The following is a 112,735-nucleotide window of genomic DNA, read 5'->3' on the forward strand; positions in this document are numbered from 1 at the left end:
CAGACGCCAAAGCCGCTTCCACCAAGGTTGACGCCAACGCCAAGGTCGACTCGCTGAAAGTGGAAACCGGCGCCGACAAGGCCAAGGCCAAGCTCGACACCAATGCTGTCAAGGCCGAAGCCAAGACCGACGTGAAAGCCGCCGCAAGCAAGTAAGCAAGCGCGCAAAAAAAGGGGCAGCTGTTTCAGCTGCCCCTTTTTGTTTTTCCGCCTGGCCTGTCGCGGCTCAGCCCTTCTCCAGCTCCTGCTTCGCATGGCCCGCGCCCGGCCCCGTGGGCGCGAGCTCCAGGTAGGCGCGAAAGGCTTTCCTGGCCTTCTCGCCGTCGCCGGCCTTCGCATGGGCGTCGCCCAGGTTCAGGTAGGCAATCGCGCGTGATGGGTCCATCTTCACCGTGTTCTCAAACCAGCGCGCCGCTTCCTTGAACTTGTCCTGCTTGAAGTAGACAAAGCCCAGGTTGTTCGCGGCCAGCGCGAAGTCCGGCCGCAGCTTCAGCGCCTCGGTGAACTGCGCTTCCGCTTCGGCGTAATTTTTTTCCTTGTAGAGCTGCAGGCCGCGGTCGTTGGCGCGCTGCGCCAGCTGGCGCGCCGAACTCGGCACGGCCAGCGGCGTGACGATCTTCTGCTCGCCGCCCTGCAAATCCTTCACCACCACCGTGGCCGATACCGGCAGCGCGGCGGGGCTGTCGGCGGCAGCGGGCGCGGCGGCAGTGGCCGGCACCGGCGGCCGCGTCGCATCGAGCTTGCTGTTCAGCGCGATCGCGTCCCCCGACAACTGGCTGGTCTGCGCGCTCAAAAACTCCGCCTCCACCGGCAGCGCGAACACAAAGTCGCCGCCTTCCGATCCCGGCAGGCTGCCGAAGGCCGGCGTCTGGCGCGACACAGCCGACACCGCCGGCGCCACATACGCGGCCAGCTCGGTCGCGGTGATCAGGCCGTCGCCGTTGAGGTCGGCCTTGCCGGCCATGGCCTGCAGCAGCGTCCAGGTAAACACCGAATGCCCGTTGGGCCCGCCGTCGGCCACCAGCTGGTCGGCGCCGCCGGCCGTCAGCATCTGCCGGCCCAGGCGCTTGGCGTTGTCCCGCAAGAAGTTGCCGCTGCCCGCGCCGCGCGTCAGCCCCAGGCCGCTGTAGCAGGCATCCATCACAAACAGCACATGTTTGGCCGTCACGCTTTCGGCGATGTTCTGCAGCTCTGTCATGGGCACCGCGTCGGTCGCGAGTTTGTTCGGGTCCGAATCGGCCGGGATGATGTAGCCCAGGTCGCGGCCCGAGCTCAGCTGGCGCGTCGCGCCGTGGCCCGCGAAGAACACAAACAGCCTGTCGTTCTTTTTCATGCCGCTGCGCGCCAGCTTGTCGTTAAAGGCCGCGAGTATGCCGGCGCGCGTCGCCTCGCGGTTTTCCAGCGACAGTACATGCTCGGCGCTGAAGCCGAAGCGCTGCACCAGCGTCTCGCGGATGGCCCGGGCGTCGCGCACCGCGTACTGCAGCTTGGGCCAGTGGGCATAGTCGTCGATGCCTATCACCACGGCCCATGAGTCGCTGTAGCCCGGGTTGGCCGCCACAGGGGCCGGCGCCGCCGCTGCGCCCTTGGCGATGCTGAAACCGCTGCCGTCCCAGTTCGCGAACTGGTAGCCCTCGGCCACCAGCCGGTCCAGGATGGCCGGCAGGGCTTTGACCGTGCGCTCATGGATGTCGTGGAACAGGATGATGCCGCGCCCTTCCTTCTCCACCGTGCGCAGCACGCGCTCCACAATCGAGCTGGGCACCGGGTCGGCCCAGTCCAGCGAATCGATGTTCCACATCACCGAGCGCAGCTGCGCGCCCGACAGCAGGTCCAGGCCCTCGTCATTGCGCGCGCCATACGGAAAGCGAAACAGCGGCGAACGCCGCGCATCCACCGCCTTGAGCAGCTCGTCGGTGCCCAGCACCTCCGACTTGAGCCCGTCGCCCTTGAGTTTGGAAAGCTGCGCATGCGTCATGCTGTGGTTGGCCAGCGTGTGGCCCGCCTCCAGCAGCTTGCGGCTCACCTCGGCGCGCGGGCCGAGTTTGGTCTTGCCGTCGGCCCCCACCGTGCCCAGGTTGCTGCCCACCTGGAAGAAGATGGCCGGCGCGCCATACTGCTTGAGAATCGCCGCGATCTCCGCCGTGTACACGCCGTGCGGGCCGTCGTCAAAGGTCAGCACCACGGTCTTGGGCGGCAGGCTGTAGCCGAACACTTCGCCCTCTTCCTCGCCCTTGGCCTTGCGCGTGGGCGCCTTGGGTGCGGGGTAGGGCATCACCACACCGAAGTCCTTCAAAATCTGCGCGCGCGTGTACAGCTTCTTGAGGCTGGCCAGATAGTCCTCCCAGCGCTCGCGCTTCAGGTCAATCGCGCGCGGCTCAAAGCGGCCGAAGACCAGGCGTATTTCTTTTTCGTAATTGCGCTCTATCTCCTGCAGCGCGTCCAGGTCCTCGCCTATGCGCTTGTGCAGCTTGATCGCCGGCAGCGAAGAGTCCGCCGCCACCGCGGCCTGCAGGCTGCGCAGCAGTTCGCGAAAGGCCAGGCGGTCCGCGTCGAACAGGGACTTGTCGCTCTCGATGTAGTCCAGCAGCCCGGCCATCGCGTCAAAGCGCTGCGCGTTACCCGAAGCCGCCAGCGCCGCCATCTGCGCCTCCAGAGCGGCCACACGCTCGCGGTTTTCATGGAACAGGCCCTGGCCCACCTGGTTGGCCATGGCGCGCTCGTTCGTGCCCAGGCTTTTTTCATCGGCAAACAGCACAATGATTTTGCGGTAGCCGGCCAGCACCTCCTGCATGCCCGCGAGGATTTTGCTGGTGTCCGGCGGCGCGGTGACTGCAGTCGCCACGGCCGCCGCCGTCGCCTTGTCCTGCTTGCCGCGCCAGGCCCGGCTGTCCACGCTGATCAGCACGGCCGTTGCCACCGCCAGCAGCAGCACGGCCCCCGCGGCCCCCAGGGCCAGTTTGGTGTTTCTTTTCATCATGGTGTTTTTGTGTTGTGGCCGACCCGGCCGCCCCGGGTCCTGCTTCACTTGCCCTCCGGCGCACCGCAGGCCTGGCCTGTGGCGGTGCGCCCCCTCTGCGCTGGATCATAGCTTTGCGCCGCGGGCCGCCAGCCCTTTCCCAACAAGGCAAGGCGCAAGGCTACAAGGACTTCGCCAGCGACTCCATCAATGCCCTGAGCCACACCTGGGCCGGGTTGGTTTCGCTGCGCCGGTGCCAGATGAGGTCGAACGGCACTTGCGGCAGCGCGACGGGCGGCGGAAACAGCACCAGCATGCGCCGGGCCGGTGAATGCAGGGCCACCCGCTTCATGACCGTGGCGGTCATCCGGGTCTGGGCGACCACCGCCGGTATCGCGAACATCTGCGGCAGGCTCAGCGCCAGCTTGCGGCGCTTGCCGAGCTGCGCGAGCGCTTCGTCCACCAGGCCATGGCGATCGCCTTCGGGCGAGGCCAGCACATGCTGCAGCGACAAAAAGGTTTTCAGGTTCATGCCGCGCCGCGCGTCGGGATGGTCGCGGCGCACGATGGTGACGAAGTCGTCGCGCAGGATGGGGCGGGTCAGTATCCGGCTTTCCGCCTGCGTGGGCGGCACGCCGACCGCCGCATCGATCAAGCCGGCGTCGAGCAGGTCGACCGCGCTGTCCCGGCTGCTGAAGCTGCGCACGCTCAGCGAGATGCCGGGCGCTTTTTTCTCCAGCGCATTCAACAGCGCGGGCAGCAGCACAAAGGCGGGGTAGTCCGACAGGCCCAGGGTGAAATCCATGGTCACCCGGGCCGGGTCGAACTCGGGCTTTTTCACCAGGGCCGCCTCCAGCCGCCGCAGCGCATCCGCCACGGGCCCGGCGAGGTCCCTGGCGCGCGGCGTGGGCAGCAGGCCTTCGGCGCTGCGCAGAAACAAGGGGTCTTCAAACAGCGTGCGCAGGCGCGACAGCGCGGCGCTCATCGCCGGCTGGCTCACGCCCATGCGCACCGCGGCGCGGGTCACGTTGCGCTCCTCCACCAACGCGTCAAAAGCCGCGAGCAGGTTCAGGTCTATCCCATGAAAATCCATAAATCAAATACTCATTTATACAGATCATTTGTTGGACAGATGGTAACGCGGTGCCCAGAATTCCGCCGTTGCTTCACCACTTCACCACCCCAACAAGGATCACTTCATGAGCCATTCCAACCCCGGCAACCCCAGCGCGCAGGACCAGGCGCGGCGCCAGTCCATAGACCTGCTGTACCGCGCGTTCAGCGACCAGAACCCCGATCTCCTGGATGACGCCGTCACCGCCGACTGGGACGACATCCCCCTGGCGCCCGGCCAGGGCCCCGGGCCCGAAGGCCTCAAGCCCATCATCCGCGGCTTCATCGAAGCGCTGCCCGACGTGCGCATCACGGCCCATGAGGTGCTGATGGACCAGGGCCGCGCCGCGGTGCGCGCCGAGATCACCGGCACCCACCTGGGGCCCCTCTTCGGCATCGCGGCCACCGGCAGGAAGGTCAGCTTTCGCATCCATGAGTTCCACGAATTCGAGGGCGAGCGCATCAAGCGGACCTGGCATATGGAGGACTGGTTCGGCCTGTTCCAGCAGCTGGGCGCCTTTCCGGCACTCGGTAAGCAGGCTGGCGAGGGCACGGCATGAAAGCGCTGCGTATCCACGAATTCGGCAACCCCAGCCTGGCCGTGCTCGAAGACCTCGCGCCGGCCGAACCCGGCCCCGGCCAGGTGTCCCTGCGCATAGAAGCCGCCAGTGTGAACCCGCTGGACCTCAAGATGCTGGCCGGCCATATGCAGCAGGTGTTCCCGGTGAACCTGCCCTACACGCTGGGCACCGACCTGGCCGGTGTGGTCTTGCAGGCCGGCCCCGGCGTGGCCCGGTTCAAACCCGGCGACCGCGTGGTGGGCCGCCTGGAGCCCACAGTCGGCGGCGCTTTCGCGCAGGCGGCCGTCGTCCCCGAGCAGGCCCTGAGCCCCATGCCGGCCGACATGAGTTTCGAGCAGGCCGCCGCATTGCCGACCGCCGCGGGCACGGCCTGGCTCGCTTTGTTCGGTGCCGGCAAGCTGCAAGCCGGGCAACGCGTGCTCGTCCATGCGGCAGCGGGCGGTGTCGGCAGCTTTGCCGTGCAATTCGCCAGGCAGGCCGGGGCGCATGTCATCGTCACCGCCTCGGCGCGCAACATGGGCCTGGCCGGGGAGCTGGGCGCCCACGAGGTGATCGACTACCAGCGCCAGGACTTCGCCGGCCTGCTGCGCGGGGTGGACCTGGTCCTAGACACGGTGGGCGGCGACACGCTCGAGCGTTCATGGCAGGTGCTCGCGCCCCGGGGCGCGGTGGTGAGCACCGTCGACTTCGCCGTCAAGCCGCGCGGCAACCAGGCGGGCACCTTTGTGTTCTTCCAGCACGATGCCGCGGCCCTGTCTGGGATTCTGGAGAGCTTCAAGGCCAAGCAGTTGCAGATCGTGCTGGACACGATCCACCCACTCGACGACGCGCGCGCCGCCCTCGAGCAGGTGGCGGGCGGCCATGCCCGCGGCAAGGTCATCGTGCGGGCATCGCACTGAGCGGCTTGTTCACCCACAACACGGAGTCAACACATGAAAAAAGCCCTCACGGCCCTCGCCCTGGCAAGCGGCCTCGCCGGCGCGGTCCAGGCCGCCGACCGGGATGTGGTGCAGGCGCTCTACAGCGACGTGCTGAGCGCCACCACCAGCCCCGACCTGCCGGCACGCATGGCCAGGGTGCTCTCGCCTGGCTGGCAAAGCATAGGCGACTACGCAAGCCCGGTGAAGACACGCGACCAGTTCCTCGCGCAGCTGCAGCGGGTGGGCGGCGCCCTCCCCAACCTGAGCTGGAAGGTCGAGGAAATCCTGCAGGCCGGCAATCGTTTTGTGGTTCGCGGCCGTGCCACCGCCACGCCTGTCGCGCCCTTCATGGGGGCGCCCTTCACGGGCCGCGGCTTCGAGATCATGGCCATCGACATCCACACGGTCGAGGACAACAAAATCGTGCTGAGCTACCACGTGGAAGACTGGCACGGGGCGCTTGAGCAGCTCCAGCGGCGCTGAAGCCGCGGCCGCGCAAGGCATGGCGCACCGGCCTGGCCGGTGGCATCATCCCCTTCATGCCCGCCCCGCCCCCGCACCAATGCCGCGTCCTGGCTACGCCCTGGGACGGCGTGTATGGCACGCACATCGACAGCGCGCGCCACTACCGCCGCCATTCGCATGCCGTCTTTGGCGTGGGCTGGCTGCAGCAGGGCGCGCAAACCTCGGCCAGCGGCCGCGGCCAGGTTCAGGCCTATGCCGGCGACATCCTGATGTGCAACCCCGGCGAGGTGCATGACGGCCAGCCGCTGGGCGGGCCTTCGCGGCGCTGGCGCATGCTCTACCTCGAGCCCGCCGCCATGGCCGCCGCGCTGGGCGTGCACTATGCGGCCTCGATAGAGCTGACCCGGCCCGTCGCCCAGGATGCGCGGCTCAGGCTGGCGCTGGAGCAGCTGCTGCTGCGCCTCCAGCAATGGAGCGGCGGCAGTGCGGGCATCGATGCACTCGCCTGCGAAGAGTCGCTGGCGCGCGTCTGTGAACTGCTCACGCAGCGCCACACCCTGGCCGCTGAGCGCCCCGCCAAACCCGTCACGGCCATCGCGGCCATCAACCCGCACATCCACCAGGTGCGCGAGCGCATCGCCGCCGATCTGCTCGCGCCACCCACCCTGGCCGAGATGGCGCGCATGGCGGGCCTGAGCCGCTTCCAGCTGCTGCGGCATTTTGAAAAAGCCTTTGGCCTCACGCCCCACGCCTGGCTGCTGCAGCAGCGCGCCGAGCGCGCGCGCAGCCTGATACGCGGCGGCACCGGCCTGGCCCAGGCGGCCGCCGCCTGCGGCTTTGCCGACCAGAGCCATATGACGCGCCTCTTCACGCGCCAGTTCGGCTTCACGCCCGGCGCCTGGCAGCAAGCCACGGCACGCGCGGCCGGCGGCACGCTGCAATAACGTTCAAGACGCCGGCCCGGCGCGGGGGCAGACTGCGCGGTGTTTCTCCTCACAGACCACCGGAGCGCCTACATGTTGTTTCGCCATTCAGACGCCCTCTGGGCCGACTACCCCAACCTGGTGCCCGGCGTGCTGCACGCCGGTGGCATCAGCGCGAATGTGGACGTCGCCCCGCAGGTCGCCCGCTTTAACGCCATCGCGCAAGCCCGGCTGGCCGCCGGCCCCGAAAGCGAGTTTCCCGAAGTGCAGGCCTGGCGGCGGGTGTTTTCCAGCATGGGCCTCAAGCCCACGCAATACCGCTGCGCCTCCGAGTCGCTGCTGCGGCGCTTTCGCAAGGAGAACGCCTTGCCCCCGCTGCATCCGCTGGTCGATTTGTGCAATGCCGTCTCGCTGGCCTTTGCGATTCCGATTGCCGTGTTTGACATCGCCAGGGTGTCGCAACAGCTTGAAGTGCGCTACGCCACAGGCGCTGAAAACTACCAGACCTTTGGCGGCGAGATCGAACACCCCGAGCCCGGCGAGGTGATATTCGCCGACGCCACTGAAGCAGCAGAAGCGGCCCCCAACGCCCATGCGCGCCGCTGGACGAACCGGCAAAGCGGCCTGTCCGCCGTCAGCGTAGGCACACGCGACGTGCTCATCGTGGCCGAAGCCCTGCATGCTTCGGCGGCCGAGGACGTGGCACGCTTGCTCAATACCCTGGCGCAGGAGCTGATAGCCGCCTGGCCCACCGAGCCCAGGGCGCAGCTGCTAAGCCGGGCCTCTCCGCGCTTTGAGTTTTAACTCCCTCCCCCGCTGGGGGGGGTTGGGGTGGGGGCCAGCGGCCTTCAAGCACATGCCGGCGAAGTTTCAAACGCCGCAAGCCCCCATCCCTGCCTTCCCCCAGCGGGGGAAGGAGCAAGACCCCTCAAGGCTGCTGCTTGTTCACAAACCCAATCACCAGCCCCCTGGCCGTCACCGTGATGCTGCCCGGCTGCACGCCCATGCTGTCGGGCAGCGCCAGGTCTTGCGGTTTGAGTGTGTGCAGCACCGCGCCCTGCAGCGCCTGCTCCGCCAGCTGCGGCCCGTAGCTGGCCAGCAGCAGGGAGATCTCGGGCGGCACACCCTCGAACTGCAGCGTGTTCACGCGCAGCTGGTGCGCGCGTATGGTCATGTCGCTGGCCTCATAACGCAGCGCGAAGTCCAGGTCAAAGGTGCCGGGGTAGGCGCGCCGCAGTGCGGGGCCGCCGGCTTCGACGGCCATCACCGCGCCCAGCCGGTTCAGCTCGGGCATCATGCGCAGCTGCGGCGCCTGCACCGTGATGTCCAGGATGCCCTCGGCGCGTTTGCGCAGCGGAAAGCGCTTGGCAACCGCGTCCTGCAGCTGGGCCGTCGTCACCGTGTAGCTGGGCTGGGCCTGCGCGCCAGACAGCGCCAGCCAGGCCGCGCCGCCTATGGCCAGGTGTGTGGTGGCGGCCAATAAGCGGCGCCGTTGCGGGGAGTGTTGTGGGTCGGGTGCTTTCATCATCCCTTCGATGCTGCACCCCATGCAGAGTTTCCGGCGTCAGCCAATGCCGCAATCGCGTGAACCTCGCGTAAAGCAGGGGCCCTTCAGCGCCCCACCACAGACCAGCCGGCCTTCTGGTTGGTCTTGTCGTTCTCGTATTCCCAGGCCGTGCCGCAACGGTCGCATTTGTAGCGCGTGATGGTGATCAGGCCGTGGCGCCGCGTTTCATGGCGCGGGTCGCCCTGCACCAGCTCCGGGTGGCCGGGCGCCTTGCGCCAGTGGCGCTGTATGCCCGCGCAGGACTCGCAAAGTTCCATCTTCTTGAGTTCCTGTGCGCGCTGGGGGTCTTGGGTCATGGGCTGCTTTGTGGGGTCGGGGAGTCGTCGGAAAAATCGGGGCTGAGTTCCGATTGTCGCCTGTGTATTTCCCCACCGCCAGTGCGGCGACCCTGCTGCCGCAGGGGCGATCATTTGACCGGCACCCACGGCAGGCCTATTCTGGAATCGCCCAGTCACTTCATTCGGGAGACACATCATGTACAAACGAATTTTGCTGGCTTACGACGGTTCCACACCCGGCCAGAAAGCCTTGCTGGACTGCCGCGAGATCGCGCAGTGGAGCGGGGCCTCCTTGACACTGATCGCCGTGATGTCCCTGCAGCGGCGGGTCGTCGCCGCCGAAGGTGTGATCTACGAACAAAGCATCATCGAGGAAGACAAGGCCAGGTACCAGGGCATCCTCAACGACGGCCTGCGCCGGCTCATAGAAGCCGGCCATGAGGCCAAGGGCGAAGTGCTCTACGGCGAAACCGTCGATGAAATCGCGAACTACGCCAAACAGATGGACGCCGACCTGATCGTCGTCGGCCACAAACACCTCGAAGGCTGGGCCGCCCGCTGGTGGCGCGGCTCGGTCTCCAAATCACTGATCGCACATGCGCCCTGCAGTGTGCTGGTGGTGATTACGCGCTAAGCGCTGGCGAGCGAGACAGATCAAAGTTTTTTTGATCCTGTTGCTCAGGATGTCTTTATCTGCGTTCATCTGCGTCATCTGCGGATGAATTCGGGTCCGCAGAATTCAAATCCGCAGATGACGCAGATTTACACAGATTAAAAACAAGGGGTCCGCGTCCAAGACAGGACGGATGTCTTGGCATGGAGGCGGTACAACAACGCCGGCAAGATTTTCAGAGCTTTTTGATCCTGTGGTCGGATGTCTTCATCTGTGTAAATCTGCGTAATCTGCGGATAAATTCAAATGAAGGGCCTGCATTCAAGGCACAGGCCTCGGCACAACGACCCAACAATGCCAATAGGGTTTTTTCGGCGGACTCGCTTGACTTAGAGCGCGCTCGAAGTCTTAAAGTCAAGCCATGACTGATGCACCCACTGTTTCCCTGACCATCGCCGAAGCCGCCCAGGCCTCGGGCCTGAGCGCCTACACCCTGCGCTATTACGAACAGATAGGCCTGATCGCCCCCATAGACAGGCGCAGCGGCGCGCGCCGCTACAACGATGCCGACATGCGCTGGCTGGACTTTCTGGTGCGGCTGCGCGCCACCGGCATGTCCATGCGCGACATGCAGCGTTATGCCCAGCTGCTGCGCATAGGCAATTCTTCCGCGGCCAGCATGGCTGAACGCCAGGCCCTGCTCGAGGCCCATGCCGAACGCCTCGAGGCCGAGATACGCACCCAGCGCGAGACCCTGGCCTATATACGCAAAAAAATCCGCCTCTATGAAGAGATGCGCGACCAGCCCCAACCCGCCAAGCTCGCCAAACGCGCTTGACCCCCTGACTCCATACCCCCATCCACCCAACCCACTGTTAAAGGACACACACCATGATCAAAACCCGTACCCTGGGCCGAAACGGCCCGCAAGTCTCCGCCATCGGCCTGGGCTGCATGGGCATGAGCGAGTTTTATGCGAACCGCGACGACACCGAATCCATCGCCACCCTTCACCATGCGCTGGACAAAGGCCTCAACTTCCTCGACACCTCCGACATCTACGGCCCGCACACCAACGAGCTACTGATAGGCAAGGCCATCGCCGGCCGGCGCAAGGACGTGTTCATCGCCACAAAATTCGGCATCACCCGCGACCCGGCCAATGATGCCGTGCGCGGTGTCAACGGCCGGCCCGAATATGTCAAAGCCGCCTGCGAGGCCAGCCTCAAGCGCCTCGGCATTGAGCAGATAGACCTGTATTACCAGCACCGCGTCGACAAAACCGTGCCGATTGAAGACACGGTAGGCGCCATGGCCGAGCTGGTGAAGGCCGGCAAGGTGCGTTACCTGGGCTTGTCGGAAGCCTCGGCCGCCACCCTCACGCGCGCCTGCAAGGTCCACCCGATTGCCGCGCTGCAAAGCGAGTACTCGCTGTGGACACGCGACCCCGAAGCCACAGGCACCCTGGCCGCCTGCCGTGAAAACGGCGTGGCCTTTGTCGCCTACTCGCCGCTGGGCCGCGGCTTTTTGACGGGCGCCTTCAGCAAACCTGAAGACCTGCCCGCCGACGACTACCGCCGCAAGTTCTCGCCGCGCTTTGCCGAAGAAAACTTCAAGCGCAACCTCGCGCTGGTCGACGCCGTCAAAAGCCTGGCCGCCGCCAAGGGCGTGACCGCTTCGCAAATCGCGCTGGCCTGGGTGCTGGCCCAGGGCGAAGACATCATCCCGATTCCCGGCACCAAGCGCCGCACTTATCTGGACCAGAACATTGCCGCGCTCGATGTGAAGCTGAGTGGCGCCGAACTGGCCGAGCTGGACAAGGCTTTCCCGCCTGATGCCGCCGCCGGTTTGCGCTACCCGGCGTCGTTTCTGGGCTTGGTGAATGTCTGAAGTTAGAAACTAGAAGCGGCTAGAAGCGGATCTCCACCACCGAGCCTTTGGCCACCGCCGACGAAATCGCGAGCGACCATTTGAAGCGCTCGCAGATCCGCTTCGTCAAAAACAGCCCCAACCCCCGGCCGCCGCCGGGCTTCATGGACGTCTGCAAGGCCACGCTGTAGCTGCGCGCGGCCTCCACCGCGTCAAAGCCCTCCCCGGAGTCGCTCACCCGCAGCCTTTGCGGCGTGAGGCTGACCGTGACGTCCCCCTTCTGGGTGTTCTCGGCCGCGTTCCGCAGAAGGTTGGCAATGACGATCCTGACCATCGCTTCCGGCGCGTTGACCGAAAGGCTCGCGCACTCCACCAGCACAAAGCGCGCGGGCTTGAAGGCCAGCAGGTGTTCATGGTCCTGCATCAGCTCCTGCAAAATCAGGTCGACCCGGGTGGTTTCCATCCTCGCGTTGCCGTCCGGCTCGCGCGACAGGTACAGCAGGGCGCCCATGGTTTCGGTCAGGTTGTCGACCGTGCCGCGAATCCGCTCCAGCGGGCCTTTCGCCTGCGCGGGCAGCGTTTGCCTGGCCAGCACGTCCACCGCGCCGCTGATCACCGCGACCGGGGTGCGGAACTCATGGCTGGCCTGGTCCAGCAGGCTGCGTTCCCGCTCGATAAAGCGCTCCACCCTTTCCAGGTGGCGATTGACTTGCACCGCGATGTCGTGCAGCTCCGCCTGCGGGTAGTCGACCGACAGCCGCTGCGAGGGCTGCTCCGGGTCCAGGGCCTCCATGCGCTGCGCCAGCGCCCTGGCCGGCTTGCGCAGGCTGCCGTGAAGCCACAGCAGCGTCGCGCCCACCAGCGCCAGGTTGACCAGCACAAAGACCAGGCCGCCTATGCCGACCTTGTTCTGCAGCTGCTCGATGTCGGTCATGTCGATGACGGTGACCACGCGGCCGTCCGCGACCGGCGTCACCAGGGCCGCGTAGTCGTGCTCGTCAAACCGGTCCAGGTCCTCTTCGCTGTAGAACCCGGCGGGCAGCGTGGCCAGGTAGGCCGGCATGTCGGCAGGCAATGCCGTGCCGTTCCTGACGTGCCATCCCCTGTAGGCGCCCTGTGTCGGCAAAGACACGGGCTGCGTGCCCTTGCTGCCGGCAATGTAATGCTCAGTGGTCGAGCGCAGTATCTGCTCCCACACCGGGTGCGTGATCATCACCTGGCCGAAGCCCACCGAGACGGTGACGCCCACAGCCAGCAACACCCCGAACGCGACAAACAGCGCGCTGATGCGCCAGTGCAAGTCGAACATGCGTGTTTTATTCGCCATCCTGCACCCGTATGCTGTAGCCCTGCCCGAACACCGTGTGCAGGATTTTGCGGTCCCCCTCGCCATCGACTTCCTTTCGCAGCAAGTGCATGTGCGACCTCAGGATGTCCTTGTCCAGGGTCCGCTCGCCCCAGATCTGCGCTTCCAGGTGTTCGCGGCTCACGATGTGCGGCGAGCGGCGCATCAAGACCTCCAGTATCTGCCGCCGTATCGGTGACAGCGACAGCTCGCGGTCTCCCCGGGTGATCACCAGCGACTGCAGGTTAAAGCGCAGGTCACCGGCTTGCAGCACCTGCCCCGGGGCCTGCGCCGCATGGCTGCGCGTCACCAGCACCCGCAGCCGCATTTCCAGTTCAGGCAGCGCGACCGGCTTGACAAGGTAGTCGTCGGCCCCGGCCGCAAAGCCCTGCAGCTTGCTGTCCAGCTGGTCTTTCGCCGTCAGCATGATCACCGGCGTCCTCGACTTGAGTTGGTCCCGCAGCTGCGTGAGCATGGCCAGGCCGTCCATGCGCGGCATCATCCAGTCCAGCACGATCGCGTCGTAGTGGTTCGCCTGCACCATGCCCAGGCCCGACTTGCCGTCGGGCGCGGCGTCGGGCTTGTGGCCGCAGGCCTCCAGGTAGTCGTAGATGTTCGCCGCCATGGGCGCGTTGTCCTCGACGATCAGGATGCTGAGCGGGCCTTCAATCATCTCCATCTCGGTCCTTCATCTCGGTTCCCTATCGGTCCGACATCCGCCGGCTTCAGAATTTTCGGGAAACGCCGACAAACACGGAGGTTACGCCCTTGGCGTCCCTGTCCACCAAGGGGCTGTTGCGGATCTTGCCCGGCAGCGCGCTGTAAGACAGGCCGCCCGCCAGAATCCACTTGTCCGCGAAGGGCCGCGTCACGTCCACCCCGACACGCGGAATCACCGCGCTGCCCGGCTTGTAGTTCACCACACCCCGCGCCACTTCCGCGTCCAGCGTGCCGTAGTAGTAGTTGGCCAGCTTGCTGGAGTAATGGCTGACCGCGACGTGGGGCGTGACCGTGGCCGGTCCCCACTGCAGCGGATAGCCATACTTGGCCGAGGCCTCGTAACCCTTGCTCGCGCCCGACACATCGGCCTTCAGCGCCAGCTCCACCACGCCCATCGTGCCTTTGAAAGACCCGGCAATCCCCAGGTCCAGGCCGTTGTCGCGGTCTTCCAGCAGGCTGCGGTTGATGCCCCGGGCCGCGAGCTCGGCCACGCCGAAATCCTCTTTCTTGATGCCGCCCAGCCGGGCGCCCAGGGTGGCATCGAATGTGAAACCGTCGCGGCTGAGCAGGTGGTAACCCCCGCTGATCCCGCGCCAGAAGAACTTCTCGCCCTGGTAGCTGACCAGCGGCACCGCCCGAAGTTTGGCACTTTCCCCGGCATAAATGTCGGTCCTGGCCGCCACCCCCAGCCCCAGGCCCCAGGGTGAGTCCCCGGGCTCGGGCCTGGGCTGCGCATAAACGCCCGTAGTGCCCGTCAATGCCGACAGCAACACCACAGCGGCGGGAACAACGACAGCAGATCTGCGCTTCATAGGGAACTCCTCCTGGACGGTTTCTGGAAAAAGGCCGCCGGCGGACCGCCGGGCTGCACGCACTGTGCCGCCCCGCTGTCGCGGAGATGTCGCGGCCGCGAAACACGCATCGCGACATCCCGGCGACAGCCAGCGCCCACCATCAGCGCCTTTGCTTTCCCTTTCCTTTTTTTGAAACCGGACACACCAGCATGACAAAACGCCAAGCCCGCCCTGACGCCGCCTCTTCCGCAGCTTCCCCGGCCGCGAAACCCGCATCCCTTGCCGGTGCAGAAAGCCCGCGCCCGCTCAAGCGCGAGCCCTGCGCCCCGCCCGCCTTGCCGCTTTTTTCGATGTACTTTCTGGGCGCATGGGCCGGCAATCCCGGCGCGGTGCGCGGGCGCAAGCGATGAATGGGGCCACGCGCAAAAAAAAGCCAGGCAAGCAGCCTGGCCGATCGCTTGTTTACTTGTCCGTGCCGGGAAAGTAAGGCGCGCCCTGTATCGCCGTCAGTGGCAGATAAAACGTTTTCACCGGCACCAACGGCGGCGGTTTCACGGATGTCGCGCGCCCGGCCGCTATCTCTGCGGCTTCTTCATCGCTGGGGCGTTTGGCCTCGGCCAGCGCTGGCTGTATGCAGGCGGTGCGAATCCTTTGCAGCGCTTTTTCCGGCAGTTCCTTGCGCACGCCAAAGCGGCGGCCGTCCACATGCAGCACCTCGTCGTCTTTCAGTGTGGCGCGCAAGTCCAGCGGCGGGCTGCCAAACGCCCGGTTGTAGCCCACGCGCAGCATGTTCACATCGCCACGCCGGTACTGCACCACGCGCAGCCGCTTGGGTTGGCGCATGTCATCACCTTCCACGTCGCCCATATAAAAGTAGCGCACCTGCGCCGCCGGCATGGGCGGCAGCTTGTAGCTTGAAGACCAGCCGTTGTGGTCGGCGTTGAACAGCGGGCGCATCGTGGTGGGCAGCGCTTCGTCGCCCGAGGTGGCAAACACCGGTGACGTCGCGTCAGAAAGCGAGCTGCCATGAAAGTCAAACGCCACGCTCGCCTTCTGCTCAGCCGCCGCGCGGCCAAAGGCGGGGAAGACGGAGCCGATTTGCCGCACTTCCTCCAGGCGTACACCATGGCCCTCGGCCTTCCAGCGCCCGCCGGCCAGCATGTCCAGCGAGCCGCCCATAAAAGCAAAACAAAAGGTGTTGTCGTCCAGCAGCATCAGCTGCGTCCGCGAATCCACCGAGCCCTGGGTGTAGCCGCCCACATAGGGCTTCTCGGCCTCGGTCAGCGCCTGCGCGGCGGCCAGCGGCAGCAGGCAGAGGGTGAAAGTGGCAAGCGTGGTGTTCAGAAGCTGAAGGCGTGGGTGCATGGGCAGTCTGGTGAAGTTGGGTCAGTCAATGTATGGCAGTTGTGTTTGCCTAGAGAAGGCCAAAGCAGGCGCGGTAGGTGTCCGTGGATATCTGGGCTTGAACAAACATCAAGGCCACCGCGCTGCCGAGAAAAAGCGCAGCCCATAGCCAGCCTGTAAGAACCATGGAGTCGAGCTCTGCATCCTGGAGCTTCTTATGCTCACCACGCCACAAGTACTGCTGCATGGCAGCGCTCTGCATGTCACCCTCCACAAACCAGAGCTTGCGCTGGGCCAGGTCCGCCCACACCTCGGGATGCTTTTGCCGCAAATGGGATGCCAGCTTTCCCTCGCGCAGCGCCCCACCGATGAAGGCACCCACCAACCCGATGATGGCCAAGGCATGCAGCAGGGTCAGGGGGCTGCACATCAGGACGTACCTGCGGGAGGTAACCGCAGCCCACTTAAACGCCGGTGCGCCGCGTCTTCCAGATCCAAAGGCTGCTGCTGCTTGGCTTTTAAATAGTGATTCGTGAACACGTCCAGGTAAGCCTCCAGCGTCTCGGCCACCCGCGCCTCACCGGCCAGCGCAAAACACAAAGCCGCCACTTCCGAGGTGCAGAAATGTTCATCCTTCTGCGAGCGCCTGAGCTTGTAGCGCGAAAGCTGCTCGCTCTGCAAACTGAGCACCGGCAAATGGTTGAGGTAAGGGCTTTTGCGAAACATTTTTCGCGCCTCGGGCCAGGTCGCGTCCAGCAGCACAAACAGCGGGCGCTTGGCTTGGTGACTATTGTTGTTATCGGCTGGCGCGATGATGGCCGGCAACTCCGTCACCACCCGCTCCGCCGCCACAAACTCGCCGGGGAAGACCAGATACGGTTGCCACTGCGGGTCCGCCAGCAAAGCCAGCAAGCCAGGCTCCACCTCGGTGCGTGCCCAGCCAAAGGCAAACGTATCGGCCACCACATCGGCAATCAGCCAGCCCGTGTTGCTGGGCTTGAGCGCCTCGATATCCGCCATCACCAGGCACACACCGGCATTGACATGCGGCGTCACCGGCCGCAAGGCACACATGCAGTGGCTGGGCACCAGCCGGCAACCGGCACAACGGACGTTACGCGGCCCGCCACGGGCTAAAAAAGGCTTGGAGGCACGCGCCAGGCGGGCTGTGCGCAGGCGGGAGACGGCGTGGGGCATGGAAAGATTGAAGGTGAGTTGACTGGCCGCATGACCCGTGCGATGAGTACGTCCTGCGCAACTCTATTGACGAATTCAAGGAGCGTTGCGTTGATTGTCGTTTCGTGAAGTCGACGACATCAAGCACGACATCTCGGACTGTCGAAGATTGGCCGTGGTGAATTTATCCACAGATTCTGGTGTGCAGAACGCTAACTCCCGAGGTTTCATAGGAAAACCCTGAAGCAAGCCGAAATTTTAGGAGGGTTTTGCACCCTATTTCCCCCGGTTATCCACAGCCTTATCCCGCGCGAAATTTGAAACCTGGCGTAAGCTTTCCGCAAAAGAATCCATCGCTTTACGGAAGAGATCATGAATATCAAGTTCGACCACTTACCCAGTCCATCTAAGCTGATTACGACCATGGACAAGCATCCCGTGGGCGCCAGTCTCTTCGTCGCTGTCTTATCGATACTTTCGCTGGTGGCGGTGGTTTTTGCGGGGTTATGGATTCTGCTGCGATGACAGCCCTGATTAGACTGTGGGACTTTTTGCTTTCGAGGTCCTCTTCACGGTTGACTTCTTTGGATCTGTTGAAGAGTGAAGCACGAGCACATTCGTGACGAAGCGAATTCCCGAGTTTCTACCGGCAAGAGCGCACAGCAGGTACTGAATAAAAAACAGTATAAAAGCTGGAATCGCCGCTTGCGAGAAAACAAAGTACAGCCCAATTGGGACCATGACTAAGAGCGAAAAAGAAAGCGCGGCTAGCTCACGAAAGAGTAATGACAGCTTGTGACTTTCTACTACTGACACCTCGCTACCCACTTTTTTGTAGAGCGCATACCAAAAAGTGTTCTGTTCTTTAGGTTTATTCGGTAGTGGGCCGACAATTTTTTCTAAGGCAACCATGTCAATTCTGCTGTCTTTCGGCCCATACACCGTGAATGCTCTATGACCCGGAAGAACTTCAGTGACTCGCCAATAAGTCAAAGTGTCCTTTAATTCAACGGGAATGATGGCGATCAAGAGTAGTGCAACTATCGGCAAGAAAGTTGTAAGCGCGAATCGCGCAGCCATGGCCTTCGTTGGCCATTCGCCAAGATACTCCAGACAGACCGTGGCTACTAACAGTGCAATATCAAGGGCAAGAGCTGCGCAGATCCACGGCAAGTTTTGTGCCTTTAGCGACTTTCCAGTATTAGCCACTAATTACCTCTGTGCGGACCGTGAAATTTTGAGCCACATCGAAGTGAATCCACCCGTCGTCTCGTGTTGTTAGTACGTAGCGAGTGGTACCGTCTGTCAGCTTTACTCCGCCGCAGTGATTTTTGTATGTCTGGCTCATTCCCTTCTGCGTCTCGTGATCAATCTGCTTATCCGAAAAGACCACGCAATGCGGCTTAAAGTGGTCAAATATTTCTTTGCAGTACCCACTCTCTCGCCCATGGTGTGACGCTACGAGCACATTGGTACCCGCCAATTTCGCGACGAACTTGGGGTCCTTGAGGAGGGAAAGCCATCCCGCTCGCTCTAGATCGCCCGGAAAAAGTATCTTGAAATTACCGTACTCAAAAAACACGGCAAGACTCAGATCGTTGGTGTTTTGGAATGCGGGATAGCTATTGCTGAACGAAGTGAACGTGATGCCTCCCATATTCGAATCAAAAGGGGCAGCTATTGGATGGGTGTACGTCTCGTGAATACTCAAGAATCGCTCGATGTCGTCAGAAAGTTTGGCATTGCCAGCTGACTTTTGTTTGATCGCTCGAAGATCTGCAGCACTAATTTTTCCATTACGAATTAGGGCTTTGACATTGACATTTGCTTTCCACAGTCCATCTAGGTCACTCATGTGATCGTGGTCAGCGTTCGTTATGAAAAGGTAGTCAAGCTCAGTGCGCTTGAGGACATCTTTGATGTGTTTGCTGGGATACCAATCCTCATCATTGTTGTGACCGGAATCGATCATTGCAAGCTTCGAAGAGTTACTGTGTAAAAGCATGGCACATGCGCCATGCTGTACATCCCAGATCCTGATCTTCATGGTTCCGTTCATATGGCCCCCTCCTGGTTTGATGTCGTATGGGAATCGGAGTTACGACTGTCTCTAAAAAAGGACATGGTCGTCGAAGGTTGGAGGCTGAATCTCATAGCAGTTTCTCTTGGATGCGACATGAGAGACAGGCCCAATACGCCCCTAACACTTTGTGACAAGCATCATGAACCCGAAGCTGTGTCGTGGCCATGGTGCTTTTGCGATCCAGATAGTTATTTCGCGCGTGAATATTCACCAAACCGCTCGCGTGGTGCGACTTCTCCGCTTTCCCCCTCCTCCCTTGTCCTACGCCACGCCCCGCGCCCTCGGCTTACCTTGCTCCTTTTAAGGGGACAAGCCATGAGCCAGCACCAGGACTTCCAGTCCTTTATGAAGGCGCGCCAGCATGCCGCGAGCGCGTATGTCAGCGGCAATGCCGCGCCGCTTGCGCGTGTGGTCGCGCATGCATCGCCGGCCACCTTTATGGGGCCGGGCGGCGGTACCGTGCAGGGCGCGGACGCGGTGTGGTCGCGTTATGAGCACGATGCCCAGCTGTTTGAGCCGGGCAGCACCACGGAGTTTGAAATCCTGGACATGGCGGCGGGTGACACCGTCGCCTACTGGACGGGGTATCAAAAAGCGCAGGCCCATATGAAGGGCAAGCCTGAGGCGATTCCGATGACGCTGCGGGTGACTGAAGTGTTTCGGCTGGAGGGCGATGCCTGGAAGCTGGTGCACAGGCATGCGGACCCGTTGGCTGAGCCTGGGGCCAAGAAGCCTTAGTTGGAGAACTCCTTCGCTCGCTGGGGGAAGGTGGGGAGGGGGGCTGGTGGCGGCTGGTGTTTCGCTGCGTCTGCTTAAAGGCCGCTGGCCCCCACCCCAACCCTCCCCCAGTGGGGGAGGGAGTCAGTCAGGGGAGAGGGGACAGGGCGAGCGCCCCGGCCCGTTCTTTCCGCTCAAGCCACCTTGACGTTAATCCGCCGCGGCTGCGCGTGCGCGGCCTTGGGGATGCGCAGCTTGAGCACGCCCTGGGCGAGTTCGGCCGTCACGTTCTCGGTGTCCAGCTCCTTGCTGAGGCTGAAGACGCGGTGAAAACGTCCCAGGCCCACCTCGGTGTGGCTGGACTGCAGGCCTTCGGGCGCGGCCAGGGCGGAGTCGGCCTCAATGGTCAGGGTGTCGGCCTCGACCTGCAGCTTGAGGTTCTCCTTGGGCACGCCGGGTAGGTCGGCATACAGGGTGATGCCTGTGCTGTCCTCGACCACGTCGACGGGTGGCGTGAGCGTGGCATTGGCATAACGCGCCGGCTGCCGGCCACGCTGCTGCGACTGCCGCGCGAGTTCGTTGGACGTGTCGCCGTTCTGCAGGGCTGCGTTGCCGTAGCCGTTGCTGGCGGGGTTGGTGGTGTTACCGGTGCTTTGGGTGGATTTGTTGCCGAACATGTTTGGCCTCCTTTCTTTGCCAATCAATGTGCCCGTTAGTGGATGGTGATGCGGCGCGGCTGTGCGGCCGCGCGGCGCTGGATGCTGATATGGACCAGGCCGTCCTTGAAGCTGGCCTCGACGGCGTCGGGGTCGGCATCCTCGGGCAGGCTGATCACGCGGCGGAAGCTGCCGGCAAAACGCTCGTTGATGTGCAGCGTGGACTGCGCGCCGGCCTGGGCCTGGGGCAGCTCGGACTTGCGCTCGCCGGCGATGGTGAGCATGCCGCGCTCCAGGTCAATCTCCAGGGTTTTGGGGTCTACGCCGGGGGCGAAGGCATAGACCTCCACCGTCTGCGGCGTGCCGCCTATGTTGAGGGCGGGAAAGCCGCCGCGGCCGAAGCCGCGTATGTTGGGAGACAGCTCAAGCGCCTGCTGAATCTCGCGTTGCAGGCGGTCCATCTCCCCGAACATGTCGTAGGGAAACAGGGATCGAAACATGGCGATTACCTCCATTCAGGTTGAACATGGTCATGAATGGCGCCGGACCGGCGGCTCGGCGCCCGGATGGAGGAATTAGGAATTCGGCGGCGAATTTCAAGAGGGGCAAAAGCGCGTTTGCGTTTGCTGGTTGTTGCGGCGGTTTGTTGCGGGGGGCGCGCCGGAATTTTTAAGACTTTTTTCGCAAATCGCCGCGCCCGTTTGGCGGCCGCCTGCCCCCACCCTGGCCCTTTCCCGGAGGAAGAGGGCGCCAGACCGGGGAGGCGCAGGGACAGGCCCCGCACGCCCGGACTGCGCGTGCGGGCTGTCGTGCGGGCTACTTCCTGGCCACCACCATTCGGTAAACCAGCAGCAGCACGATGGCGCCCAGCACGCCGGCGATAAAGCCTGCCGTCTCGCCGTTCTGGTACCAGCCCATGGCCGCGCCTACATAGGTGGCGATGAAGGAGCCGGCAATACCGATGAGCACGGTGATGATGAAGCCGCCGGGGTCGCGGCCTGGCATCAGGAACTTGGCGACAAGGCCGATCAGAAAGCCGATAAGAATGGTCCAGAGTATGGTCATGTTGTTCTCTCCTGGTGATGGATGTTGCGGGGGCGCTTGCCTGCCGGGCGGCCCTTGCGGCCGGCCCCGTGCCTGCCCCTGATAGCGTGGCGGGCACCGGTGCTGCGGCCTATCGGCGGGAAATCCGCGCAGGTGTAGGAGAAGGCGGACGGCGGTGTTTTTCCGTCTTCCCCTGGGAGAGAGGGGGAAAGACGCTTGATTAAGGCCGGCGCTCAAACGCCAGCTTGAGTCCCAGCCCGACCAGGATGGCGCCGCTGCTGCGGTACACCCACTTGAGCACCGCGGGCCGGCTGCGCAGCCAGCCCGAGAGCCTGCCGGCGCCGTAGCCGACCGGGCCTTTGACGACAAAGGTCAGGATGGCAAAACTCAGGCCCAGCGCAAAGACGGCGAGTGTGGGGTGGCTGGCGCCGGGCATGACGAACTGCGGCAAAAAGGCGAAATAAAAGACTGCGACCTTGGGGTTGGAGACATTGGACAGCGCGCCGTCCAGGAACAGCCGGCCCATGGAGCGCGGGGCCGCGCCTTCGACCTGCAGCGTGCTGTCCTTGCTGCGCAGCAGGCCTATGCCGATGTAGATCAGGTAAGCGGCGCCCACGAGTTTGAGCGCGACAAACAGCCATTCGGACGTGCGCAAGATCGCGCCCAGGCCCAGGGTGGCCAGCACGGTGTGGCCTATAAGGCCGACGCTGACACCGGCGGCGGTGGCCACGCCGGCCGCGGAGCCCTGCGCAACGGAGCGTGACATGACGAGGACCATGTCCTGCCCGGGCGTGATGATCACGACCAGCGAGGTGAGGATAAACAGCAGCCAGGAGACTTCGGTCAACAACAGCATGGCGGATTCCTTTGGGGTGGCTGTCACTATATCGCTGCTGCTTCGCTCCTTCCCCCGCTGGGGGAAGGCTGGGATGGGGGCCTGGGGCGCTTGATGTTTCGCCGCGCCTGTTTGAAGGCCACCCTACCCTCCCCCAGCGGGGGAGGGAGTGAAACGGGGACTGTGCTTAAACGCCTACTTCCGACTGATGACCACCGCGCCACCCACGCCCTTGGCGTCGGAGTTATTGCCCCGCAGCAGGTTGTTGCTGCCTATGGTCAGGGTGTAGTTGTCGGCGTTGTAGACGCCCGTGCCCTGCAGGTAAACCGGGTTGCTGCCGTTGACGATCACGGTGTTGCCTTGCACGGTAATAGACGCATCCTGCTGCACGCGTTTGGCGATGCCTTCGGTGTTGACAAAAGCCAGCACCAGTACGCCGCGGTAGCTGTTGTTGCCCGTGCTCTGGGTCACGCGCAGGCTGCCGTTGGCGGTGTAGCCGGTGGGCGAGACGTAGTCCACCAGCCATTCGCCCAGCATGGCGAAGCCGCCGGCGGCCGGTTTGCTGCTGTTGTTGTTATTGCTGTTGCTGCTGACTTGGGGAGTGGGCGCTGCTTCGACCGAGGTCTTGGTGGCATCGCAGCCCCAGGAGCGCACCTTGCAGCTGGAGCCGCCTCTTTCGCGGCATTCAGACATGGCGCGAGCCTGGGCGTTGGAACTGTTGGCGGCCGTGCCCCAGCCATAGGCGTTGGAGCCCTTGGCCTGGTCGGCGGCATAGGCGCCGCATTGGCCGCCGCCAAAGCGCAGCACGACGGCGCAGTCGCTGCCGCATTCGCGCATGGCGCGCGCGTCGGCCTGGTCGGTGCTGGGGTGGTTAAACGAGAAGCCGTATTTTTCGCCCTGCAGCGAATCGATGGCCAGCGAGCCCGCGGCCATGGCCTGGCCGCCCGCGAACAGCACAAACATGCCCAGCGCCAGCCTGGCGACGAGCGCCTTCAATCCCAAACTCATCATGGTTCTTTCCCTCCAAGGAAATGGTGTTGTCATTGCCGCGCGGGTGGGGCCCATGCCGGCGTTTGTAGTCCTTTAGTAGACAGGGAAATTATGCGGGAATTGGGGCTTGGGAGGGCGGGGTTTTTACGCCTTCCCCCGCTGGGGGAAGGTTGGGATGGGGGCCGGCGGCGGGTGATGTTGCGCCGCGCCTGTTTGAAGGCCGTACTGGCCCCCACCCTACCCTCCCCCAGCGGGGGAGGGAAAGAAGAGGAACACTAGCCGCCAAACAGCTCCGTCATGAACTGCGTGGACTTGAGTCCCGTGCCGGTCAGCAGCACCACCGTGCTTTCACTCGCCTTGATCGCACCCGAGGCCTGCAACACTTCCAGCGCCGCGGCGGCCGAGGAACTGGTGGGCTCGGCATACAGGCCCATGCCGGCCAGGCGGCGCACGGCCGCGGCGATCTGCGCTTCTGTCAGGGCCACGGTGCCGCCGCCCGATTCGCGTATCGCCTGGAGCAGTTCCGGCAGGCGTATGGGCCGCTTGATGGCCGTGCCTTCGGCGATCGTGGGTTTGACGGCGCGCTCCACGGGGCCGTCGTTGCCGGCCTTGAAGCTCGCGTCTATGGGCGAACAGTTGAGCGGCTGGGCCGCGAAGAGTTTGGGCAGCTTCTTGATCTGGCCCGAAGCCAGCAGCTCGCTGAAGCCAATGTGGCAGCCCAGCACATTGCTGCCGGCACCCGCCGGGATGATGATGTTGTCGGGCGCCTTGAAGCCCAGGTCTTCCCAGAGTTCATAGGCGATGGACTTGGTGCCCTGCAAAAAGAAGGGATGCCAGTTGTGGCTGGCGTAGAAGATGTTGTCCGACTGGCGTATCGCCTCGTATTCGGATTCCTCGCGCGGGCCTTCGACCAGCTGCACCTCGGCGCCAAAAGCGCGTATCTGCGCGACCTTCGGTAGCGGCGTGTAGCTGGGCGCGAGTATCTTGACTTGGATGCCGGCCGCCGCGCCCGCGGCCGCAATCGCCGCACCGCCGTTGCCCGAGCTGTCTTCGAGGATGTGGGCTATGCCCAGCTGCTTGAGGAAGGACACCATCACGCTGGCACCGCGGTCTTTAAAACTGCTGGTGGGGTTGAACCATTCGAGCTTGAACAGCGGCGAGAGCCCGCCCCAGGATTTTTCGACCAGGGGCGTGCAGCCTTCGCCCATGCTGGCGCGGCTGTCGATTGGCAGCGGCAGGGCCGCGCGGTAGCGCCAGAGCGAGCGCTCGCGTGTGTCGATCTCGTCGCGGCTGATGCCGGGCAGCGCGCTCAGCATCAGGGGGTTGCCGGCGTCGGAGCGCCAGCGGCGGTCGCTCAGCGGATAGTGTTTGCCGGTGCGGGGGTCTAGGTAGTGGGCTTGCATGGGGGCTTTCAGGTGCTTGAAACAAAGTCCAGTTTCTGGATAATATATCTAGTACTAGACAAATAGTCAAACATCTGCTCTCACTCCCTCCCCCGCTGGGGGAGGGCTGGGGTGGGGGCCAGCGGCCTCCAAATCCACACACTCGGATACGATGGGCCACCAGACAATTTGTCTGAATTCTGAAAACCACCGCCATGCCCAAAGCACCCGCCAAGCCCCCCCAGCCCGCCAGCAAGCCCAGCAACAAGCACCTGCTCGCCGAGCTGAAAAACATCGCCGAAGGCCTGGGCAAGACTTTTGCGCCCTTTTGCGAGGTGGTGGTGCACGACCTCACGCATCCCAAAAACGCCATCCTCGCGATTGAAAACAATTTAAGCGGCCGGCGCGTGGGCCAGCCCGCGACCGAGCTGGGCCTTGCGCGCATCCAGGACCCGGACTACCCCGCGGTGATCGCCAACTACGCCAACCAGTTCGCCGACGGCCGCAAGGTCAAAAGCACCTCGGTGGGCATACGCAATGAGGAAGGCGACTATGTGGCCGCCATCTGCCTCAATGTGGACCTGACCCTGTTCAACGGCTTCCAGGCCGCGATGGGCCAGTTCACCGCGATTGAAAGCAGCGCCGTGACCGAGACCCTGGACGCGGCGAACGCCGACCGCATCCAGCAGTGCATAGACGACTTCGCCGCCGCGCGCGCGACGACCGCGCGCTCGCTGCGGCCGGCGGACCGCAAGCAGCTGGTGCAGGACTTGAAGAAGGCCGGCTACCTGGAGATACGCCGCGGCGCGGAGATCGCGGCCGCGCACATGGGGGTGTCGCGGGCTACGGTGTACAGCGACGCGAAGTAGGGATTCGGCGGCCGCTGGCCCTCACCCCTGCCCTCTCCCAGAGGGAGAGGGAGTAAGTCCCCGCTCCCTCTGGGAGAGGGTTAGGGTGAGGGCCGACGGCCGCACAAAAGCCCAGAGGCAAAACCCTTACAAATGAATCCGCCAAAAGCGCGCAGCCAGGCGCGCTTGACCCGATGATGATGGTCGCGGCAGCAGCCGGACAACACCACGGAGGACGAGATGCAAAACACCATCACCACAGGCCTGGGCCTGCTCACGGCGGCCGCCTTGCTGGCCGGCTGCGGCAGCGGCGCGGGCGAACCCAAGAACACCAAGCCGGCCTTTCTGGGCCCCATCAGCGTCGGTGTGTACGACGGCGGTAACGACGACCTGCTGACCGCGGGCCTGGGCAAGACCGGGCTGGGCGGCGCGGCGCCGCAGCCGGCGGACCCGCTGAAGCCGACGCCGGCCGAGCTGCGCCGCATCGCGATTTACAACAACTACCGCGCGATTCTCGACATCTCGCCGGCCGGCGGTTACGGCACGCTCTACGGCCCGAATGTGGATGCGCGCGGCGTCGTCACCACCGGCGAGGGCAAGATCCCCGGCACCGAATACATCGCCTACTCGGACGACGGCAGCGGCCGCCACAACGTGACCATGATGGTGCAGGTACCGGCCAGCTTTAACCCGGCCAGCGCCTGCATCGTGACCGGCACCTCCAGCGGCTCGCGCGGCGTTTACGGCGCGATAGGCTCATCCGGCGAATGGGGTTTGAAGAACGGCTGCGCCGTGGCCTATACCGACAAGGGCACTGGCAGCGGCATGCACGACCTGCAAAACAACACCGTGCATTTGCAGAACGGCCTGCGCGCCGATGCGGTGGCGGCCGGCATCACGTCCAACTTCACGGCCGCCATCAGCCCGGCCGAGCGCACGGCCTTTAACGCGGCCACGCCCAACCGTTTTGCCGTCAAGCATGCGCATTCGCAGCAGAACTCCGAAAAAGACTGGGGCCGCTTCACCTTGCAGGCGGTGGAGTTTGCCTACTATGTGCTCAACGAACGTTATGGCGCGCCGGCGCGCGACGGCGTGTCGCGCCTGCGCACGCTGACACCGGCCAACACCATCGTGATCGCCTCCAGCGTGTCCAACGGCGCGGGCGCGGCGCTGGCCGCGGCCGAGCTCGACACGCGCGGGCTGATCAGCGGCGTGGCGGTCGGCGAGCCGCAGGTGCAGCTGGTGCCCGACAGCCGGCTCAGCGTGCGGCGCGGCAACACCACGCTGGCCGGCACCGGCCGGCCGCTGTACGACTACACCACGCTGGCCAATCTGCTGCAGCCCTGCGCCGCGCTGCTCTCGCCCGCGACCAATGTGTTTAACACCATCAACCCGGCGATTGCCGCGAACCGCTGCGCGGCGCTCAAGGCCCAGGGCCTTGTCAACGGCAACACTCCGGCCGAGCAGGCGGCAGGCGCCATGGCGGTGCTGCAGGCCGCGGGCTGGCAACCCGAAAGCAACGACCTGCAGGCCTCGCACTATTCATTTGCCACCTTGCCGGTGGCGCTGACCTATGCCAATGCCTATGGCCGTTTCGGCGTGCAGGACAACCTGTGCGGCTACAGCTTTGCCGCCACGGCCCCGGCCACCGCACCCACACCGAATGTGCCGGTGCCGGTTTCCCCCGCCGCACTGGCGACCTCCTTCGGCACCGGCAACGGCGTGCCGCCCACGGCCGGCGTCAGCATCGTCAACAACCTCAGCGTGGGCGGCCCGCTGCTGGACGCGGCCTCGGTGTCGGCCGGCAATGTGCAGGACTACAACAGCCAGGGCGCACTGTGCCTGCGCGCCCTGGTGGCCGGCAACAGCCCCGCAGGCCTGCGCGTGCGCGAAGGCATACAACAAGTGCTGCGCACCGCCAACCTGCAAGGCAAGCCGGCCCTCATCGTGCACGGCCGCTCCGACACCCTGGTGCCGGTGGCACTGACTTCACGGCCCTACTTCGGCCTCAACAAAATGGTCGAAGGCCAGGCCAGCAAGCTCTCCTACATCGAAGTCACCAACGCCCAGCACTTCGACGCCTTTTTGGGATTTCCGGGGTACGGCGCGCGCCTGGTGCCGCTGCACCGGTATTTCATTCAGGCGATGGACATGATGTACGCCCACCTCAAGACCGGCGCGCCGCTGCCGGGTAGTCAGGTTGTGCGGACTGTGCCGCGCGGGCAGACAGGCACTGTTGCGAATCCGATTACGCTGGCCAACGTACCGGCTATTCAGTTGGTGCCGGATGCTGGCGACCGGATCAGCTTTGTTAATAACGTTGTGACGGTTGCTGATTGAGGATTGGCTGCGCCGGCGGGGTTCTTGTTTGTTCCGACGGCGTGTCCATCTCTGAGAGTTGCTGGCCGGGGTTGCCCGGCGGCAACTCACTTTTCTTTGCTTCGCCAAAGAAAAGTAAGCAAAAGAAAGGCGACCCGCAGTCTGGGTCCCTCCGCTGCGCTACGGGCAACCTGCGCTGCTCGACTGCGGAGGGGGTCTGGCTAAACTCGCTACGCTGCGCTTCGCTCAAACAACGCCAGCCCTTATCCCTCCTCCGTCTGCGCTGCTCGGCCCAGCCAGGACGGGGCAAGCGGGAGCGGGGACAGAAGACAAATACCAAAGAAAAAATCAATACAAACAAGGACACGCCATGGCGTGTCCTTGTGGTTTTTGGTATTGGTATTTTTGTCCCCACCCCTTGTGTATGCGCCGAGGAGCGCAGGTTCAGGCGGATCAGGGATCGCGTTGTTTGAGCGAAGCGAGTTTAGCGAGACCCCGCCTGAACCGAGCACCGCAGGTTGCCCGTAGCGAAGCGGAGGGACGCAGACACCAGGGTCGCCTTTCTTTTGCTTACTTTTCTTTGGCGAAGCAAAGAAAAGTGAGTTGCCGCCGGGCAACCCCGGCCAGCAGGAGTCAGAGGGGAGCGCCCCGCTGGAGCAAGACCCGGCTGTTACTGCGTCGGGGGCAGAACCCCGTCAAGGCTGTCGGCATGGCGTTGGCAAAACCTCACCAGCTTCTCTACATCATGCGACTTGTCAAAAATCTCATCCGCCCCCAGCTCGCGGCAACGAATCATGAGGTTCTCCTGGTTGTGGCTGGTCAGCACCACGACCTTCTGGCTGGGTTTGCGGTGCTGGCAGTCCTTGAGCACGCCGAAGCCCGAACCCTCGGCGAGGAACAGGTCGACGATGGCCAGGTCCCAATCCTGGTGAGAGCCTAACCACTGTCGTGCGCCGGTTTCGGAATCGGCGTGGCCGACAAAGCGCAGCGGCGCGATTTCTTCCATGGCTTCCACCAAGGTATTGCGTATGTCCGGCTTGTCCTCGACAAGAAACGCGTTGATGACCATGGAGCCCCCGAAGTTAATCCATGAAGTTAGCCGCCATCCCGCGCCCTACCTGTCGTCGGGCTCCTTCGGGATGTGTAGGCTGAGTCCCACTTTAGGACAACGGCCGTCTTTTAGCCGTAACTACGGGTAACGCGGGCAATATTACCGGCCGCCATCCGCCGGCCGGTTGGCTGGCGGCGACCAGTGGCGATTTGTAAATATCAGTGGTGGTGGCCGTGCTCGCCGTGGACGTGGCGGTGGGCGATTTCCTCTTCAGAGGCGGCGCGCACGTCGGTCACCTTGAGGGTAAAGCGCAGGGCCTTGCCGGCCAGCGGGTGGTTGCCGTCCAGCATGACGGTGTCGCCCTTGATCTTGGTGACGTTGAAGACATGCCGGCGGCCGTCTTCGCCGCGGCCCTCGAGCTGGCCGCCGACCTTGACTCCGGGCGGGAACTGCGTGCGCGGAATGGTCTGCACCAGGCTTTCGTCGCGCAGGCCAAAAGCGTCCTGCGGCTCCAGCGCCAGCACGGTCTGGAAGCCCGGCTCCTTGCCGTCCAGCGCTTCCTCGATCTTGGGCAGGGTGTTGCCGTAGCCGCCGTGCAGGTAAACCATGGGCGCGTTGCTTTGTTCAACCAGCTTGCCCTGGGCGTCCGCCACCTTGTAGCTAAGTGTGACGGCGGTGTCTTTTGCGATTTTCATGGTGTTTTTCCGGGTATCCGGGATGCATGTCCCGTGCATAAAAGCGCTGATTTTCGCCCAGCCGGCGCCGGCGGGCCGGACGGCACCGGATTCGGAGGCATTGGCCCCTGGCCGCGTGGGGCTTTGGGGTGGCCCGGCCGGCGGGCGGCGGCCGCATCCCTAGAATCATGCAACATGATAAGTTACATGAAATCCAAAGGCCGGCTTTCGGCCGTGCTGCATGCCCTGCTGCACATGGCCCACCGCGGCGGGCCCATGACGTCGGAGGAACTCGCGGCCTGCCTGCGCACGCACGCGGTGGTGGTGCGGCGCACCATGGCCGGCCTGCGCGAGGCGGGTTTTGTGGTGTCCGAGCGCGGCCACGGCGGCGGCTGGGTGCTGGCGCGCGACCTGGCATCGGTCACCTTGCTGGATGTGCAGATGGCCGTTGGTGATGCCGGCGGCGCGGCGGATGGCGACGGCCCGCATGCCGACGGCTGCGTCATCGAGCAGTCGGTGCAGCGTGCGCTGGCCGGCAGCCTGCGCGAGGCCGAGGCCTTGCTGATGAAGCGCCTGGGCGAGGTCACGCTGGCCGACCTGTCGGCCGATTTCAACCGTGCCATGGCCGCCCATGCGGCGCGCCATCCCTCGCCGGAGGCCCCCCATGCTGCATGACGCCATCATTGTGGGCGGCAGCTTTGCCGGGCTGTCCGCCGCGCTGCAGCTGGCGCGCGCCAGGCGGCAGGTGCTGGTGATAGACGCGGGCCTGCCGCGCAACCGCTTTGCCGCCGAATCGCACGGCGTGCTGGGCCATGACGGCAAGCCGGGCGCGCAGGTCCTGGCCGAGGCCAGGCAGCAGCTGCAGGCCTACCCGACGGTGAAACTCTTCAGCGGCCGCGTGAGCCGCGTGGACAGCGGTGAGGCCGGTTTTGTGGTGGAAGCCGATGAGGGCATGCGCTGGTTCACCGGTCGCCGCCTGCTGCTGGCCACCGGCGTGGCCGACGTGCTGCCCGAGATACCCGGGCTGCAGGAACGCTGGGGCAAGACCGTGGTGCACTGCCCTTATTGCCATGGTTACGAGATTGGCGGTGGCGCGGTGGGCGTGCTGGGCGCCGGGCCCATGTCGGTGCACCAGGCGCTGCTGTTTGCCGACTGGGGCGAGGTGACGCTGTTCACGCAAGATGTGGTGCAGCTGTCGCCCGAAGACAGGGCCTCGCTGGCCGTGCGCAAGGTGAAGGTCGAGGCTTCGCCCATCACCGAATTGCAGGGTGCCGCGCCCGCGCTGGACGGTGTGCTGCTGCGGGACGGCCGCCGGGTGCCGCTCAAGGCGCTGCTGGTGGGCGCCCAGGTGCGCATGGCCTGCCCGCTGGCCGCGGCGCTGGGCTGCGCCCTTGACGACACGCCCATGGGGCCCGTCGTGCGCGTCGATGCCTGGGGCCAGACCAGCGTGGCCGGTGTCTATGCGGGCGGCGACATGGCCCGCGTGCCGCACAGCATCACTTTTGCCTGCGCGAGCGGCGTGGCGGCCGGCATAGGCCTGCATGCCTCGCTGGTGATGCAGGACGCGCACAGCGGCGAAACGGCCCCGGCATAGCGGGCTCGGCTAAAGTGGTTGAAAGCCGCCGCGAAGGCCCCAATTGCCTTTTTTCAGCCCCTTCTACTGCCCTGCCCCGCCATGAATCCCCTGGACACCGTCACCATTGAACTGCTGCCTGCCGGCGCCACACCGCGCCAGCTGTTTGTGCTGCTGCACGACGCGGGCGGCTCGGCCGCCGACATGCTGGAGCTGGGCAACCTGCTGGGCGGCGCCTTTCCCGAGGCCGCCGTGCTGATCCCCGAGGGCCTGACGGGCCCGCATGCCGATGCGGCCGGCGCCGCCGCGGCCGGGCTGGACGATGCGGCGGCACTGGCCGCGCGCGTGGAGGCATTGGCTGCCTATCTGCGCGCGCAGCAGCAGCGCTTTGAGGTGCTGCAGTCGGACACCGCGCTGGCCGGCTTTGGCGCGGGCGCCAGCCTGGCGCTGGCGCTCAGCGATGCGCACGACGGCCTGGCGGGCCGCCTGCTGTCCTTTGGCGGCGGCTACCAGGTCTGGCCGGCCCGCGCACCCGCGCTGACCACCCTGCATTTGCTGCACGGCCAGAACGACGAGGTCGTGCCGCTGGCGCGCACACGCAGCGATTTTGACCACCTGATGGAGCTGGGCGCCGACGCAACCCTGGACGTGGCCCGCTCGCTGGGCCATGAGCTGCACCCGGCGCTGATGGACCAGGCGGTCACACGGCTGCAGACTTGTGTGCCGTTAAGGGCCTGGAAGGCAGTTTGAGATTTACTGGCAGGCCTGGAGTGGCTTGCCGGCCAGCTGCGGCTTGAGTGCTTCCAGCTTGGCCTTGAGCGCCGCGTCGGCGGCCGGCAGCTTGAGCAGCTGGCCGCGCGATTCGGGCCGCTCCAGCACCACCTTGGCGGTGCGCACGCCGCGCGTGGCCACCTTGGCCAGTTCGCGTTCGGCTTCCGCCTGGGATGTGTAGTGGCCCAGTGACAGGCCGGGTCCCAGCGCGGGATTGACCAGGGCTTCAAAGGACACGCCCAGGCCGCGCAGCTCGCTGCGTTTTTTGTTGAGGGCGTCCTCGTTGCTGTACTTGCCCATGTAGACGATCCAGCGGCCCGGCTCCACGCCGCTTTCCAGCGTCCAGCTGCCTATGGGGAAGCTGCTTTCAAGGCCGGCGCGCAGCGCGCTGCTTTGTTCGGGGCTGAAGAGGCCGGCCTGCAGGCATTCGGGGGCGGGCTGCGCCGCGGGCGCGGGGCTGGGTTCGCTTTCGATCTGGCGTGCCTCGGCGGTGGTGAGCAGCCGCATGGCCTCGGGCCGTATTTGCTGGGCCAGGCGCTGCGGCTCGGCCTGGACGGCCGGGGCAAAACCGTAGTCGGCCAGCAGGCCGTGCGTCCAGGCGAAATAGCCGGCATTGGCCAGCAGCAGGGCCAGCACCAGCAGCCTCAGCATGGGCGCGCGCCTTGCGGGTTGTGGGCTGACACGGGCCGCACGCTGACTTCGGAACTGGTGATTTCTTTCATGCCAGCCGCAGTATGCACCAGCAGCGCGCCGTTTTCGGCGGCGCCGTGGGCCGTGCCGGTGGTGCCGTCGGACAGCTGCACGGCGCGGCCCGCGAGCACGTCGCGCGCCGCGAAACGCGCCTGGAAGGGCGCGAAACCGAAGCGCTCAAAGGCCTGCACCGCCTGCACCAGCGGCGGGATGATGCGCAGCAGGGTGGCCGGCGCGTCGAGTTCGGGCAGCAGCTCCTGCAGGCCGCCGGGCGGGATGGCGGGCAGGGCTGCCGCCGATGCCGCAGGTGTGGCCGGATCCAGCGCCATGGCGCGGATGTTGATGCCTATGCCTATGACCACATAACGAATGCCTTCCCAGCTCGCGGTCTCGACCAGGATGCCGGCCAGCTTGCGCTCGCCCTGGGGCGTGGACAGCCAGAGGTCGTTGGGCCATTTAAGGCCTATGCGCGGTTTGCCGCCCGGCGCCAGGGGCTCCAGGCTGTCGGCCACGCTGACGCCGGCCACCAGCGACAGGCCCGACCAGTCGGTGGGCGCCAGCGGCAGGCCCAGGGAGAAGGTCAGGCTGTCGCCGCGCCGGCTTTGCCACTGGCGGCCCAGGCGGCCGCGGCCGGCGGTTTGCTGCTCGGCCACCAACAGCAGCGGTTCGGGCCTGGGCTCCACGCCGGGGCTGCCGCGGAAGCGGCGCATGAGTTCGGTGTTGCTGGAGTCGATCTCGGGCAGCACCTCGACCGTGAAGCCCGGCAGCGAGGGCGCCAGGGCCTCCCAGAGGGCCTCGGCGGGCCAGCGTATGGGGTTGGGTGAGGGGGTGCTCATGAAAAGCTCAGGGGCCCGGGGATCCGGCCGGGGCCGGCCTGGGAACCGGTGAGTACCGGCTCAGTCCTTCTTTTTCTTCTTGGGCTTTTTGTCGGCTTTCTTGTCAGCCTTCTTTTCCGACTTCTTCTTGTCGGCTTTGGCTTCGGCCTTTTTGCCGGATTTCTTCTTGCCTTTGGCTTTTTTCTTTTCGTCGTCCTTGGGCGCCAGCAGGGTGCCGCGGCAGTTCTTGGCGCCGCACCAGCAGGGGTATTCGGCCAGCAGTTTCTTGGTATAGGGCGCGTCGATGATCAGGCCGTAGTCATAGAACAGCTCTTCGCCGGCCTTGATGTTGCGCAGCGCCTTGATGAAGACCCGGCCTTCTTCCTCGTCGGCTTCGCAGTTGGGCTTGCAGCTGTGGTTGATCCAGCGCGAGGAATTGCCGCCGTGCTTGGCGTCAATCACATGGTCTTCGTCGATGTGGAAGTAGAAGGTGTGGTTCGGGTCCTTGGGGTCGTGCGGGTGGCGGCGCAGCGCTTCCTTCCAGTTGATGACCTCGCCCACGTACTCGATCAGGGTCTCGCCCTCGGCCAGGTCCTGCACGGCGAACACGCCCTTGCCGTGCACGCCGGAGCGCCGTGTCTGGATACGCCGGCCGTCGGCGGCGGGCGCCGGCGCGGGGGGCATGGAAGAAAGGGGCGCGATGGGCGCATTGGCCTGGTTTTTTGACACGGGATATTTTTTTGGTATGGTTAATTCATGCATGTGCGCGTGCGCGCGTATGCGTGCGCACCCGCGCGCGTACATGCGCGAGAAGCCGCTATTGTAGTGATGCATCGTGACGCACCCCAGGAGCCCCTCATGTTCAAGCGCCGAAACCTGTTGCAGACGACCGCCGCCCTTGTGGCCGGGCTGGGCCTGCCGGCGTGGGCCAAGAGCGGGGAAAGCCCCCTGCCCAAGGTCGGCAGCAGCCTGGCTTTGCCGGCCGTGGCGCTGCTGGACGGCAGCGCCTGGAAGCCCGCCGATGTGGGTGGAAAGACGCTTGTGGTGTACTGGTGGGCCAGCTGGTGCCCTTTTTGCGCGGTGCAATCGCCCCATATAGAAGCGCTGTGGCGGGCCCAGAAGGCCAAGGGGCTGGAGGTGCTGGCGCTGTCCATCGACAAGCAGCCGGCCGCCGCCGCGGCCTATATGAAGGCCAAGGGCTACAGTTTCCCCGCCGGGATGCTGACGCCGGAAGTCGCCAGGCGCCTGCCCAAGCCGGCCGGACTGCCCGTGGTGGTGGTGCTCAAGGTGTCGGCGGACGGCCGTGAAGGCAAAGTCGTATTCGCGGAAAGCGGGGAAATGTTCCCCGAAGATGTAGAAGGTTTGAAGAAGTACATATGAAAACCCTGGTGATTGCAGAAAAGCCCTCGGTGGCGCAGGACATCGTCCGCGCCATCACGCCGACGGCGGGCAAGTTCGAAAAACACGATGAATATTTCGAGAGCGACGAGTGGCTGGTGACCTCGGCCGTGGGCCACCTGGTCGAGATCCAGGCGCCCGAGGAGTTCGACGTCAAGCGCGGCAAATGGAGTTTTGCCAACCTGCCGGTGATCCCGCCCTACTTTGACTTGAAGCCCATCGACAAGACCAAGACGCGGCTCAACGCCATCGTCAAGCTGGCCAAGCGCAAGGATGTGGGCGCGCTGGTCAACGCCTGCGACGCGGGCCGCGAGGGCGAGCTGATCTTCCGGCTGATCCAGCAGTACGCCAGCAGCAAGCTGCCGGTCAAGCGCCTGTGGCTGCAGTCCATGACGCCGGCCGCGATCCGCGAGGGCTTTGACAGCCTGCGCAGCGAAAAGCAGATGCAGGGCCTGGCCGACGCCGCGCGGTCCCGCTCGGAGGCCGACTGGATGGTCGGCATCAACGGCACACGCGCCATGACGGCTTTCAACTCGCGCGACGGCGGTTTCTTCTTGACCACCGTGGGCCGCGTGCAGACGCCGACGCTGTCGGTGGTGGTCGAGCGCGAGGAAAAAATCCGCAAGTTCGTGAGCCGCGACTACTGGGAAATCCACGCGACCTTCCTGGCCGAGGCCGGCGAATACCCGGCCAAGTGGTTTGACCCCAAGTGGAAAAAGGCCGCGGCCAATGCCGCCAACGGCGAGGGTGCGGAGCCCGACCCCGAACTAAAGGCCGACCGTGTCTGGTCCGAGCGCGAGGCGATGGCCATTGCCGAGGCCGTGCGCGGCAAGGCCGCCACGGTGACGGAAGAAAGCAAGCCCACCACGCAGGCGGCCGGCCTGCTGTTTGATTTGACCTCTTTGCAGCGCGAGGCCAATGGCAAGTTCGGCTTCTCGGCCAAGACCACGCTGGCGATTGCGCAAAGCCTGTATGAGCGCCACAAGGCGCTGACCTACCCGCGTACCGATTCGCGCGCGCTGCCCGAGGACTACCTGCCGGTGGTCAAGCAGACCTTTGAAATGCTGGCCGACAGCGGCATGAAACACCTGGCGCCGCATGCGGCGACGGCGCTCAAGGGCGGCTACATCAAGCCCAGCAAGCGCATCTTCGACAACGCCAAGGTCAGCGACCACTTCGCCATCATCCCGACGCTGCAGGCGCCCAGCGGCCTGAGCGAAGCCGAGCAGAAACTGTACGACCTGGTGGTGCGCCGCTTCATGGCGGTGTTCTTCCCGAGCGCCGAATACCTGGTGACCACGCGTATCTCGCAGGCCGTGGGCCACAGCTTCAAGACCGAGGGCAAGGTGCTGGTCAAGCCGGGCTGGCTCGCGATTTACGGCAAGGAAGCCGCCGACGAGGTGGCCGACGCCAAGGACGGCGACAAGGGCCAGAGCCTGGTGCCGGTCAAGCCCGGCGAGATGGTGCGCGCCGAGGTGGTCGAGGCCAAGGGCCTGAAGACCCGGCCGCCCGCGCGTTATTCGGAAGCCACCCTGCTGGGCGCCATGGAAGGCGCCGGCAAGACGATTGACGACGACGAGCTGCGCGAAGCCATGCAGGAAAAAGGCCTGGGCACGCCGGCCACGCGCGCCGCCACGATTGAAGGCCTGATCGCCGAGAAATACATGCTGCGCGAAGGCCGCGAGCTGATCCCCACGGCCAAGGCCTTCCAGCTCATGACCTTGTTGCGCGGCCTGGGCGTGGAGGAACTCTCCAAGGCCGAGCTGACCGGCGAGTGGGAACACAAGCTCGCGCAGATGGAGCACGGCAAGCTGAGCCGCGAAACATTCATGGCCGAGATCGCCGCCATGACGGAAAACCTGGTCAACAAGGCCAAGGGCTACGACAAGGACACGATTCCCGGCGACTATGCCACGCTGTCCGCGCCCTGCCCCAACTGCGGCGGCGTCATGAAGGAAAACTACCGGCGCTACACCTGCACCGGCAAGAACGGCGACGACGGCTGCGGCTTCAGTTTCGGCAAGACGCCGGCCGGCCGCACCTTCGAGGTGGCCGAGGTCGAGCAGTTCCTGCGCGACAAAAAAATCGGCCCGCTGGACGGCTTCCGCTCCAAGGCCGGCTGGCCTTTCACCGCCGAGATGGTGATCAAGTTCGACGAAGAGACGAAGAACTACAAACTCGAGTTTGATTTCGGCGACGACAAGAATGCCGAGACCGGCGAGATCGTCGACTTCGCCGGCCAGCAGTCGCTGGGCCCCTGCCCGCGCTGCGCCTCGCGCGTGTTCGAGCTCGGCAAGAACTATGTCTGCGAAAAATCCGTGCCCACGCTGGCCCAGCCGACACCCAGCTGCACCTTCAAGACCGGCCAGGTCATCCTGCAGCAGCCGATAGAGCGCGAGCAGATGCACAAGCTGCTGGAAACCGGCAAGACCGACCTGCTCGACAAGTTTGTCTCCATGCGCACGCGCCGGCCCTTCAAGGCCATGCTGGCCTGGGACAAGGAGGCCGACAAGGTGAACTTTGAATTCGCGCCCTCCAAGTTCCCGCCGCGCAAGCCGGCGGCCGCCAAGACCGGCACGGTGAAAACGCCTTTCGGCAAGACCGTTGCGGCCAAGGCGGCGAAAGCACCGGCCGCGAAAAAAGCCGCGGCCAAAAAAGCGCCCGCGGCCAAAACCGCCAAGCCCAAAGCGCCGCGTGTCGCCAAGCCGGGCGCCGGCCTCAAGCCCAGCGATGCGCTGGCCGCGGTGATAGGCACCGAACCAGTGGCGCGCACCCAGGTCATCAAAAAGCTCTGGGACTACATCAAGGCTGAAGGCCTGCAGGACGCGGCCAACAAGCGCGCCATCAATGCCGACGCCAAGCTGCTGCCGGTGTTCGGCAAGCCGCAGGTCACGATGTTTGAATTGGCCGGCATTGTCGGCAAACACCTGACGGCGGAATAAGAAACTCCCGGTCCTTACTCCCTCCCCCGCTGGGGGAGGGCCGGGGTGGGGGGTAGGGGCGGGTGGGGAAGCGTTTTTGCCACAGCCGCAAGGCCCCCATCCCCGCCTTCCCCCAGCGGGGGAAGGAGCAAGATAAACCGCTCCTAGCGTACTCAGGCCACAGGCTCGGGCAGCTGCCGCAGCGCGTGCAGCTGCGACGCAAAAATCACCGCCGCCTGCAGCACAAAGCCGGCCAGCGCCAGCCACAGGCAGGCGGCTTCGCCCATGGACGCACCCACCACGCCGCCCAGCGCCGCGCCCAGGGGGCGCGAACCGGCATTGACGGCCAGGAACACGGCCGAGACCCGGCCCAGCATGGCGTGCGGCGTGACGCTCTGGCGCAAGGTGGTCGAGGTGATGGTCCAGACGATGGGCCCGACGCCGAACAGGAAAAACGCCGTGCCCGCCAGCACGCCGCTGGGAACAAACAGTGTGGCCGCCATGGCCGCGGCGGCCAGCACCGAGACGGCCGGGCCCAGCTGGATGGCGCGGCCAAAAGGCATGGCCGCCACCACGCGCGGCGACAGCAGCGCACCTACGACCATTCCCGCCCCATAAGCGCCCAGCGTGATGCCAACACCCTGCGCCGTCAGGCCCAGCACGCGCACCGCATAAGGCACATAGGCGGCCTGCAACACAAACCAGGCGATGTTCCAGACCGTGCCGGCGATCACCATGGGCCGCAAATAGGTCTGGCGCCAGACAAACTGCGCGCCGTCGCGGATCTCGAGCAGCGCATGGCGCCTCGCGGTGGGCGCGCGCGCCGGCTCGGCCAGTTGCAGCAGCAGGGCCACGGCCGCGCCGGACAGCAGGGTCGCCAGCACAAAGGCCGAGGGCGCGCCGGTCCAGGCGACCAGCGCCCCGGCCAGCGCCGGCCCGGCCGCGAAAGCCATGCTGCGCGCCAGTTCCAGCCGGCCGTTGGCGCGCGCCAGCAGCGTGCGCGGCACGATGGCCGGCACCAGGGCCGGCGCCGCCACGTTGAAGCAGACGGTGCCCACCGCGCCTATGAATCCCAGCAGCGCCAGCCCCGCGATCGAGAGCTGGCCCGACAGCACCATGGCCAGCAGCGCTACCAGGGACAGCGCGCGCAGGCTTTCGGCCGCCACCATCAGGCGGCAGCGCGAGACGCGGTCGGCCAGCAAACCCAGCGGAATCGCCAGCAGCAGAAAAGGCAAGGTCTGCAGCGCCGCGAGCAGGCCGATTTCGCCAGGCCCCGCGCCCAGCATCAGCACCGCGACCAGCGGCACGGCCGCCAGGCTCAGCTGTTCGGCCGATTGGGCCGCGAGGTTGGACCAGGCCAGGCGCTGGAAGGAAAGTGGAAGTGGAGTGTGCATAGGGGCCAAGCCGGATGAGGCTGCCATTCTGCCCGCGATGGCCCGGCCCTGCTGGCCGTTAACGGACGCGCGATGGGCCCGGCACCGCGCTCAATGCAATTGCAATGCCGGCCAGCCCCGCTCGCCGCCAATCGCGGCCAGCGTCGCGTCGGCATTCACCATGACCGGGTGCTTGACGGCTTCCAGCAGCGGCAGGTCGTTGATGGAGTCGCTGTAGGCCGTGCTCTTGCAATCCTTGAAGCGCAGGCCGCGTGCCGTGAGCCAGGCGTGCAGGCGCTCGACCTTGCCTTCGCGCATATTGAGCACGCCGGTGGTGCTGCCGGTGAACAGGTCGCCGCGCATCTCGGGTTCGGTGGCGATCAGGTGCTCGATGTCGAAGTAGATCGCCGTGAGTTCGGTGATGAAACGGTTGGTGGCCGTGGTCATGACCACCAGGTCGCCCGCCTCCAGGTGTTTGTCGACCAGCGCGACGGCGGCCGGCGTGATGCGCGGCACTATCCAGTCGGCCAGGAACTCCTGGCGCAGCGGCTCCCACTGCTGCACGGTGCGGCCGGCCAGCGTGCCCACGTAAAAATCGGCGAACTCCTTGAGACCGACGGTGCCGGCCTTGTAGCGCGCCGCCATGTCGGCATTGCGCGCGGTGAATTCGGTTTTGCCCAGCAAGCCCTTCTCGATCAGGAAATCGCACCACAGCACATCGCTGTCACCGTTGAGCACGGTGTGGTCCAGGTCGAACAGGGTCAGCCTCATGGTCAAGGTTGGCGTAAATGCCAGGCCTTGGGGCGCGTGAAGGTCTGTATGCCGTAGGTCGACAGCGTCAGGCCCACGCCCGAATCGCCGTAACCACTCCAGGGCAGGCGCGGGCTTACGCGGTCGCAGCAGTTCCAGTAGACGCTGCCGGCGTTGACTTGGGCCAGCAAGGCCTTGGCGCGCGCCTCATCGGGCGTGAACATGCCAGCCGTCAGGCCGTAGCGCGTGTCGTTCATGAGCTTGACGGCTTCGGCATCGCCCGAGACCTTCTGGATGCCGATCAGGGGGCCGAAGCTTTCCTCGCGCATCAGTTCCATGCTGTGGTTGACGTTGCCGAACACCGTGGGCTCATACCAGTTGCCGGGGCCGGCCCCGCGCTTGCCGCCGGCCAGCAGGGTGGCGCCCTTGGCCTTGGCGTCGGCCACCTGGGCGTCCAGCACATCGAGCTGCGGCGCGCGCGTGATCGCGCCTATATAGGTGTCTTCGCTCATGGGGTCGCCGGTCTTGAAGGTTTTCACCGTTTCCAGGAAGGCGGTGACAAAGGCGTCGTAAATTTTCTCGTGCACATAAATGCGCTCGACCGAGCAGCAGCTCTGGCCGGTGTTGTACATCGCGCCGTCGGCCAGCGATTCGGCCGCGTTCCTGACGTTGGCGTCTTCGCTGACATAGGTCGGGTCCTTGCCGCCCAGCTCGAGCTGCAGCTTGACCAGGCGCGGGCCCAGCGCCTGCGCGATTTTGGCGCCGGTGGCGTGCGAGCCGGTGAAAAACAGCCCGTCGATTTTTTGCTCCATCAGCGCCGCGCCCACCGCGCCGCCGCCTATCAGCGGGATGAACACGTCCTGCGGCACACCGGCCGCATGCAGCAGGCGCGCCATGGCCAGGCCCGACATCGCGGCGTATTCCGAGGGTTTGTAGAGCACCGCGTTGCCCGTGAGCAGCGCCGGGATAAAAACATTGCCGCCCACAAACCAGGGGTAGTTCCAGGCCGAGATGTTGGCGACCACGCCCAGCGGCGTGTGCTCGATCTGCTCGGTCATGCCGCCCTCGTTGAACACGGTCTGCGTGCCGGTGGCACCGCCGACTTCCGCAAGGAAGAAATCGATGCGCCCCAGCAGGCCGTTGAGTTCGTTGCGCGACATCTTGAGCGGCTTGCCGGTTTCGCGCGTCATGACGGCGGCCAGCGCGTCGAGCTCGGCGACGATTCCGGCGCGAAAGCGCGTGATGCAGGCCTTGCGTTCGGCCATGGGCACGGCCGCCCAGGCGGGCTGCGCCGCGCGTGCGCGGCGTGCCTTGGCGGCGACGGAGGCCGCGTCGTCGGCGGGCAATTCGGCGATCTGCGCGCCGGTGGCGGGATTGTGGACGGCGAGTGTGTTCATGCTTGTTTTGCCTTGTGTTTGGCGGCGGCCACGGCCGTGAGGAAGTCGTCGAGCACGGCGGCGTCGTCAATCGTGTCGGAGCCGGGTTTGTGGAATTCGGGGTGCCACTGGGTGGCGGCGATATAACTCTTGTTCTTGTCCTTGCGGCGTATGGCTTCGACGATGCCGTCGTCCACGCTGAAGGCTTCGGCCTCGAACTCGGGCGACAGGTCCTTGATGCCCTGGTGGTGGATGCTGTTAACGCGCACGCGCTCCACGCCGGGGTACAGCGCCGACAGCCTGGAGCCCTGGACGATGTTGACGCTGTGGAAGTTCAGGTCGTAGGTCGCGGCGTCGCGGTGCACAAAAGACTCGGGCACCTGGGTGTTGATGTCCTGGTAGAGCGTGCCGCCGAAGGCGACGTTGAGCAGCTGCAGGCCGCGGCAGACGCCGAAGACCGGCTTGCCGGCTTTTTCGAACGCGGCCACCAGGGCTTTGTCGTATTCGTCGCGGATGCGGTCGCCCGACCATTTTTCGTCCAGCGGCTCCTCGCCGTAGCTGCCCGGCCAGACGTCGGCGCCGCCGTGCAGCACCAGGCCGTCCAGCCACTGCGCGTAGTGTTCATAGGTCACGTCGCCGCGCTGCGTGCTGCCCGTGGGGCAGGGCACCATGACCACCATGGCGCCCGAGGACATGACCCAGTGCGCGATGGATTGCTCGACGTATTGCAGCGTCTTGCCGGTGAAGAAGGAGCGCGTCGGGTCGGCATGCGAGAAGCAGGCCGACAAACCGATCTTCAAGCGGCTGGCGGCGATCACAGGGCTGCCTCGAATAAACGCTGGAAGTCCTCGGCCTTGCAAGGCCGCGGGTTGGTCTGGTGGCAGATATCGGCCGTGGCGATCTCGACCAGGCGCGGCAGCTGTTCGCGCTTGACGCCATGGGCCGACAGCGGGCCGGTGATGCCCACGCTTTCTTTCAGCTGCTTGAGCCAGGGCACCAGGGCCTTGCCGCCGCCGGCCACGCCGCAGACATGGGCCAGCTCGTCGAACTTGGCGGGCGCCGACTCGTAGTTCCAGGCCAGCACGGTGTCGATCATCAGCGCATTGGCCAGGCCGTGGTGCAGGTCGCAGACGGCGCCCAGCGCGTGCGCGCAGGAGTGCACCGCGCCCAGGTCTTTCTGGAAGGCGATGGCGCCCATCATGGAGGCCATCATCATGTCGCTGCGCGCCTGCAGGTTGGACGGCTCCTTGACGGCCTTGAGCAGGGCATGGGCCGCAATGCGCGTGCCCTCGAGCGCGATGCCGTCGCACAGCGGGTGGTAGGCCGGCGAGAGGTAGCTCTCGATGTTGTGGGTCAGCGCGTCCATGCCGGTGGCAGCCGTCACATGGGGCGGCAGGCCCAGCGTGAGTTCCGGGTCGGCGAACACCACCTTGGCCAGGATCTTGGGGCTGAAGACCACGCGTTTGAGGTGCGTGTCGTTTTCGCTCACCACCGAGGAGCGGCCGACCTCGGAGCCCGTGCCCGAGGTGGTGGGCAGGGCCACGAAGTAGGGCAGCTCGTTGACGATGGGCCGCACCTGGGGGTGGTCCCAGACGTATTCGAGGATGTCGCCCTCGTGGGTGGCGGCAATGCCCACCACCTTGGCCACGTCCAGCGCCGCGCCGCCGCCGAAGCCGATCACGCAGTCGGCCTTGTGGGCCTTGTAGGCCGCGGCACCGTCCATGACCTGGCTGCAGGTCGGGTTGCCGAACACGCCCGAGAACACGGCCACGTCCAGCCCGCCCAGGTGGGTCTTGAACTCGGCCAGCACCGGCAGCGCGGCCAGCGCCTTGTCGGTCACGATCAGCGGCCGCTTGCAGCCGGCGGCCAGCAGGGTTTCGGCGACCTGCTTGCGCGCGCCGGCGCCGAAACGGATGGCGGTGGGGAAGGAGAAGTTGGTGGTGCTCATGGGGTGTCTTCTTTGGAAGGGCTGTAAGGGTCAGATGGGGTCAGGTGGCGGAAGGCAGTTGCAGGACCATATGCTGTTTGCCGAACGGTACGCCGTTCACGCGTATGGCGTCGGGTTCTATACCGAAGGGCGCGAAGCCGGCGCGGGCATAAAGGGCCGCGGCCTGCTTGTTGCCCTCGGTCACGGTCAGCACCAGCAGCTCCACGCCCGCGGCCTTGGCGGCCTGCACCACGGTGTTGACCAGGGCCAGGCCCAGGCCCTGGCCGCTGTACTCGGGCGCGACGTACATCGCGACCAGGGTGGCCTTGTGGCGGTTTTTCAGGCGCGTCTCGCGCGTCATGCCGACCACCCCGGCCAGCGTGCCGCCCACAAAAGCGCCCCACATGATGGTGTCCGAGGCGGGCGACAGCCGCTTTTCGGTGTCGGCCGGCGGGCGCAGGTTTTCTTCCTCGAAGCTGGAGGTGAAGGCGTCGGGGTGCTCGCGCAGACCGCGCAGGCGCAGTTCCCGGTACACCGGTGCGTCGGGAACTTCAAGGCGGCGAATCTGCATCAGGGGGTTCGGATGGTTCAATCAGATGATCTCGAAATAGCGTTTCATTTCCCAGTCGGTCACGGCATCCAGCCATTGCCGCCATTCCCACTCGCGCGTGGCCGCGAAGTGATCCACGAAAGTATCGCCCAACCAGTCGCGCGCGATGGCCGATTTCTGGAAAATCCGCGTGGTTTCTATCAGGGTGCGCGGCGCGCGCGGGATGTGCTCGGCCCCGGCATTGGTGCCGGTGATGGGCGCGCCCAGCTTCAGGCCTTTTTCGACGCCGTGCAGGCCGGCCGCGATCACCGCCGCCATGGCCAGGTAGGGGTTCACGTCGGCGCCCGGGCAACGGGTCTCCAGCCGGGTGGCCTTGGGGCTGCCGGCGATCACACGAAAGCTCGCGGTGCGGTTGTCCATGCCCCAGGTCGGTTTCACCGGCGCCCAGAAACCGTCGACCAGGCGCTTGTAGCTGTTGATGGTGGGCCAGATCATGGGGCCGAACTCCATCATGCAGGCGACCTGGCCGGCGATGTAGCTCTCGAACAGCTTGCTCATCTTGCGCGGGTTCTTCGCGTCGTAGAACAGGTTGTTCTTGCCGTCGGACAGGCTTTGGTGGATGTGGCCGCTGCAGCCCGGCAGCTGCTGGTGGGGCTTGGCCATGAAGCTGGGCATGATGCCGAAGCGCGAACCGATTTCCTTGGTGCCGGTCTTGAACAGGATGGCGCGGTCGGCCTGCTCCAGCGCTTCGCTGAAGGCGATGGCGACTTCGTAGACGCCGGGGCCGGTCTCGGTGTGCAGGCCCTCGATCGGGATGCCGAAGGCCAGCATCTCGTCCATGATGGCATTGAAGAAGCCCTGGTTCTGGTTCATGCGCAGCAGCGAATAGCCGAACATGCCGGGCGTGAGTTTTTCGGCCCCCACGCCGTTTTTGGCGGCCCAGCTGTGCGGGGTTTCGAGGAAGTTGAACCACTCGAACTCCATGCCCGTCATGGGCATGAAACCCATTTTTTCGGCGCGCTTCAGGACACGCTTGAGCGTCTGGCGCGGGCAGACGGCATGCGGCGAGCCGTCGGCGTTGACGAACTCGCCGAGCACAAAAGGCACTTTGTTGTCCCAGGGCACGTGGCGCAGGGTGGCCAGGTCCAGCCGGGCCAGCGCATCGGGAAAGCCGTGCTGCCAGCCAGTCACCGTGGTGTTGTCGTAGCAGCTGTCCATCATGTCCCAGCCCATGACCACGTCGCAAAAGCCGAAGCCGCCGGCGGGATAAGGCTCGGCCGCGCCCAGGAATTTGTCCCGGTGCAGGTATTTGCCGCGCAGCACGCCGTCGATGTCGCTGACGGCGACCTTCATCTTGTTGGCGCCCGACTTGCGCAGGGAGTCCAGCACGCCGCGGGATGCGGAAGGGGTGGGAGCTTTTTTGGCCATGGTGTGTGCGCCTTATGGTTCAGGTAGAGGCGGCAGCCCGGCCTTTTTCGGCCAGGCTGATCGCGAATTCTTCTTCGGGCGAGAGGATCAGGCGGTGCCGGCCGGCCACGGCAAAGTAGCTCACGCCGATGGCGAACCACAGCGCGACCCAGAGCACGCCGACCCTGTAGACCGGGTCGCTGAGCTGGAAGTAAATGGTGACCAGTGCGATCAGCAGGGTCAGTACGGCGCCTGTCACGCCCAGCGGGCTGCGGTAGGGGCGCTCCATGTGCGGCAGCTTGCTGCGCAGCCGTATGAAGGACAGCGCCTGCATCACATAGGAAAACATGGCGCCGAACACCGCCATGTTGAGCAGCGTGCCGCCAATCACGGCCGAGCCCTTGTCCACGCCCAGCGTGAACCACAGCACAAACATCACCACCAGCGCGACCACCGAGCCGACGACCATGGCGATGTGCGGCGTCTTGCGGCTGCCGTGGGTGACCGACAGCGCCGAGGGGAAATAACCAGCCCGGCTCAGCGAATAGATCTGCCGGCCCTTGGCGAAGATGATGGTGTGGAAACTCGCCACCAGGCCCAGCACCGCGACCAGCGCCAGCACCTTGGCGATGCCGCCGCCGTAGATGGCCTTGAAGCCGTCCAGCAGCGGCTCGGCCGAGGTGCTGAGCGCGTGCGAGCCTATGCCCGCGACCGAGGGGTTGAGCCACAGGATCATGAAGGCCGAGAGGATGAGCGTGAAGATGCCGGCGATGATGCCGCGCGGCATGTCGCGGCGCGGGTCCACCGACTCTTCGGCCGCCAGCGGCAGCTGCTCGATGGCCAGGAACAGCCACACGGCGAAGGGCAGGGCCGCGAGCACGCCGCCCAGGCCCAGCGGCAGGAAGGGGCCGCGGCCCTCGGGCAGCGCGGCGCCGGCGGCGCCCACGTTCATGGCCCAGCGCGCGAAGTCTATGCGCGGGAAAGCGCTGACCCAGAAGGCCACCAGGCAGGCCAGCGCCAGCAGCGTGACGGCCAGCGTGATCTTGAAGGACAGCTCGACGCCCACGATGTTCAGGCCTATGAAGACGACGTAAAAGCCTATCCACCACAGCGGCTGCCAGGCCGGCGGCGTGCCGAAGATGCTGCCCATGTAGCTGCCGATGAAAAACACGATGACGGCCGGCGTCAACACGTATTCCACGTTCTCGGCCAGCCCGGTCAGGAAACCGCCCCAGGGCCCCATGGCGGTGCGCGCGAAGGAATAGGCGCCGCCGGTGTGCGGCAGCGCGGGCGACATTTCGGCCAGCGAAAAGGTCAGCCCCAGGTACATCACGGAAATGATGATGGTGGCCAGCAGCATGCTGCCCCAGCCGTTGGCCAGGCCCAGGTTCCAGCCCGCGAAGTGGCCCGAGATCACGGCCCCCACACCGAGGGCCCAGAGCGACCAGACGCCGGCATAGCGGCGCAGTCCCCTCTTTTCAAAGTAGCTGCCGTCGACTTTCGCGTACTGGACGCCGGAACGTTCTGACATGGTGGCTCCCTAAAGATGGCTGGATGGGCGGCCCGGTGGGGCCGACTTGCATCCTAGGGCGGGGGTGGGCGCGCTGAAATCCCATTTCGGCAAATGATGCGCAAGAGATGCCAGCGAAGTGAGCGCAAGTAAGTCGAACTGTTTCAAAGCGTAGCTTGCATGCGGCACGAATCCTGCAAGAATGCGGCGATGGCACATCCTTCCGATACCGCCGAGCCGGCCCCACCGGCCCTGCTGTCCCGCGCGTCGTTTGCCGATGCGGACGAGCAGGCGGCAGCGCTCACGGGCTGGAATCAGAGCTACCTCCAGCTCTCGCGCGGCGCCTTTGGCGGCGAGGTGCGGCAGCTGGAATTCGCGGGCCTGCGGCTCTTTGTGGAAAGCCTGCGGGAGTCGGTGTACCAGACAGGCCAGATCCGTGACGGTGCGCTGGCCCTGGGCCTGCCGCTGCAGGTCCAGGGGCCCAGTGTGTTTTGTGGTGCGCCCAGCGATGCTGATGCGCTGCATGTATTTTCGGGTGTGTCGGGTTTTGAGTTCCGCTCGTCCCGGCGCCATGTGATGCTGGGGCTGGAGCTTGATGAGGCCGCCTGGCGCCGCTGCGGCGAGCATGACCCGGCGCTGCAGGCCCGGCTGGGCGCGCAGGCCGGCTTGCGCCGGCTGGACGGCGCGGCGCAGGCGGGGCTCAGGCAGTGCCTGGTTGGGGTGCTGGATACGGTGGAGGCGGCCCCTGCGCTGCTGCGCTCCCCTGCCGTGCAAGCCGCCATGCTCGACAGCGTGGTGGAGCAGCTCGGCCGCGTTCTTGCGCCGACGGGCGGCGTCGATTCGGTGGGCATCCACGGGCATTGGACGCTGACGCGCCGCGCCCGCGAGCTGGTGCATGCGCAGCTCGACCAGCCGCCCACTGTCCTGGCACTGTGCGAGCAGCTCGGCGTGAGCCGGCGAACCCTGCAGAACGGCTTTCAGACAGCGCTGGGCATCAGCCCGCTGGCTTATCTGCGCGCCGTGCGCCTGAACGCCGCCAGGCAGGCGCTGAAGACCGCTACGTCCGTGACGGCGGCTGCAACGCACCTGGGGTTTTGGCATTTTGGTCATTTCGCGCACGACTACCAGCAAATGTTTGGCGAGCTTCCTTCTGAAGCATTTCGCCGAAACCATTAACGCCCCCACGCTCCCCACTTCGTGTGGTTCGCTGCCCCCCGAGGGGGCCGCCCGCCTGTGGCCCGGCAAAGCCGGTTCCACGGCTCATGCTGGTAAGGGAGCTCCCAGCTCGCCACACTGCGTGTGGCTCTTTGCTCAGACAGACGGCGCGGCGGAGCGTATGCCCATGTCCTGCAGGGCGGCCGCCACGGCCTGTACCGCCTGCGCCATTTCGTTGGGGCCTATGGCGCCTATGCAGCCGACCCGGAAAGTCTCCACCTGGGTCAGCTTGCCGGGGTAGAGGACAAAGCCGCGATTTCGCGCGGCAGCATAAAAGGCCTTGAAGTCGTAGCGGTTGTCGGCCGGTGCGTGGAAGGTCACGATGATGGGTGCCTGGATGGCCGGGTCCAGGAAGGGCTTGAAGCCGAGTTTTGCCATGCCCGCGACCAGCGTGCGGTAGTTGCTCTCGTAGCGCGCCAGGCGCGCGGGCTGGCCGCCTTCCTCCTCGAACTGGGCAATCGCTTCGGCCAGCGCCACCACCACATGGGTGGGCGGCGTGAAGCGCCACTGCGTGGTTTTTTCCATATAGGTGTACTGGTCGTGCAGGTCCATGGCCAGCGACTGGCTGCGGCCGGCGCAGCCCTCCAGCACCGCCTCGCGGATAAACACAAACCCCATGCCGGGCACGCCCTCCAGGCATTTGCCGCTGGCGGCCACCAGCGCGTCGAAATGCACCTTGCGCGCATCGATTTCTATCGCGGCGAAAGAACTCATGGCGTCGACCAGCAGGCCCTTGCCGTGGGTCTTGCAGACGTCGGCGACTTCCTGCAGCGGATTGAGCACGCCGGCGCCGGTCTCGCAGTGGATCAGCATCACGTGGGTGATGCTGGTGTCGGCTTCCAGCATGGCGTCCAGCGCGGCCGGCGACACCTGGGCGGCTTCGTCAAAAGGCATGACGGTGCAGCGCCGGCCCATCAGCGAGGTGAGTTTGGCCGCGCGCTTGCAGTAGGCGCCGTTGTCCATGACCAGCACATGGCCGTCGCGCGGCACCACGGTGGCCACCGCCGCCTCCACGCTGAAGGTGCCGCTGCCCTGGAGCGGCACAACGACGTGCGAATCCTGCCCATGGATGACGGCCAGCAGGCTTTTGCGCACACTGGCGGTGACGGCGTTGAAATCGCTGTCCCAGGAACCCCAGTCTTTCAGCATCGCGAGCTTGGTGCGCAGCGTTGTTGTGAGGGGTCCGGGAGTCAGCAATATCTTGTCTCTGTCCATGGATTTGTCTCTTCTCTTTTATGTAGTCGCGGAAAAGGGTGAGCATCAGCGTGAACTGGTGCGCCAGGCTTGGGTGCGGCGGTTGACCCACCAGGCAAGCGCCATGAACAACAAGGTGGCGACCGTCGAGGCGGCGCCTATCAGCACCGCCATGGCCGCCGCGGCGCCTATCTCGCCGGCCTCGTCGAGGTTCAGGATGGCGATGGAGGCGACCTTGGTTTCGGGCGAATAAAGAAAGACCACGGCGGAGATGGTCGTCATCGCGTTGATGAAAAAGTAGCGCGCGATGTCGACCAGGGCCGGCGTGCAGATCGGCAGCGTGACGCGCCAGAAGGTCTTGAAGAAGGGCACCTTGAGCGAGGCGCTCACGGCCTCGAATTCGCCGTCCAGCGCCTTGAGCGCCGTCACCGCCGTCAGGTGGCCGGTGGTGTAGAAGTGCACGATGGTGCACAGCGTGAGCAGGGTCAGCGTGTGGTACAGCCCGTTCAGCGGGTTGTCGGGTGCGTTGAAAAAGAAGATGTAGCCCAGGCCCAGCACCAGGCCGGGCACGGCCATGGGCAGCATGGCCAGCATGCGCACAAAACCGCGCAGGCCGTCCATGCCCTTGGTTTTTTCGAGCAGGTAGGCGCTGACAAACACCAGCGCCGTGCCGAAGACGGCCGTGCCCGCCGCCATCTTGAGGCTGTTGACGAAGCCGACGCCGACTTCCGCATCGACCAGGCCCATGGTGTAGTGGCGCAGGCTGGGCGTGAGGTTGTAGGGCCAGAAGCTGGCAAAGGAGGCGAACACCGCCATGCCCAGCATGGCCAGCACCAGCAGGGCGATGGCGCTGCAGTACAGCGTCATGACCCAGTCGTAGCCGCGCGAGGGCGTGGGCCGGTAGGGCACGGCGCGCGCCGTCAGCATCGCGGTCTGGCGTTTGCTGACGTAGTGGTCGACCGCGAAGGTCAGCACGGCAGGCGCCAGCAGCAGGATGGCGACGACCGCGCCCTTGGCGAAATCCTGCTGGCCTATGACCAGCTTGAAGACGTCGGTGGCCAGCACGTTGAAATTGCCGCCTATCACCTTGGGAATCCCGAAGTCGGTCATGACCAGCGTGAAGGTGACCAGCGCGGCGGAAATCAGGCCGTACTTGGCGCCGGGCAGGGTGATGGTGAAAAACTTGCGCCGCGCGCTGGTGCCCATGGCGTTGGCGGCTTCGTAGAGGCGCGCGTCCGACAGCGTGAGCGCCGTGACCAGGATCATCAGCGCATGCGGGAACACCGCGAAGCATTCGGCCACCACGATGCCGGGCGCGCCGTAGATCTGTTCTATGCCCAGGCCCTGCATCCAGCCCTTGAGCACGCCCTGGTTGCCGAACCAGTAGATCAGCGAAATCGCCGACAGCAGCGAAGGCGCCAGCAGCGGGATCAGGGTGATGCCGCGAAACAGCGCCTTGTATTGCATGCAGGAGCGCGCCAGCGCATAGGCAAAACCGAAAGCCAGCGGCACGGCAACCAGCGTGACCACGCTGGACACCCACAGGCTGTTCCACAGGCTTTCGAGCAGCGCCGGGGTCTTGGCGTACTCGATGAAGTTGTCGAGCCAGATGAAGTCGCCGGACTTGCTCAGCAGCGCCTGCTGCAGGATGGCCAGCAGCGGCGCCGCGAGGAACACGACCAGGACCAGCGCGGCCAACGCCAGGGCCGCGTAGGCAAGGTGGTCTATCCAGTGCGCGCGCTGCCTGACCATGGGCGGCGCGGGGGGCGTGAAGACCGGCATCAGAATACCTTGATGCGCTCGGGCAGCAGCTTCAGGGGCAGGGAGGAGCCCACCTGCAGCGACTGCTCCGACAGGAAATTGAGCGAGAGGTAGACCGTGAGCTTGTGGCCGCCCAGCGCGGGCGAGGCCACATGCACATGGCAGAAGGAGCCCAGGAACTCGATCTTCTCGATGGTGGCGTCAAACACATGGGGGTCGCCGGCGGCAATCGGCCGGGCCAGCACGTCCTCGGGCCGCAGGTAGATCTTGGCCTCGCGGTCGGCGCCGTCGCAGGGCAGGCACAGCGCGCCGAACTTCATCTGGCCTTCGCTCACGCGCACCGGCATCACATTGACCTTGCCGACAAAGTCGGCCACAAAGGGCGAGGCCGGTTCGCGGTAAATCTCCATGGGCGTGCCGACCTGCTCGATCAGGCCGTGGTTCATCACCACGATGCGGTCGGCCACGCTGAGCGCTTCTTCCTGGTCGTGCGTGACCATGATGGTGGTCACACCCAGCTTTTGCTGCAGCGCGCGTATCTCCTGGCGCAGGCGCACACGCTCCAGCGCGTCGAGGGCCGACAGCGGCTCGTCCAGCAGCAGCAGGCCCGGCGAAGTGGCCAGCGCCCGCGCCAGCGCAATGCGCTGCTGCTGGCCGCCCGAGAGCTGGCTGGGGTATTTGCTTTCGCTGCCCGGCAGGCCCACGAGCTTGACGAGTTCGCTCACACGTTTGGCGGCTTCGGCCCTGGGCGTCTTGCGGTTGACCAGGCCATAGGCCACGTTGTCGGCCACGCTGAGGTTGGGAAACAGCGCATAACTCTGGAACACGATGCCGTAGTCGCGCAGCGCCGGCGGCAGCCGAGAGATGTCGCGCCCGCCCTGGTGCACCTCACCGGAGGTCTGCACTTCCAGCCCCGCGATGATGCGCAGCAAGGTCGTCTTGCCGCAGCCCGAGGGCCCGAGGAAACACACAAACTCGCCCTTGCGTATGTCCAGGTTGATGTCTTGCAGCGCGGTGAAACCGCCGAACTCCTTGCGGATATGGCGCAGGTTCAGAAAGATGTCATTGTTCATTCGTGGATTACCTGGACGAGCGGCACAGTACCAAGCAAGCAGCCGCGTGGAACCGGCTTAGCCGGGCCACAGCGGCTGTCCCCCTGAGGGGGAGACAGCGGCCGAAGGCCGCTGACAGGGGGCTACTTTTTTTCGGTTTTGCTGTTGTAGCGCTTGGTCCACTCGTTGAGGATGCGCTCGCGGTTGTCGGCGGCCCAGTTGAAGTCCATCTTGACGAGACGGGCCTCATAGTCCTTGGGTACATTGGCCAGCGGCGGCGCCAGGCCGGGCTGCGCGGTGATCGCGAAGTTCTTGCCGTAGAGCATCATGGCGTCCTTGCTCGAAGCCCAGTCGGCCAGCTTTTTGGCGGCGTCCAGTTTTTTGGTGCCCTTGTGGATGGCAAAGGCTTCCAGGTCCCAGCCCAGGCCTTCCTTGGGGAACACCAGGTCTATGGGCGCGCCCTTGGCCTTGTTGGTGTTGCCGCGGTACTCAAACGAGATGCCGGCCAGGAACTCGCCGGCGGCTGCCATGTTGCAGGGCTTGGAACCCGAGTGGGTGTACTGCGCGATGTTTTCATGCAGCGCGTCCATGTACTTCCAGCCGCCGCCCTTGCCGTCCTTGTCGCCGAACAGCGTGAGCCAGGCGGTCACGTCGAAATAACCGGTGCCGCTGGAGGCGGGGTTGGGCATGACGATCTGGCCCTTGTAGATGGGCTTGGTCAGGTCCTGCCAGGTTTCGGGCGTGGGGATGTTTTTCTTCTTGGCCTCGACGGTGTTGAAGCACACGGTGGCGCCCCACACGTCCATGCCGAACCAGGCGGGGACTTTTTTCTTGTCACGGTACTGACTCATGATCCCGTCAAGATTGATGGGCGCATAGGGCTCGAGCATGCCCTGCTTGTCGAGCAGCGCCAGGCTGGAGGCGGCCACGCCCATGATGGTGTCGGCCTGGGGATTGGATTTTTCCGCCAGCAGCTTGGCGGTGATCACGCCGGTCGAGTCGCGCACCCATTTGATTTCGATGTCGGGATACACCTTGTTGAAGCCTTCCTGGTAGGCCTTGATCTGGTCGGTTTCCAGCGCGGTGTAAACCAGCAACTGGGTTTTCTGGGCGAAGGCGCCGGTGGAGGCGGCCAGCAGGCCAAGAAGAGCGATCGCCTTTGACAGGGATTTGAGATGGGAAGCCAGTTGCATAAAAAGTCCTTTGTGGCAAAGCCTGCAATGTTGTTGACTCGTTCGTGTCGGCGCTGACACTGCGATGACCAACCTGAGTGCAGGCCCGTCAACCCAGCTCGTTTTTTATTTAACGCCGACCCTTCTATCTTGTCAATTGTTTATTGCAGATTGTTGACAATCTACATTTCTGTGCTTCAATTCAGGGCATGAACGCTGCTTTGCATCCCACCATCGCGCAACTCCAGAACAGCTCCCTCACCACAGTGGTGCAACAGGAAATCGAGCGCGCGATTCTTGCCGGCGAGTACGAGCCCGGCAGCAAATTGATAGAGGCCACGCTGGCCGAAAAAATGGGCGTCTCGCGCGGCCCGGTGCGCGAGGCCTTTCGCATGCTCGAAGAGGCCGGCCTGGTGCGCACCGAGAAAAACCGCGGCGTCTTTGTGCGCGACATCCCGATCGACGAAGCCGTCGAGATATTCGATTTGCGCGCGGCCATGGATGAACTCGTGGGCCGCCGGCTCGCGGAAAACATCACGGGGCCCCAGGTCAAGGAGCTCAAGGCCCTGGTCGACGCCATGGAAAAAGCCGTCAAGGCTGAAGACCCCCAGGCCTACCACCTGCTGAACCTGAGCTTTCACGACCGCATGGTCGAGATGGCGGGCAACCGCAAGCTGACCGAGATCTACCGCAAGCTGATCAAGGAGCTGTCGCTGTTCCGGCGCCTGAACCTCGCCGACGGCTGGCTGATGCCGATGTCGGCCAACGAGCACCGGCTGATCGTCAAGGCCATCGCCTCGGGCGACGCCGACGCGGCCGGCCGCGCGATGTTCCAGCATGTGATCGAAAGCAAGGAGCGCACGATAGAAAACGACCTGCGGCGCCAGGCCGGGCAAGCCGATGCGGTGGGAGCGGGGGCGGAGAAAGCCGCGGCCGGCAAGCCGGCTCCGGTCAAGCTCGTCTCCAGCACCACAGCCGCGCGCAAGGACAAAAACAAGGAAGGACCGTCACGTGGCAAACACTGAGCCGAATGGCGAATTGACGGTGAACGGCAGGACGTACAAGCTGCCGGCCCAGCCCACGGTGGTGGTCTGTGTGGACGGCTGCGAGCCCGATTACCTGGCGCAGGCCGTGGCCACGGGCCAGATGCCCTGGCTCAAGCGCACGCTGGCGTTGGGCTCCGGCCTGACGGGCGATTGTGTGGTGCCCAGTTTCACCAACCCGAACAACCTGTCCATCGTGACCGGCGCGCCGCCCAGCGTGCACGGCATTTGCGGCAACTACCTGTTCGACACGGCCAGCGGCACCGAGGTCATGATGAACGACCCCAAGTGGCTGCGCGCGCCCACCTTGCTGGCCGCACTGTCCGGCGCCGGCAAGTCCCTGGCGGTGGTGACGGCCAAGGACAAGCTGCGCAAGCTGCTGGGCCACCAGATGAAGGGCATCTGCTTTTCGTCAGAGAAGGCCGACCAGGTGTCGCTGGAAGAAAACGGCATTGAGGATGTGCTGGGACTGGTGGGGCTGCCGCTGCCCAGCGTCTACAGCGCCGACCTGTCGGAGTTTGTCTTCGCGGCCGGCGTGAAGATCATGCAAAAGCACAAGCCCGACGTGATGTACCTCTCGACCACCGACTATGTGCAGCACAAGCACGCGCCGGGCACCGAAGGGGCGAACGCCTTCTACCGCATGATGGACGGCTATATGCAGCAGCTCGAGGACCTGGGCTGCGTGATCGTGCTCACGGCCGACCACGGCATGAACGCCAAGGTCGCCATGGACGGCACGCCCGACGTGATTTACCTGCAGGACTGGTTCGACAACTGGCTGGGCGCCACCATCGCGCGCGTGATCCTGCCCATCACCGACCCCTATGTGGTGCACCATGGTGCCCTGGGCTCTTTTGCCACGGTCTACCTGCCGGAGGGCACCAACATCGAGGTCGCGCGCAAGCGGCTCGCGGCGCTCAAGGGCATGGAGCTGGTGCTTTCGCGCGAGCAGGCCGCCGAACGCTTTGAACTGCCGGCCGACCGGATCGGCGACATCGTGGCGGTGTCCGAGCGCTTCACCGTGATAGGCACCTCGGTGTCGCGCCATGACCTTTCGGCGCTGGAAGTGCCGCTGCGCTCGCACGGCGGCATGAGCGAGCAGCGCGTGCCGCTGATCGTGAACCGCGCGCTGCCCGGGCTGGACCGCAACCGGCGCTTCCGCAATTTTGATGCTTTTGACCTGGCGCTCAATTACGCCCAGTAAGTCCAGGCCCCACGCCATGAAAGCCGCAGAGTGATTGACCAATACATCCGCGACCACCAGCTCAATGCCATGCGCCTGTCGGGCCGCAAGGTCGGCTCGGGCCGGGGCGGCGACCGCGCCATCGCGGTGTTCAACCCCTACACCGAAAAAAAAATGGGCACCGTGCCCAAGGCCACGCTGGAGGAGGTGCGGCAGACCTTTGCCAGGGCCCATGCCTACAAGCCCCAGCTCACGCGCTACGAACGCGCGGCCATCCTGAACCGCGCGGCCGCCATCATCCAGTCGCGCTTGTCCGAGGTCGCCAACCTGATCACCGCCGAAGCGGGCCTGTGCCTGAAGGATGCGATTTATGAAGCCGGCCGCGTCAGCGACGTGCTGCTGTTCGGCGCGACCGAGGTGCTCAAGGACGACGGCCAGATCTTCAGCTGCGACCTCACGCCCCATGGCAAAAAGCGCCGGGTCTACACGCACCGTTCGCCGCTGCTGGGCGTGATCACCGCGATCACGCCTTTTAACCATCCGATGAACCAGGTGGCGCACAAGGTGGTGCCCAGCATCGCGACCAACAACCGCATGGTGCTCAAGCCGTCCGAGAAGGTGCCCTTTTCGGCCCTGCTGTTTGCCGACATCCTGTACGAGGCCGGGCTGCCGCCCGAGATGCTCAGCGTGGTGACGGGCGACCCGCGCGAGATCGCCGACGAGCTGATCACCAACCCGCTGGTCGACCTGGTGACCTTTACCGGTGGCGTGGCCATAGGCAAGTACATCGCTTCAAAAGCCGGCTACCGCCGCGTGGTGCTGGAGCTGGGCGGCAACGACCCCATCATCGTGATGGAGGATGCCGACATTGACGAAGCCTCCACCCTGGCCGTGCAGGGCTCCTACAAAAACTCGGGCCAGCGCTGCACCGCCATCAAACGGCTTCTGGTGCACGAGGCGGTGGCCGGCGAGTTTGTGGAGCAGGTGCGGGCCAAGACCCTGGCCTGGAAATACGGCGACCCCTGCGACAAGGCCAACGACATGGGAACGGTGATCGACGAGCAGGCCGCCATGCTGTTCGAGTCGCGCGTCAACGAGGCCGTGGCGCAGGGCGCGAAACTGCTGGCCGGCAACCAGCGCCGGGGCGCGCTGTATTCGCCCACGCTGCTGGACCATGTGTTGCCGCAGATGACGGTGGCGCGCGAGGAAACCTTCGGGCCGGTTTCGCCGGTCATACGTTTCAAGAGCATCGACGAAGCCATCGAGATTTCCAACGGCACGGCCTACGGCCTGTCAAGTGCGGTGTGCACCAACCGCCTGGACTACATCAACCGTTTTGTGAGCGAGCTGCATGTCGGGACGGTCAATGTGCGCGAAGTGCCGGGCTACCGCCTGGAGCTCACGCCCTTCGGTGGCATCAAGGATTCGGGCCTGGGGTATAAGGAAGGTGTGCAGGAAGCGATCAAGAGCTTTACCAACCTCAAGACCTATTCCCTCCCCTGGAATGCCTGACCTCTGAGGAACTCATATGCTGAGCTTTGACGACATCGAACGACTCTTCGAAGAGCGCGGCGGCGAACAGTACAGCGGTGAGCCCGTGACGCAGCTGCAGCACGCGCTGCAGACCGCCGCGTTGGCTGAGGCCGAAGGCGCGAACGACGCGCTGGTCACCGCTGCCCTGCTGCACGACCTGGGCCATTTGCTGCATGACCTGGGCGAGACACCTTCGCTGCGTGGCGTGGACGATGTGCACCAATACCGCGCGCTGCCCTTTTTGCGCGGCCTGTTTCCCGACGCGGTGCTGGATGCCATCAAGCTGCATGTGGACGCCAAGCGCTATCTGTGCGCGGCCCGGCGCGGCTACCACTCCAGCCTCTCGGCGGATTCCAAGCGCAGCCTGCTGCTGCAGGGCGGCATCTTTACGGCCGAGGAAGCCGCGCGTTTCATGGCCCAGCCCGGCGCGGAAGACGCGGTAAAACTGCGCCTCTGGGACGACCTCGCGAAGGACGCGAACAAGGCCACGCCGCCGCTGGCGCACTACCTGGCGCGGGCCCGGCGCTGCGCCCTTCCCGCCGCAGAGCCCTCGCTTGCCGCCTGAAGTCCTGGCCCTGACCTGGCCGGTGCTATGCGCCGTGCTGTTCGGCGCGCTGCTGCACGCGGGTTGGAACGCGCTGGTCAAGTCCAGCGCGGACAAGTCCATGGACATGGCGGTCATCCATTTGATCGGCTCGGTGCTGGCCTTGCCGCTGGTGCTGCTGGCGGGCCTGCCGCGCATGGAAGCCTGGCCCTTCATAGGCGCCTCGGTGCTGATCCACATCGGTTATTACATCGCCACCACCCAGGCCTACAAGCATGGCGACCTGGGCCTGACCTATCCCTTGATGCGCGGCGTAGCGCCGCTGCTGGTGGCGCTGTCGGCCACCTTCACGCTGGGCGAGACCTTGACGCCGCTGGCCTGGGCCGGCATCCTGGGCATATGCTGCGGCGTGCTGGTGCTGGGCTTGAGCCGCCACGCGTTGCATGCGCGCAAGGCCGTCGGCTTCGCGCTGGCCAATGCGGTCATCATCGCGATCTACACCGTGGTCGATGGCTTGGGTGTTCGGGTTTCGGGCAATGCGCTGCAATATGTCGCCACCTTGTTCCTGCTCGACGGCTGGCCCTTCGGCCTCCTGATGATGGCGCGCCGCGGGCGGGCCATGGCCGATTACGCGCGCCACCGCTGGCCCGTGGCCACCGGCGGCGCGCTGGCTTCGCTGGGCTCTTACGGCATAGCGCTGTGGGCCATGACGCGCGCACCGGTTGCGACGGTGGCGGCGCTGCGTGAAACTTCGGTGCTGTTCGCCGTCTTGCTCGGCGCGATGTTCCTGAAAGAAGCCTTCACCGCGCGGCGCGCTATCGGCACGGCCGCCATCGTCGCGGGCGTGATGGCGCTGCGCATGGGGTGACCCTCTCTATACTGACACTATGCCTTTCGTCTCATACACACGCAACTTCGAGGACGTGATGCTCAATCGCGTATTCGACTCGGTCCCGCAGGGCTTTTATGTGGATGTGGGCGCCTACCACCCGGCCGTCGACAGCAACACCTACGCAATGTATCTGCGCGGCTGGCGCGGCGTGGCGATCGAACCGGCGCCTGCCATGGCGAGCCTGTGGGCCGAATTGCGTCCCGACGACGTCCTGGTACAGGCCGCGGCCGGCGCGGGAAGCGGCCACACAACGTTTTTCACCTTCGGTGACATTCAGCAGTATTCGACGACGACACCCCAGACCGCCGACCAGCATCGTTCCAAGGGCGCGCCGGTCAAGACAACGGTGGTCCCTCTGGTTTCCTTGAACGACGTGCTCGCCAGGCACCGCCCCAACGGCGACATTCACTGCATGAGCATCGACGTGGAGGGCGGCGAGCGGGCCGTGCTGGAGGGGCTGGACCTGCGGCGGTACCGGCCCTGGGTCATCATGCTCGAGAGCGTCGAACCTGGACGGCCTGTGCCCAATCATATGGGCTGGGAACCCTTGCTGCTCGCCTGTGACTATGAGTTCGTCTATTTCGATGAGGTGAACCGGTTCTATGTTGCCAAGGAGCAATTGCATCTGAAGCGATTCTTTGCGTGCGGCCCCTGCGTCTGGGACGACTTCATCCACATCGACCTGGTCACGGCGCGCAGCGAGCTGGCGCAGGCGCGCGCCGAGCTGGAGCAACTGAGGCTGCGCGCACCTTGATGCTCCCTTCGCACGCACAGGTCGTGATTGTCGGCGGCGGCATCGCCGGCTGTTCGGTGGCCTACCACCTGGCCAAAATGGGCAAGACCGACGTGCTGCTGCTGGAGCAAGGCAAGCTCACCAGCGGTACCACCTGGCATGCGGCCGGCCTGGTCGGCCAGATGCGGCCGAATCGCAATATGACCCAGATGAGCAAGTACGGCATAGAGCTGTATGCGTCGCTGGAGGCCGAGACGGGCCTGGCCACGGGCTGGAAACAATGCGGCAGCGTCAATGTGGCGCGCACGCCCGAGCGCATGAAGGTGCTCAGGAAGCAGGTGGCCATGGCCAACAGCTTTGGTGTGGAGTGCCATGAGATATCGCCCCAGGAAGCCGGCGACAGATACCCCATCATGCGCACCGACGACTTGCAGGGCGCGATCTGGCTGCCCGGTGACGGCAAGGCCAACCCGGCCGACCTGTGCATGTCGCTGGCCAAGGGCGCGCGCAACCGCGGCGTGAAGATGCTGGAAGGCATCGAAGTGACGGGTGTCATCACCGAGAACGGCAAGGCGGTGGGCGTGCGCACCGCGCAGGGCGAGGTGCGCTGCGAGGTCCTCGTCAACTGCGCCGGCCAGTGGGCGCGCCAGTTCGGCCGGCTCGCGGGTGTGAACGTGCCCTTGTATTCGGCCGAGCATTTTTACATCGTCACCGGCAAAATTCCCGGGGTGCACCCCATGCTGCCGGTGATGCGCGACCCGGACGGCTACATCTACTACAAGGAAGAAGTCGGCGGCCTGGTGATGGGCGGCTTCGAACCCCAAGCCAAGCCCTGGAAGATGGACCCGATTCCTTCGACCTTCCAGTTCGAGCTGCTGGACGAGGACTGGGACCAGTTCGAGCCTCTGATGACCGCCGCGCTGCACCGCACACCCTGCCTGGAGACGGCCGAGGTCAAGATGCTGCTCAACGGCCCCGAAAGTTTCACGCCCGACGGTAACTTCATCCTGGGCGAAGCGCCCGAGCTGCGCAATTATTTTGTCTGCGCCGGCTTCAACTCGGCCGGCATCGCCAACAGCGGCGGCGCGGGCCGGCTCATGGCCGAATGGATTGTGGGCGGCGAGCCCGGCACCGATTTGTGGGACGTGGACATACGTCGCTTCGGCAGCTTTACCGGCAATCGCAAGGCATTGGCCGAGCGCACCGGCGAAACCCTGGGCCTGCATTACGCCATGCGCTGGCCGAGGCAGGAGCTGGAAACGGCAAGGCCGCTGCGCACCTCGCCGCTGTACGACATCCTGGCCGCCAAGGGCGCGGAGTTCGGCAGCAAGAATGGCTGGGAGCGGGCGAGCTATTTCCGGCCTCAAGGCCTGCCCAGGCCCGAACACACCCTGGGCAAACCCGGCTGGTTGCCCTGGATGATTGAAGAGCAGAAGGCCACGCGCGAAGCCGTGGCCCTTTACGACCAGACGTCCTTCTCCAAATACCTGCTGCAGGGCCGTGACGCGCTGGCCGTGTTGCAGCGCCTGTGTGCCAACGAGATGGACATGCCCGTGGGCAAGATGGTTTACACCGCCATGCTCAACGAGCGCGGCGGTTTTGAAAGCGACCTGACCGTGATGCGGCAAGCCGCGGACCGCTTTATGGTCATCACCGGCTCGGCGCAGACCGTGCGCGACTTCGACTGGATCACGCGGCACATAGCCGACACCGAACACGCGGTGTTGACCGATGTGTCGGCCCTGTATTCGGTGCTGTCGCTCATGGGGCCGAAAGCGCGCGAGCTGCTGGCGCGGGTCAGCCCCGACGAGCTGTCGCCCGAGGCCTTGAAGTTCTCGTGGACGAAAGAGATAGACCTGGGCTTTGCGCGTGTGCGCGCGGCGCGCATGAGTTATGTGGGCGGGCCGGGTTTTGAGCTGTACGTGCCGGTTGAAATGGCGCGCCATGTCTACCTCGCCCTGATGGAGGCCGGCAAGCCACTGGGCATTCGCGACGCGGGTTATTACGCGCTGGATGCCTTGCGCATTGAGCAGGGCCGGCGCGCCTGGGGGGCGGAGCTGGGCCCGGACGAATCGCCGTGGGAGGCCGGGTTGGCCTTCAGCGTCAAACTGGACAAGCCGGCCGACTTCGTCGGCAGGGCCGCGCTGCTCAATTCACAGGGCTTGGCGCTGCGCAAGAAGCTGGTGACGCTGGTGTTCGATACGCCGGACGCCTTTGCCTGGGGCGGCGAAGCCATCGTGCTGGGCGGGCAATCGGTGGGAGAGATCTCCTCGGTCGGCTGGAGCCCGCTGGCCGGCGCCTGCGTGGCGCTGGGCTATGTACGCGGCGCCGGCGCCAACCAGTCGCATGACGGAACGCCGGCGCAGATTGAGCTGTGGGGCGAGCGTGTGGGCGTGAAGCTTTACGACCGCTGGCCCGCAAAGCCCTGAGCGCCTATACACCCTCGGGCAGATCCATGCCGACAAAACGCACGGTGACACGCGTGCCCGGGGTTTGTGGATGGCCCGGCAGGGCGGCATCCTCGATCGAAATCGTCGCGCCGTGCTGCTTGGCGATCTCCAGGACGATTGCCAGGCCCAGGCCCGAGCCGTCCACATTGGTGCCCAGCGCGCGGTAAAAAGGCTGGAACACCAGCTCGCGTTCCGACTCCAGGATGCCGGGCCCCGAGTCTTCCACCAGCAGCACCAGCACGCCGCTGAAACGGTCCGTCATCAGCCGCAGCGTGACCTGGCCTTTTTCGGGCGTGTAGTTGATGGCGTTGTCCAGCAGGTTGCGCACCAGCTCCTTGAGCAGGGTCGCATTGCCTTCGAGCTGCGTGGCCTGTTCGCCGGCATCGGGCCCGTCGTAGCCCAGGTCTATCTGCTTTTCGAGCGCGCGCGGCACCGAGTCGGCCATGACTTCCGAGACGATGTGCACCAGGTCGATGTGCTGCTTGGCCAGGCTGCGGCCCGTGGTCTCGGCGCGCGCCAGGGCCAGCAGCTGGTTGACGGTGTGGGTGGCGCGGATGCTGGCGCGGCCTATGTGCTTGAGCGACTTCTTGAGTTCGTCGGCATCGGTCTCGCGCTGCGCCAGGTCGGCCTGCATGCGCAGGCCTGCCAGCGGCGTCTTGAGCTGGTGGGCCGCATCGGCCAGGAAGCGTTTTTGCGTGGTCAGCGAGACCTTGAGCCGGCTCAGCAGGTCGTTGATGGAGGACACCAGCGGCGCGACTTCCTCGGGCACCGCGGTCTCGTCCAGCGGGCTCATGTCGTCGGACTTGCGCGCGCGTATGCGCTTTTCAAGCTGGGCCAGCGGCTTGATGCCGCGCACCAGCGCCAGCCACACCAGCAGCACGGCCAGCGGCAGCGTGACGAATTGCGGCACCATGGTGCCCTTGACGATTTCGGTGGCCAGCGTCTTGCGTTTTTCCAGCGTCTCGGCCACCTGCACCAGCACCAGTACCGGCTGCGAGCCGGCGGGCGTGGCCTTCACGTCCACCTTGAGCCAGGTGTAGGCCACGCGCACGTCCTCGCCCTGGATCACGTCCTCGCGCAGCCGCACCTCGCCGTTGGTGGGCTTGTCTTCGTCGGGCGGCGCGGGCAGGTCGTGCTCGCCGCTCAGGTGCTCGCCCTGCGTGCCCACCACCTGGTAGTAAACGAGGTCGGTGTCGTCGGCACGCAGGATTTCGCGCGCAGGCGCCGTGAGGGTGAACTGCACCTGGTTGTTCTTGACCACCACCAGCTTGGCCAGCGCCTGCACGTTGTATTCGAGCGCGCGGTCAAAAGGCTTGCCCGCGATGTTCTGCGCCACCAGCCAGGTCAGCGCCAGGCTGATGGGCCACAGCAGCAGCAGCGGCGTGAGCATCCAGTCGAGGATCTCGCCGAAGAGGCTGCGGCGTTCGCGCTGGAAGAGTCTAAGAGCCACAGATCAACAAACGTGGGAAGCGTTTGTCCGCTGGGCGTTTTCTTCACGCCAGCAGGGGCCGCGGAACCGGCTTTGCCGGGCCGTAGGCGCAGCGGCCCCCTCGGGGGGCAGGAAGCTACACGAAGTGAGCGACCGTGGGGGCATCGTTCACCCTGGTATTTTTTCGAGGCAGTAACCGAGGCCGCGCACGGTCGCGATCCGCACCGGGCCTTTTTCAATCTTTTTGCGCAGGCGGTGGATGTAGACCTCGATCGCGTTGTTGCTGACCTCCTCGCCCCATTCGCAGAGGCGCTCCACCAGCTGGTCCTTGCTGACCAGCCGGCCGGCGCGCTGCAGCAGCACTTCAAGCAAACCGAGTTCGCGCGCCGACAGCTCCAGCATCTGGCCGTCTATGGTGGCGACGCGGCCGGCCTGGTCGTAGACCAGCGGGCCGTGCTTGATGGTGCTGCTGGCGCCGCCCATGCCGCGGCGTATCAGCGCGCGTACGCGGGCTTCGAGTTCCTGCAGCGAAAACGGTTTGGCCATGTAGTCGTCGGCGCCGTAGTCCAGGCCTTTGACGCGCTCTTCCACGCTGTCGGCGGCCGTCAGGATCAGCACCGGCATGGCCGAGCCGCGCGCGCGCAGGCGCTTGAGCACCTCCAGGCCGTGCATGCGCGGCAGGCCCAGGTCCAGGATCAGCAAATCGAATTCGGTGTTGGTGAGCAGCGCGGCGTCGGCCTCGGTGCCGCTGGCCACGTGGTCGGCCGCCGCGCCGGAGGCGCGCAGCGTGCGCAGCAGGCCATCGGCCAGTACCTGGTCGTCTTCGGCAATCAGAATACGCATGGTTGTCTCCAGTCTCCATTTGCCGGCCTGTTGCGGCCTGCGGGTGGGTTTGTGTTCTTCGGCAAATTCTAGGCTCGAATAGGGCCCCCACGGTCGCTCACTTCGTGTGGCTCCCGAGGCCTTGCAGGCCGCGGCTTGCGAGACGCTTCGCCTCTGTCGCCCGTCCAAGCCTGCGCAGGCAGGCTTGGAGCCGCGGGCTCCAGCCCCTCGGGGGCCGCTGCGCCTGCGGCCCGGCAAAGCCGGTTCCGCGGCCCCTGCTGGAATGGGGAGTTGAGATCTTCAAGCTCCCGCATAAGCCTCCAGCCCCAGCGCCACCACGGTGGCCACATCATGCCCCACGGCCTGGCGGAATTCCTCCTCGGCCTGGCGCACCGCCTGGTGGAAGGCTTCCAGCCAGAGCAGGCCTGACTCGGTGAACACCACCCGGCGGGCGCGTTTGTCGTGCGGGTCGGGCTGGCGTATGACCAGGCCCCAGGCCTCGCACTGGTCGACCAGGTCGCCCATGGCCTGCTTGCTCATGCCGGCGCTCTGCGCCAGGTCGGTCAGGCGCGAACCGGCCACGGCCAGGTGGCGCGTGATGTGGATGTGGGCGGCGCCGACCTGGTCGCGCGCCGCCAGGTTGGACAGCGCCAGCGGCACCTCCACGCTGCTGGCCATCAGCGAGAGCACGCGCTCGTCGAAGCGGCGCAGCGCATGGCCCATGAGCCGCCCCAGGTGGGTCTGCCGCCAGCCGGCCTCGGTCGCACCAAAGGGGCTGGGCATGGGGGCTGGGAGTGTCGTTTCTGCCATAAAAGCATGGTAAGCCATTTGATCAGGCAAACTGACTAAAAATAGGGTTTACTTATTTTTATAGCGCCCATAAAGTACTGGTCATGCATCCAGCGCTGTGAATAAAAGCAGAGGCTGGAATCCAGGCAACAAGTTTTACATCATTGATTTTCAAGGAGTTTTTCATGGAACTGACCAACAAGCTGAACCCCGCCCAGAACCCCGTGCAAAGCGCCGCCCTGAACACCGAAAAGGCCAAAGCCTTGCAAGCCGCGCTGGCCCAGATCGAAAAGCAGTTCGGCAAGGGCACCATCATGAAGCTGGGCGACGGCGAAGTGATTGAGGACATCCAGGTCGTTTCCACCGGCTCCCTGGGCCTGGACATCGCCCTGGGCGTGGGCGGCCTGCCGCGCGGCCGGGTGGTCGAAATCTACGGCCCGGAATCGTCCGGCAAGACCACGCTGACCCTGCAGGTCATCGCCGAAATGCAAAAACTGGGCGGCACCTGCGCTTTTGTGGACGCCGAGCACGCGCTGGACATCCAGTACGCGCAAAAGCTGGGCGTGAACCTGCAGGACCTGCTGATTTCCCAGCCCGACACCGGCGAGCAGGCGCTTGAAATCGTCGACTCCCTGACCCGCTCCGGCGCGGTGGACCTGATCATCGTCGACTCGGTGGCGGCGCTCACGCCCAAGGCCGAGCTCGAAGGCGAAATGGGCGACTCGCTGCCCGGCCTGCAGGCCCGTTTGATGAGCCAGGCGCTGCGCAAGCTCACCGCCACCATCAAGAAGGCCAATTGCACGGTCATCTTCATCAACCAGATCCGCATGAAGATTGGCGTGATGTTCGGCTCGCCCGAAACCACCACGGGCGGCAATGCGCTGAAGTTCTACGCCTCGGTACGCCTGGACATCCGCCGCATCGGCTCGATCAAGAAGGGCGAAGAGGTGATCGGCAACGAGACCCGCGTCAAGGTGGTCAAGAACAAGGTGGCTTCGCCCTTCAAGACGGCGGAGTTCGACATTCTTTACGGCGAGGGCATCAGCCGCCTGGGCGAGGTACTGGACCTGGGGGTGGCCGGCCACATCGTTGAGAAAGCCGGTGCCTGGTACGCCTTCAACGGCGAAAAAATCGGCCAGGGCCGCGACAACTCGCGTGAATTCCTCAAGGAAAACCCCGAACTCGCGATCGAGATCGAAAACAAGGTGCGTGAATCGCTGGGCATCCCGCTGGTGCAGGTTGCCGGCAGTGTCGATGCCCCGGCCGAGAAGCCGGCCAAGGCTGAGAAAGCTGAAAAACCCGCCAAGGCCGCAGCCTGATAGCTGGCAGCCAGCCTGGGAGCGCGGAGCAGCCGTCAAAAGGCAGTGCTTGCGCGGCCCAGGCGCGTTGACCATGGACAAGCCCTCAGATCGCAAACCCCCGAAACCCGCCACCCGTGCGGGTTTTGGCCTTTCGCTCAAGGGCCGCGCCCTGCGCTACCTGGCCGGGCGCGAGCATTCACGGGCTGAGCTGGAACGCAAACTCGCGCCCCATGAGGAAACGCCGGGCCAGCTGGCCCAGGTGCTGGACGATTTGCAGGCCAAGGATTTCATCAGTGAAGCGCGTGTGGTCGAATCGGTGATCAACCGGCGCGCCGGCCGTTTTGGCGCGGCGCGCATCAAGCATGAATTGCTGGGCAAAGGCCTCAGCGCGGAGCGCGTGGCCGGCGCCATGGACAGCCTCAAGGGCAGCGAGCTGGAACGCGCCCGCGAGATCTGGCGCAAAAAATTCGAGGGGCCGGCGCCCGACGCGGCCGGCCGCGCCAAACAAATGCGCTTTCTGGCGGCCCGGGGCTTTGGCGGCGAGGTGATACGCCGCGTGGTGCAGGCAGATGAGGATTGAGCTTACAACCCGAGCATCAGCTTGAGGTTCTGCACAGCGGCGCCTGAAGCGCCCTTGCCCAGGTTGTCCAGCCGCGCCACCAGCACGGCCTGGCGGTGCTCTTCATTGGCGAACACGCGCAGTTCCATCTTGTTGGTGTCGTTGAGCGCCAGCGCATCGAGTTTGTTCGATTCGGGCGCGGCTTCCACGGTCACCCATTCGCTGCCGGCGTAATGTTTGGCCAGCATGTCCTGCAACTGCACGCCGGTCGGCTTGCCGGGCAGCAGGTCCAGGTGCAGCGGCAGCTGCACCAGCATGCCCTGCTTGAAATTGCCGACGGAAGGAATGAACACAGGGCGGCGTGACAGGCCGGTGTATTTCATGATCTCGGGCAGGTGTTTGTGCTTCAGGCCCAGGCCGTAGAGCTCAAACGCGGGCGCGGTGCCGGCCTCGTAGTCTTCAATCATTTGCCGCCCGCCGCCGGAGTAACCGCTCACGGCGGGAAGGCTCAGGGGGAAATCGGCCGGTATCGCACCGGCGTCGACCAGCGGGCGGATCAGCGCGATCGCACCGGTGGCATAGCAGCCGGGGTTGCCGACGCGCTCGGCGGCCGCCACGGCGGCGCGCTGCGTCTGCGTCAGTTCGGGAAAGCCATAGACCCAGCCGGGCACGGTGCGGTGCGCGGTGGAGGCATCAATGACCTTGGGTTTTTTGCCGGGCAGTGAATCAATCATGGCCACCGATTCGCGCGCCGCGTCGTCGTGCAGGCACAGGATCACCATGTCCACCTGCGCCATCAACGCACGCTTGGCTGCCGCATCCTTGCGCAGTTCGGGCGCGATGCTGACCAGCTCGATCTGCGGCATGGCTTGCAGCCGCTCGCGGATTTGCAGGCCCGTGGTGCCGGCTTCTCCGTCAATAAAAACTTTGGGCATGGATGAGGACTTCCAGGTACTGACAACAGAACGAAATGCGCCAACAAGGCAAACCCAGGAGGTGTGCTGGCAGGCCAAAAACAGCTTAAAAATGCCCAATTCGGGGCTATTTTGGGGTGTAAGCCGGGCACAAGAATTGTGCGTCGCACCATGATACAGTTCTGCGTTGCTGCCTGCAGTGACCGCCGACGTGGTTTTTTGGGCCGGTGTGGCCTGTTTCCGACACCCCACAGCCCTGTCCAAATCCCAGTTGCACCCCCTCTTTTACTGAATTCTGAAGGTTTTTCATGAAAATTCACGAGTACCAGGGCAAGGAAATCTTGCGCAATTTTGGTGTGCCTGTGCCGCGCGGCATTCCGGCGTTCACGGTGCAGGAAGCGGTGGAAGCCGCCCAGAAGCTAGGCGGCCCGGTATGGGTGGTCAAGGCGCAAATCCACGCGGGCGGCCGCGGCAAGGGCGGCGGCGTGAAGGTCGCCAAGACCATTGAGGACGTCAAGCGCATCGCCGGCGAAATTCTGGGCATGCAGCTCAAGACGCACCAGACCGGCCCCGAAGGACAGAAAGTCCGCCGCCTCTATATTGAAGACGGCGCCGACATCCAGAAAGAATATTACGTCTCGGCCGTGACCGACCGCGAATCGCAAAAGGTGGCCTTTATCGCCTCCAGCGAAGGCGGCATGGACATCGAAGAGGTGGCCCACTCCCACCCCGAAAAGATCATCAAGGTGTTTGTCGATCCGCTGGTCGGCATGACGGACGCCCAGGCCAAGGAAATCGCGAGCGGCATCGGCATGCCCGCCGACTCCGTGCCGCAGACCGTCGACATCCTGCAAAAGCTCTACAAGTGCTACATGGACACCGACGCCTCGCTGGTTGAAATCAACCCGCTGAACCGCAACAGCAAGGGCGAAGTCATGGCGCTGGACGCGAAGTTCAACTTCGACGCCAACGCGCTGTTCCGCCACCCCGAAATCGTCGCCTACCGCGACCTGGACGAGGAAGACCCGGCCGAAGTCGAAGCCAGCAAGTTCGACCTGGCCTACATCAGCCTGGACGGCAACATCGGCTGCCTGGTCAACGGCGCGGGCCTGGCCATGGCGACCATGGACACCATCAAGCTGTTCGGCGGCGAGCCGGCCAACTTCCTGGACGTGGGCGGCGGCGCGACGGCTGAAAAAGTCACCGAAGCCTTCAAGATCATGCTGAAGAACCCCGATGTCAAAGGCATCCTGGTCAACATCTTCGGCGGCATCATGAAGTGCGACACCATCGCCGACGGCGTCATCACCGCCTGCAAGGCCGTGAACCTCTCCGTGCCGCTGGTCGTGCGCATGAAGGGCACCAACGAAGACCTGGGCAAGAAGATGCTGGCCGACTCCGGTCTGCCCATCATTGCCGCAGACACCATGGCCGAAGCCGCGACCAAAATCGTGGCCGCCGTCAAGTAAGCCCAGGAGAACACAAGCATGTCGATCTACATCAACAAACACACCAAAGTCATCACCCAGGGCATCACCGGCAAGACCGGCCAGTTCCACACCCGCATGTGCCGCGACTACGCGAACGGCAAAGAGGCCTTTGTGGCCGGTGTGAACCCCAAGAAAGCCGGCGAAGACTTCGAAGGCATCCCGATTTTCGCCAACGTGACCGAGGCCGCCAAGGCCACCGGCGCCACGGTGTCCGTCATCTACGTGCCGCCCGCGGGCGCGGCAGCCGCGATCTGGGAAGCCGTGGAGGCCAACCTGGACCTGGCGATCTGCATCACCGAAGGCATTCCGGTCAAGGACATGCTGGAAGTGCGCAACCGCATGAAGGCCAAGGAAGCCGCCGGCGGCAAGAAAACCCTGCTGCTGGGCCCCAACTGCCCCGGCCTGATCACGCCCGACGAAATCAAGATCGGCATCATGCCCGGCCACATCCACCGCAAGGGCCGCATCGGCGTGGTCAGCCGCTCCGGCACGCTGACCTATGAAGCCGTGGCGCAACTGACCGAAATCGGCCTGGGCCAGTCCAGCGCCGTCGGCATCGGCGGCGACCCGATCAACGGCCTCAAGCACATCGACGTGATGAAGGCCTTCAATGACGACCCGGACACCGACGCCGTCATCATGATCGGCGAAATCGGCGGCCCCGATGAAGCCGAAGCCGCCCAATGGTGCAAGGCCAACATGAAAAAACCTATCGTCGGCTTTATCGCCGGCGTGACGGCCCCGGCCGGCAAGCGCATGGGCCATGCGGGTGCGCTGATCTCCGGCGGCGCCGATACGGCCGACGCCAAGCTGGCCATCATGGAAGCCTGCGGCTTCACGGTGACGCGCAATCCTTCGGAAATGGGCAAGCTGCTCAAGGGCCTGCTGTAAGGCTGTAAGGCCGGGGCGGCGGTCGTAAGCATTACTACGAACGCCGCCTGCGCCCATACGGGCTAAACTCGCAAAAACAAAAAAAGCGCTGCACAGCGCTTTTTTTCATTCATAACAGGAGATAGCCATGATTTTCGGACTGGACCTCGCGTCCCCGCTTTTCTGGAGCGCTTTTGGCTCCATCATCCTCGCCAACATCGTGCTGTCGGGCGACAACGCCGTGGTGATCGCCATGGCGGCGCGCACGCTCAAGCCCGAGCAGCGCGGCAAAGCCATCTTCTGGGGCAGCGCCGCGGCCATCGTCATGCGTATCGTGCTGACCATTGTGGCCATCCAGCTGCTGACCCTGCCCTACCTGAAGCTCATAGGCGCCATCCTGCTGGTCTATATCGGCGTGGACTTGCTCAAGGGCGAGGAAGACGAAGACGGTGAAGGCCATGAAATCAACGGGATGATGGCCGCCATCCGCACCATCCTGATCGCCGACCTGGTCATGAGCCTGGACAACGTGCTGGCCGTGGCCGCCGCCGCCAAGGGCAACCTGCCGCTGCTGGTCCTGGGCCTGCTGGTGAGCATCCCGCTGATCATTTTCGGCGCCACCTTGCTGACCAAGGTCATGGAACGTTTCCCCATCATCATCACCATAGGCGCCGCCCTGCTCGGCTTCCTGGCCGGCGAAATGCTGCTGACCGACCCGGCCGTGGCCGGCTATTTCGGCGCCGTCAGCGAGCAAACCGTGACCTTTGGCGGGATTCTGGGCGCTGTGCTGGTCGTGGCGCTAGGCACTTATCTCACCAAACGGCAGCAGAAAAAAGCCCCTTCCGCCTGAAATCCACCCGCCCGTCCCGCAGCCGCGGGGCGAAAGGCCTGCACTTGCCTCAAGCCCGCATACCGCGGGCTTTTGCACATCCGCTGAAATACCACTTATTTGCAACAGTCGGCACGGCTGCCGTGCAAAAGTCCCTTGTCCAGCCGCACCCCGTCTGTTAATGTCCCTTATCAGGAGACTTGTAACCTGCCGAAACAAAGGGCGGCGGGCGTTGCTTGGTGCGCCAAAACGACGGCGTCGCCGGGCGGCCGGTAATACAAAGCAATTAAAAATCGTCTAGCTTATGCACAGCGAAACAGGACAAGGGACGGGTAGTGGCCAAATCATCTAGAAAGCTGAGTCAGTTCTGGCGGGCCGACTGGTTTGTCGGGGTCCTGGTGGTGCTGGCCGTCCTTTTTCTGCACGGCCTGACCGATTTTTTCGGCACGCTGGAGCGCCGCTATTACGACTTCGCGAGCACCAGCACCTCGCGCCAGCCTTCCGACCGCATCGCGATCATCGCCATCGACGACCAGAGCATTGCCAACATCGGGCGCTGGCCCTGGCCGCGCGACGTGCATGCGCAGCTGATCGACCAGCTTTCGGCCGCCAAGGCCAAAACCATCGCGCACACGGCCTTTTTCTTTGAGCCGCAGACGGACCGCGGGCTGGTGTTCATCCGCAAGATGAAGGAAGCGCTCGGCCCGGCCGCCGATCCGGCGACGGCGGCCCAGGGTGGGCTGCCCGAGCAGCTCGGCAAGGTCATCGCCGAGGCCGAAGTCGCCCTGGATACCGACGCCAAGCTCGCGGCCAGCATGGGCAAGGCCGGCAACGTCCTGGTGCCCTCGGTTTTCCAGCTGGGTGTGCCGCAGGGCCGCCCCGACAACCCGCTGCCGGCCTATGCCCTGAAGAGCGCGGTCGATGAAACCAACAACTTCTCGCTGCCGGCCATACGCGGGCAGCAGCCCATCGAGCAGATAGGCGCGGCGGCCGCCGGCATCGCCCACCTCAACCAGCTGCCCGACGTGGACGGCGCCGTGCGCCAGGAGCCGCTGCTGATCAATTACTACGGCAAGGCCGTACCCTCCATGAGCCTGCTGGTGGCGGCCAAGAGCCTGAACCTCGGGCCGGCGGACATCAAGCTCAATGTGGGCGAGTCGGTGCAGATCGGCAAGCTGATGGTCAAGACCGACGAATCGGCGCTGATGCTGCCGCAGTTCTACAAAGGCAGGGACGGCCGGCCCGCTTTCGCGGTGGACTCGTTCTACGACGTGATTTCCGGCAAGATCCCGGTCGCCAAGTACGCGGACAAGATCGTGATCATCGGTGCCACCGCCGCGGGCGTGGGCACCCAGTTCCCGACCCCGGCCGGCCCCGGGCTGTCGCCGGCGGAAACCATCGCGCACATCACCTCCAGCATCCTGAGCGAGCATTTCATCGTGCAGCCGGGCTGGGGCGTGTGGGCCACGCTGGGGGTGCTGCTGCTGGTGGCCGGCTACCTGATCGCGGGCCTGCCCAGGCTGTCGGCGGGCAAGGCGGCCATCGTCACCTTGCTGCTTTTCGTGGTGCTGCTGGTGGTCGAGTTCAGCCTGCTGTCGGCGGCCGCGACCTGGCTCAAATTTGTCTTCCCCGCCGCGCTGCTGGTCATAGGCCACCTGGCGCTGACCACCAAGCGCTTCCTCATGACCGAGGCGGGCAAGCTCAAGTCCGACGAAGAGTCGGCCGAAACCAACCGCATGATGGGCCTGGCGCTGCAAGGCCAGGGCCAGCTGGACATGGCCTTTGACCGCTTCCGCCGCGTGCCCTTCACCGACGCGCTGATGGACAACATGAACAACCTCGCGCTGGACTTCGAGCGCAAGCGTCAGTTCAACAAGGCCCAGGCCGTGTATGAGTACATGGCCACCTACAACAAGAACCACAAAGACCTGCAGTCCAAGCTCAACCGCGCCAAAAACCTGTCGGAGACGGTCATCCTGGGCGGCGGCGGCTCCCACCCCGGCGGCACCATGCTGCTGGACGGCGGCGCCGTCGAAAAACCCATGCTGGGCCGTTACCAGGTGGAAAAAGAGCTGGGCAAGGGCGCCATGGGCGTGGTCTACCTCGGCAAGGACCCCAAGATAGGCCGTGTCGTGGCCATCAAGACCATGGCGCTGAGCCAGGAGTTCGAGGGCGAGGAACTCGACGACGCGCGCGAGCGCTTCTTCCGCGAGGCCGAGACGGCCGGGCGCCTGCAGCACCAGAACATCGTGACGATTTTTGATGCGGGCGAAGAGCACGACCTGGCCTACATCGCGATGGAATTCCTCAAGGGCAAGGACCTGGCCGACGTCACCAAGGACGGCAGCCTGCTGCCGGTGCCCAAGGTCCTGTCGATCGTGGCGCGGGTGGCCGAAGCCCTGGCCTACGCGCACAAACAGAATGTGGTGCACCGGGACATCAAGCCGGCCAACATCATGTATGAGATCGACAGCGATACGGTGAAGGTGACCGACTTCGGCATCGCCCGCATCACCGACTCCAGCAAGACCAAGACCGGCCTGGTGCTGGGCACGCCCAGCTTCATGTCGCCCGAGCAGATCGCCGGCAAGAAGGTCGACGGGCGCTCGGACCTGTATTCGCTGGGGGTGATGCTGTTCCAGATGCTGGCCGGCGTGCTGCCTTTCCGGGGCGATTCCATGGCCGAGCTGATGTACAAGATCGCCAACGAAGAGGCACCGGACATCCGCATCATCCGCAAGGAGCTGCCCGCCCGGCTGGCCGAGGTGGTCGCGCTGTCGCTGGCCAAAAAGCCCGAGCTTCGCTACCAGGACGGCGACCGTTTCGCCGCCGACCTGCGCGAAATCATCGCGTCCCTGGACGGCGGCGCACCCCTGTCCGCCCCCGCTCCTTCGCCCCATGCCGCCCCGCCGGCCGCGCCCGCGGCCACATTCGACGCCACGGTGGTGCAATCCGCCCCCGCCGCGCAGGCGGCCGAGCCCAGGGCCTATGATGCCACCCAGGCCTTGAATGCCGGCGGCGCCCAGACCTTCGAAAAAACCGTTGTCTCCAGGCCGCCCGCCGCCGACAAAGATTCCCAGTGACAACACGAACAAGATGATCTACGAGATTTGTACACATACCGACCCAGGGCTGACGCGGGACAACAACGAGGATGCGGTGGCGTTTGACCCGGCGACGCGGCTTTGCATCCTGGCGGACGGCATGGGCGGCTACAACGCCGGCGAGATCGCCAGCGGCATGGCCGTGGCCTTCATCAAGTCGGAAATGGGACGCTGGCTGTCCCAGGCCGGCCGGCATGCGAATGCCAAGGAAGTGCGCCGGGCAATGGAAATCTGCGTGGAAAACGCCAATCATTCGATTTTCAACGCGGCCAACTCCAACCCCCAGTACACGGGCATGGGCACCACGCTGGTCGTGGGCGTCTTCCAGGACGGGCGCCTGATGCTGGGCCATATCGGCGATTCGCGCTGCTACCGCCTGCGCGGCCAGGAACTCCAGCAGATCACCAAGGACCATTCGCTGCTCCAGGAGCAGATCGACGCCGGGCTGATCACGCCCGAGCAGGCGCTGACCTCCCTGAACAAGAACCTGGTGACGCGCGCCCTGGGCGTGGAAGACACCGTGCTGGTGGAGGTCAACGAGCACCGCGTGGAGCCGGGCGATCTTTACCTGATGTGTTCCGACGGCCTGTCGGACATGGTGGTGGACCCGGGTATTGCCGCCATCCTGACGGGCGCCGGGACGCTGGAGCAGAAGTCAAAGCAGCTGATTGCGGCGGCGAACGAGGCCGGCGGACGCGATAATATTTCCGTCTTGCTGGCTTATGCGAAAGAAGACTCGGCCAAGCGCGGCCTTTTGTCGAGAATGCTGGGAAAATAAGCGGTGACTGAAAATTTAAAAACAGACAGGAGTCGGCCATGCCGAAAATGATCGTCTCTATTGACGGCGTTGTGATCAAGGAAGTCCAGTTGACGAAAGACAGGACGTCCCTGGGCCGCAGGCCCTACAACGATATCGTCATTGACAACCTCGCTGTCAGCGGGGAGCACGCCGTCCTGCAGATGTCCGGTAACGAGGTGTACCTTGAAGACCTCAACAGCACCAACGGCACCTATGTCAACGGCAAGGCCGTGAAAAAACTGTTGCTGCAAAACAGCGACACGGTGGAAATCGGCAAGTACAAGATCAAGTACGTGAACGAGGCCCAGCCTGCCGGTTTCGAAAAAACCATGATCATCAAGGCCGGTTCCGCGGGTCTGGTCGCGCCTCCTGCCGGTGCGCCGGCGGCGGCGCCCGCCGCCGCCGACGTGGGCGGCAACATCAGCGCGGCCATCAAGGTCATGTCGGGGGCCGCTGCCGGCCGCGAAGTGGCGCTGGTCAAGGTGGTGACCACCATCGGCAAGCCGGGCGTCGCGGTGGCCGCGATCACCAAACGGCCCCAGGGCTTTGTCGTAGCCCACGTGGAAGGCGCCGGGAAACCGACCCTCAACGGTGCGCCTATCGGGGCCGAGCCTGTCATCCTGAAAAACGGCGACATGCTTGAGCTGGCCGGAACGCAGATGCAGTTCGTCCAACATTGACCCGGGTGCCCGCCCGGGCTTCGCCGTAACGCGGACCGTCAGCACCCAACACCCGAGGTCTCATGAGACTCCTCTCCCGGCACTGGCCCCGCATCGCTGTCACGCTGATCCCGCTTGTGTTTGCCCTGCTGCATGCCGGCGGTGTCATGCGCCTCGGGGTGTTGCAGCGGCTGGACGACATCTTCTACGACGCGCGGCTTCGGGCAACCATGCCGCGCACGCTCGATGAACGCATCGTCATCGTCGACATCGACGAAAAAAGCCTGGCCGAGGTCGGCCGCTGGCCCTGGGGGCGCAACAAGCTCGCGGAACTGGTCGAGGAACTGCAGGACCGCCAGAAGACGGCCCTGCTGGGCTTTGACGTGGTGTTCGCCGAGGCCGACGACAGTTCGGGCCTGAAGCGGCTCAAGCAGCTGGCGCAGGCCGAGCTCAAGGACCAGCCCGGTTTCGCGGAAAAACTCAACCAGCTGCAGGCCGGGCTGGACTACGACGCGGTGTTCGCCAAGGCGATCGAAAAGCGGCCCGTCGTGATGGGCTATTACTTCACCAGCGACCGCGATGGGCGCGTCAACGGCGTCCTGCCGGCGCCCGTCATGGGCCGCGATGCGCTGGCCGGCCGCCCCATCAAGTTCACCAGCTGGAACGGCTACGGCGCCAACATCGAGCAACTGGCCAAAGCCGCGCCGCTGGGCGGCTTTTTCAATTCCATCACCGAGGGCGACGGCGTGGTGCGCTCCATCCCCCTGCTGGCGGAATACAAGGGGCAATACTACGAATCGCTGGCGCTGGCCATGTTCCGCATGCTGGCGGGCCTGCCCCGGGTCGAGCCCGGTTTTCCGCCGGAAAAATTTCTCACGCGCAATTACCAGGGGTTGGAAAGCATATTGCTCAAGCAGGGCAGCAAGACCCTGGCGATTCCGGTCGATGACCGGGTCGCCACCTTGGTGCCGTTCCGGGGCCATGGCGGCGCCAACGGTGGCTCCTTCCGTTACATCTCGGCGGCCGACGTGCTGGGCAAGCGCCTGGCGCCCGGCGCGCTCAAGGACAAAATCGTCCTGATAGGCACCACGGCACCCGGCCTGCTTGATTTGCGGGTGACGCCGGTCGGGGAGACCTACCCCGGCGTGGAAACCCATGCCAACGTGATCTCGGGTTTCCTGGACGGCAAGGTGTTCGTCAAGCCCGATTACGCCGTCGGCTTTGAGGTCGTCATCCTGCTGCTGTCGGGCCTGACGCTGGCTTTCGCGCTGCCCATGCTCTCGGCTTCCCGCGCGGTTCTGGTCAGCCTGGCCGTGATCGCCGCCATCGGCGGGCTGAATTTCTGGCTGTATGCGGGTTACGGCCTGGTGCTGCCGCTGGCCAGCGCGCTGGTCATGGCACTGACGGCCTTCGCGCTCAACATGAGCTACGGCTATTTCGTGGAAAGCCGCTCCAAGCGCGAGCTGGCCAACCTGTTCGGCACCTATGTACCGCCCGAGCTGGTCGACGAGATGGTGAAAGACCCCGACAGTTACAACATGAAGGCGACCACCAAGGAGCTGACCGTCATGTTCTGCGACATGCGCGGCTTCACCAAGATGTCGGAAACCATGGAGCCGACCCAGCTGCAGGCGCTGCTCAACAGCGTCTTCAGCCGCCTGACGGACCTGATACGCGGCAACCGCGGCACCATCGACAAATACATGGGCGACTGCGTCATGGCGTTCTGGGGCGCCCCTGTTGACACGCCCGACCATGCCGCGCTGGCCGTGAAAACCGCGCTCGAGATGTCAAACGCCGTGCGCAGGATCAATGAAGAGCACAGGACCAAGGGTTTACCCGAGATCGGCATCGGCATAGGCCTGAACACCGGCACCATGTGCGTGGGCGATATGGGATCGGACATCCGCCGCAGCTACACCGTGATCGGCGACGCCGTGAACCTGGGCTCGCGCCTGGAGGGCTTGTCCAAAACCTATGGTGTCGATATCGTGGTCAGCGAGTCCACCCGCAAACTGGCTGGGGACTTTGCATGGCAGGAGCTGGACAAAGTCCGCGTGAAGGGCAAAGATCAGGCTGTGGCCATTTTTTGGCCATTGGCGCCGGCGGACCGGATCGACAAGGACAATGCCGACGAATTGAAGACCTGGGGCCTGGCTTTGAAGGCCTATCGGGCCCAGGATTGGGACCAATGTGACGTGCAGTTACTAAATTTGCAGCGGGCAAATGGCAAAAAGTTCCTTTACCGGCTGTACGCGGAGCGTGTAGCCTCGATGAGGCTGTTGCCGTTTGATCCGGAGTGGGATGGCGCAACCAATTTTGAGACCAAATAATACAAAGACCAACTCAGGGCCAACCGGAAAACCACATGAAAGTACGTGTACTAGGCTGCTCGGGAGCCATCGCCAAGGACTGCCGGACCACGTCTTTTCTGCTGGACCATGATTTGCTGGTCGATGCGGGCACGGGCGTGGGCGACCTCACGCTCGACGAGATGGCCGGCATAGACCACGTGCTGCTGACGCACTCGCACCTGGACCACGTCGCCGCGCTGCCGCTGATGGTGGACGCCATCGCGGCGCGGCGTACCACGCCGATACAGATACACGCGCTGCAAGGCACGATCGAAGCGCTGAAAGCGCATATCTTCAACAACACCATCTGGCCGGATTTTTCCAGGATTCCCACGCCGCAGGCGCCGTTCGTCAGCTTTCACCCCCTGGATGTGGGGCAGACCCTGCTGCTGGCGGGAAAGCACGTGGAAGTGCTGCCCGCCGTGCACACCGTGCCGGCCGTGGGATACGCCGTGGCCACCGGCAAGGGCTGCTGGGTGTTCACCGGCGATACCGAGCAGAACCCGGCGCTGTGGGCCCGCATCAACCAGATGAACGTGGCCATGCTGGTCATCGAAACCGCCTTCAGCAACCGCGAGCGTGACCTTGCCAAGCGCAGCCTGCACCTGTCCCCCCATGCGCTGGCCAACGAGCTCGACTGCATAGAGCGCGGCAAAAATTATCCGATTTACATCACCCACACCAAGCCCGCCGAGACCGATCTCATCATGGCCGAGATACAGCGTTTCGACCAGACACGGCCGTTTGGCCCCAATGTGACGCACGACATCCGGTGGCTGCGGGCAGGCCAGGAGTTTGAACTATGAGCGCCGTACTGCAACGCGATCCCCAGGACGAGTTTTTCGACTCGCAGATGCTGCCGCCGCAGGAGCGCGGCGTCACCTTCGAGGCGCTGTACTTCCGGCAGCTGCAGCTGGTCACCAACCGCATCCATGAGACCGAAAACATCGACCAGATCATGCTGGAGGCGAGCCAGGACATCTGCAAGCTCTTCAACGCCGACCGGCTGACCCTCTACGCCGTCAACGAGGACCGCACGTCCATCGTCTCCAAGGTCAAGACCGGCCTCAACACCAGCCGCGACCTGAAACTTCCGGTCAGCGCGCAAAGCATCGCCGGCTATGTGGCCATGTCCCGGCAGATGGTCAACATCGCCGATGTCTACGACGAAGAGGCCCTCAAGAAAATCCACCCGGCCCTGAGCTTCCTCCAGGAGGTCGACAAGCGCTCGGGCTACAGGACCAAGCAGATGCTGGTGGCGCCCGTCATGGACGGCGACACGCTGTACGGCGTACTGCAGGTCATCAACAACCGCAGCGACCAGCCCTTCGGCAAGCTCGAGGAGGACGGCGCGCGCCAGCTCTGCAAAACACTGGGCATCGCGATACGCCAGCGCATGCAGAGGGCGGAGGACGGCCAGCGCCGCAAGGCGACCAAGTACGACGGGCTGGTCACCGAAGGCGTGCTGTCGCAGAACGAACTGCAGCAATGCATCCAGCAGGCGCGCGAGGAGGGCAAGTCGGTCGAGCACATGCTGATGGCCAACTACCATCTGCGCCCCGCCCAGATCGGCCAATCCCTGGCGAAGTTTTTTGGCGTGGGCTACGAGTCTTTCAACACCGGCCGCATACGCTCTGAAATGCTGCACGGCCCGCTCAAGCGCGATTTCATCGAGCAGCAGGGCTGGATACCGCTGGAAGAAACCACCGAAGGCCTGGTGATCATGTGCATGGACCCGGAAGCCGTGCGCGGGGCGCGCGTCGTGCCGCAGGTGTTTCCGCGCATCACCAAGTTCGCTTACCGCGTCACCACCCAGACCGAGTTTGAGGAGACGCTGAACCAGCTGTTCGGCGCCGGCGCGGACAGCAGCTCCATCGACCAGTTGCTGGCGGACATGGACTCGCCGCTGGAAGGCGAATCCGCCGACGATTCCTCACTGGAGTCCGCGGCGGCCGATAACGAGCTGGTCAAGTTCGTCAACAAGGTCATCATCGACGCCTACAACCAGAAGGTTTCGGACATCCACATCGAGCCCATGCCCGGCAAGGCCAAGACCGGCATACGCTTTCGTGTGGACGGCACCCTGCAGCCCTATATCGAGGTGCCGGCCCAGTTCCGCCAGGCCATGGTCACGCGGCTCAAGATCATGTGCGACCTGGACATTTCCGAAAAGCGCAAGCCGCAGGACGGCAAGATCAAGTTCAAGAAGTACGGCCCGCTCGACATCGAGCTGCGCGTCGCCACGATCCCCTCGGCCGGCGGTGTGGAAGACGTGGTCATGCGGATCCTGGCCGCGGGCGAGCCGATTCCGCTGGAAAAGCTCGGGTTGACGGCGCACAACAAGGAGCGGCTGGAAAAAACCGTCTCCAAACCCTACGGCCTCTTTTATGTTTGCGGCCCCACGGGTTCGGGCAAGACCACCACGCTGCATTCCATCCTGAAATTCCTCAACACGCCGGACACCAAGATCTGGACCGCCGAGGACCCGGTTGAAATCACCCAGAAAGGCCTGCGCCAGGTGCAGATCAACCGCAAAGCCGGCATCGACTTTGCGCTGGTCATGCGCGCCTTCCTGCGGGCCGACCCGGACATCATCATGGTCGGCGAGTCGCGCGACAAGGAAACGGTGGCCATGGGCGTCGAGGCTTCGCTGACCGGCCACATGGTGTTCTCGACCCTGCACACCAACTCGGCGCCCGAATCCATCACGCGCCTGCTGGACATGGGCATGGACCCTTTCAATTTTGCCGACGCGCTGCTGGGCATCCTGGCGCAGCGCCTGGCCAAAAAATTATGCGACTGCAAGGAGGCTCATGTCTTGAGTTCGCAGGAAATCAAGGATTTCATCAAGGAATACTCTGAAGAGTTGCGACACACCGACGCCTGGAAGGCCGATGAGGGTGGCGAGTCGCAAAAGCTGTTTGAAGACTGGATGGAGCGCTACGGCAAGGACGGCAAGCTCACCGTGTACCGCGCCGTGGGCTGCGATAAATGCGGCAAGACCGGCTACAAAGGCCGCGTCGGCCTGCACGAACTCATGATCGCCGACGACGCCGCGAAAAAACTGATCCAGGAACGCGCCCGTGTCGCGGAACTGTTCGCCAGCGCGGTCAGCAGCGGCATGCGCACGCTGAAGATGGACGGCATGGAAAAAGTGCTGATGGGCCTGACCGACTTGAAGATGGTTCGCTCGGTCTGTATCAAGTAAGGGTTTGCCGGGAACTGCAACGCGCGGGGGCTCAGGTCTGTGCCCGCGATTTCGATGCCGCCTGTTCCTCGCACCACTTGCGCCACACGTTGCGCAGGGCTTGCTCAAAATGCCGGGCAAAGCGCGGCGCGTCGAAAACCGGTGAAGCCAGCACCTGATCTCGCATGCCCGCGCGCAGCGATGCCAGGCGCGGCAGGTCGCCGGCATGCGAGACAGCCTTCCTCACATAGTCATCAGCGTCTTCGGCCACCCACTCGGGCAGGCCTGCGTTCATCAGCAGGCCGACGCCCTGGCGTGACAGGAAACTCTTGCCGGCCAGCGTGAGCACCGGCACGCCCATCCATAGGGCTTCGGCCGTGGTGGTTCCACCGGTGTAGGGAAATGGATCCAGGGCGATATCGACCTGCTGGTAGGTCGCAAGATAGGCCGCGCGGGGCACGGCGCCCTGTACGATCAGCCTGTCGGTGGTGATGCCGTGCGCGGCGAAACGTCCGGCCACGCTGCGCTGCACGCGGACTTCGTGGTCGCGCGGCGCCATGAGATGCAGGCGGCTGCCGGGCACGGCCCGCAGTATGCGGGCCCATAGGGCGACGACGTCGTCATTCATCTTTGACAGGCTGTTGAAGCAGGCAAAGGTCACGTAGCCGTTTCGCAGGGCGGGAAGAGGCGTGATCCCCACATCGAACGCGGGTGGCGTGAAGCAAAGCCGGGTTTCCGGCAGGCGCAGGATCTTTTCCGTGAAATTGCCCTCTTCGCTTTCCGGCAGGGTCCATGGGTCGGCAATCAGGTAGTCGATGGCCGCGACACCCGTGGTGGCGAAATAACCCAGCCAGCTGATTTGCACGGGGGCAGCCTTCCAGGCAAAAACCGGCAGGCGGTTCTTGCCGGTATGTCCGGAGAGGTCAATCAGGATATCGATCCCGTCATCGCGGATACGCTTGGCCAGGACTTCATCGGGTTGGCCTACCGTCAGGTACCAGCCTTGCAGGCAGGTCTTGAGCCGCTCCGTGACATCGTCGGCATCCGGTGAGTTGGAATAGGCAAAAAACTCCAGCCGGCCGGCCGCCTCGGTCGACAAAGCCGCCAGCACGCTCTCGATAAAGTAAGCCACGGGATGCGAGCGCAGATCTGCCGAGACAAAGCCGACGCGCAAGCGTCTGTCGGGATCCACATGGTTCTCCAGGCTGGCAGGGGGCGGGGCCAGTCTGGCGACCATCACGCCGAAGCGCTGGGCCTCGTCTCGCAACTGTTCGGGTGAAAGGCCGGGCAGAAAATGCTGAGTCCACAAAAGATTGCTTTGCGCGATAGGGAAATCCGGCTTGATGGCCAGCGCGTTGCGATAACTTTTCAGCGCATCATCGAATTGGTCAAGGCCTTTGAAGGCGGCGCCCAGGTTGTGGTGCACCTCGGCATTCTGGGGCTCGAGCTGGAGCGCCCTGCCATAACTTGCCGCCGCTTCGTCGAACAACTGCAATCCCATAAAAATGTCACCGAGATGGCAATGGGTGTTGACAAAATCGGGCTTGAGTTCCGCTGCGCGTTGGAGATTGGGCACGGCGTCACGCAGCTGGCCCAGATGGTGCAAGACCAAACCCAGGCTGTAGAGTATGTCCACATTGTCGGGGTCGAGTTCCAGCATCTGGCGGTAAGCGATAGCCAGTTCACTGGAGCGCCCCAGCCGTTTCAGGAGGTCGGCCTGCTTTTCATGGGCCTGGGCATGGTCGGGCTTGACCTTCAAGGCGCGGCGATAGCTCTCCACAGCTGCTTCATGCTGCCCCAGCTCTTCCAGTGCCACCCCCAGGGCGACTTCCGCCTCCACGAACTCCGGCTTGAGCGCGAGTGCCCGGCGGTAGGCCCGCGCAGCCGCCTCATGCTGAGCCAGCCGCGCGTGGGCGGCCCCGATGTTGAAGTGGGCCCCGGCCGAGTCCGGCTTGTATTGCACGGCCTTGGCAAAGGCCCCCAATGCATCCTGTGCATCGCCCCGGTCAAGCAGTATGCTGCCCCGGTTGAAGTGCGCCCGGGCCAGGTCGGGTGCCAGGGCAATCGCCTGGTCATAGCGCCGCAAAGCCTCTTGCGCTTGCCCCTGCTGTTCAAGCTCCATACCCTGTGCAAGCAGGTCATCGGCACCCAAACCCGGATCCGGCGCGGCAGGCACCCCTGCTTCTGTGGCGGCGCGCGTCCCTCGCGCAAATCTGTCGAATAATCCCATTGCCGGCCTCTTCAGCTTGCCGCGGCAGGTACGGGGTTCTGTTCGCACCACACTTGCCACATGCCGCGCAGGGCGGCTTCGAAATGGACGGCAAAGCGCGGCGCGTCGAAGACGGGCGAGGCCAGCACCTGCTGCCGCAAACCTGCGCGCAGCCTGGCCAGACTTTGCAAGTCACCGGCATGCGCCACCGCACGGCTCACATAGTCCTCCGGATCGATGGCGACCCATTCTGGTAAACCGGCATTCATCAGCAAGCCGACGCCCTGGCGCGACAAAAAGCGCTCGCCGGTCAGCGTTAATACGGGCACGCCCATCCACAAGGCCTCCACTGTGGTCGCGCCGCCCGGGTAGGGAAAGGGGTCAAGGGCAATGTCTACCCGTTGATAAGCCACCAGATAGCTCTCGCGTGAGCCATAGTCTTCCAGAATCAGCCGGTCGGCCGCAATCCCATGTGCGGCGAAGCGATCAATGACCTTACGCTGTCCTGGAAGCTCCCGGATCTGCCGGCCTCTGAGAAACAGGCGGCTCGCCGGTACGGCGCTCAGCACGCGCGCCCACAGTTCCACCACTGCGTCGTTCATCTTGGTCAGGTTGTTGAAGCAACCGAAGGTGACAAAGCCGTTTGCCAGCGCGGGTAGCGGACCGATGGCCACATCCGCGTCGGGTGATGTAAAACAAAGGCGGGTTTCCGGCAGCCGCCAGATCTTTTCCGTGAAATGACTCTCTTCGCTCGCCGGCAGCGTCCAGGGGTCGGCGAGAAGGTAGTCCATTGCTGCCACGCCAGTGGTCGCGAAATAGCCCAGCCAGGACAATTGCACAGGCGCGGGTTTCCAGGCAAACACGGGCAGGCGGTTGTAGGCGGTATGTCCCGAAAGATCGATCAAGATGTCAATCTCATCGTTGCGTATCAGCTCAGCCGCATGTTCATCGGAGAGTCCTACGACTGGATGCCACGCGCTGCAGGCGGCCTGGATTCTTTGGCTGAGCGCGTCATTGCAGATGTGCGTGGGGTACGCGAACAGCTCCAGGCCCGAGGTAGTAGATGCCAAGGCCGTGAGGACACCCTCCAGAAAATGGCCGACAGGGTGACCGCAGAGATCCCCTGATACCAGGCCAACGCGCAGCTTGCGCTTGGGGTCGGGCGTATTGGCCCAAACAAGTTGCCGACGGGCGGAGCGGGCAAGCATGTCGCCAAAGCGCCTGGCCTCGATCAGCAAATCCGATGCGGATTGATTGGCCAAGTAGTTGTGCGCGAAAAGCAGGTTGTTATAGGCTTCGCTGGAATCGGGCGTGAGTTCCAGTGCGCGGCGGGTGCTCTCAAGAGAGCTTTCGAGCTGCCCGATATCCTGCAGGGTGTTTCCCAGATTGCGGTGGGCGTCCGCGTAGTCGGGCTTGATGGCCAGAGCCCGCTGGTGACAGGCAATTGCTTCGTCAAATCGCCCTTGCGTCTGAAAAATAACCCCCATGGCTGTGATCGACTCGGCGAAATCGGGATTGATCGCAAGTGCTTGGCGGTAGCTCGACACGGAGAGCTCGACCTGCCCCAATTCTGCGAGAAGATTTCCCAGGTTGTGATGAACCTCGATGAAGTTCGGCTGGATCTCCAGCGCCCGGCGGTAGCTCTGCGCCGCATCCGTCAGTTGCCCGAGCGAACGCAAGGTGGCACCCAGGTTGTTGTGTGCCAGTGCATCTTCCGGGTCGACCAACAGTGCCTGACGAAAGCTGTTGGCCGCATCCTTGAACAGTCCCTGCTGTCTCTGGGCGGCTCCCAGCTTGTTGAGCCAGTCCGCATTGTCGGGATCGAGTTCCAGCATCTGGCGGTAGGCGATCACCAGCTCACTGGACCGCCCAAGCCGCGTCAGGAAGTCGACCTGCTTTTCACGGGCTGGGACATGGTCGGGCTTGATCTTCAAGGCGCGGCGATAGCTCTCCACGGCTGCTTCATCCTGCCCCAGCTCTTCCAGCGCTGCCCCCAGGGCGACTTCCGCCTCCACGAACTCCGGCTTGAGTGCGAGTGCCCGGCGGTAGGCCCGCGCGGCCGCCTCGTGCTGAGCCAGCCGTGCGTGGGCGGCTCCGATGTTGAAGTGGCCACCGGCCGAGTCCGGTTTGTGCTGCACGGCCTCGGCAAAAGCCTGCAGTGCATCCTGTGCATCGCCCCGGTCAAGCAGCAGGGTGCCGCGGTTGAAGTGCGCCCGGGCCAGGTCGGGCGCCAGGGCAATCGCCTGGTCATAGCACCGTAAAGCCTCTTCCGGCTGCCCTTGCTGTTCAAGTTCCATGCCCTGTGCAAGCAGATCATCGGCACTCAATCCCGGACCCGTCACAGCAGGTGCGTCTGCTTCTGTGGCAGCACGCGCCCCTTGCACAAATCTGTCAAATAGTCCCATTGATCGCCTCTTCAGCTTGCCGCGGCGGGTAGGGGGTTCTGCTCGCACCACAATTGCCACATGCCGCGCAGGGCGGCCTCGAAATGGGCGGCAAAGCGCGGTGCGTCGAAGATGGGCGAGGCCAGCACCTGCTGCCGCAAACCCGCGCGCAGCCTGGCCAGGCTTTGCAAGTCAGCGGCATGCGAGACGGCACGGGCGACATAGTCCTCGGGGTCGGTGGCAACCCACTCGGGTAAACCGGCATTCATCAGCAAGCCGACGCCCTGGCGCGACAAAAAGCGCTCGCCGGCCAGCGTCAGCACGGGCACGCCCATCCACAAGGCCTCCACTGTGGTCGTGCCACCGGGAAAAGGGAAGGGATCCAGGCCGATGTCCACCCGCTGGTAGGACGCCAGGTAGTTGGCCCTGGGAACGTAACCCTCAAAGATCAACCGTTCGGGTTTGATACCGTGAACGGCGAAGCGCTCGCAAGTGCTTTGCCGGACCGAGGCCTCCCCAAGCTGCTTGTATTTGAGGAACAGGCGGCTGTCCGGTACCGCATTGAGCACCCGCGCCCATAGAGCCACCACAGCATCGTTCATCTTGCTCAGGTTGTTGAAACATCCGAAGGTGACAAAGCCGTTGGCCAGCGCCGGCAGTGGGCCGGCAGCCACCTCGGCGTCCGGCGGTGTAAAGCAAAGGCGGGTTTCCGGCAGGCGCCAGATCCGCTCGCTGAAATGGGCCTCCTGATCCGGCGAAAGCGTCCAGGGGTCGGCAATGAAGTAATCAATGGCCGCCACCCCGGTTGTGGCGAAATAGCCGAGCCAGCTCGCCTGGACGGGTGCCGGCTTCCAGGCAAACAGGGGTAGCCGGTTCTGTGCCGTATGTCCCGAGAGGTCTATGAGGATGTCGATTCCGTCATCCCGTATGCGTTGAGCCAAGGCTTTATCGGACAGGCGCGCGATGTCATGCCAGCCTTTGCAGTGGGCTTGCAGGCGCCTGCTGGTCTCGTCGTCGCTGCCGTTGTAGTTGGAATAGGCGAAAAGCGCCAAACGTCCGGAAGACTGTGAGGAGAGGGCTGCCAGCACGCTTTCCAGAAAATAGCCCACGGGATGGTTGCGCAGATCACCGGAGACAAAACCCACGCGCAGGCATCGACCGGGATCGGTCGAGTTCGGCCAATCCGCATAAGGACGCGCCAACCGCGCGGCCATGGCGCCGAAGCGCTGGGCATCCGCGAGCAACACCGCAGCGGGTTGGTCAGTCACGTAGTTGTGAATGAAGAGCAGGTTGTTGTGCGCCAGGGCGCAGTCGGGGTCCAGTTCAAGCGCCCGGCGCACGCCGTCCAACGCTGCTTCAAACTGGCCAAGATCCTTCAACGCGTTGGTCAAACCAACGTAGGCGTCCGCGCTGTCAGGACGTATTTCCAGGGAACGCCGGAAACTTGCGATGGCCTGATCGGCTTGGCCGATCGTCGTCAATGTGATGCCCAGGTTGAGGTGCCCATCCGCGTTATCCGGTTCGTTCTTTATCGCCTGACGGAAATGTTCCAGCGCTTTTTCATACTGGCCAAGTTGACCCAGCGCGGCCCCCATGCTGTTATGGGCTTGCGTATAGCCAGTCCGGATTTCCAGGGCTCTCCGGTAGCTGGCCACTGCCTGCTCGAATTTCCCTTGCTCCTGCAAGGCCAGGCCGAGATTGTGGTACACCTCGGCCAACCCGGGGTTGAGGCTGAGAGCCCGGCCATAGCTGGCGATGGCTTCGTCCAGGTCACCGAGCTCCTTCAAAGCGCTTCCGAGATTGCTGTGCGCATGGACCAGACCGGGGTCGAGGCCCAGGGCACGCCGATAGCTGGCAACGGCTTCGTCGAACCGCCCAAGGTCCTGCAGGGCGATGCCCCGGCTGTGATGCGCCTCCGCGAAGTCGGGTTTGAGGGCCAAGGCGGTGTCAAAGCAGTCAATTGCTTCCGAGGCCTTTTCGCTTTCCATCATGACCCGGCCCAATGTATGGTGCAGCTCCGCCGAGTCCGGCTTGAGTTCCGCGGCGCGCCTGTAACTACCGATCGCGTCGCGATGCTCTCCCAGCTGCCCAAGAGCCATCCCGAGGCTGACGTGAGCATCGGCAAATTCGGGTTTCAGCCGGATGGCCTCGCGGCAGGCGGCGATCGCGTCGCGGGTGTTGCCCAGGCGAAGGTGGGCATTGCCCATGTTGTAGTACGCCGCGGCCGAGTCGGGTTTGTACTTCAGGGCTAGCCGATAAGCGTCCAGCGCGCCTGCCGCCTCGCCCTTGTCCAGCAACAGGTTGCCGCGGCTGAAGTGGGCGCGTGCAAACTCGGGCCTGAGTTGAATCGCCGCTTCGTAGCGCTTCAAGGCCTCCTCGTGTTGCCCGCGTTCCTCAAGGGCAATGCCTTCCTCAAAAATATGGCCGGCATCGTCGGGCCCGGCCAACGCCGGCATGCCGGTTTTGCCGACAGCGTCGGGCTTCACTTTGAGGAAGCGGTCAAATATTCCCACTTGCCGGCCTATTTGGGTGATGGTGGGCGGAGATCCTGCTTGCACCAGGTGCTCCACATGCCGCGCAATGCCGCCTCGAAATGCCCCGCAAAGCGGGGCGCGTCAAAGACGGGCGAATCAAGGACTTGCTGTCGCAAACCGCCCCGTAACGACGCCAGGCGTTGCAGGTCGCCGGCATGTGACACCGCGCGCGCCAGGTAATCAGCGGGGTCGTTTGCGATCCAGTCGGGCAGGCCGGCGTTCATCAGCAGGCCCACGCCCTGGCGCGACAAAAAGCGCTCACCGGCCAGCGTCAGCACGGGCACCCCCATCCACAAGGCTTCGGCCGTGGTGGTGCCTCCGGGAAAGGGAAATGGATCCAGGCCGATGTCCACCCGCTGGTAGGCCGCCAGGTAGTTTGACCGGGGAACGTAATTTTCAAAAATCAATCTTCCGGATTCGATGCCGTGGACGGCGAAGCGTTCACACGTGTGCTGCCGCACGGATGCCTCCCCAAGTTGCTGGTACTTGAGAAACAGGCGGCTGTCCGGCACCGCGTTCAAGACCTGAGCCCACAATGCCACCACGGCGTCGTTCATCTTGCTCAGATTGTTGAAGCATCCGAAGGTGACGTAACCATTTGCCAGCGCGGGCAAAGGGCCGACGGCCACGTTGGCGGCCGGCGGCGTGAAGCACAGGCGGGTCTCCGGCAGGCGCCAGATCTGCTCGCTGAAACTGGCCTCCTGGTCCGGCGGCAGCGTCCACGGGTCGGCGATAAAGTAGTCAATGGCCGCCAAACCGGTCGTTGCAAAATAGCCGAGCCAGCTCACCTGGACGGGGGCCGGTTTCCAGGCGAACATTGCCAGCCGGTTGTTCCCGGTGTGTCCGGAAAGGTCAATCAGGATGTCGATGCCATCCGCTCTGATGCGTTGGGCCAATGCTTCATCGGAAAGCCCCATCGCCGGATGCCAGCCCTTGCAGCATGCGCGCAGCTTTGCACTGATCCCGTCATCACAGGTGCGGGTCGGATAGGCGAACAACTCCAGCTTGGGCTTGGAGGTAAGTGCCGCCAGTACGCTCTCCAGAAAAAATCCCACCGGATGGGCGCTGAGGTCGCCGGATACAAATCCCACGCGCAATGTCCGGTCGGGGTCCGGTGAATTGTTCCAATGCGTGAAGGGATGCGCCAGACGCGCGGCGACCTCGCCAAATCGCTGCGCATCCGCTAACAGTTCTTTGGTCGGCAGGTCGGCCACGTAGTTATGGATGAACAGCAGGTTGTGGTGCGCCAGGAAGCTTTTCGGATCAATTTCAAGCGCCCGACGCAGGGTTTCCGATGCTTCCGCAATGCGTCCGACATCTTTGAGGACGCTGCCGAGATTCCCGTAGGCGTCAGCGTAATCGGGTTTGATCTTGATGGCACGCTCAAAGCTTGCGATAGATTCGGCGAGCCTGCTGGTGCGACCGAAAAAAAGACCAAGATTGTTGTGAGCTTGAACATACTCCGGGTCGATTTCCAGTGCCCGAAAAAAACTTGCCTCGGCGAGGTCGAGTTTGTCGAGTTCTTCCAATACGCTGCCGTAGTTGGAGTGCGCGATAGCGGAGTTGGGGGCGATGTCCAACGCCCGCCGATAGCTTTGTGCCGCGGCATCAATTTGCCCGAGGGCTTGCAACACGCTGCCCATGTTCACATACACTTCCGCGAACTCGGAGCGTAGGGACAGGGCTTTTTCAAAACAAACCAAGGCAGCGTCCATGTTCTGCCGCCTCTTCATGACGAGGCCCAGGTTGTTATGTGCTTCCGCCGAGCCAGGTTCGATCTCAAGGGTGCGACGGAAACACTTCTCCGCAGGATCAAGTTGCCCGAGTTCCAGCAAGGCGCTACCTTGGTTCAGGTTGGCCTCGGGGTTGTCGGGCTCGATTTCCAATGCGCGGCGGTAGCTGGCGATGGCCTCCTGCTGCAGGCCATGGTCTCCCTGCGTATTACCGAGTCGAACCAGTGCGGCCGCATTGTCGGGCGCGGCTTCCACCGACCGGCGGTAACTGGCCATCGCTTCCTCCATCTGGCCAAGGGCTTTCAGGGCATCACCGAGGTTCATCTGGGTTGACGCGTTGCTGGGGTCGGCCTCGGCTGCGCGCCGGAAATACGGTGCGGCCCTATCGGCTTGGCCCTCACGAAGCAAGATGCCGCCGAGGTTGTTGCAGGCTGCTATGTGATCGGGATTGATGGCCAGGGCCTGGCGATAGAGCGCTTTTGCACGATCGAACTGCTCCAGATCCTGTTCGGCGAGGCCTTGACGAAAATAGACCTCGGCTTGATCGGACTCAAGCCCCAGCGCGAGCTCAAGCGCGACATGGGCATCCGCAAAATCAGGCTTGAGTGCCACCGCCTGCCGGTAGGCCGCGACGGCGGCTTCGGGTGCGCCGAGGCGCAGATGGGCGTTGCCTATGTTGAAATGCGCAGCGGCCGAATCCGGTTTGTGCTTGATGGCCTCCAGATAGGCGCCCAGTGCGTTCTGCGCGTCGCCACGATCCAGCAGGATGTTGCCGCGGTTGAAATAGGCCCGCGCGAGCGTCGGTGCCAAGCCGATAGCGGACTCATAACAGCTTAAAGCCTCGTCCATTTGGCCTTGTTGCTCAAGCAGCATGCCTTTGTCCAGCCATTGCCCGGCGTCCAGGGCGGAACTTGAAGCCGCATCGCCAATGGATTTCGAGGGGGTGCTTGCGCGTTGCGCGAATCGATCAAAAAGGCCCATTGTTCGCTGACTCTGTAGGCCACTGGCGTTGGCCGGGATTGCGTGAATCAAGCGCCGGCTAAAGCGTCAGCGCTTGGTCTTTGGTGCGAAACGTTGCTGATTCTATAATCAGCGCTCGAGCAACACTATCAGGGATCGATATGGCATTAGCTTGGTTTGACGCCAGCGAGGCAAAAAAATTCGGCACCTCTCTTGCCCAGTTTTTCCTGGAAAGAATTCCCAAGGTAACGGAAAAGAGAGACAAGGAATTTGCCAAAAAAGTCGATTACGTCCTGGAAAAAATGGCGGTGCAGATTGTCCAATTCAAGGCACAGCATAAATTGAACACTTACAAGAAGGCCCAGCTCGGGAACGTTTTTAAGTGGACGCTTCTTGATGCCGGCATTTCAGCAGACTACGCGGACGAGATGACACGCTGGGTGATTCAGCGGGTTGGGTAAACGATGAGAGCCGGCCGGATTTTTGGCATGACAAAAGTGTCATGCCAAAAATCCAAGGTGACAAAAACTGCATCAAAACCCTGCTTTCCCGGCGATCTCCATGGCGCCAATAGGTGTTCAAAGGGGTTGGCAAGTGCTGGCATGAAAACTGCAGAGACTTAAGGCCTTTTGGTTTTTATTGTTTTTCATCTAAGGAGTTTTTCATGAAACGTTCCCTCCAGCAGGGTTTTACCCTGATCGAATTGATGATCGTTGTCGCGATCATCGGTATTCTGGCCGCCGTGGCTTTGCCTGCTTACCAGGACTACATGGTTCGCGCCAAAATGTCTGAAGTGATCCTGGCTGGTTCCTCGGGCCGTACGGCTGTCGCGGAAACCTACGCACAGAAGAACACCATGACGCTGACGGCACTTTCGATGGGTGTGCAAAATCAAAGCTCGAAGTACGTGGCTTCCGTGACCTATAGCGGTGCAAGTGCCACCCAGGGTGACATCATCGTGACGACCCAGACCAACGCTGGCCTGCCTACCGGCGCTTCCGGCAAGACGGTGGTGCTGCGTGGCCAGGTTAATGACACGAGCACCGGCCAGGTGAAGTGGACCTGCGGTGGCGGCACCAGCCCCGTCGAAGCCAAGTACCTGCCAAGTTCTTGCAAAGACTTCTGATCGATTGAATTGTCAAAAAAGCCCCTTGGCCTTTCGCCAAGGGGCTTTTTCTTTGCCTCTTCCATCTTTCCTTCTTTATTTCCATGCGCGCCCCGCACATCGTCGCCCTGGCTGCACTCGTCGCGAGCTCGGTGCTCATTGCCATCTATTGGCCGGGTTTGCAGGGGGGATTCTTTTTCGATGACGGGCCCAGCATCCTCTTTGCGCAAGGCGTGCGCCTCGAAAGCCTGTCGCGCGAATCGATTCATCAAGCGCTTGTGAGCGGCGGCGCCGGCCCTTCCGGACGTCCGGTGGCCCAACTGAGCTTTGCGCTCAACTACTACTTCAGCGGTTTTAATCCCTTTGTCTTCAAGGCAAGCAATCTTGCGATTCACCTCGCTTGCGGTTTCCTGGTGTTCTGCCTGGCGTATCGCTTGCTGACGGCGGCGGGCGGGAACGCGGCGAAGCAAGGCACTACGTTTATCGCTTCCGGTGCGGTGGCCGCATTGTGGCTGTTCCAGCCTATCCAGTTGCTTCCCGTTCTGCTCGTGGTGCAGCGCATGACGAGCTTGTCCGCTTTTTTTCTTCTCGCCGCACTGCTGCTTCATATCTATGGACGGGAACAAGGCGGCCGCGCCGGCGCCGCCTGGATCCTGCTGGCGTGGGCGATTTTGTGGCCGCTGTCCTTTCTCAGCAAGGAAACAGGCGCACTTCTGCCCTTGTTTGTCCTGGCCTGGGAGGTGATTCTGCGCAGAGCTTCACTTGGCAAGCTGGACCGCTTTGCCCTTGGCTTTATTGCCTTGGCCGGGCTTTTGCTGGCGGGGGTGGCCCTGTATGTGCTCCTGGGGCGCGCGCAATGGTTGTGGGCCGGCTACGATCTTCGGCCGTTCTCGCTTGTCGAACGGCTGCTGTCGGAAGGACGGATACTCTGGTTTTATCTCGGCCTGATGGTGGTGCCGCGCAGTGAGGCTTTCGGCCTGTACCACGACGACATCGCGGTTTCCACCAGCCTCTTCTCCCCATGGACGACTTTGCCCGCCTTGCTCGGCTTGGCAGGCCTGGCCTGGCTGGCCTGGCGGCTGCGCAGAAGTGCGCCGCTCGCGGCCTTTGGCATCGCGTGGTTCCTGGTCGGGCACGCCCTGGAATCCACCGTGCTGCCGCTGGAGCTCGCCCATGAGCATCGCAACTACCTTCCGCTTCTCGGCGTTTTGCTGGTGGCCGGATGGGCGCTGCTTCGCGCCCTGGAGGGTACTAAACGGGCCAGGACGGCAGGCATCCTGCTGGCGGGCGTGGTGCTGGTCTATTCCGCTTTGCTCACGGGGCTTCGCGCCAACCAATTCGGCGAGGAAGTGCGACGCACCCAGATCGAGGCCCTGCACCATCCGGCCTCTGCCCGTGCCCGCCATGAGGCGGGTCTCGCGCTGTCCGACCTTCCGGATGCGATTTTGCCGGACTCGCGAACCTACGCTCTCGCCCGCGGGCACTATGTGGCTGCCACCGAAGCCGATCCGAACTTCAAGATGAGTCTGCTTGGCTTGATCCAGCTGGACTGCAAGGCCAAAAAGGTGGTGGAACGGGCTGAAATCAATGAGCTGTCCCGCCGCTTGCGTGAAACACGTTTTGCGCCGGGCGACACAGGCGTGCTGTACAGTCTCAAGGCAATGGTCATTGCGGGCACGGCCTGCCTGAACAGGGCGGACGTTGACGGCTTGTTCGCGGCCGCGCTTGCCAATCCCGGTGCCTCGCCTGCGGTACAGTCCATCCTGCATTCCTGGCGCGCGGACTATCTGTGGTTGCACGAGCGCGACGTCGCGGCAGCCCGCAACGCCCTTGGGCGATCACTGGCGCTGAACCCGGGCAATCCGAGCAACCGCCTCAAATGGGCGCAGTTGCTGTTCATTTCGGGGGAGCGCGAACAGGCGCGGCGCTTGCTGCTTGAATTGCAGGGCGAGAGTTTCTCGGCAGAGGAGCGGCAAACAATTAACGAGCTGCTGGCGGCAAAATAACATGACACGGCGCTGACGCGAACCACCCAGGTTTCCAATGATCCACACAGTCAAACTCTCGGTCGTCATACCCGCCAGAAATGAAGCGGCAAGTTTGCGCACCCTCTTGCCCCAGCTCGTTGCGCTCGTGCCGGATGCGGAGATACTGGTTGTCGATGACGGCTCGACCGACGACACGGCCGCCGTATGCCTTGAGTCCCGGGTCAGGCACCTGAGGCATCCCTACCCCAAGGGCAATGGCGCGGCCATCAAGACCGGGGCCCGTGCCGCGCAGGGCGAAGTGATTGTTTTTATGGACGGCGACGGCCAGCACAAGCCCGAAGACATTCCCGGTTTGCTTGAGGAGTTCAACAAGGGCTACGACATGGTGGTGGGCGCGCGGCAGGCGGGCTCGCAGGCCGGACTGCACCGTGCGGCCGCCAACGACATCTTCAGCCGCTTCGCGAGCTGGATGGTGACGCAGCCGATTGCCGACCTTACCTCGGGATTTCGGGTGGTCCGCGCTGCCCGGTTCCGCCAATTCCTGTATTTGTTGCCCAATGGGTTTTCGTATCCAACGACAATCACCATGAGCTTTTTCCGCGCGGGTTACGGTGTGGCTTATGTCCCGATTCACTCACCCCGCCGGGCCAACGGCTCCAGCCACATTCATCCCCTGCGCGACGGTGTGCGCTTCTTGTTGATCATCATCAAGATAGGCACACTTTTTTCGCCGCAGAAACTCTTTCTCCCCATCAGTGCAGGCTTCTTCCTGACAGGCCTTGCCTATTACCTGTATACCTATCTGACTGCCGGTCGCTTCACGAATATGAGCGCGCTGTTGTTTATCTCCGCAATCTTTACTTTCTTGATCGGCATCGTTTCAGAACAGATTTCGGCATTGCATTACAAGAACATCGACACCAGCGACGGCGAAAACGACTAGCCCAGCCGCGGTGCAGGGCCTTCCGTCCATCACCGCCCTGCAGGCTCGCCCTGACCATGATCCATAGCTTCATCCTTCCCAAATTTTTCCGCAGCATCCCGCCTTCCATGAGGCTGGGCCTTATCGTTCTGGTGATACTGGCGTCGGTGTTGGGGTTGATGCAGTATGCGACGGGTGGGCGAGTCGCCTATACGATGGACTCGTTGACCTACCGCGATGCCGCGCTCCAGTTCCTCTCGGGTCGCCCGATGCAGGCCACCAATGTGTCCTCGCCGGTCCCCGAGTTCCAGCCCCTGGTTCATTGGCCACCCGCCTATCCGGCACTGTGGGCGGCTGCCCTGAGCCTGGGAGGCGGCGATATCGACAGAGTCTCTGCCGTGCTGAACCCGATGCTGCTGGCGATCAGCAGCCTGTCCATCTTCTGGATTTGCTGGATGGTCACCGGCAGAGCGGTCATCGCCGGCATCCTGGCGGTCGTCAACGCGTTCACACCGATGAGCATGATCGTGTATGGCCACGCGTGGAGCGAAACCCTTTTTATTTCCCTGTTGCTGCTGGCCTACGCGGCATTCTGGAAGTATCGGATATCCCAGGAGAAAATCATCTGGCTTGCCGTCGCTGCCGTCCTGATAGGAAGCAGCAACTGGGTGAGGTACGCAGGGGTGGTTTTCCTGCCCCTGCTGGGGTTCTCGGTTCTTGCGGCGTCGGGCTCCGTTGTGGGCAAGCGGATCGCGCATGCCGCCGGCGCCATGCTACTGGGCGCCGCGGTGGCCTGTCCGCTGTGGCTTCGCAACTGGCAACTGACCGGGAACATTTCGGGTTCAAGCCGCGGAGGCGTGACCAGGGTCGACAGGTTCTTTGAAGACATGGCGACCATTCTGGATCTGTTTGAACATTCCTTCTTTGCCTTCAGCATGGTGTTGCGTGCGAACCTGGAGGTTCCAATACTCATGGCGGCGGCTTTTGTGGCCTATAAGGCTTTTCGCCGCAGCGGTACTCAGTGGCTTCGGCCCCCTGAAATCTGGCTGCCTCTTGTCTGGCTGGCTGGCTATCTGCTGTTCCTGCTTTACGCCAGGAAAATCCAGGTCACGGTCGATCTGGACCTGCGCATGCTGGCAGTGGGCTTTCCCTTTCTGCTTCTCGCGATGGCGCCTGCGGTCAGTGCCGCATTCTCGGACGGCTGCTTGGAAACCCGCAAAGTATTGATGGCCTTGCTGCTGGGTCTGCTGGTTTACGCCGGTCTGGATCAGGCGCAGAGAGTCCACCAAAGCTACGCATCTGATGGAATGCCTGGCTGGCGTTCCAACTTCGGCCTTGGATTCCGGGATCTGCGCGATACCTCACCGGTCAGCCGTGCGCTCAAGGAGAGTATCGGTCCGGTCACCTCGTCCACAGTCGTTCTGACCGATTATCGCGCCCTTTACCTCAGGTATTTGACCGGGGCGAAGGTGTATTCCCCAGGCAATGGCTGCGCATACTGGAAGGATGTGCCGGATGGTGGCATGCTGTTTATCGGTGCCGCGAAATTGCCGGAATGGGCCGTGGACTGCCTGAAGGAAAAGCCGCAATGGCGGCTGCTGTGGCCTTCCGGGAAAGCCGTACCGTCGATGTATGCTAATTGATGGCACGCCGATTTGGAAAGTCATAGTTTGAACATCCTGATGAGCAGCACCTCCTACCCGGAAAGCCCGCAGGATTGGCGTGGCCGTTTCATTGCCAACCAGGCCGGCGCGCTGGCACGGCGTGGCGATGTCAGCCTTTCGCTATGGGCGCCGCCTGGTGAGCTGCCTGCCGGCGTGGCCGCCGCGACGACTCCTGCCGATGCGCGCTGGCTCGGAGGGGTGTCACGGCAAGGCGGTATCGCGCACCTGTTGCGCACCCGGAAGGCGCTGGCCGCCGGAACCATCCTGGTCCTGCTCATGCGCCTGGGCCGTGCCTATCGCCGCCAGCCGGCCGACGTGGTCCACGTTAACTGGCTCCAGAACGCCCTGCCCTTGTGGGGCACCACAACACCGGCGCTGATCACCGTGCTGGGCAGCGATTTTGGCCTGCTGCGCCTGCCCGGCATGAAGGCCTTGCTGCGTGCCGTGTTGCGGCAGCGCCGCGCGATCCTGGCACCCAACGCCGAGTGGATGCGGCCGGCGCTGGAGCAGGCCTTTGGCGACCTTGCCGAAATCCGTCCGATTGCCTTTGGGGTGGACGATCCCTGGTTTGAGGTGGTGCGCCGGCCTGCGGCAGGCAATGCGCGGCAATGGCTGGCGGTGACCCGGCTGACCCGCGACAAGATCGGTGACCTGTTCGCCTGGGGCGATGGCCTTTTTGGCGACGAGCGGCAATTGCACTTGTTTGGCCCCATGCAGGAGACGCTCGAACTTCCATCCTGGGTGCGCTACCACGGTCCGACACATCCGGCCGACTTGCTGAAAAACTGGTTCCCCCAGGCCTGCGGATTGATCACGCTCAGTCGCCACGACGAGGGGCGGCCGCAAGTGATGCTGGAGGCCATGGCCGCGGGCCTGCCGGTCCTTGCTTCCGACTTGCCGGCCCATCGCGACATGGTGCGGCATCGCATCACGGGCTGGCTTGCGGCCAGCCGTGAGGAGCTGTCCCAGGGCCTGGGATGGCTGGAAGACCCTCAGCAAAATCAGACTACAGGGCAAGCGGCTCGAGGCTGGATCAGGGACACGATAGGCACCTGGGACGGCTGCGCCGGCCGTTATGTGGCCGCCTACCAGAATCTGCTGGAGCGCAGCGCGTGAGGCGCGATGGCGTATTGCTGCTGGGTGGCGCCGGCTTCATCGGCAGCGCCTTGGCCAGACGCCTGCAAAGAGAGAAGAGGACTGTGCATATCCTCGGCCGCCAGCAGGAGACACAGCTTGAGCGGGTGTTGCCTCAATGCGGCACGGTGGTGCACCTCGCCTGTTCCACCACGCCGGGCGCATCCGCCGCCAACCCCGGCCTGGAACTGGGTAACCTCGCCTTAACCCTGCACCTGCTGGACTTGCTGAAAAGCCAGCCACAGACACATCTGATCTTTTTTTCCTCCGGGGGAACTGTGTATGGCAACCCCCAAACCTTGCCCGTGACGGAGGACAGTGTTATCGCGCCGCTTTCCAACCATGGAGCAAGCAAGGCCTCACAAGAGGCTTTTTGCGGCGCATTGCGGGCCCGCGGCCATGCCGTCACAATCCTTCGCCCCTCGAATGCTTACGGCCCCGGGCAAACGGTGAAAAGCGGTTTCGGCTTGGTGCGAACCGTGCTTGAGCATGCCCGACTGGGCACGGAGATGGAAATCTGGGGCGATGGTGAGAGTGTGCGCGACTTCATTCACGTTGATGACGTCGCCGAGGCGTGCGCGCGACTGGTGAACCTTCCGCAAGACAGCGGAACTTACAACCTTGGCAGCGGCAAAGGGCATAGCGTCAACGAGGTGCTGCGTATCGCGGAGAACGTTGGCGGGCGCGTTGTGAAGAGAACCTATCGCCCGGCCCGCGCGGTGGATGTGCGCGAGATCGTGCTGGACATTTCCCTGCTGGAAAACTGCTTGTCCTGGACCCCACAGCTTGCTCTTGAAGAAGGGATCAAGGGAAGCTGGGAATGGCTTTTGCATCAGTCATGACATCAAGCCTTACGGGAAACGCAGTGTCAGATGCCCGGATGGCGGCCGCCTCTTCGCAGGAAGACGCCTTCGACTTGCCCTCGGGCTTGGTGTGCGCGGTTGTCGTCGCCTATTACCCTGACGAAGAATTCAAGGCACGGCTTCGCAAGCTGCTACCTCAGGTGGCGTGTGTGGTCATTGTGGACAATACGCCGGCGGAAAACGCCGCGCGCCAACTGGATCTGCCGGAGGGCCAGGCGAACGTCCACCTGATTTCCAACCGGGCCAATCTGGGTATTTCAGCCGCGCTCAACCAGGGCCTTCACCATGCCTTGAATGCCGGATGCAAATGGGCGCTGACACTGGACCAGGACACCCAATGTTTTGCGGATATGGTGAGCACGCTTCTTGGCGTGTCCGCAGCATGCACGCCAACGCCGGCAGTCGTCGGGGGTAACTACCTGGACCCAAGGAGCAAGCGCCCCGAGGTTGCGATCGGGGAGGCCGGGGCCTTCCTGGTGCGAAAAACAGTTATCACCTCCGGTTGCCTGGTTGACGTGCGTCATGCGCTGGCTATAGGAGGATTCCGGGAAGACTATTTCATCGACCAGGTGGATCACGAGTTCTGCCTGCGGGCCAGGGCACATGGGCATCAGGTGGTCATCAGTCGCAAGCCGGTCATGACGCATAGCGTGGGTGAGTCCGGCGGGGTGCGTCTTCCCTTATTGGGCGTACTTCCGAATCATCCGCCGGTGCGCAAGTACTACATCGCCCGCAATACGGTGGTTACCGTGAGGACCTATTGGCGGCAAGAGCCCGAATGGTGCTTGCGGCGGCTGGCGCGCCTGTTGCTGGGGCTGGGAGGCATGGCACTTCTGGAGAAGCAGGGCTTCGCCAAAGTCCGCGCATTCGCGGGTGGCGTCGCGGACGGCTTGCGCGGGCGCATGGGCCCTTGCACGAGGGAGTCGGCGCTGCGACCTCGCTCCGGGATATCCTGAGCTCATTCAACGCATGTTTTGGTCGCCAACCCATTCCCGCCTCCAGTCCTGAACTCTTGGTCGTAACGCCATGATTCGAAGAGCCATTCATATATTGCAATCGCGGGGAATCAGGGGCCTTGCGCGCGCCGTGATAGTCCGCGCGCGCGGCTTGTTGGCGAAACCATCCCCGCTGTTGCCGACTTACCAGGACAGGTTTATAGGCAAATCCGGAATCGAGATTGGCGGACCCAGCCAGGCCTTTTCACGAAGAGGCGTCTTTCCCGTCTACCCCATGGTCGGAAATCTCGACAACTGCAATTTCAGCGCAAGCACGGTGTGGGAGGGGATTCTCCAGCAAGGGAAAACCTTTGTGTTTGATCCGGCAAAGCCCGCCGGCCAACAGTACCTTGCGGAAACAACGGCATTGAGCGAGCTTCCATCCGGAGCCTACGACTTTGTGCTGTCCTCGCACATGTTGGAACACACCGCCAACCCCATACTCGCCCTGCTGGAGTGGAAGCGCTTGCTGGCCGACGGTGGAACCCTGGTGCTTTTGCTGCCCGACAGGCGCCACACCTTTGATCACCGCCGCCCGGTGACAACGCTGTCGCATCTGATCGCCGACTTCAACGCCGAAATGGGAGAGGATGACCTGACGCATTTGCCGGAGATTCTGGCACTGCACGATCTGGAGCGCGATCCCGATGCCGGGAACATGGAGGCGTTCAAGGCGCGTTCCCTGCGCAATGTGGAAAACCGTTGTTTACATCACCATGTATTTGATACTCTTTTGGCTGCGGATCTACTCAGCTATGCCGGTTTCAAAATTTGTGCCGTCGAAGAGGTTGCTCCGCACCACATACTGGTGCTTGCATCAAAGGGGGAAATCGCCGCCGACTTTTGAATGCATCAAACCGGTTAAATGGGTTCTGGCTATGGTGAGGCGCGGTATTTTTTGGCCAAAAACCTGCCGGATCGGCGGATTGCCGCGATCAACCCTTCGCGGCGAATGGCTCTGACAAACTCATATGGCAGGGCCATCAAGAATGACGAGGATGGCATAGCGCTGGCAATACGCGCTTGAATCTCAATGAAGCGCAGATGAACATTGATTTTGTTGCGGGCCGGAAAAGTATCGATGGGGTTAGGATGCTTGTGTGTTTGCGCCGCCCCAATTAGTAGCGCCTCAATCTGATCGGCAATCATCATTGGCGACGCGAAATTTCTGCATTCGATCCCTCCGTAGACCGGGCAGTGCGTGGTGGCATGACATGGCCGGCAGCTTAATGCTTGTTCCAGGAACATGTAATGCGGTGAAGCCATGGCATTTGAATTTGCAGGCTTGGTATTTGCAAACAAGCAGAGGGTTGGCAGGCCGAGCATGTGCGCGCAGTAATGGCTGGGAAACGAGTCCATGCCGACAAGGAGATGGTTTGTATTGGCAAGAGCAATGAAGTCGGTCAGCCGGGTAAAGGTGGTCGCCTTGACGCCGGGGTGAGAGTAGCCTGGAGGCGCGAGCACCGTGATTTCGTGGCCGCGTGATCGCAGCAATTCAATAAGCACCGTTTGCAGGGAAGATGGGTAGACCTTCAGCGGCCATCCTGCATCGAAATGCAGAAGAATTCTCGCTGGCGAATGGGGTGTACGGGGGGCGACCAGGCGCGCGGGCATCGGCCGGGTCCGGATAAGAAGTTCATTCTCGCTGAGGGGGCTGTGGCCAAGCGCGAATGCAAAGTGGTCAATAAGATGAAATTCAGTGGTGTTGTAGTTCCGAGAGGGACGGCAGTAGGCGTAAAAACTTTCCGTTGGCAACGAGTCTTTGTACGACTGGAAGTATTCGGTGTCGGAAATCGCCTTGCCGCCGACAGTGACGGAACCGGGCTTGGCTTGTGATGGTTCGACTGCAGTGACCTGAAGCCGTGGCGCCGCGTTCTGGATGATGTCGACGTAGGCTTTGTTGACCGCTATACCCTGAAAGTGCGTAGCGATCTCGTTGAATGCGAGTGCAAAGAACAAGGCATCCCCGGCGTGGTTGGGCATGATGGCCGTGAATGGAATCGAGTTCCGATGTTTTCGGGCGGCGGCAGGATCAATAGGCGAAGAATGTGGCCCCGGCTTGACAAGCAGGCGGGATATCGCGTGCTGTGTAATCCATCTGTAAACTGGCCGGAGTCCGTGGTCTTCAAATCCGTTGCGCCAATGCTTTGACAAGCACAGTCGCGGGGCAGATATGACCAACGGTTTTGAGAAGCACAAAAGCTCCAGCAATGAGGCATCCAAGGTCGTGTCCACTGCAGATAGCAAGGACAGGTACTTGGAGTCATCACGGGTGAAGCTGCCTGGTAGCAGGTAACCCACAGGCAATCCATCCTGATCGGCAATTACCGCGGGGCTCGACAGATTACTTGCGGCGCGGAGCACCGCTATGACGGTGAGAATACTGGCGCGCGTCGTGGCAAAAAACGGATTGAACACAAAGCGCATCCCCTCGCTTGACAAGGCATCAACCTGCGTGAGGCGCCAGAAAATTTCCTGGATGTACCGCGCTGGCGTGGCAAACGCGGAATCCGGAATGCGGCTCCACGATGGCTGCTCAGGCGCAATCGAAAACGCGTGAAAGCTAGCCGGATTCCCCTCGGAATCTTTGAACACGAGCTCGTTGTCCGAGATGGCGCCAAAGGCGATGCGGGACAGGCTGTTCATAAACTCTTTTGGATTCCCTTGATGCGTTGCGCGATCTGGCCGCCAAGGTATGCGAAAAGGGTGTGGTGGCCGGCGACAAACCCTTTGGCGGCCAAGAGACGAAAGTATTTTTGCGAAAAGGAACGAGGGGCCCGCCGCCTGCCAGCGGCCAGCATCCGCGCCGATTGTTCAAAGGGATTACCCAGTTCGACGCGTTCTCGAGTGGTCATTTCATCGTAGGTGAGCCGCTCAATGGCCTTGATCGGGGAATGATCCGAGTAGCTTCCAAATGAATACGGGTGGGCACTGAATATGTCCCAACTGTTTTGCGAAACCTTGGCCTGGTAGCTGGCCAGCAACTCGTAAAGATCAGTACCAGAGTCGGTTGTCACGCGATTTTGATGTCGCGAGACCAAACGAAGGTCCTCGGGCAGCCCACTAAAGTGAAAAAACTTCAGATCATCGTTGTCGACCAGCCACCGGTTTCCCGATTTGGCGAGGCGACGCTGAAAAATATTCCAGTAGGCGACGTTGCATCCGGGATCGCGCAGGCAATGAAATCGCTGAATGAAGGCGGGCAGCGCAGCTGCCCAGAACTGATCAACAAAGTATCGGTGCTCGGCAAAATAGCAATAGTCTCGGCAAACGTCGCGCCACCAGCGCAAAGCGCGACGCGCCTCGTCCCTGCCCGATATGCCGATAAAACCTAAATTGTAGACACCCGCCCGAATGATGTCATCCATCCCAGAGCGAAGCCCGTCCACTTCAAGAGGCAGGCAGACATGGGGAGTCAATAGCAAGTCATGACTTTCGAACAGTGCCATCACCGAATCGAGGGGTGAAAAAACCTCAATATCCGGATCGAGGTAGATCACCGCGTCGCAATGCGTATTCAGCAGAAATTCCAGCAGATACGGCTTTAAGGCTGTGTTGTACTCAGTAATTTCGTACCGAAAGGCCAGCGTTTGCCAATCGCTGCAGATTGCATCAGGTGCCAGAAAGGCATGCCCTGCCTCTTGTGAAAGCGCGGCAACTTCCTGAGGGTGTTCACACAGCAGGATATGCAGCCTGGATTCAGGGTGATATGCCTTGAGTGATTGCTCCAGCACCTTAACCCTGGGTAGGTAATTGGCACTTGCAATGGTGCAGAAGTCGATTTTCATGAGTTGAGAGCGATAGTCATTTGACACCAAATGTTGCGGAAATTTGCAACTCGGCGCGGTCCTTCATTGGAGTCTCCGTCGACTTCTCGAGGGCGCGATAACGGCGTCGCGAGTTTATTGTCGCAATGAGCTTTCGGTAGCCCGGAATGGAGCGAAACCAGCGCAAGCCCCAGGCCGCATCCCAGCGCCGGAAATGCTCCGCATGCAGGACATCGGCATGGTGATTCGCGTCCCAGCGTTCGTGATAAGAAATCTGGACGTTCTCGAATCCGTGCCGTGCGAGCAACGCTGTCAGGCCTGCAGCCGTGAAATGAAAGACATGGATCAAGGGTGGTTGAGCCCATACCCAACGCATCCCTTGATCTCGGTAGCCTGACGATTCAAAGTTGGGTACGGCAAACACAACTTTGCCGCCAGGCACCAGAAACCCCTTGATCTCGGACAGTGTTCTTTCCAGGTCGTTGGAATGCTCAAGCACGTGCAAAGCAACGACGCAGTCCCATGCCATTTTCGGGGGCGGGGCCGCTGTGACGTAGGGGTCGTAGGTCACGCTGTCCAGCCCGGCCTCTCTCACTGCTCGCGAAAAATACCCTACACCGCCGCCAAAGTCCAGCACACGTCTGCCTAGCAACGGGCCATACTCTTTAACGCGGGCGCGGCAGTCATTGAGTTTCGCGTGATAGTGATCCTGATACCAGCGATAGTCAAAACTGCTTTGATATAGATTCAACAATATTTCGTCACTTGGTAGCGGATTGGAGAAAACCGAGTTGCAGGAGTCGCACTGAAGTAAGGTGTAGCCAGCGTCGGCAGCCCAGTTCGATCCAGCGTAAGGTCTGCATATGTTGTGCTGGCAGACATGGCAAATCACCCGTTGAGGGCGCAGGTCGAATGTTTTGAGGGATGGTTTGAGCAGATTTTTCGCGGGGAAAACTGTTGTCACTACGCTAAACAGTGGCTTCAAAAAAGCAAGGTAGCGGCTCCACTGATTAAGCCGATTCTGGATGGCATCAACCTCTGTCTTCAAAGTGGCAATACGCGTCGCCAGCTGCTGCGTTTCCTCGTCAATACCGATCTGAAGACTCTCTCTCAGGCTGACGGCTGGGGGGCGAGGTTTAGCGTTGGAAACGTTCGACCACTCGCGCGCAATTTTTGCCCAGCTCCATTCCTCCGGGGTGTCGTGCCAAAGTTTCCATGCAAGGCCTGACGCCGGCATCGGTAGATTAGTGGGATGCAAATCTATAAACTTTGGCGGCCAGGAGAGCGCATCCTGCGATTTAAAGAGCTGACTGAGAAAAATCAACAGGGGTATCCTCCAGTCCCGAGGGTAGTCACGATCCGTGCACTCTCCGGAGATGGAGCCATAGTCGATGAGTGTTGCGAGCCCGTCGGGGCGCACAAGGATATTCCACGCACGCAGGTCTTGGTGAAACAGCCCAGCCCCTTCCAAGGCCGCCAGCTGTTGTAGCAGGGAGTCAACAATTGCTGCGCTGTCCAGTTTTTCGCCGTTAAGCAGGCAGGTGCTGAGCAGGGTGCCGGAAACCCGCTCCCGCAGTATCCAGCCTTCATGCTGCCCCATGAAGTGAGCCGCAAGCTTCGGAAGTCCCAGTGCCGCGGCGTCTGGGCGATTGAGGCATGCAATTTCCCTCTCGAGCTCCTGTCGATTCAAGGCCCCTTGAGGGCCATGGAAGCGAAAGAGCTTCAAGAACTGATCGCTGGTATCGAAATAACGACGACGACGATCAAGGCCGGGTACATCGAACTCGTGCGCGAGCGGTGTCCAGTGATGGAATCGCGAGATTGCGTCGTTCGCCAACCAAAATTTGTTGCTCGCGAAGTAAACGGGACGCGCCGTGTCGGAAAGATGCGTGGCGAACTCTCCGGCACATGCCAGAAAGGCAAAATCCTGGTAAAGCCAATCAGGCGTATCAGGCTGCTGCGCAGCCCACGGTAGCGGTTCCTCTTTCAGGGCAACCTCGAATACGCCAGCTTCGATCTTGCCGCTCAATTCTTTCAAGATCGCTCGAGTCGGTTCGGCACCCTTTTCCGCGCACAGGTGGTGCATGACGCTCATGCCAATCACCAAATCGATTTCGCCAGGAATAAGCTTGCTCACTACATCTTCAATGCTTCCGACTTCAAATTGTGCTGAATAACTTGGGTGTTCCTCGGCCAGTCCGCGACACAACTTGATGTTCTCTTCGAGGCGGTCTATGCCTTTTACAGTTGCACCTCGTTCAGCGAGATGGAGGCTGAAATAGCCTTGGGCACAGCCCAGGTCAAGGACGCGCAGCGGACGACCGATCGCACCGGTCAAGTGCGTATAGATGGACGTGATTAACTGCAATCGATCATCGCATGGCCGGGATGCAAGCGCAGTGAATTCCGGGTGCCCATAGATCGGCTGATAGACCTCAGGAAGAGCTTTAACCAAGGGTGTGATTGCCATGCCGGGATGTAAAAAATGGTGGATGATTATCTGTCGATAGCTGCTGGCGCCTGAATCACGTCGATTCGGCAACTCAAGCCTGCATTGGAGTTCTCGTCATTCGGCTGGGGGGCTCTTAAGTTCAGGCTGATGGAGTCGTAGCGTCTATCATGAGCTACCAAGCCCGCTCCCACCTCACTCGTCACACCTATCGAAACAAGATAGTCCCCAGGCTCAAAAAATGGCGTGAAGAAAAAGCTGGTGCAGAGCGTGCTACCGGCCATCTGTTTCAAAGGCTCGCCAGGCCCCAGCAAGGATCGTGAATTCGTGGCCAGCACCATTGCGCCCGTGCGGGATTTAATCGCAAGGCCGAAGACGAGTTTTTCGCTGTCGACGTGACAGGCGCTCCAGAATTTGAGTTCAGTTTGGACGCCCAAGATCAGGAACGGCGGGTCTTCGATGCCGTTTTGTACGAGGCAGGCATCAAGGATGGTAGACGCACGGTCACCCCAGCGGGTTTCGGCGGGGTTGTAGTTGAGGCGGTGAATCAGCTTGTCATCGCTGGACAGATTCAGGGCACTCTTTGTGGGCCTCTCTTGTCCTTGCGGGCCATTGAACAGGCCCATATACCGATGAATTGCTTCAGACGGTTTCCCGGAAAATGCCACCGTACCGCCTTCCAAGAGTATGACGCGGTCGCAATGATGCGCTATTTGCTCCATGGAATGAGATACAAGGAGGACCACCCCCCCACGTTCTCTTACGGCATCAATTCGGTCGAAGCATTTTTTCTGAAATCCAGCGTCGCCCACGGCCAGAGCCTCGTCGACGACAAGAATCTCGGGCATCAGATGCATGGCGGTTGAAAATGCCAGCCGTACGAACATGCCGCTGGAGAAAGTGCGTACCGGCTGCTCCATGAACTCGCCGATTTCGGCGAAGTCCGCGATGTCGTCAAAGCGCTCGTCCATTTGCGCTTTCGTGAAACCCATCAGTGCGCCCTGAAAATAGACGTTCTCGCGGCCTGTGAATTCAGGATTGAAGCCCGCGCCGAGCTCCAGCAGGGCAACGACACGCCCATTGACCTGCACGGCGCCCTCGGTCGCCTTGAGGATCCCGCAGATCAGCTGCAGCAGCGTGCTTTTGCCGGCCCCATTTCGGCCAATGATGCCAACCGTCTCCCCTTTTTTGATTTCAAAAGAGACGTCTTTCAGTGCGGTGAATTCCCGGTGAAAGCGCATCCGGCCAAAGGTCAGCGCTTGCTTGATCCGGTCGCCGGGATGACCAAAGATGCGGTAAGTCTTGCTCAGGTTCTTGACGGAGATGGCGACATCAGAGTGCATCGGCAAACTCCTCCCGGCTGTGCTGGAAGAAGGCGTAGCCCAGCACCGATACAGCCAAGCAAAAGCCGAGCGCCGTGGCCCATGCGCTCCAGTCAATGGCTTGCCCGGTGACAACGGCGCGGGAGGCCTCAATGACTATGCCCAGGGGGTTGTAGTAGTAAACGGGGCGCAAGGCGGCCGGCACTGCGCTCATCGGATAGAACACGGGCGACAGAAACATCAGCATCTGCACAAACACCGGCAGGATCTGGGTCATGTCCTTGATGAATACGCCCCAGGCCGCTACAAACCAGGAGAGGCCCAAGGCCAGCAACAGAACGGGAAGCAGCAGAAGCGGGAAGAGCACGATCTGGCCGTGCAGGCCGCCCACCCATGCCAGCGCTGCCACCAGGATCAGGAAGTTGAAGGTGCCATGGACCAGGGCGGCCCCCAGCGGAACGACCGGCAGGATATCCACGGGGAAGATGATCTTCTTCACAAAGCTGGGGTAACCGCGCACAGCAGCTGGCGCACGGGAAACCGTCTCGGCAAAGACATTAAAAGTGATCAAGCCGCTGTAGAGCAGCAGCCAGAAGGGCAATCCGCTGTTTTGCTGGGGCCAGCGCGCCTGGAAAATCTGGCCGAAGATAAAGGCGAAGATCGCGAGCATCAGCAGCGGGCTGAGGAAAATCCACAACACGCCGAACATCGCGCCCCTGTAGCGCAGCAGCACGTCCCGTTTGATAAGCTGGCCAAGGAGATAGCGGTGACGCCAGATATCGGACGCGATCCGAAGAGGGTTTAAAACAACCGCGCTCATGACTTGGCAAGCGCTCCATCGGTTAAGGTCGCAAGCCCGGCTCGAGTGAGCTTGGGTCGCGCTTGTTCGCAGGGGGTGTGCATATTTTTCGGTGATGGATGGCTGTACCGGCGCGAAAAGCCTTGTTCTTACACGGTTTCAAGGCGTACCACCACGATGCTAACGCATGAGACCCTGAAAAGACGGTGCTGTTGCGCCTCGAATGTCTTGCCGGTGCGAGCTGGCGGACCGGCGGCTGCGGATTGACCCCGATGCCGTGCTGGCCATCCGCCTGTGCCCGGATAAGTCCCCCGTCGCCCGGATCAGTTAACCTCGCAAGCTTCGGTCTTGTTCTCATCGTTTTCGGGTGAGTGATCGCTTCGAGCCTTCCGGCGTCCCACCTTTATGCAATTGATCGCCATCCTTTTTCTGGCACTCCCCTGGCTTAACCCGCTTGCGCCCGGCCCCTCGCCAGGCGTGGTGCCCTGGCTGGTGTCGCTCGCCGCGGCGGCGGCCCTGGTGTGCCTGGCCCCGCTGCGCGCTGTTTCGGGCCAGCCCTCAAGTGAAGCTTCTTTTGCCCAGCGCTGGGTGGCAGCGGCGGCCTGGGCCTGGCTGCTTGCCGGCCTGCTCAGCAGCCTGATAGGCTTGTTCCAATACTTCGGCGCCACGGCGGCGCTGGGGGCGTGGGTAAGCCAGACGCCAGTGCCCGGGGAGGCATTCGCCAACCTTCGCCAGCGCAACCAGTTTGCCAGCCTCACCAATATCGCCCTGGCGGCTCTGATCTGGGTTGCCAGCCGGCGCAGTGCAGACGGGCCTCGCCAGTGGCTGGTGTATTTGGGGGCTTGCTTGCTGGCGGCCGGCAATGCCGCATCTTCCTCGCGCGCGGGCTTGCTGGAGCTGGTCGTGCTTTGTGTCCTGGCCGGGTTGTGGGGTGCATGGCGCCAGCCACGCGTTTTGCGCCTTTTGCTCGCGGCGGTGCTGGCCTATGCCGTGGCGACGCTGGCGCTGCCCTGGTTGTTGGGGTTTGACCCGGCGGCGCACGGCATGCTGGCCCGGCTGCGCGGCGGCGAACTGGCATGTGCGAGCCGCAAGGTGTTGTGGTCCAACGTGCTGGACCTGATTGCGCTTAAACCCTGGCTGGGTTGGGGCTGGGGGGAACTGGACTATGCGCATTACGCCACTTTGTATGCCGGGCCGCGGTTCTGCGAGATTCTCGACAATGCCCATAACCTGCCTTTGCATTTGGCGGTTGAGCTGGGCGTCCCGGTGGCGGTGCTGGTTTGCGGCTTTGGCGGGTGGTGGATACTGCGGCGGCGGCCGTGGCGCGAGACGGATGCAGCACGCCAGCTGGCCTGGAGCGTGCTGGCGGTGATCCTGCTGCACAGCCTGCTCGAATACCCCCTGTGGTATGGGCCGTTCCAGATTGCTTTCGGCTTGTGCGTAGGCTTGCTGTGGCGCAGCGGCGGCGACGCGACGGTGTCTGGCGCGCCAGGAGCGCCTGTTTGGAGGCGGCTGCTGGCCGTGGCGGCGATGGTGTGCTGCGCCTACGCCGTATGGGACTACCACCGTGTCAGCCAGATTTACCTGGCTCCTCAGGACCGCGATGCGGCTTACCGTGACGGTACCCTGGCCAAGATCCGGGACTCATGGCTGTTTCGCAACCAGGTCAGTTTTGCCGAGCTGAACCTGACGCCCTTGACGCGTGACAACGCCCGGTGGACCTTTGATACGGCGACGGCCCTGCTGCACTATTCGCCCGAGCCGTCCATGATTGAAAAAGTGATTGAAAGCGCTGTCATGCTGGGGCTTGACGACGAGGCCCTGATGCATTTGGCGCGTTACCGGGCGGCTTTCCCGAAGGAGCACGCGCGCTGGGCAGCGGCAAAGACCGGCTTGCCCGACGGTATTGAGCGTTTGCCTTAGCTCAGGAATTGGTGAAGCTGCCGGATTTCCCGCCGTGCTTTTCGAGCAGCTTCACGTCGGTGATGGTCATGGCGCGGTCGGCCGCCTTGCACATGTCGTAAATCGTCAGCAAGGCCACCTGTACTGCGGTGAGGGCCTCCATTTCCACTCCCGTGGGGCCGACGGTTTCCACGGTGGCGCGGCAGGCGACGCTGGAATCGCTCTCCTGCGGCAGGAAGTCGATGGCCACGCGGGTCAGGGCCAGCGGATGGCACAGGGGAATCAGCTCGCTGGTTTTTTTGGCGGCCATGATGCCGGCCACACGCGCGATGCCCAGGACGTCTCCTTTTTTGGCGTTGCCTTCAAGAATGATGGACAAGGTCGCCGGATTCATTACGATACGGCCCTGCGCAATGGCGACACGGTGTGTGGCCGCCTTGCCCGCCACGTCAACCATGTGAGCCTGGCCTTGGCCGTCAAAGTGGGTGAGTGCGGGAGGGGGGGCCATGCTTTTACGAAACCTTTACAACGGGCCCTCATCATAAGACCATGTTTGCGAGTCAAAGTCCCCTCAAGAGCCGTTTGCTGGCGGCGGGTGTGCATTTTGGTATCAGCCTGACCATTGCGGCTTTCGCGGCGGCGCTGGTTTTTGTCGTCTGGTATCCCTATCCTTACCGGGAAATCTCAGGCGGCCGCGAGTTGTTCATGATCGTGGTGGCCGTTGACGTGGTCATGGGGCCTTTGTTGACCCTGGCGGTGTTCAACATCAAGAAAGCCCCCAAGGTGCTGAGGCGCGATCTGATGGTGATCGGCCTGTTCCAGCTGGCCGCGCTGGCCTACGGCTTATGGACGGTGGCCGTGGTGCGCCCCGTGCACCTGGTGTTCGAAATAGACCGGTTCAGAGCCGTTCATGCCATTGAGGTACCCAGGGACGAGCTGGCACGGGCGCCGGCGGGTTTGGGTACGCTACCGCTGACGGGACCCACATTGCTCTCGGTGCGCGAGTTCAAGGACGACAAGGAGCGCTCCGATACGACTTTTGAGGCCCTGGCGGGCAAGCCCCTGGGCACGCGTCCCGGGTTCTGGCAGCGCTACGATCAGGGTAAGTCCCAGGTCTTGGCACGTGCCAAGCCACTGGAGGAACTCAAAAAACGTTTTCCGGCCCAGGTGGCCGAAATTGACGCCGCGCTGAAGTCAGCCTCCGGCGGGAGTGACAAGCCCAGGCCTGTAGGCTATATCCCCATGGTGGGGCGCAAAACATTCTGGACGGTTTTGCTGGACACCAACACCGCAGAGGTCATCGCTTTTGTACCCATTGATTCGTTCTAGGCAGATCCGGCCGCCGAGGCGAGGCCCTGTTTTGGGCCGGCTGGCGCTGGCTGTGCTCGCATGGGTGGCTTCAGCCAACCTCTCGCTGGCCCAGGCGCCCGCCAGCGTGCCCGGCACCACGGCGGGCTCCTTGCCCTCGCTGGGTGAAACGTCTGAACTGGCGGCTGCCGCGGAGCGCCGGATCGGCGACCGCATCGCCGCGAGCATTTACCGGGACCCGGATTACATCGACGATCCGGTGCTGACCGACTACCTGCAAAGTATCTGGCTGCCGCTGGTGGCCGCCGCGCGCACGCGCGGGGAGCTGCATGCCGAGCTTGAAGAGCGCTTTGCCTGGCAGGTGTTCCTGATCCGGGACCGCAGCATCAATGCGTTTGCCTTGCCCGGCGGGTACTTCGGCGTGCACCTGGGCCTGATCGCCGCGGTCGGCAATGCGGACGAAATGGCCGCCGTGCTCGGCCACGAGCTCAGCCACGTCACGCAGCGGCACATTTCGCGCATGCTGACGCAGCAGTCGCGCCAGACGCCGTGGATGATTGCCGCCATGATCCTGGGCGCCCTGGCGGCCGGGAAAAACGGCGACGCCGCCAGCGCTGCCATCGTCGGCGGCCAGGCGGTCGCGGTGCAAAACCAGCTCAATTTCTCAAGGGACATGGAAAGGGAAGCGGACCGCATCGGCTTCGGCGTGATGACCGATGCCGGTTTTGAAAGCCGCGGCGTGACCACCATGTTCGAAAAGCTGCAGCAGGCCTCGCGCCTGAACGACAACGGCTCCTTTCCCTACCTGCGCTCCCATCCGCTGACCACCGAACGGATTGCCGCGGCGCAGGCGCGCGTGCAGCTGGCCTCCGCCGAGGCCGAAAAGCCTTCGCGTGAAAAGCTGGTCGAGGCCGGCAAGGCCCGTGTGCTGCACGCGATGATGGCCGCGCGCGCGCGCATTCTGGCGGCGCCCGGGGTTGACGCCCTGCGCTCCATGGTGGCGGAGGCCCAGCGCCGCACCGCGCCCCTGGTTTTGCAGTCGCCGGCCTCGGCCGACAACGTGCGCGATGCCGGCGTTGTGTACGCGGGCGCTTATGCGGCGGCGCAGCTGCGCGATTTCGCGGGCGCCCGAAGCCTGCTGGCAAAACTCAGGCCGCTGGTCGCGGAGGTGCCGCAGGCGGCTGGCGCGGCGGATTTGCTGGCCGTCGACATCGACCTGCTGGCCGGCGTAGTCCCGGCCACGGCCGCGAGCTTCGATATTTCAAAGGCGGCCTCGCGCGCGGAGGTCTTGACCCAGGCGCGCTCGCTGCTGGCCGCGCAGCGGGCCCAGGATGTGTCAAGCCGGTTGCAGACCTGGGTGGCCGCGCATCCCAAGGATGCGACGGCCTGGCAGCTGCTCGCGGTCGCCTACGGCAACCAGAACCAGAATGTGCGGGCGATCCGCGCCGACGCGGAAAGCCGGGCGGCGCAGCTGGACTATCCGGCGGCGCTGGACCGGTTCAAGGCGGCGCAGGCCTTGATGCGCAGCAACCCCGGCAGCGCCGATTATGTGGAAGGCTCCATCCTCGACACGCGAACGCGCCAGACGGAATCACTTATCAAGGAACAGGCGCTCCAGGACAAAGTCGATCACTAGCTGCAGCGCTGAATAAATCAGTGAGCCTATCAGCGCGGCGACGAAACCCGTGACGTTCATCAGGTTGCTGGTCAGGCCGGCCGCGGCCCAGAACATGAGCGCGTTGACGACGAAGAGGAACAGCCCAAGCGTCACCAGCGTCACGGGCAGCGTCAGCAGCACGAGGATGGGGCGCACCACCATGTTGAGCGCGCCCAGCACGGCAGCCGCGATCAGCGCGCCGGTAAAGCTGCTCACCACCACGCCCGAATACAGGTAGGTGACCGCGAGCAGGGCGGCCGCGCTGAAAATCCATTTGAGGATGAGTTTCATGCCCGAAGAATACCATCGGGCCGCCCAAAGAAAAATGCGCCCCTGGGGGCGCATTGGCAAGGGGCGGCAGCTCCCGTCAGTCGGTCGCGACCAGCAGGCCGGCGCCCGCCAGCGCGGTGGCGTAACCCAGCACCCCGTGGCTTTCCTGGGCTTGTGAGGCCGTGACCGGCTGCATGTCCTGGCCGAACTTCGGCCGGCGGGCATCCAGCACGCGTGCCGCGCCGTGCTGCTTGATCAGCGACTCGGTCTGGGCGATCAGGGTGGTTTGCGCCAGCTGGGTCAGCACCGTGTCACCCTCTTGTTCCAGCAGGGGCATCAGCTGGGCGAAGACTTTTTCCGCCCACTTTCCGCGCCAGCTTTCGCGCGCGCTGTGCGTCACCCATTTGCTGACGCGGTGCGTCACGCGGGGTGCGCAGCCGACCACGATCCAGCGAGTGGGGTTGCGGGCGCCGCCCGTGGGCAGCATGGGTTGCAGCATCTGCAGGGCATATGCGGCGTCGTCAACGTACACGATGATGTTGTCCATGAAGTTCTCCTTGAGT

The 112,735-nt window shown here is 63.6% G+C and carries 101 protein-coding genes (1 of these 101 only partly in view); 50 read left to right on the forward strand and 51 right to left on the reverse strand.

The window, feature by feature from the left end:
* Positions 1–155, forward strand: partial view of a hypothetical protein gene (locus ACEN9P_RS11760; RefSeq protein WP_477662250.1) — the 3' end only. It extends 346 nt beyond the left edge of the window; 155 of the gene's 501 nt are visible here — the last part of the coding sequence; the start codon falls outside the window, past its left edge; its stop codon occupies positions 153–155.
* Positions 156–225: 70 nt separating this feature from the next.
* Here ACEN9P_RS11760 and ACEN9P_RS11765 read toward each other — a convergent pair whose 3' ends face one another.
* Together ACEN9P_RS11765 and ACEN9P_RS11770 are read right to left on the reverse strand one after the other, a co-directional pair.
* Positions 226–2,979 carry a polysaccharide deacetylase family protein gene (locus ACEN9P_RS11765; RefSeq protein ID WP_495622050.1) on the reverse strand — a complete coding sequence of 918 codons (2,754 nt, stop codon included), beginning with the start codon at positions 2,977–2,979 and terminating at the stop codon, positions 226–228.
* Between the two features lie 160 nt (positions 2,980–3,139).
* Entirely contained in the window at positions 3,140–4,051 is a 912-nt protein-coding gene (locus tag ACEN9P_RS11770) for a LysR family transcriptional regulator (protein WP_495622051.1), read from the reverse strand.
* 106 nt (positions 4,052–4,157) lie between these two features.
* On the opposite strand from ACEN9P_RS11770, the gene ACEN9P_RS11775 reads away from it, so the two are divergent.
* The 5 genes from ACEN9P_RS11775 (at position 4,158) to ACEN9P_RS11795 (ending at position 7,764) form a co-directional block, all read left to right on the forward strand.
* Complete coding sequence (locus tag ACEN9P_RS11775) at positions 4,158–4,631, forward strand: ester cyclase (RefSeq protein ID WP_495622052.1); 474 nt, start codon at positions 4,158–4,160, stop codon at positions 4,629–4,631.
* Positions 4,628–5,551 carry an NADP-dependent oxidoreductase gene (locus ACEN9P_RS11780; protein WP_495622053.1) on the forward strand — a complete coding sequence of 308 codons (924 nt, stop codon included), beginning with the start codon at positions 4,628–4,630 and terminating at the stop codon, positions 5,549–5,551. Before ACEN9P_RS11775 ends, ACEN9P_RS11780 begins: the two co-directional genes overlap by 4 nt.
* A gap of 33 nt (positions 5,552–5,584) precedes the next feature.
* A complete protein-coding gene (locus ACEN9P_RS11785) occupies positions 5,585–6,055 on the forward strand; it encodes an ester cyclase (RefSeq protein WP_495622054.1) in 471 nt (156 codons plus the stop codon).
* Between the two features lie 56 nt (positions 6,056–6,111).
* A complete protein-coding gene (locus tag ACEN9P_RS11790; protein ID WP_495622055.1) occupies positions 6,112–6,981 on the forward strand; it encodes a helix-turn-helix domain-containing protein in 870 nt (289 codons plus the stop codon).
* 72 nt (positions 6,982–7,053) lie between these two features.
* Positions 7,054–7,764: a B3/B4 domain-containing protein gene (locus ACEN9P_RS11795; protein ID WP_495622056.1), complete on the forward strand. Its 711-nt coding sequence runs from the start codon at positions 7,054–7,056 to the stop codon at positions 7,762–7,764.
* 124 nt (positions 7,765–7,888) lie between these two features.
* Here the strand turns inward: ACEN9P_RS11795 and ACEN9P_RS11800 are convergent, their stop codons facing one another.
* Positions 7,889–8,488, reverse strand: coding sequence for a DUF1439 domain-containing protein (locus ACEN9P_RS11800; protein ID WP_495622057.1), 600 nt, complete (start codon positions 8,486–8,488; stop codon positions 7,889–7,891).
* An 83-nt stretch (positions 8,489–8,571) separates the two neighbouring features.
* Positions 8,572–8,823, reverse strand: a complete 252-nt coding sequence (locus ACEN9P_RS11805; RefSeq protein ID WP_007874612.1) for a hypothetical protein — start codon at positions 8,821–8,823, stop codon at positions 8,572–8,574.
* A gap of 178 nt (positions 8,824–9,001) precedes the next feature.
* Between ACEN9P_RS11805 and ACEN9P_RS11810 the strand changes: the two genes are divergently transcribed.
* From ACEN9P_RS11810 to ACEN9P_RS11820, 3 genes are all read left to right on the forward strand, one after another.
* On the forward strand, positions 9,002–9,439 hold the full coding sequence (locus ACEN9P_RS11810) for a universal stress protein (RefSeq protein WP_477662259.1): 438 nt from the start codon (positions 9,002–9,004) through the stop codon (positions 9,437–9,439).
* Between the two features lie 400 nt (positions 9,440–9,839).
* Complete coding sequence (locus ACEN9P_RS11815) at positions 9,840–10,256, forward strand: MerR family transcriptional regulator (protein WP_495622058.1); 417 nt, start codon at positions 9,840–9,842, stop codon at positions 10,254–10,256.
* Positions 10,257–10,309: 53 nt separating this feature from the next.
* On the forward strand, positions 10,310–11,308 hold the full coding sequence (locus tag ACEN9P_RS11820; protein WP_495622059.1) for an aldo/keto reductase: 999 nt from the start codon (positions 10,310–10,312) through the stop codon (positions 11,306–11,308).
* A gap of 19 nt (positions 11,309–11,327) precedes the next feature.
* Here ACEN9P_RS11820 and ACEN9P_RS11825 read toward each other — a convergent pair whose 3' ends face one another.
* From ACEN9P_RS11825 to ACEN9P_RS11835, 3 genes are read right to left on the reverse strand one after another with little or no spacing between them, the layout of a single operon-like run.
* Positions 11,328–12,596: a sensor histidine kinase gene (locus ACEN9P_RS11825; protein WP_495622060.1), complete on the reverse strand. Its 1,269-nt coding sequence runs from the start codon at positions 12,594–12,596 to the stop codon at positions 11,328–11,330.
* A gap of 7 nt (positions 12,597–12,603) precedes the next feature.
* On the reverse strand, positions 12,604–13,311 hold the full coding sequence (locus ACEN9P_RS11830; protein ID WP_477662263.1) for a response regulator transcription factor: 708 nt from the start codon (positions 13,309–13,311) through the stop codon (positions 12,604–12,606).
* A gap of 46 nt (positions 13,312–13,357) precedes the next feature.
* Complete coding sequence (locus ACEN9P_RS11835) at positions 13,358–14,164, reverse strand: MipA/OmpV family protein (RefSeq protein WP_495622061.1); 807 nt, start codon at positions 14,162–14,164, stop codon at positions 13,358–13,360.
* 191 nt (positions 14,165–14,355) lie between these two features.
* Here ACEN9P_RS11835 and ACEN9P_RS11840 point away from each other — a divergent pair, with 191 nt between their 5' ends.
* Positions 14,356–14,556: a hypothetical protein gene (locus ACEN9P_RS11840; RefSeq protein ID WP_495622062.1), complete on the forward strand. Its 201-nt coding sequence runs from the start codon at positions 14,356–14,358 to the stop codon at positions 14,554–14,556.
* Between the two features lie 52 nt (positions 14,557–14,608).
* On the opposite strand, the gene ACEN9P_RS11845 is transcribed toward ACEN9P_RS11840, so the two are convergent.
* From ACEN9P_RS11845 to ACEN9P_RS11855, 3 genes are read right to left on the reverse strand one after another with little or no spacing between them, the layout of a single operon-like run.
* Positions 14,609–15,511 (reverse strand): hypothetical protein, encoded by a 903-nt coding sequence (locus ACEN9P_RS11845; RefSeq protein ID WP_495622063.1) that lies wholly within the window; start codon positions 15,509–15,511, stop codon positions 14,609–14,611.
* 49 nt (positions 15,512–15,560) lie between these two features.
* On the reverse strand, positions 15,561–15,920 hold the full coding sequence (locus tag ACEN9P_RS11850; RefSeq protein WP_495622064.1) for a hypothetical protein: 360 nt from the start codon (positions 15,918–15,920) through the stop codon (positions 15,561–15,563).
* A complete protein-coding gene (locus ACEN9P_RS11855) occupies positions 15,920–16,687 on the reverse strand; it encodes a tRNA-uridine aminocarboxypropyltransferase (RefSeq protein ID WP_495622065.1) in 768 nt (255 codons plus the stop codon). Before ACEN9P_RS11855 ends, ACEN9P_RS11850 begins: the two co-directional genes overlap by 1 nt.
* Positions 16,688–17,038: 351 nt before the next feature.
* Between ACEN9P_RS11855 and ACEN9P_RS11860 the strand changes: the two genes are divergently transcribed.
* Positions 17,039–17,191 (forward strand): hypothetical protein, encoded by a 153-nt coding sequence (locus tag ACEN9P_RS11860; protein WP_495622066.1) that lies wholly within the window; start codon positions 17,039–17,041, stop codon positions 17,189–17,191.
* Positions 17,192–17,200: 9 nt separating this feature from the next.
* Here the strand turns inward: ACEN9P_RS11860 and ACEN9P_RS11865 are convergent, their stop codons facing one another.
* Together ACEN9P_RS11865 and ACEN9P_RS11870 are read right to left on the reverse strand one after the other, a co-directional pair.
* The gene (locus tag ACEN9P_RS11865) at positions 17,201–17,875 is read right to left on the reverse strand and encodes a hypothetical protein (RefSeq protein WP_495622067.1); all 675 of its coding nucleotides are present in this window, start codon (positions 17,873–17,875) and stop codon (positions 17,201–17,203) included.
* Positions 17,868–18,725 carry a ComEC/Rec2 family competence protein gene (locus ACEN9P_RS11870; protein ID WP_495622068.1) on the reverse strand — a complete coding sequence of 286 codons (858 nt, stop codon included), beginning with the start codon at positions 18,723–18,725 and terminating at the stop codon, positions 17,868–17,870. Before ACEN9P_RS11870 ends, ACEN9P_RS11865 begins: the two co-directional genes overlap by 8 nt.
* 339 nt (positions 18,726–19,064) lie before the next feature.
* On the opposite strand from ACEN9P_RS11870, the gene ACEN9P_RS11875 reads away from it, so the two are divergent.
* Positions 19,065–19,487: a YybH family protein gene (locus tag ACEN9P_RS11875; RefSeq protein ID WP_495622069.1), complete on the forward strand. Its 423-nt coding sequence runs from the start codon at positions 19,065–19,067 to the stop codon at positions 19,485–19,487.
* A gap of 173 nt (positions 19,488–19,660) precedes the next feature.
* On the opposite strand, the gene ACEN9P_RS11880 is transcribed toward ACEN9P_RS11875, so the two are convergent.
* The 6 genes from ACEN9P_RS11880 to ACEN9P_RS11905 form a co-directional block, all read right to left on the reverse strand.
* Positions 19,661–20,143 carry an Hsp20/alpha crystallin family protein gene (locus ACEN9P_RS11880; protein ID WP_495622070.1) on the reverse strand — a complete coding sequence of 161 codons (483 nt, stop codon included), beginning with the start codon at positions 20,141–20,143 and terminating at the stop codon, positions 19,661–19,663.
* Between the two features lie 35 nt (positions 20,144–20,178).
* The gene (locus tag ACEN9P_RS11885) at positions 20,179–20,622 is read right to left on the reverse strand and encodes an Hsp20/alpha crystallin family protein (RefSeq protein ID WP_074580293.1); all 444 of its coding nucleotides are present in this window, start codon (positions 20,620–20,622) and stop codon (positions 20,179–20,181) included.
* A 316-nt stretch (positions 20,623–20,938) separates the two neighbouring features.
* Positions 20,939–21,187 carry a GlsB/YeaQ/YmgE family stress response membrane protein gene (locus ACEN9P_RS11890; protein WP_477662274.1) on the reverse strand — a complete coding sequence of 83 codons (249 nt, stop codon included), beginning with the start codon at positions 21,185–21,187 and terminating at the stop codon, positions 20,939–20,941.
* A gap of 199 nt (positions 21,188–21,386) precedes the next feature.
* Entirely contained in the window at positions 21,387–22,013 is a 627-nt protein-coding gene (locus ACEN9P_RS11895) for a LysE family translocator (RefSeq protein WP_495622169.1), read from the reverse strand.
* A 183-nt stretch (positions 22,014–22,196) separates the two neighbouring features.
* Entirely contained in the window at positions 22,197–23,012 is an 816-nt protein-coding gene (locus ACEN9P_RS11900) for a DUF4189 domain-containing protein (protein WP_495622071.1), read from the reverse strand.
* 254 nt (positions 23,013–23,266) lie between these two features.
* Positions 23,267–24,394, reverse strand: coding sequence for a threonine synthase (locus tag ACEN9P_RS11905; protein WP_495622072.1), 1,128 nt, complete (start codon positions 24,392–24,394; stop codon positions 23,267–23,269).
* A gap of 194 nt (positions 24,395–24,588) precedes the next feature.
* Here ACEN9P_RS11905 and ACEN9P_RS11910 point away from each other — a divergent pair, with 194 nt between their 5' ends.
* Both ACEN9P_RS11910 and ACEN9P_RS11915 read left to right on the forward strand, forming a co-directional pair.
* The gene (locus ACEN9P_RS11910; RefSeq protein ID WP_477715821.1) at positions 24,589–25,242 is read left to right on the forward strand and encodes a helix-turn-helix transcriptional regulator; all 654 of its coding nucleotides are present in this window, start codon (positions 24,589–24,591) and stop codon (positions 25,240–25,242) included.
* Between the two features lie 219 nt (positions 25,243–25,461).
* Positions 25,462–27,561, forward strand: coding sequence for a D-(-)-3-hydroxybutyrate oligomer hydrolase (locus ACEN9P_RS11915; protein ID WP_495622073.1), 2,100 nt, complete (start codon positions 25,462–25,464; stop codon positions 27,559–27,561).
* Between the two features lie 649 nt (positions 27,562–28,210).
* On the opposite strand, the gene ACEN9P_RS11920 is transcribed toward ACEN9P_RS11915, so the two are convergent.
* Positions 28,211–28,609 carry a response regulator gene (locus ACEN9P_RS11920; protein WP_477664826.1) on the reverse strand — a complete coding sequence of 133 codons (399 nt, stop codon included), beginning with the start codon at positions 28,607–28,609 and terminating at the stop codon, positions 28,211–28,213.
* A 200-nt stretch (positions 28,610–28,809) separates the two neighbouring features.
* Positions 28,810–29,286 carry an FKBP-type peptidyl-prolyl cis-trans isomerase gene (locus ACEN9P_RS11925; protein ID WP_413326419.1) on the reverse strand — a complete coding sequence of 159 codons (477 nt, stop codon included), beginning with the start codon at positions 29,284–29,286 and terminating at the stop codon, positions 28,810–28,812.
* Between the two features lie 186 nt (positions 29,287–29,472).
* Here ACEN9P_RS11925 and ACEN9P_RS11930 point away from each other — a divergent pair, with 186 nt between their 5' ends.
* From ACEN9P_RS11930 to ypfH, 3 genes are all read left to right on the forward strand, one after another.
* Positions 29,473–29,940 carry an Rrf2 family transcriptional regulator gene (locus ACEN9P_RS11930; protein ID WP_477715818.1) on the forward strand — a complete coding sequence of 156 codons (468 nt, stop codon included), beginning with the start codon at positions 29,473–29,475 and terminating at the stop codon, positions 29,938–29,940.
* Entirely contained in the window at positions 29,930–30,859 is a 930-nt protein-coding gene (locus ACEN9P_RS11935) for an NAD(P)/FAD-dependent oxidoreductase (RefSeq protein WP_495622074.1), read from the forward strand. Before ACEN9P_RS11930 ends, ACEN9P_RS11935 begins: the two co-directional genes overlap by 11 nt.
* An 81-nt stretch (positions 30,860–30,940) precedes the next feature.
* Positions 30,941–31,588, forward strand: a complete 648-nt coding sequence (ypfH, locus tag ACEN9P_RS11940; RefSeq protein WP_495622075.1) for an esterase — start codon at positions 30,941–30,943, stop codon at positions 31,586–31,588.
* 3 nt (positions 31,589–31,591) lie between these two features.
* Here ypfH and ACEN9P_RS11945 read toward each other — a convergent pair whose 3' ends face one another.
* The 3 genes from ACEN9P_RS11945 to ACEN9P_RS11955 are packed head-to-tail and all read right to left on the reverse strand — an operon-like array spanning position 31,592 to position 33,798.
* Positions 31,592–32,260: an SPOR domain-containing protein gene (locus tag ACEN9P_RS11945; protein ID WP_495622076.1), complete on the reverse strand. Its 669-nt coding sequence runs from the start codon at positions 32,258–32,260 to the stop codon at positions 31,592–31,594.
* A complete protein-coding gene (locus tag ACEN9P_RS11950) occupies positions 32,254–33,135 on the reverse strand; it encodes a biotin--[acetyl-CoA-carboxylase] ligase (RefSeq protein ID WP_495622077.1) in 882 nt (293 codons plus the stop codon). Before ACEN9P_RS11950 ends, ACEN9P_RS11945 begins: the two co-directional genes overlap by 7 nt.
* A 60-nt stretch (positions 33,136–33,195) precedes the next feature.
* Entirely contained in the window at positions 33,196–33,798 is a 603-nt protein-coding gene (locus ACEN9P_RS11955; RefSeq protein WP_495622170.1) for an SET domain-containing protein, read from the reverse strand.
* A gap of 174 nt (positions 33,799–33,972) precedes the next feature.
* Between ACEN9P_RS11955 and ACEN9P_RS11960 the strand changes: the two genes are divergently transcribed.
* Entirely contained in the window at positions 33,973–34,494 is a 522-nt protein-coding gene (locus ACEN9P_RS11960) for a TlpA family protein disulfide reductase (RefSeq protein ID WP_495622078.1), read from the forward strand.
* The gene (locus tag ACEN9P_RS11965) at positions 34,491–37,454 is read left to right on the forward strand and encodes a DNA topoisomerase III (RefSeq protein ID WP_495622079.1); all 2,964 of its coding nucleotides are present in this window, start codon (positions 34,491–34,493) and stop codon (positions 37,452–37,454) included. The genes ACEN9P_RS11960 and ACEN9P_RS11965 overlap by 4 nt, the downstream gene beginning before the upstream one ends.
* A gap of 152 nt (positions 37,455–37,606) precedes the next feature.
* Here the strand turns inward: ACEN9P_RS11965 and ACEN9P_RS11970 are convergent, their stop codons facing one another.
* The 8 genes from ACEN9P_RS11970 to ACEN9P_RS12005 all read right to left on the reverse strand — a co-directional run bounded on the left by ACEN9P_RS11970 (position 37,607) and on the right by ACEN9P_RS12005 (position 46,347).
* Positions 37,607–38,827, reverse strand: coding sequence for an MFS transporter (locus ACEN9P_RS11970; RefSeq protein WP_495622080.1), 1,221 nt, complete (start codon positions 38,825–38,827; stop codon positions 37,607–37,609).
* A gap of 90 nt (positions 38,828–38,917) precedes the next feature.
* Positions 38,918–39,577: an HAD family hydrolase gene (locus ACEN9P_RS11975; RefSeq protein ID WP_495622081.1), complete on the reverse strand. Its 660-nt coding sequence runs from the start codon at positions 39,575–39,577 to the stop codon at positions 38,918–38,920.
* Positions 39,578–39,579: 2 nt separating this feature from the next.
* Entirely contained in the window at positions 39,580–40,953 is a 1,374-nt protein-coding gene (locus ACEN9P_RS11980) for an aldehyde dehydrogenase family protein (RefSeq protein ID WP_495622082.1), read from the reverse strand.
* Positions 40,950–41,750, reverse strand: a complete 801-nt coding sequence (locus tag ACEN9P_RS11985) for a gamma-glutamyl-gamma-aminobutyrate hydrolase family protein (protein ID WP_495622083.1) — start codon at positions 41,748–41,750, stop codon at positions 40,950–40,952. Before ACEN9P_RS11985 ends, ACEN9P_RS11980 begins: the two co-directional genes overlap by 4 nt.
* Positions 41,747–42,880 (reverse strand): iron-containing alcohol dehydrogenase, encoded by a 1,134-nt coding sequence (locus ACEN9P_RS11990; protein WP_477662165.1) that lies wholly within the window; start codon positions 42,878–42,880, stop codon positions 41,747–41,749. Before ACEN9P_RS11990 ends, ACEN9P_RS11985 begins: the two co-directional genes overlap by 4 nt.
* Before the next feature lie 40 nt (positions 42,881–42,920).
* Positions 42,921–43,430: a GNAT family N-acetyltransferase gene (locus tag ACEN9P_RS11995; protein ID WP_495622084.1), complete on the reverse strand. Its 510-nt coding sequence runs from the start codon at positions 43,428–43,430 to the stop codon at positions 42,921–42,923.
* Between the two features lie 21 nt (positions 43,431–43,451).
* Positions 43,452–44,837: a glutamine synthetase family protein gene (locus ACEN9P_RS12000; RefSeq protein ID WP_477662163.1), complete on the reverse strand. Its 1,386-nt coding sequence runs from the start codon at positions 44,835–44,837 to the stop codon at positions 43,452–43,454.
* A gap of 19 nt (positions 44,838–44,856) precedes the next feature.
* Positions 44,857–46,347 carry an amino acid permease gene (locus tag ACEN9P_RS12005; RefSeq protein WP_495622085.1) on the reverse strand — a complete coding sequence of 497 codons (1,491 nt, stop codon included), beginning with the start codon at positions 46,345–46,347 and terminating at the stop codon, positions 44,857–44,859.
* Positions 46,348–46,536: 189 nt separating this feature from the next.
* On the opposite strand from ACEN9P_RS12005, the gene ACEN9P_RS12010 reads away from it, so the two are divergent.
* On the forward strand, positions 46,537–47,502 hold the full coding sequence (locus tag ACEN9P_RS12010) for a helix-turn-helix domain-containing protein (protein WP_495622086.1): 966 nt from the start codon (positions 46,537–46,539) through the stop codon (positions 47,500–47,502).
* Between the two features lie 135 nt (positions 47,503–47,637).
* Here the strand turns inward: ACEN9P_RS12010 and ACEN9P_RS12015 are convergent, their stop codons facing one another.
* The 4 genes from ACEN9P_RS12015 to ACEN9P_RS12030 all read right to left on the reverse strand — a co-directional run bounded on the left by ACEN9P_RS12015 (position 47,638) and on the right by ACEN9P_RS12030 (position 52,741).
* Positions 47,638–48,756, reverse strand: a complete 1,119-nt coding sequence (locus ACEN9P_RS12015; RefSeq protein ID WP_495622087.1) for a 2-aminoethylphosphonate--pyruvate transaminase — start codon at positions 48,754–48,756, stop codon at positions 47,638–47,640.
* 45 nt (positions 48,757–48,801) lie between these two features.
* Complete coding sequence (locus ACEN9P_RS12020; RefSeq protein WP_495622088.1) at positions 48,802–50,517, reverse strand: putative 2-aminoethylphosphonate ABC transporter permease subunit; 1,716 nt, start codon at positions 50,515–50,517, stop codon at positions 48,802–48,804.
* Positions 50,517–51,569: a putative 2-aminoethylphosphonate ABC transporter ATP-binding protein gene (locus tag ACEN9P_RS12025; RefSeq protein ID WP_495622089.1), complete on the reverse strand. Its 1,053-nt coding sequence runs from the start codon at positions 51,567–51,569 to the stop codon at positions 50,517–50,519. The genes ACEN9P_RS12020 and ACEN9P_RS12025 overlap by 1 nt, the downstream gene beginning before the upstream one ends.
* Before the next feature lie 122 nt (positions 51,570–51,691).
* Positions 51,692–52,741 (reverse strand): putative 2-aminoethylphosphonate ABC transporter substrate-binding protein, encoded by a 1,050-nt coding sequence (locus ACEN9P_RS12030; protein ID WP_477715791.1) that lies wholly within the window; start codon positions 52,739–52,741, stop codon positions 51,692–51,694.
* A gap of 188 nt (positions 52,742–52,929) precedes the next feature.
* Between ACEN9P_RS12030 and ACEN9P_RS12035 the strand changes: the two genes are divergently transcribed.
* From ACEN9P_RS12035 to ACEN9P_RS12065, 7 genes are all read left to right on the forward strand, one after another.
* Positions 52,930–53,745 carry a phosphonate utilization associated transcriptional regulator gene (locus tag ACEN9P_RS12035; RefSeq protein WP_495622090.1) on the forward strand — a complete coding sequence of 272 codons (816 nt, stop codon included), beginning with the start codon at positions 52,930–52,932 and terminating at the stop codon, positions 53,743–53,745.
* Positions 53,732–54,970, forward strand: coding sequence for a phosphonoacetate hydrolase (phnA, locus tag ACEN9P_RS12040; protein ID WP_495622091.1), 1,239 nt, complete (start codon positions 53,732–53,734; stop codon positions 54,968–54,970). The genes ACEN9P_RS12035 and phnA overlap by 14 nt, the downstream gene beginning before the upstream one ends.
* A gap of 69 nt (positions 54,971–55,039) precedes the next feature.
* Entirely contained in the window at positions 55,040–56,461 is a 1,422-nt protein-coding gene (phnY, locus tag ACEN9P_RS12045; protein WP_495622171.1) for a phosphonoacetaldehyde dehydrogenase, read from the forward strand.
* Positions 56,462–56,477: 16 nt separating this feature from the next.
* Positions 56,478–57,047 (forward strand): phosphonate degradation HD-domain oxygenase, encoded by a 570-nt coding sequence (locus ACEN9P_RS12050; protein ID WP_477662154.1) that lies wholly within the window; start codon positions 56,478–56,480, stop codon positions 57,045–57,047.
* Positions 57,037–57,894, forward strand: coding sequence for an EamA family transporter (locus ACEN9P_RS12055; protein ID WP_495622092.1), 858 nt, complete (start codon positions 57,037–57,039; stop codon positions 57,892–57,894). The genes ACEN9P_RS12050 and ACEN9P_RS12055 overlap by 11 nt, the downstream gene beginning before the upstream one ends.
* 19 nt (positions 57,895–57,913) lie before the next feature.
* Entirely contained in the window at positions 57,914–58,672 is a 759-nt protein-coding gene (locus tag ACEN9P_RS12060; protein ID WP_495622093.1) for an FkbM family methyltransferase, read from the forward strand.
* Positions 58,672–61,080, forward strand: a complete 2,409-nt coding sequence (locus ACEN9P_RS12065; protein ID WP_495622172.1) for a GcvT family protein — start codon at positions 58,672–58,674, stop codon at positions 61,078–61,080. Before ACEN9P_RS12060 ends, ACEN9P_RS12065 begins: the two co-directional genes overlap by 1 nt.
* Before the next feature lie 4 nt (positions 61,081–61,084).
* Here the strand turns inward: ACEN9P_RS12065 and ACEN9P_RS12070 are convergent, their stop codons facing one another.
* From ACEN9P_RS12070 to ACEN9P_RS12080, 3 genes are all read right to left on the reverse strand, one after another.
* A complete protein-coding gene (locus tag ACEN9P_RS12070) occupies positions 61,085–62,491 on the reverse strand; it encodes a sensor histidine kinase (RefSeq protein ID WP_477662171.1) in 1,407 nt (468 codons plus the stop codon).
* Between the two features lie 207 nt (positions 62,492–62,698).
* On the reverse strand, positions 62,699–63,373 hold the full coding sequence (locus ACEN9P_RS12075; RefSeq protein ID WP_007870259.1) for a response regulator: 675 nt from the start codon (positions 63,371–63,373) through the stop codon (positions 62,699–62,701).
* A 279-nt stretch (positions 63,374–63,652) separates the two neighbouring features.
* Entirely contained in the window at positions 63,653–64,135 is a 483-nt protein-coding gene (locus ACEN9P_RS12080; protein ID WP_495622094.1) for a MarR family winged helix-turn-helix transcriptional regulator, read from the reverse strand.
* A 191-nt stretch (positions 64,136–64,326) separates the two neighbouring features.
* Between ACEN9P_RS12080 and recA the strand changes: the two genes are divergently transcribed.
* Both recA and recX read left to right on the forward strand, forming a co-directional pair.
* Positions 64,327–65,460: a recombinase RecA gene (recA, locus tag ACEN9P_RS12085; RefSeq protein ID WP_074579186.1), complete on the forward strand. Its 1,134-nt coding sequence runs from the start codon at positions 64,327–64,329 to the stop codon at positions 65,458–65,460.
* Positions 65,461–65,533: 73 nt separating this feature from the next.
* Positions 65,534–66,022, forward strand: coding sequence for a recombination regulator RecX (gene recX / locus ACEN9P_RS12090; RefSeq protein ID WP_477662149.1), 489 nt, complete (start codon positions 65,534–65,536; stop codon positions 66,020–66,022).
* 2 nt (positions 66,023–66,024) lie between these two features.
* Here recX and argC read toward each other — a convergent pair whose 3' ends face one another.
* Positions 66,025–66,936 carry an N-acetyl-gamma-glutamyl-phosphate reductase gene (gene argC, locus ACEN9P_RS12095; protein ID WP_477662148.1) on the reverse strand — a complete coding sequence of 304 codons (912 nt, stop codon included), beginning with the start codon at positions 66,934–66,936 and terminating at the stop codon, positions 66,025–66,027.
* Positions 66,937–67,223: 287 nt separating this feature from the next.
* On the opposite strand from argC, the gene sucC reads away from it, so the two are divergent.
* The 9 genes from sucC to ACEN9P_RS12140 all read left to right on the forward strand — a co-directional run bounded on the left by sucC (position 67,224) and on the right by ACEN9P_RS12140 (position 80,228).
* On the forward strand, positions 67,224–68,384 hold the full coding sequence (gene sucC, locus ACEN9P_RS12100; protein WP_007870246.1) for an ADP-forming succinate--CoA ligase subunit beta: 1,161 nt from the start codon (positions 67,224–67,226) through the stop codon (positions 68,382–68,384).
* 18 nt (positions 68,385–68,402) lie between these two features.
* The gene (sucD, locus tag ACEN9P_RS12105; RefSeq protein ID WP_007870244.1) at positions 68,403–69,296 is read left to right on the forward strand and encodes a succinate--CoA ligase subunit alpha; all 894 of its coding nucleotides are present in this window, start codon (positions 68,403–68,405) and stop codon (positions 69,294–69,296) included.
* A 127-nt stretch (positions 69,297–69,423) separates the two neighbouring features.
* Positions 69,424–70,125: a TerC family protein gene (locus tag ACEN9P_RS12110; RefSeq protein ID WP_477662146.1), complete on the forward strand. Its 702-nt coding sequence runs from the start codon at positions 69,424–69,426 to the stop codon at positions 70,123–70,125.
* Positions 70,126–70,439: 314 nt separating this feature from the next.
* Positions 70,440–73,187, forward strand: a complete 2,748-nt coding sequence (locus ACEN9P_RS12115; protein ID WP_495622095.1) for a CHASE2 domain-containing serine/threonine-protein kinase — start codon at positions 70,440–70,442, stop codon at positions 73,185–73,187.
* A 13-nt stretch (positions 73,188–73,200) separates the two neighbouring features.
* Complete coding sequence (locus ACEN9P_RS12120) at positions 73,201–73,986, forward strand: Stp1/IreP family PP2C-type Ser/Thr phosphatase (RefSeq protein ID WP_074578987.1); 786 nt, start codon at positions 73,201–73,203, stop codon at positions 73,984–73,986.
* Between the two features lie 38 nt (positions 73,987–74,024).
* Positions 74,025–74,687, forward strand: a complete 663-nt coding sequence (locus tag ACEN9P_RS12125) for an FHA domain-containing protein (protein ID WP_477662144.1) — start codon at positions 74,025–74,027, stop codon at positions 74,685–74,687.
* A gap of 62 nt (positions 74,688–74,749) precedes the next feature.
* Positions 74,750–76,999: a CHASE2 domain-containing protein gene (locus ACEN9P_RS12130; protein ID WP_477662143.1), complete on the forward strand. Its 2,250-nt coding sequence runs from the start codon at positions 74,750–74,752 to the stop codon at positions 76,997–76,999.
* 35 nt (positions 77,000–77,034) lie between these two features.
* On the forward strand, positions 77,035–77,826 hold the full coding sequence (locus ACEN9P_RS12135; protein ID WP_477662142.1) for a 3',5'-cyclic-nucleotide phosphodiesterase: 792 nt from the start codon (positions 77,035–77,037) through the stop codon (positions 77,824–77,826).
* On the forward strand, positions 77,823–80,228 hold the full coding sequence (locus tag ACEN9P_RS12140) for a GspE/PulE family protein (protein WP_477662141.1): 2,406 nt from the start codon (positions 77,823–77,825) through the stop codon (positions 80,226–80,228). Before ACEN9P_RS12135 ends, ACEN9P_RS12140 begins: the two co-directional genes overlap by 4 nt.
* A gap of 31 nt (positions 80,229–80,259) precedes the next feature.
* On the opposite strand, the gene ACEN9P_RS12145 is transcribed toward ACEN9P_RS12140, so the two are convergent.
* From ACEN9P_RS12145 to ACEN9P_RS12160, 4 genes are all read right to left on the reverse strand, one after another.
* Positions 80,260–82,485, reverse strand: a complete 2,226-nt coding sequence (locus tag ACEN9P_RS12145; protein ID WP_495622096.1) for an O-linked N-acetylglucosamine transferase, SPINDLY family protein — start codon at positions 82,483–82,485, stop codon at positions 80,260–80,262.
* Positions 82,449–84,713, reverse strand: coding sequence for a tetratricopeptide repeat protein (locus ACEN9P_RS12150; protein ID WP_495622097.1), 2,265 nt, complete (start codon positions 84,711–84,713; stop codon positions 82,449–82,451). Before ACEN9P_RS12150 ends, ACEN9P_RS12145 begins: the two co-directional genes overlap by 37 nt.
* A 119-nt stretch (positions 84,714–84,832) precedes the next feature.
* Complete coding sequence (locus tag ACEN9P_RS12155; protein ID WP_495622098.1) at positions 84,833–87,313, reverse strand: tetratricopeptide repeat protein; 2,481 nt, start codon at positions 87,311–87,313, stop codon at positions 84,833–84,835.
* Positions 87,314–87,321: 8 nt separating this feature from the next.
* Positions 87,322–90,048 carry a tetratricopeptide repeat protein gene (locus ACEN9P_RS12160; protein ID WP_495622099.1) on the reverse strand — a complete coding sequence of 909 codons (2,727 nt, stop codon included), beginning with the start codon at positions 90,046–90,048 and terminating at the stop codon, positions 87,322–87,324.
* Positions 90,049–90,188: 140 nt separating this feature from the next.
* Between ACEN9P_RS12160 and ACEN9P_RS12165 the strand changes: the two genes are divergently transcribed.
* The 9 genes from ACEN9P_RS12165 (at position 90,189) to ACEN9P_RS12205 (ending at position 99,545) form a co-directional block, all read left to right on the forward strand.
* A complete protein-coding gene (locus ACEN9P_RS12165; RefSeq protein ID WP_495622100.1) occupies positions 90,189–90,488 on the forward strand; it encodes a hypothetical protein in 300 nt (99 codons plus the stop codon).
* A gap of 203 nt (positions 90,489–90,691) precedes the next feature.
* Positions 90,692–91,153 (forward strand): pilin, encoded by a 462-nt coding sequence (locus tag ACEN9P_RS12170; protein WP_495622101.1) that lies wholly within the window; start codon positions 90,692–90,694, stop codon positions 91,151–91,153.
* Between the two features lie 83 nt (positions 91,154–91,236).
* Positions 91,237–93,138 (forward strand): tetratricopeptide repeat protein, encoded by a 1,902-nt coding sequence (locus tag ACEN9P_RS12175; protein WP_495622102.1) that lies wholly within the window; start codon positions 91,237–91,239, stop codon positions 93,136–93,138.
* Positions 93,139–93,175: 37 nt separating this feature from the next.
* Complete coding sequence (locus ACEN9P_RS12180) at positions 93,176–94,063, forward strand: glycosyltransferase family 2 protein (RefSeq protein WP_495622103.1); 888 nt, start codon at positions 93,176–93,178, stop codon at positions 94,061–94,063.
* 56 nt (positions 94,064–94,119) lie between these two features.
* On the forward strand, positions 94,120–95,685 hold the full coding sequence (locus ACEN9P_RS12185; protein ID WP_495622104.1) for a hypothetical protein: 1,566 nt from the start codon (positions 94,120–94,122) through the stop codon (positions 95,683–95,685).
* 39 nt (positions 95,686–95,724) lie between these two features.
* Positions 95,725–96,822 (forward strand): glycosyltransferase family 4 protein, encoded by a 1,098-nt coding sequence (locus ACEN9P_RS12190; protein ID WP_495622105.1) that lies wholly within the window; start codon positions 95,725–95,727, stop codon positions 96,820–96,822.
* Positions 96,819–97,682 carry an NAD-dependent epimerase/dehydratase family protein gene (locus ACEN9P_RS12195; RefSeq protein ID WP_495622106.1) on the forward strand — a complete coding sequence of 288 codons (864 nt, stop codon included), beginning with the start codon at positions 96,819–96,821 and terminating at the stop codon, positions 97,680–97,682. Before ACEN9P_RS12190 ends, ACEN9P_RS12195 begins: the two co-directional genes overlap by 4 nt.
* Positions 97,683–97,720: 38 nt before the next feature.
* Complete coding sequence (locus tag ACEN9P_RS12200; protein ID WP_495622107.1) at positions 97,721–98,659, forward strand: glycosyltransferase family 2 protein; 939 nt, start codon at positions 97,721–97,723, stop codon at positions 98,657–98,659.
* A 274-nt stretch (positions 98,660–98,933) separates the two neighbouring features.
* The gene (locus tag ACEN9P_RS12205) at positions 98,934–99,545 is read left to right on the forward strand and encodes a methyltransferase domain-containing protein (protein ID WP_495622108.1); all 612 of its coding nucleotides are present in this window, start codon (positions 98,934–98,936) and stop codon (positions 99,543–99,545) included.
* 29 nt (positions 99,546–99,574) lie between these two features.
* Here the strand turns inward: ACEN9P_RS12205 and ACEN9P_RS12210 are convergent, their stop codons facing one another.
* From ACEN9P_RS12210 to ACEN9P_RS12230, 5 genes are read right to left on the reverse strand one after another with little or no spacing between them, the layout of a single operon-like run.
* A complete protein-coding gene (locus ACEN9P_RS12210; protein ID WP_495622109.1) occupies positions 99,575–101,344 on the reverse strand; it encodes a glycosyltransferase family 9 protein in 1,770 nt (589 codons plus the stop codon).
* Entirely contained in the window at positions 101,341–102,486 is a 1,146-nt protein-coding gene (locus tag ACEN9P_RS12215) for a hypothetical protein (protein ID WP_495622110.1), read from the reverse strand. The genes ACEN9P_RS12210 and ACEN9P_RS12215 overlap by 4 nt, the downstream gene beginning before the upstream one ends.
* A gap of 16 nt (positions 102,487–102,502) precedes the next feature.
* The gene (locus ACEN9P_RS12220) at positions 102,503–104,935 is read right to left on the reverse strand and encodes a methyltransferase domain-containing protein (protein ID WP_495619389.1); all 2,433 of its coding nucleotides are present in this window, start codon (positions 104,933–104,935) and stop codon (positions 102,503–102,505) included.
* Between the two features lie 26 nt (positions 104,936–104,961).
* Complete coding sequence (locus ACEN9P_RS12225; RefSeq protein WP_495619390.1) at positions 104,962–106,257, reverse strand: ABC transporter ATP-binding protein; 1,296 nt, start codon at positions 106,255–106,257, stop codon at positions 104,962–104,964.
* Entirely contained in the window at positions 106,247–107,056 is an 810-nt protein-coding gene (locus ACEN9P_RS12230) for an ABC transporter permease (RefSeq protein ID WP_495619391.1), read from the reverse strand. The genes ACEN9P_RS12225 and ACEN9P_RS12230 overlap by 11 nt, the downstream gene beginning before the upstream one ends.
* Positions 107,057–107,440: 384 nt before the next feature.
* Here ACEN9P_RS12230 and ACEN9P_RS12235 point away from each other — a divergent pair, with 384 nt between their 5' ends.
* Entirely contained in the window at positions 107,441–108,958 is a 1,518-nt protein-coding gene (locus ACEN9P_RS12235; protein WP_495619392.1) for a PglL family O-oligosaccharyltransferase, read from the forward strand.
* A gap of 1 nt (position 108,959) precedes the next feature.
* Here the strand turns inward: ACEN9P_RS12235 and moaC are convergent, their stop codons facing one another.
* Positions 108,960–109,445: a cyclic pyranopterin monophosphate synthase MoaC gene (gene moaC / locus ACEN9P_RS12240; protein ID WP_495619393.1), complete on the reverse strand. Its 486-nt coding sequence runs from the start codon at positions 109,443–109,445 to the stop codon at positions 108,960–108,962.
* A 41-nt stretch (positions 109,446–109,486) separates the two neighbouring features.
* Between moaC and tfpZ the strand changes: the two genes are divergently transcribed.
* Both tfpZ and ACEN9P_RS12250 read left to right on the forward strand, forming a co-directional pair.
* Positions 109,487–110,266 carry a TfpX/TfpZ family type IV pilin accessory protein gene (tfpZ, locus tag ACEN9P_RS12245; protein ID WP_495619394.1) on the forward strand — a complete coding sequence of 260 codons (780 nt, stop codon included), beginning with the start codon at positions 109,487–109,489 and terminating at the stop codon, positions 110,264–110,266.
* 31 nt (positions 110,267–110,297) lie between these two features.
* Positions 110,298–111,881: a M48 family metalloprotease gene (locus ACEN9P_RS12250; RefSeq protein WP_495619395.1), complete on the forward strand. Its 1,584-nt coding sequence runs from the start codon at positions 110,298–110,300 to the stop codon at positions 111,879–111,881.
* Here the strand turns inward: ACEN9P_RS12250 and ACEN9P_RS12255 are convergent.
* Positions 111,837–112,193: a phage holin family protein gene (locus tag ACEN9P_RS12255; protein ID WP_477662120.1), complete on the reverse strand. Its 357-nt coding sequence runs from the start codon at positions 112,191–112,193 to the stop codon at positions 111,837–111,839. The genes ACEN9P_RS12250 and ACEN9P_RS12255 overlap by 45 nt on opposite strands.
* 76 nt (positions 112,194–112,269) lie before the next feature.
* Positions 112,270–112,719, reverse strand: a complete 450-nt coding sequence (locus ACEN9P_RS12260) for a hypothetical protein (RefSeq protein WP_477662119.1) — start codon at positions 112,717–112,719, stop codon at positions 112,270–112,272.
* Positions 112,720–112,735: the final 16 nt, after the last annotated feature.

Source organism: Polaromonas sp. Polasp52 (assembly GCF_059491565.1).

Excerpts from the sequence above, each read along its gene's own strand:
- ACEN9P_RS12020 (WP_495622088.1), bottom strand. The coding sequence starts at position 50,517 with ATGCCGGTCTTCACGCCCCCCGCGCCGCCCATGGTCAGGCAGCGCGCG.
- ACEN9P_RS12120 (WP_074578987.1), top strand. The coding sequence starts at position 73,201 with ATGATCTACGAGATTTGTACACATACCGACCCAGGGCTGACGCGGGAC.
- ACEN9P_RS11825 (WP_495622060.1), bottom strand. The coding sequence starts at position 12,596 with ATGTTCGACTTGCACTGGCGCATCAGCGCGCTGTTTGTCGCGTTCGGG.
- ACEN9P_RS11840 (WP_495622062.1), top strand. The coding sequence starts at position 14,356 with ATGACAAAACGCCAAGCCCGCCCTGACGCCGCCTCTTCCGCAGCTTCC.
- ACEN9P_RS11995 (WP_495622084.1), bottom strand. The coding sequence starts at position 43,430 with ATGCAGATTCGCCGCCTTGAAGTTCCCGACGCACCGGTGTACCGGGAA.
- ACEN9P_RS12005 (WP_495622085.1), bottom strand. The coding sequence starts at position 46,347 with ATGTCAGAACGTTCCGGCGTCCAGTACGCGAAAGTCGACGGCAGCTAC.
- ACEN9P_RS12130 (WP_477662143.1), top strand. The coding sequence starts at position 74,750 with ATGAGACTCCTCTCCCGGCACTGGCCCCGCATCGCTGTCACGCTGATC.
- ACEN9P_RS12030 (WP_477715791.1), bottom strand. The coding sequence starts at position 52,741 with ATGCAACTGGCTTCCCATCTCAAATCCCTGTCAAAGGCGATCGCTCTT.
- ACEN9P_RS12235 (WP_495619392.1), top strand. The coding sequence starts at position 107,441 with ATGCAATTGATCGCCATCCTTTTTCTGGCACTCCCCTGGCTTAACCCG.
- ACEN9P_RS12175 (WP_495622102.1), top strand. The coding sequence starts at position 91,237 with ATGCGCGCCCCGCACATCGTCGCCCTGGCTGCACTCGTCGCGAGCTCG.
- ACEN9P_RS11860 (WP_495622066.1), top strand. The coding sequence starts at position 17,039 with ATGAATATCAAGTTCGACCACTTACCCAGTCCATCTAAGCTGATTACG.
- ACEN9P_RS11920 (WP_477664826.1), bottom strand. The coding sequence starts at position 28,609 with ATGGTCATCAACGCGTTTCTTGTCGAGGACAAGCCGGACATACGCAAT.
- ACEN9P_RS12215 (WP_495622110.1), bottom strand. The coding sequence starts at position 102,486 with ATGAAAATCGACTTCTGCACCATTGCAAGTGCCAATTACCTACCCAGG.
- ACEN9P_RS11990 (WP_477662165.1), bottom strand. The coding sequence starts at position 42,880 with ATGAGCACCACCAACTTCTCCTTCCCCACCGCCATCCGTTTCGGCGCC.
- ACEN9P_RS12200 (WP_495622107.1), top strand. The coding sequence starts at position 97,721 with ATGGCGGCCGCCTCTTCGCAGGAAGACGCCTTCGACTTGCCCTCGGGC.
- ACEN9P_RS12255 (WP_477662120.1), bottom strand. The coding sequence starts at position 112,193 with ATGAAACTCATCCTCAAATGGATTTTCAGCGCGGCCGCCCTGCTCGCG.
- ACEN9P_RS11975 (WP_495622081.1), bottom strand. The coding sequence starts at position 39,577 with ATGAGGCTGACCCTGTTCGACCTGGACCACACCGTGCTCAACGGTGAC.
- ACEN9P_RS11935 (WP_495622074.1), top strand. The coding sequence starts at position 29,930 with ATGCTGCATGACGCCATCATTGTGGGCGGCAGCTTTGCCGGGCTGTCC.
- ACEN9P_RS11905 (WP_495622072.1), bottom strand. The coding sequence starts at position 24,394 with ATGCAAGCCCACTACCTAGACCCCCGCACCGGCAAACACTATCCGCTG.
- ACEN9P_RS11790 (WP_495622055.1), top strand. The coding sequence starts at position 6,112 with ATGCCCGCCCCGCCCCCGCACCAATGCCGCGTCCTGGCTACGCCCTGG.
- ACEN9P_RS12050 (WP_477662154.1), top strand. The coding sequence starts at position 56,478 with ATGCTGAGCTTTGACGACATCGAACGACTCTTCGAAGAGCGCGGCGGC.
- ACEN9P_RS12140 (WP_477662141.1), top strand. The coding sequence starts at position 77,823 with ATGAGCGCCGTACTGCAACGCGATCCCCAGGACGAGTTTTTCGACTCG.
- ACEN9P_RS11785 (WP_495622054.1), top strand. The coding sequence starts at position 5,585 with ATGAAAAAAGCCCTCACGGCCCTCGCCCTGGCAAGCGGCCTCGCCGGC.
- ACEN9P_RS12080 (WP_495622094.1), bottom strand. The coding sequence starts at position 64,135 with ATGCCCAGCCCCTTTGGTGCGACCGAGGCCGGCTGGCGGCAGACCCAC.
- ACEN9P_RS11910 (WP_477715821.1), top strand. The coding sequence starts at position 24,589 with ATGCCCAAAGCACCCGCCAAGCCCCCCCAGCCCGCCAGCAAGCCCAGC.
- ACEN9P_RS11970 (WP_495622080.1), bottom strand. The coding sequence starts at position 38,827 with ATGCACACTCCACTTCCACTTTCCTTCCAGCGCCTGGCCTGGTCCAAC.
- ACEN9P_RS11780 (WP_495622053.1), top strand. The coding sequence starts at position 4,628 with ATGAAAGCGCTGCGTATCCACGAATTCGGCAACCCCAGCCTGGCCGTG.
- ACEN9P_RS12060 (WP_495622093.1), top strand. The coding sequence starts at position 57,914 with ATGCCTTTCGTCTCATACACACGCAACTTCGAGGACGTGATGCTCAAT.
- ACEN9P_RS12035 (WP_495622090.1), top strand. The coding sequence starts at position 52,930 with ATGAACGCTGCTTTGCATCCCACCATCGCGCAACTCCAGAACAGCTCC.
- ACEN9P_RS12230 (WP_495619391.1), bottom strand. The coding sequence starts at position 107,056 with ATGAGCGCGGTTGTTTTAAACCCTCTTCGGATCGCGTCCGATATCTGG.
- ACEN9P_RS12190 (WP_495622105.1), top strand. The coding sequence starts at position 95,725 with ATGAGCAGCACCTCCTACCCGGAAAGCCCGCAGGATTGGCGTGGCCGT.
- ACEN9P_RS11775 (WP_495622052.1), top strand. The coding sequence starts at position 4,158 with ATGAGCCATTCCAACCCCGGCAACCCCAGCGCGCAGGACCAGGCGCGG.
- sucC (WP_007870246.1), top strand. The coding sequence starts at position 67,224 with ATGAAAATTCACGAGTACCAGGGCAAGGAAATCTTGCGCAATTTTGGT.
- ACEN9P_RS12260 (WP_477662119.1), bottom strand. The coding sequence starts at position 112,719 with ATGGACAACATCATCGTGTACGTTGACGACGCCGCATATGCCCTGCAG.
- ACEN9P_RS12010 (WP_495622086.1), top strand. The coding sequence starts at position 46,537 with ATGGCACATCCTTCCGATACCGCCGAGCCGGCCCCACCGGCCCTGCTG.
- ACEN9P_RS11855 (WP_495622065.1), bottom strand. The coding sequence starts at position 16,687 with ATGCCCCACGCCGTCTCCCGCCTGCGCACAGCCCGCCTGGCGCGTGCC.
- ACEN9P_RS12185 (WP_495622104.1), top strand. The coding sequence starts at position 94,120 with ATGATCCATAGCTTCATCCTTCCCAAATTTTTCCGCAGCATCCCGCCT.
- tfpZ (WP_495619394.1), top strand. The coding sequence starts at position 109,487 with ATGTTTGCGAGTCAAAGTCCCCTCAAGAGCCGTTTGCTGGCGGCGGGT.
- recA (WP_074579186.1), top strand. The coding sequence starts at position 64,327 with ATGGAACTGACCAACAAGCTGAACCCCGCCCAGAACCCCGTGCAAAGC.
- ACEN9P_RS11870 (WP_495622068.1), bottom strand. The coding sequence starts at position 18,725 with ATGAACGGAACCATGAAGATCAGGATCTGGGATGTACAGCATGGCGCA.
- ACEN9P_RS12160 (WP_495622099.1), bottom strand. The coding sequence starts at position 90,048 with ATGGGCCTTTTTGATCGATTCGCGCAACGCGCAAGCACCCCCTCGAAA.
- ACEN9P_RS11810 (WP_477662259.1), top strand. The coding sequence starts at position 9,002 with ATGTACAAACGAATTTTGCTGGCTTACGACGGTTCCACACCCGGCCAG.
- ACEN9P_RS12205 (WP_495622108.1), top strand. The coding sequence starts at position 98,934 with ATGGTCGGAAATCTCGACAACTGCAATTTCAGCGCAAGCACGGTGTGG.
- ypfH (WP_495622075.1), top strand. The coding sequence starts at position 30,941 with ATGAATCCCCTGGACACCGTCACCATTGAACTGCTGCCTGCCGGCGCC.
- ACEN9P_RS11770 (WP_495622051.1), bottom strand. The coding sequence starts at position 4,051 with ATGGATTTTCATGGGATAGACCTGAACCTGCTCGCGGCTTTTGACGCG.
- ACEN9P_RS11850 (WP_495622064.1), bottom strand. The coding sequence starts at position 15,920 with ATGTGCAGCCCCCTGACCCTGCTGCATGCCTTGGCCATCATCGGGTTG.
- ACEN9P_RS11815 (WP_495622058.1), top strand. The coding sequence starts at position 9,840 with ATGACTGATGCACCCACTGTTTCCCTGACCATCGCCGAAGCCGCCCAG.
- ACEN9P_RS11955 (WP_495622170.1), bottom strand. The coding sequence starts at position 33,798 with ATGCCCCCCGCGCCGGCGCCCGCCGCCGACGGCCGGCGTATCCAGACA.
- ACEN9P_RS11835 (WP_495622061.1), bottom strand. The coding sequence starts at position 14,164 with ATGAAGCGCAGATCTGCTGTCGTTGTTCCCGCCGCTGTGGTGTTGCTG.
- ACEN9P_RS11880 (WP_495622070.1), bottom strand. The coding sequence starts at position 20,143 with ATGTTCGGCAACAAATCCACCCAAAGCACCGGTAACACCACCAACCCC.
- argC (WP_477662148.1), bottom strand. The coding sequence starts at position 66,936 with ATGCCCAAAGTTTTTATTGACGGAGAAGCCGGCACCACGGGCCTGCAA.
- phnY (WP_495622171.1), top strand. The coding sequence starts at position 55,040 with ATGCGCCTGTCGGGCCGCAAGGTCGGCTCGGGCCGGGGCGGCGACCGC.
- ACEN9P_RS12015 (WP_495622087.1), bottom strand. The coding sequence starts at position 48,756 with ATGGACAGAGACAAGATATTGCTGACTCCCGGACCCCTCACAACAACG.
- ACEN9P_RS11925 (WP_413326419.1), bottom strand. The coding sequence starts at position 29,286 with ATGAAAATCGCAAAAGACACCGCCGTCACACTTAGCTACAAGGTGGCG.
- ACEN9P_RS11885 (WP_074580293.1), bottom strand. The coding sequence starts at position 20,622 with ATGTTTCGATCCCTGTTTCCCTACGACATGTTCGGGGAGATGGACCGC.
- ACEN9P_RS11915 (WP_495622073.1), top strand. The coding sequence starts at position 25,462 with ATGCAAAACACCATCACCACAGGCCTGGGCCTGCTCACGGCGGCCGCC.
- ACEN9P_RS11805 (WP_007874612.1), bottom strand. The coding sequence starts at position 8,823 with ATGACCCAAGACCCCCAGCGCGCACAGGAACTCAAGAAGATGGAACTT.
- ACEN9P_RS12125 (WP_477662144.1), top strand. The coding sequence starts at position 74,025 with ATGCCGAAAATGATCGTCTCTATTGACGGCGTTGTGATCAAGGAAGTC.
- ACEN9P_RS11950 (WP_495622077.1), bottom strand. The coding sequence starts at position 33,135 with ATGAGCACCCCCTCACCCAACCCCATACGCTGGCCCGCCGAGGCCCTC.
- moaC (WP_495619393.1), bottom strand. The coding sequence starts at position 109,445 with ATGGCCCCCCCTCCCGCACTCACCCACTTTGACGGCCAAGGCCAGGCT.
- ACEN9P_RS12075 (WP_007870259.1), bottom strand. The coding sequence starts at position 63,373 with ATGCGTATTCTGATTGCCGAAGACGACCAGGTACTGGCCGATGGCCTG.
- ACEN9P_RS12170 (WP_495622101.1), top strand. The coding sequence starts at position 90,692 with ATGAAACGTTCCCTCCAGCAGGGTTTTACCCTGATCGAATTGATGATC.
- ACEN9P_RS11830 (WP_477662263.1), bottom strand. The coding sequence starts at position 13,311 with ATGGAGATGATTGAAGGCCCGCTCAGCATCCTGATCGTCGAGGACAAC.
- ACEN9P_RS12000 (WP_477662163.1), bottom strand. The coding sequence starts at position 44,837 with ATGGCCAAAAAAGCTCCCACCCCTTCCGCATCCCGCGGCGTGCTGGAC.
- ACEN9P_RS12150 (WP_495622097.1), bottom strand. The coding sequence starts at position 84,713 with ATGGAACTTGAACAGCAAGGGCAGCCGGAAGAGGCTTTACGGTGCTAT.
- ACEN9P_RS11930 (WP_477715818.1), top strand. The coding sequence starts at position 29,473 with ATGAAATCCAAAGGCCGGCTTTCGGCCGTGCTGCATGCCCTGCTGCAC.
- ACEN9P_RS11980 (WP_495622082.1), bottom strand. The coding sequence starts at position 40,953 with ATGAACACACTCGCCGTCCACAATCCCGCCACCGGCGCGCAGATCGCC.
- ACEN9P_RS12135 (WP_477662142.1), top strand. The coding sequence starts at position 77,035 with ATGAAAGTACGTGTACTAGGCTGCTCGGGAGCCATCGCCAAGGACTGC.
- ACEN9P_RS12180 (WP_495622103.1), top strand. The coding sequence starts at position 93,176 with ATGATCCACACAGTCAAACTCTCGGTCGTCATACCCGCCAGAAATGAA.
- ACEN9P_RS12225 (WP_495619390.1), bottom strand. The coding sequence starts at position 106,257 with ATGCACTCTGATGTCGCCATCTCCGTCAAGAACCTGAGCAAGACTTAC.
- ACEN9P_RS11960 (WP_495622078.1), top strand. The coding sequence starts at position 33,973 with ATGTTCAAGCGCCGAAACCTGTTGCAGACGACCGCCGCCCTTGTGGCC.
- ACEN9P_RS12110 (WP_477662146.1), top strand. The coding sequence starts at position 69,424 with ATGATTTTCGGACTGGACCTCGCGTCCCCGCTTTTCTGGAGCGCTTTT.
- ACEN9P_RS11965 (WP_495622079.1), top strand. The coding sequence starts at position 34,491 with ATGAAAACCCTGGTGATTGCAGAAAAGCCCTCGGTGGCGCAGGACATC.
- ACEN9P_RS11795 (WP_495622056.1), top strand. The coding sequence starts at position 7,054 with ATGTTGTTTCGCCATTCAGACGCCCTCTGGGCCGACTACCCCAACCTG.
- ACEN9P_RS12070 (WP_477662171.1), bottom strand. The coding sequence starts at position 62,491 with ATGCTCACGCCGCTGCTGCTGCTGTGGCCCATCAGCCTGGCGCTGACC.
- ACEN9P_RS11845 (WP_495622063.1), bottom strand. The coding sequence starts at position 15,511 with ATGCACCCACGCCTTCAGCTTCTGAACACCACGCTTGCCACTTTCACC.
- ACEN9P_RS12025 (WP_495622089.1), bottom strand. The coding sequence starts at position 51,569 with ATGAACAATGACATCTTTCTGAACCTGCGCCATATCCGCAAGGAGTTC.
- ACEN9P_RS11875 (WP_495622069.1), top strand. The coding sequence starts at position 19,065 with ATGAGCCAGCACCAGGACTTCCAGTCCTTTATGAAGGCGCGCCAGCAT.
- ACEN9P_RS12210 (WP_495622109.1), bottom strand. The coding sequence starts at position 101,344 with ATGAACAGCCTGTCCCGCATCGCCTTTGGCGCCATCTCGGACAACGAG.
- ACEN9P_RS11890 (WP_477662274.1), bottom strand. The coding sequence starts at position 21,187 with ATGACCATACTCTGGACCATTCTTATCGGCTTTCTGATCGGCCTTGTC.
- ACEN9P_RS11800 (WP_495622057.1), bottom strand. The coding sequence starts at position 8,488 with ATGATGAAAGCACCCGACCCACAACACTCCCCGCAACGGCGCCGCTTA.
- ACEN9P_RS11820 (WP_495622059.1), top strand. The coding sequence starts at position 10,310 with ATGATCAAAACCCGTACCCTGGGCCGAAACGGCCCGCAAGTCTCCGCC.
- ACEN9P_RS11765 (WP_495622050.1), bottom strand. The coding sequence starts at position 2,979 with ATGATGAAAAGAAACACCAAACTGGCCCTGGGGGCCGCGGGGGCCGTG.
- ACEN9P_RS12220 (WP_495619389.1), bottom strand. The coding sequence starts at position 104,935 with ATGGCAATCACACCCTTGGTTAAAGCTCTTCCTGAGGTCTATCAGCCG.
- ACEN9P_RS12165 (WP_495622100.1), top strand. The coding sequence starts at position 90,189 with ATGGCATTAGCTTGGTTTGACGCCAGCGAGGCAAAAAAATTCGGCACC.
- ACEN9P_RS11900 (WP_495622071.1), bottom strand. The coding sequence starts at position 23,012 with ATGATGAGTTTGGGATTGAAGGCGCTCGTCGCCAGGCTGGCGCTGGGC.
- ACEN9P_RS12065 (WP_495622172.1), top strand. The coding sequence starts at position 58,672 with ATGCTCCCTTCGCACGCACAGGTCGTGATTGTCGGCGGCGGCATCGCC.
- recX (WP_477662149.1), top strand. The coding sequence starts at position 65,534 with ATGGACAAGCCCTCAGATCGCAAACCCCCGAAACCCGCCACCCGTGCG.
- ACEN9P_RS11945 (WP_495622076.1), bottom strand. The coding sequence starts at position 32,260 with ATGCTGAGGCTGCTGGTGCTGGCCCTGCTGCTGGCCAATGCCGGCTAT.
- sucD (WP_007870244.1), top strand. The coding sequence starts at position 68,403 with ATGTCGATCTACATCAACAAACACACCAAAGTCATCACCCAGGGCATC.